Source organism: Candidatus Poribacteria bacterium (genome assembly GCA_026706025.1).
GTDB lineage: Bacteria > Poribacteria > WGA-4E > WGA-4E > WGA-3G > WGA-3G.
In genome coordinates, this window is record JAPOZO010000072.1 from 115,344 (window position 1) to 200,388 (window position 85,045).

At 47.2% G+C, this 85,045-nt stretch carries 60 protein-coding genes (1 of these 60 running past the window's edge); 39 read left to right on the plus strand and 21 right to left on the minus strand.

Annotated elements, in window-relative coordinates; genetic code table 11:
- The 17 genes from OXH00_18465 to OXH00_18545 all read right to left on the minus strand — a co-directional run.
- A protein-coding gene (locus tag OXH00_18465) for a hypothetical protein (protein ID MCY3743004.1) crosses the window boundary here: on the minus strand, positions 1 to 1,130 show its 5' portion. It extends 184 nt beyond the left edge of the window; 1,130 of the gene's 1,314 nt are visible here — the first part of the coding sequence; the start codon lies at positions 1,128 to 1,130; the stop codon falls past the left edge of the window.
- Positions 1,131 to 1,184: 54 nt separating this feature from the next.
- On the minus strand, positions 1,185 to 2,435 hold the full coding sequence (locus OXH00_18470; protein ID MCY3743005.1) for a hypothetical protein: 1,251 nt from the start codon (positions 2,433 to 2,435) through the stop codon (positions 1,185 to 1,187).
- Between the two features lie 18 nt (positions 2,436 to 2,453).
- Entirely contained in the window at positions 2,454 to 5,153 is a 2,700-nt protein-coding gene (locus OXH00_18475) for an Hsp70 family protein (protein ID MCY3743006.1), read from the minus strand.
- Between the two features lie 5 nt (positions 5,154 to 5,158).
- Complete coding sequence (locus tag OXH00_18480) at positions 5,159 to 8,566, minus strand: hypothetical protein (protein ID MCY3743007.1); 3,408 nt, start codon at positions 8,564 to 8,566, stop codon at positions 5,159 to 5,161.
- A gap of 49 nt (positions 8,567 to 8,615) precedes the next feature.
- Positions 8,616 to 9,011 (minus strand): hypothetical protein, encoded by a 396-nt coding sequence (locus OXH00_18485; protein MCY3743008.1) that lies wholly within the window; start codon positions 9,009 to 9,011, stop codon positions 8,616 to 8,618.
- Positions 9,012 to 9,277: 266 nt separating this feature from the next.
- Positions 9,278 to 11,194, minus strand: coding sequence for a hypothetical protein (locus OXH00_18490; GenBank protein MCY3743009.1), 1,917 nt, complete (start codon positions 11,192 to 11,194; stop codon positions 9,278 to 9,280).
- 14 nt (positions 11,195 to 11,208) lie between these two features.
- Positions 11,209 to 12,576 carry a hypothetical protein gene (locus OXH00_18495; protein ID MCY3743010.1) on the minus strand — a complete coding sequence of 456 codons (1,368 nt, stop codon included), beginning with the start codon at positions 12,574 to 12,576 and terminating at the stop codon, positions 11,209 to 11,211.
- Positions 12,573 to 13,199, minus strand: a complete 627-nt coding sequence (locus tag OXH00_18500; GenBank protein ID MCY3743011.1) for an OmpA family protein — start codon at positions 13,197 to 13,199, stop codon at positions 12,573 to 12,575. The genes OXH00_18495 and OXH00_18500 overlap by 4 nt, the downstream gene beginning before the upstream one ends.
- A gap of 36 nt (positions 13,200 to 13,235) precedes the next feature.
- Positions 13,236 to 15,434: a hypothetical protein gene (locus OXH00_18505; protein ID MCY3743012.1), complete on the minus strand. Its 2,199-nt coding sequence runs from the start codon at positions 15,432 to 15,434 to the stop codon at positions 13,236 to 13,238.
- Between the two features lie 581 nt (positions 15,435 to 16,015).
- Positions 16,016 to 16,372, minus strand: coding sequence for a hypothetical protein (locus tag OXH00_18510; protein MCY3743013.1), 357 nt, complete (start codon positions 16,370 to 16,372; stop codon positions 16,016 to 16,018).
- Complete coding sequence (locus OXH00_18515; protein ID MCY3743014.1) at positions 16,356 to 17,162, minus strand: RraA family protein; 807 nt, start codon at positions 17,160 to 17,162, stop codon at positions 16,356 to 16,358. The genes OXH00_18510 and OXH00_18515 overlap by 17 nt, the downstream gene beginning before the upstream one ends.
- 6 nt (positions 17,163 to 17,168) lie before the next feature.
- Positions 17,169 to 17,516, minus strand: a complete 348-nt coding sequence (locus OXH00_18520; GenBank protein MCY3743015.1) for a hypothetical protein — start codon at positions 17,514 to 17,516, stop codon at positions 17,169 to 17,171.
- Positions 17,517 to 17,576: 60 nt separating this feature from the next.
- Positions 17,577 to 18,431, minus strand: a complete 855-nt coding sequence (locus OXH00_18525; GenBank protein MCY3743016.1) for a sugar phosphate isomerase/epimerase — start codon at positions 18,429 to 18,431, stop codon at positions 17,577 to 17,579.
- Positions 18,432 to 18,534: 103 nt separating this feature from the next.
- Positions 18,535 to 19,266, minus strand: a complete 732-nt coding sequence (locus OXH00_18530) for a phytanoyl-CoA dioxygenase family protein (GenBank protein MCY3743017.1) — start codon at positions 19,264 to 19,266, stop codon at positions 18,535 to 18,537.
- A 12-nt stretch (positions 19,267 to 19,278) separates the two neighbouring features.
- Positions 19,279 to 20,343: a Gfo/Idh/MocA family oxidoreductase gene (locus OXH00_18535; GenBank protein MCY3743018.1), complete on the minus strand. Its 1,065-nt coding sequence runs from the start codon at positions 20,341 to 20,343 to the stop codon at positions 19,279 to 19,281.
- A gap of 106 nt (positions 20,344 to 20,449) precedes the next feature.
- Complete coding sequence (locus tag OXH00_18540) at positions 20,450 to 21,013, minus strand: c-type cytochrome (protein ID MCY3743019.1); 564 nt, start codon at positions 21,011 to 21,013, stop codon at positions 20,450 to 20,452.
- 140 nt (positions 21,014 to 21,153) lie between these two features.
- Positions 21,154 to 23,946, minus strand: coding sequence for a TonB-dependent receptor (locus tag OXH00_18545; GenBank protein ID MCY3743020.1), 2,793 nt, complete (start codon positions 23,944 to 23,946; stop codon positions 21,154 to 21,156).
- Between the two features lie 381 nt (positions 23,947 to 24,327).
- On the opposite strand from OXH00_18545, the gene OXH00_18550 reads away from it, so the two are divergent.
- From OXH00_18550 to OXH00_18575, 6 genes are all read left to right on the plus strand, one after another.
- Positions 24,328 to 25,926 carry a long-chain fatty acid--CoA ligase gene (locus OXH00_18550; GenBank protein MCY3743021.1) on the plus strand — a complete coding sequence of 533 codons (1,599 nt, stop codon included), beginning with the start codon at positions 24,328 to 24,330 and terminating at the stop codon, positions 25,924 to 25,926.
- A gap of 40 nt (positions 25,927 to 25,966) precedes the next feature.
- Positions 25,967 to 27,004: an alcohol dehydrogenase catalytic domain-containing protein gene (locus tag OXH00_18555; GenBank protein ID MCY3743022.1), complete on the plus strand. Its 1,038-nt coding sequence runs from the start codon at positions 25,967 to 25,969 to the stop codon at positions 27,002 to 27,004.
- A gap of 67 nt (positions 27,005 to 27,071) precedes the next feature.
- Positions 27,072 to 27,797 (plus strand): phytanoyl-CoA dioxygenase family protein, encoded by a 726-nt coding sequence (locus OXH00_18560; protein ID MCY3743023.1) that lies wholly within the window; start codon positions 27,072 to 27,074, stop codon positions 27,795 to 27,797.
- A 22-nt stretch (positions 27,798 to 27,819) separates the two neighbouring features.
- Positions 27,820 to 28,830 (plus strand): NADP-dependent oxidoreductase, encoded by a 1,011-nt coding sequence (locus OXH00_18565; protein ID MCY3743024.1) that lies wholly within the window; start codon positions 27,820 to 27,822, stop codon positions 28,828 to 28,830.
- A 20-nt stretch (positions 28,831 to 28,850) separates the two neighbouring features.
- Complete coding sequence (locus OXH00_18570) at positions 28,851 to 29,885, plus strand: hypothetical protein (GenBank protein ID MCY3743025.1); 1,035 nt, start codon at positions 28,851 to 28,853, stop codon at positions 29,883 to 29,885.
- Between the two features lie 129 nt (positions 29,886 to 30,014).
- Positions 30,015 to 31,058 carry a hypothetical protein gene (locus OXH00_18575; protein ID MCY3743026.1) on the plus strand — a complete coding sequence of 348 codons (1,044 nt, stop codon included), beginning with the start codon at positions 30,015 to 30,017 and terminating at the stop codon, positions 31,056 to 31,058.
- A 40-nt stretch (positions 31,059 to 31,098) separates the two neighbouring features.
- Here the strand turns inward: OXH00_18575 and OXH00_18580 are convergent, their stop codons facing one another.
- The gene (locus tag OXH00_18580; GenBank protein MCY3743027.1) at positions 31,099 to 32,043 is read right to left on the minus strand and encodes a D-2-hydroxyacid dehydrogenase; all 945 of its coding nucleotides are present in this window, start codon (positions 32,041 to 32,043) and stop codon (positions 31,099 to 31,101) included.
- Between the two features lie 88 nt (positions 32,044 to 32,131).
- Here OXH00_18580 and OXH00_18585 point away from each other — a divergent pair, with 88 nt between their 5' ends.
- The 3 genes from OXH00_18585 to OXH00_18595 all read left to right on the plus strand — a co-directional run bounded on the left by OXH00_18585 (position 32,132) and on the right by OXH00_18595 (position 37,270).
- Positions 32,132 to 32,647 carry a hypothetical protein gene (locus tag OXH00_18585; protein ID MCY3743028.1) on the plus strand — a complete coding sequence of 172 codons (516 nt, stop codon included), beginning with the start codon at positions 32,132 to 32,134 and terminating at the stop codon, positions 32,645 to 32,647.
- A 683-nt stretch (positions 32,648 to 33,330) separates the two neighbouring features.
- Positions 33,331 to 36,255, plus strand: a complete 2,925-nt coding sequence (locus tag OXH00_18590) for a sigma-70 family RNA polymerase sigma factor (GenBank protein MCY3743029.1) — start codon at positions 33,331 to 33,333, stop codon at positions 36,253 to 36,255.
- Between the two features lie 730 nt (positions 36,256 to 36,985).
- The gene (locus OXH00_18595; GenBank protein ID MCY3743030.1) at positions 36,986 to 37,270 is read left to right on the plus strand and encodes a thermonuclease family protein; all 285 of its coding nucleotides are present in this window, start codon (positions 36,986 to 36,988) and stop codon (positions 37,268 to 37,270) included.
- A gap of 13 nt (positions 37,271 to 37,283) precedes the next feature.
- On the opposite strand, the gene OXH00_18600 is transcribed toward OXH00_18595, so the two are convergent.
- Positions 37,284 to 37,451 (minus strand): hypothetical protein, encoded by a 168-nt coding sequence (locus OXH00_18600; protein MCY3743031.1) that lies wholly within the window; start codon positions 37,449 to 37,451, stop codon positions 37,284 to 37,286.
- A gap of 409 nt (positions 37,452 to 37,860) precedes the next feature.
- On the opposite strand from OXH00_18600, the gene OXH00_18605 reads away from it, so the two are divergent.
- The 13 genes from OXH00_18605 to OXH00_18665 all read left to right on the plus strand — a co-directional run bounded on the left by OXH00_18605 (position 37,861) and on the right by OXH00_18665 (position 58,805).
- Entirely contained in the window at positions 37,861 to 38,118 is a 258-nt protein-coding gene (locus tag OXH00_18605; GenBank protein MCY3743032.1) for a hypothetical protein, read from the plus strand.
- Between the two features lie 72 nt (positions 38,119 to 38,190).
- Positions 38,191 to 39,258, plus strand: a complete 1,068-nt coding sequence (locus tag OXH00_18610; protein MCY3743033.1) for a hypothetical protein — start codon at positions 38,191 to 38,193, stop codon at positions 39,256 to 39,258.
- A 2-nt stretch (positions 39,259 to 39,260) separates the two neighbouring features.
- Entirely contained in the window at positions 39,261 to 39,566 is a 306-nt protein-coding gene (locus OXH00_18615) for a hypothetical protein (protein ID MCY3743034.1), read from the plus strand.
- Between the two features lie 32 nt (positions 39,567 to 39,598).
- Complete coding sequence (locus OXH00_18620; GenBank protein ID MCY3743035.1) at positions 39,599 to 41,596, plus strand: hypothetical protein; 1,998 nt, start codon at positions 39,599 to 39,601, stop codon at positions 41,594 to 41,596.
- Between the two features lie 304 nt (positions 41,597 to 41,900).
- A complete protein-coding gene (locus tag OXH00_18625) occupies positions 41,901 to 43,205 on the plus strand; it encodes a sigma 54-interacting transcriptional regulator (protein MCY3743036.1) in 1,305 nt (434 codons plus the stop codon).
- Between the two features lie 171 nt (positions 43,206 to 43,376).
- Positions 43,377 to 46,274, plus strand: coding sequence for a sigma-70 family RNA polymerase sigma factor (locus tag OXH00_18630; GenBank protein ID MCY3743037.1), 2,898 nt, complete (start codon positions 43,377 to 43,379; stop codon positions 46,272 to 46,274).
- 178 nt (positions 46,275 to 46,452) lie between these two features.
- Positions 46,453 to 49,404, plus strand: a complete 2,952-nt coding sequence (locus OXH00_18635) for a sigma-70 family RNA polymerase sigma factor (protein MCY3743038.1) — start codon at positions 46,453 to 46,455, stop codon at positions 49,402 to 49,404.
- A 304-nt stretch (positions 49,405 to 49,708) separates the two neighbouring features.
- On the plus strand, positions 49,709 to 52,579 hold the full coding sequence (locus OXH00_18640) for a sigma-70 family RNA polymerase sigma factor (GenBank protein ID MCY3743039.1): 2,871 nt from the start codon (positions 49,709 to 49,711) through the stop codon (positions 52,577 to 52,579).
- Between the two features lie 433 nt (positions 52,580 to 53,012).
- A complete protein-coding gene (locus tag OXH00_18645) occupies positions 53,013 to 53,840 on the plus strand; it encodes a hypothetical protein (GenBank protein ID MCY3743040.1) in 828 nt (275 codons plus the stop codon).
- Between the two features lie 286 nt (positions 53,841 to 54,126).
- Entirely contained in the window at positions 54,127 to 54,954 is an 828-nt protein-coding gene (locus OXH00_18650; protein MCY3743041.1) for a hypothetical protein, read from the plus strand.
- 156 nt (positions 54,955 to 55,110) lie between these two features.
- On the plus strand, positions 55,111 to 56,382 hold the full coding sequence (locus OXH00_18655; GenBank protein MCY3743042.1) for a mandelate racemase/muconate lactonizing enzyme family protein: 1,272 nt from the start codon (positions 55,111 to 55,113) through the stop codon (positions 56,380 to 56,382).
- Positions 56,383 to 56,514: 132 nt separating this feature from the next.
- Positions 56,515 to 56,778, plus strand: a complete 264-nt coding sequence (locus OXH00_18660; protein MCY3743043.1) for a hypothetical protein — start codon at positions 56,515 to 56,517, stop codon at positions 56,776 to 56,778.
- Positions 56,779 to 56,822: 44 nt separating this feature from the next.
- On the plus strand, positions 56,823 to 58,805 hold the full coding sequence (locus tag OXH00_18665) for a hypothetical protein (protein ID MCY3743044.1): 1,983 nt from the start codon (positions 56,823 to 56,825) through the stop codon (positions 58,803 to 58,805).
- A gap of 135 nt (positions 58,806 to 58,940) precedes the next feature.
- Here the strand turns inward: OXH00_18665 and OXH00_18670 are convergent, their stop codons facing one another.
- Positions 58,941 to 59,393: an archease gene (locus tag OXH00_18670; GenBank protein ID MCY3743045.1), complete on the minus strand. Its 453-nt coding sequence runs from the start codon at positions 59,391 to 59,393 to the stop codon at positions 58,941 to 58,943.
- Positions 59,394 to 59,909: 516 nt separating this feature from the next.
- On the opposite strand from OXH00_18670, the gene OXH00_18675 reads away from it, so the two are divergent.
- The 14 genes from OXH00_18675 to OXH00_18740 all read left to right on the plus strand — a co-directional run bounded on the left by OXH00_18675 (position 59,910) and on the right by OXH00_18740 (position 77,326).
- Positions 59,910 to 60,692 (plus strand): DNA methyltransferase, encoded by a 783-nt coding sequence (locus OXH00_18675; GenBank protein ID MCY3743046.1) that lies wholly within the window; start codon positions 59,910 to 59,912, stop codon positions 60,690 to 60,692.
- Positions 60,693 to 61,464: 772 nt separating this feature from the next.
- Positions 61,465 to 61,617, plus strand: a complete 153-nt coding sequence (locus OXH00_18680) for a hypothetical protein (protein MCY3743047.1) — start codon at positions 61,465 to 61,467, stop codon at positions 61,615 to 61,617.
- The gene (locus OXH00_18685; protein ID MCY3743048.1) at positions 61,577 to 62,668 is read left to right on the plus strand and encodes a transposase; all 1,092 of its coding nucleotides are present in this window, start codon (positions 61,577 to 61,579) and stop codon (positions 62,666 to 62,668) included. The genes OXH00_18680 and OXH00_18685 overlap by 41 nt, the downstream gene beginning before the upstream one ends.
- 315 nt (positions 62,669 to 62,983) lie before the next feature.
- Positions 62,984 to 63,691 carry an aldolase/citrate lyase family protein gene (locus OXH00_18690; GenBank protein MCY3743049.1) on the plus strand — a complete coding sequence of 236 codons (708 nt, stop codon included), beginning with the start codon at positions 62,984 to 62,986 and terminating at the stop codon, positions 63,689 to 63,691.
- A gap of 255 nt (positions 63,692 to 63,946) precedes the next feature.
- Positions 63,947 to 65,239: a hypothetical protein gene (locus OXH00_18695; protein MCY3743050.1), complete on the plus strand. Its 1,293-nt coding sequence runs from the start codon at positions 63,947 to 63,949 to the stop codon at positions 65,237 to 65,239.
- Positions 65,240 to 65,473: 234 nt separating this feature from the next.
- The gene (thrC, locus tag OXH00_18700) at positions 65,474 to 66,706 is read left to right on the plus strand and encodes a threonine synthase (protein MCY3743051.1); all 1,233 of its coding nucleotides are present in this window, start codon (positions 65,474 to 65,476) and stop codon (positions 66,704 to 66,706) included.
- A 70-nt stretch (positions 66,707 to 66,776) separates the two neighbouring features.
- The gene (locus tag OXH00_18705) at positions 66,777 to 69,158 is read left to right on the plus strand and encodes an ATP-dependent RecD-like DNA helicase (protein ID MCY3743052.1); all 2,382 of its coding nucleotides are present in this window, start codon (positions 66,777 to 66,779) and stop codon (positions 69,156 to 69,158) included.
- Between the two features lie 82 nt (positions 69,159 to 69,240).
- Complete coding sequence (locus OXH00_18710) at positions 69,241 to 70,803, plus strand: sialate O-acetylesterase (protein MCY3743053.1); 1,563 nt, start codon at positions 69,241 to 69,243, stop codon at positions 70,801 to 70,803.
- A 59-nt stretch (positions 70,804 to 70,862) separates the two neighbouring features.
- Positions 70,863 to 72,404: a sialate O-acetylesterase gene (locus OXH00_18715; protein MCY3743054.1), complete on the plus strand. Its 1,542-nt coding sequence runs from the start codon at positions 70,863 to 70,865 to the stop codon at positions 72,402 to 72,404.
- Positions 72,405 to 72,529: 125 nt separating this feature from the next.
- On the plus strand, positions 72,530 to 73,672 hold the full coding sequence (locus tag OXH00_18720; GenBank protein MCY3743055.1) for a mandelate racemase/muconate lactonizing enzyme family protein: 1,143 nt from the start codon (positions 72,530 to 72,532) through the stop codon (positions 73,670 to 73,672).
- A gap of 99 nt (positions 73,673 to 73,771) precedes the next feature.
- Entirely contained in the window at positions 73,772 to 74,587 is an 816-nt protein-coding gene (locus tag OXH00_18725) for a phytanoyl-CoA dioxygenase family protein (protein MCY3743056.1), read from the plus strand.
- 12 nt (positions 74,588 to 74,599) lie between these two features.
- A complete protein-coding gene (locus OXH00_18730) occupies positions 74,600 to 75,439 on the plus strand; it encodes a phytanoyl-CoA dioxygenase family protein (GenBank protein ID MCY3743057.1) in 840 nt (279 codons plus the stop codon).
- Between the two features lie 63 nt (positions 75,440 to 75,502).
- Positions 75,503 to 76,543, plus strand: a complete 1,041-nt coding sequence (locus OXH00_18735) for a Gfo/Idh/MocA family oxidoreductase (GenBank protein ID MCY3743058.1) — start codon at positions 75,503 to 75,505, stop codon at positions 76,541 to 76,543.
- Between the two features lie 3 nt (positions 76,544 to 76,546).
- Positions 76,547 to 77,326, plus strand: a complete 780-nt coding sequence (locus OXH00_18740; GenBank protein MCY3743059.1) for a class I SAM-dependent methyltransferase — start codon at positions 76,547 to 76,549, stop codon at positions 77,324 to 77,326.
- A 10-nt stretch (positions 77,327 to 77,336) separates the two neighbouring features.
- Here the strand turns inward: OXH00_18740 and OXH00_18745 are convergent, their stop codons facing one another.
- The gene (locus tag OXH00_18745) at positions 77,337 to 77,960 is read right to left on the minus strand and encodes a hypothetical protein (GenBank protein ID MCY3743060.1); all 624 of its coding nucleotides are present in this window, start codon (positions 77,958 to 77,960) and stop codon (positions 77,337 to 77,339) included.
- 247 nt (positions 77,961 to 78,207) lie between these two features.
- Between OXH00_18745 and OXH00_18750 the strand changes: the two genes are divergently transcribed.
- From OXH00_18750 to OXH00_18760, 3 genes are all read left to right on the plus strand, one after another.
- A complete protein-coding gene (locus OXH00_18750; protein ID MCY3743061.1) occupies positions 78,208 to 82,083 on the plus strand; it encodes a DUF1553 domain-containing protein in 3,876 nt (1,291 codons plus the stop codon).
- A 52-nt stretch (positions 82,084 to 82,135) separates the two neighbouring features.
- Positions 82,136 to 83,743, plus strand: coding sequence for a leucine-rich repeat domain-containing protein (locus OXH00_18755; GenBank protein MCY3743062.1), 1,608 nt, complete (start codon positions 82,136 to 82,138; stop codon positions 83,741 to 83,743).
- Positions 83,744 to 83,793: 50 nt separating this feature from the next.
- Positions 83,794 to 85,045: DUF1501 domain-containing protein (locus OXH00_18760; GenBank protein ID MCY3743063.1), on the plus strand; the 1,252-nt coding region annotated here is incomplete at its 3' end.

Below are 85,045 nucleotides of genomic sequence, written 5' to 3' on the forward strand. Positions count from 1 at the left end.
ACAAGCCGTAAATATTCATCCAATTGTTCAGGCAGTTGGGCAGATTTGACAAATCTTGCTACACTATTGAATAGCCTATCTTTAACGAAATGCGGAATGAACTGGTCATATTCTTTCGCTTCTATTTCACATCCCAGTTGAAGTCCAATCAGAAGCCCTTCATAACGCGACACATAAGCGATACACTTATTTTGGAATTCGTTATACGCCGCATCTGTATTGACATCAGTTTCCAATTCAGGAGGTTCTGGCACAGGTGGTGCCGGTCCACGAATCTCTTTCAGTTTGTCTTTAATAACCTGATTCCCATATCCAAGCGTTTGAATGAGCTCTGGGTTCGCGGTGCCAGATTGTTCTAAATCATCTTCCCAATCCTCTATTGAGCGCGCCATCCAATTCAATATCTGCAATGTAGTTTGACTGGGGGTTGGATCTTCAATATCAATCCAATCAATTGGTTCTCCATTTTCGTATGTCTGGACTAATGACTCAACTTGCGTTCGCGTTTCTTGGCTAATCCCCTCCAATTGCAGTTGTTCATCAACAGTTTCATCTGGCACTTTGTCCAAATCCAAATTCATTAATGTAAGCTCAAAACCATCTAAACGGTTTCCGAGTTTAGATAAAGCGTTCTGGAAATTTTTCTGTTCATCGTGAAGTTGGGAATAGTTTGATACTGTTTCCTCTATTTTTTCAGTATTGTCTTTGCCTTGTCGACGAATATGTTTTAATTGCCCCTCCCAACGTTGATTGATTTCGTTCAATCTATTCTGCCACCCTCGTTCGCTATTTTCAAATTCGTTTTGCAGCTGACGAATTTTCCGCATACTTAGAAAAAACATTACCACAATTGTTAGGACGATGATTGCACCAAAAATCATAGCATAAGTTTGGAACGGATTGTCTAACGAATCTTGTAAGGCAGAGAGCTCATGTTTCAATTCCGTGATTTGTTTTTCTAAGGAGTTGACATGAGACTCTAAAGGGTTTAGTGTTTCAGAGGGCTGCTCAACAAGACTCGGTTCGTCGTTTGACTGTTCCGAAGCGTCCTGTGAATACACAAGGGGGGTTACTCCAACAAGTATCAGTGCCAATAAAAATAGAACATATCTGAATTGATGTATTTTCATTTTTTCCCTCATAAAGAAGCGCAATGAATTGTGCTACTACAAGCAAGTTTTGTCTTAATCCATCAAAACTGGCACGGTAAATTCAACCGATCTCGTCTCTTGTGAATTTGGGAGATGTAAAGCAAATGTGCCATGCGTAGCATCATTCAAGGTAACAGAAAGTATAAATTCCATTGGACTGTTTAATGTATACTTTTTATTCTCCTGCGGGACAATTTTAAGCGTAGCAAGATGAAACACATCACTGTTTTCTGTCATAGATAAACCACAGTAAAGATGAACATCGAATTCTGTAACATCACCCGTGACGCGAAAGGCTTTTTTCCGGTGATAGGGCGGTGTCCATGTATTCGGGACAAGTTCAACCTTTTTTCCATCAGGTAAACGCACCCCGAAGCAGAAATGATAGACAAAATGGAGCGGTTTTTCAAGATTTTTCTCTTCAAATTGCCGCACCAATTCTGCCCCGCCCAAGAGCGTTGCGGTTTCCTGTGGGTCAAGAAATGTTGCGCTGCAGCGCGCTTGCAACAATTCAATGAATTTTAGAGCAGTATCGTCAATTCTGCCAGAAAAACCGACTACAACGTGTTGCTCGTCCACAACCTGTTGCAACATCTTTTGCACATCTGAAACCTTTTCATCTGTATCTACGAAGAAGTCAATAAACCGCAGTATATCGGTCAACTCTATTATAACACTACTCTCCAATTGACTACAATTCGTCCGATAAACTACAAAATCATTCTGCGCAAAATCTACCAGAAACAGATGGCATTTGTTTGCGTCAGCGAGTATATTCGCCCACGCCTTCTGATAATATACCGAAATACATAGTGTTTGACTGAGCACACTCCGCAGTGTCACGTTTGATGTCTTGAGAAATGGTACCGATACATCACTTTTTAAACGCTTGAATGTTTTTCTGAGCTGCCGGCGATGTATAGGTTTCCACTGATACGGCGTAATCGCGTATACCGACATCGCTTCAATTGGATATCCATGCTGTGGTAGCTGCCGATGAAAAATTTCTTCAAGAAATGCAGTAAATAAACATTCCAAGGTTTTTTCATCTGTGATTTCCTTGAAATGCGTGTCTAAATTGGGAAACCGAACTTCCACCGGATGGTTTGAGCTGAGACGTTCAAATGCTTCTCCAAAACAGGGAACTAATGTGTCTTTGTTTTCCTGACGAAAACCGATCTCCCATGGTAGACTGAGATTGATGTCTTTTAGTTGATTGTCAACTAAAACAACTACCTGAATTTCAGGTGCTGATAGATTGATGATGCATACGCGTTTTGACATTGGCATCCTATTGTATATTCAAATTTCATTTACAAATTCTGGCTCTCTCCTCTCAACTGTAGATTCATATTCATGATTATCCACAAGTGCCACCACTTTAATTTCCCCATTCTCTTTAACCGCCATTTTCAAACACGCATTCTGTAATGCCTCTCTCGGTATATTCTCAGGTAACGTTAGAGTGTAATCGTCAATGCGTGACAGTTCATCATTTGTTCTAAAACGTTCACGAATATCAATATTAGTTTCTCCTTCACTCAGCAGGATATTCACTCTACCGAAACTTTCGTCAGGAATAAGCCTTCCTTTGGGAATAATTTCTTCAAAAACCAGTTGTCTACCATCGGACTGCATTATACCGATGCTGGCGTGTGTCTTGCGGAAGTTTTTAATTTCAAACCGAACTCTACTCGGTGATGAGTGAGTCATACCGTATTGCGCTGCACCTATTGCGACGCATTCTTTCGGTGAATCGCTGAGTTCGATATCAATATCATCGGTTTGGTATTCCTGTTGGAAGTGGGTTGTCATCATCTCCTTAACCATGGGCATTTTTGATGATTGACCTGCAAGTATCACGATTTCAGGCAGGTGTCCACCATTTTCTCTAATCATAGCGTCAATATCAGCAAAGGTCTGGCGTAATTCATTGGCAACAAGTGAATGTAATTGTTCTTTTGAAATACTTACGTTAATGTCCCCTCGGGTAAGATTTTCAAGCGGGCGGGTATCATTTCCAACAATCACGTTCAAAGGAAAGTCACGGTTTGCTTCATCTTCATCGCTTAGTTCTTTTTTCAATTCCTCTGCTCCATTATACAAACGGGACGTGTTAAATAGTTTTGCTCTATCCTCTCTTTGATCTCCTAAACTTTGCCATATTTCTCTCGGACTTAGGTATGGGATCTTATAACGAAGATTTAAACTTTCTCTTTCAATTCGTTGTCCAAATTCAGCCAACACAAAGTCAACAATTGCCTGAGTTACATCATCACCACCATATTTGGGATTTCCGCCGTGTGCAAGCGGTTCAATTGTGATTTCGCGACCATTATTGGTTACTTGTGAAAGAACGATATCGATAGTCCCACCGCCGAAATCATAAACCAACAGTCTATAATCGCCTTGTTGCCTTCGTTGAGAAATAGCCCCGAGTGAAGCCGCCGATGCTTCATCAATGAATATAAGATCGGTGATCCCGACTTTTTCAAACGCCTGTTTTATGTCTTCTTGTTGTTTTCTATTAAACATTGTCGGATAGGTAATCACACATTTTTTAATTCTTGATCTTGTTGAGAGAGTGTCCAAGTGTTCTTCGGCACGTTGAATAATATGTCTGAGTATATCAGCAACTACATCCCTTGGTTGCAATTCCAGATTGTTAGGAAATTGGCGTCTCCAGTTATATCCTAACCACCTTTTTACGGAACTGATGTAGTAAGGACCATCAATTTCGCTCGTGCGAGCGGTCTCTGCTCCATAACCAACTTCGTATACATCCCCATTTGTAGGCTGACTGTGATAGATAATTGAGGAAGGTATGATATTCAAAGGATCTTCGCTGTTCAATTGGATAAGTTGGAAAACATCTTCAGCCCCAAAATAAGCACAACACGAACTCGTTGTGCCAAAATCAATAGCGAGGTAATGCGGGTACGCTTCCAGTTCTTCAACATTTACATTCAGGCCCCCTTCATATGTTGGATCATCCCCACAATTGGAGTTTATAGTAAAGTTAACAGGATAAGTTTTGGGATCAATACCAATGGCAGAAACCTGTATTTCAATATTATGGTGTTCTCCACCTTCAATATTTATAGGGAACTCAAGGTTTGGCAGCTGGACTAATTTGGAAGGACCGTTGAATACAATATTCCGAATTGTCAACGGACGTTCGCCTCTGTTCTCAAGCGTTAAGGGATGTGTTTTCTCGCGATCCTGTGTGATGTCCAGGTTCATTGGTGGCACGAACAGTTTTGGCGGTTCTGGTTCTATCTCTCTTCGGATGTGAACTTGTTTGTCAATAGGTTGGGAAAAGCCACGGAGTTCAAAACTTAGTTTTACTACATTTACTTCGTCGCTGAGTTGGTTGCAGTCAATCTCCAAACGGACTTTTTTCAACGCGTTGTTTTTTTCATGGAGGCTTTCAAAATAACCAACGCGAAGAATTGATCCGCCTGTGATTTTAATATTGGTGATATAAAATTTACCCTGTAGCACTTCAAGGTGGAGGTCTTTCGTCACCTTTTTCGTTCCTCTCCGATAACGAACCTCTATAGGATTTGGGGGCAGTTTAAATTCAGGACGTAATGAAGCCTCAAGACGTAGTGATTTTTCGCTTTCAAAATTCGATGGAGCATCTTGAGCGCGCACAGTAATGGTTTTGGGATTTTGTGCTAATTTTGCGGGCTTTACCTGAATCGGCACTGCATGGAATTGACCCGCCTCAACCTCAAAAGGACTGTCATTCGCTTGTGGAAATAGAATTGTGTCATCCCTTGTCGTTTGAATCGGATGGAATGTAATCGGATAGGCACCGGTGTTTTCTACGAGAATAGCAAAGGCATGGATATTCGCACCGCTATCTGCGTAAATCAACGGCTCTTTTTCCCATCTCACCGAGAAATCAAAGACTTTACAACCACAATAACCACAATGTTTATCATGCGAATGAATTACCCAACCGACATTGCATTTTGAACAGATAGGGTCAGCCATACTCGCTACTCCTTCTTCCGAGTGCCTTTACGCTGCAATGTCTGTTTCACATCCACATCTTTAACCGAGAATCCTGTAGAAGGCTGTTTCTCCTGTTCATCAGTTTTAGGCTGTGGTTGCTGCTCTGCAGGAGACTCTTCGCCCGTCGTGTCCTCTGCGGAACTGTGTTCCGTTTCAGGTGTTGCCTCAGACCACTGATATTCATCTGTAGTCGCATCTGGTGTGCTGTGTTCTGATAGTGAGTCTTGTGGTGGTCCCGCATTATCTTGGTTAAATGATCCAGTATCAATCTCGCTTTCCTCGGAAGCAGCTTCTTCATAAGAATCTGAGCCTACTGGTGCGTTTGTAGCATTTCCGTTGCCGACATCTTGGGATGATGTTGAAGGTGCGTCGTCCGATGCTTGGGATGGAGTTTTCTGATGTATTTGGGGCGGTGGCTGGAAAAAGGTTGACCCCGATATTGAGTCAGAACCGGTATTATCTATAGAAGCATCCTCAGAGTAGACATCATCTAAAAACCGACGGAAAAATTGACTTATATTTGCGTGTTCATTGTTGTCTTGAATTTCCCTCAACAATGAATCAATAAGTTTCTCAACCTTTTGACGGTTTAGCTGCGTGAAACATGAACGGACTGCATTGATAAATTTGTTATACTCAACTTCATTTTTCTTCTGCGAAAACCTTTTAATTCCATCCGGATCATTATGCAAGTCGAGTCGCTCGGATAATCCATCAACGTTATATTCATAAACATATCCGTTCTTAGTCTGAAAAAAAACACTGGCAAATGCATCTTCTTTTATCTTCTGACATATTTCAGGAACGATCCTTCCTAAAGCACGACACCATTGTTGTAGTTTTTGGATTTTGTCGTATAGCTCAAGGTTATAAAAGTCGGCATCCTTATGAGTTGAATGTCCATATTCCCCTGGAGTCTGCCGGCATTTATCAGCAAGTGTTGAGTGAGAAACCAAGTCATCTAAGGCAAAACCTGCTTCCTCTTGATAGAAAAAAAGGAGATGATCCACAGAAGAGGGACTTATTTCAAACAAGAATCCTTTACCACTTAAACTGTTGTTTAAGTCAGTTAAAGCCTTCCCTATGTGTCCGAAGATAATATTTGGTGAATCCTCAACGACAAACGGTATGTACATAGGGGTGAACATTTGATATGGGTTTGAGCGGCCGGCAAGATTCTGGATGTCGGAACTTCCTGAATCTAAAAGTTCCTGAGCCTTTGTAACCACATCATTAACTTGAATTCGATCTAATGATAGTTGTCGGTAAGTTTCAGTCATCTGAGTGATTATGTCTGCCTGTTCTTTTCCTAAAAATGTAGCCATAGATTCTCCGCGGAGCAATTCAATACCTTCATCTGATTGGGCGATCTGGTGGCTCAGTGTCGATGCATCTATATCAATTCGATTTTCTGAGTTATTCGCAACAATTTTCACACATTCAGATCTTGGTGGATTGATAGCTTCATTACGTTCGCTCTTGAATTCCTGAAGGCAGTTATTTAGATTCGCTTCTATCTGATCCAATCGCTGTTTAATGGTTCGACGACGGTTCGGTTCACCTCCATCCATCGGGGTTACTCCAAAACCGAGGTCGGTGCGAATTTCTTGTAAAATCGGTTTTATGAAATGATTCCGAACTGACTCATAGAAACTTGTTGGACTTCCGATAATCAAACTACAATACCCCTTAACCATGTTATCGCGATGTGCTTTAACCGAATCATCCCGAAGAAAAATAAGTTTCAACCAAAGATTATTATCCGCCCTCTCCATTCGGGAAAAATCCAATTTATCTAAATTTAAAGTCGGCATCCGATCAGGGCAATTTTGTATAGAGTTTTCTATCTTTTTATCAAGCGTTTCAAAGAACATCCTCACATCGCCCAAGCCCCACGTTCCCTCAAAATCAATACTTCCTAATTGATTGTTCAAAGTTTGTTCAATCGCCTCGCTAAGTGCCTTTTTGCACTCAGGCACTTGCATATTCATCAACTCAACATACTCTCCACCTTGCTCAAATTTCTTTCTGAATGAATCCCCGATTGGAAACTCCTCCATATTCCGATTTAATTGATTGGATGAGATTTCTGTATTGAGCCATTGCTTCCTGGCATTTGCAAGATGTGTATCAATGCGACTCTTAATTGATGATTGTCCATCTGGGCTGGTTAATGTATCTATATTCGCGTTTAGAATCCGATTCCATTCCGTTTCTGCGTCTTTTACAGTCGTGGCTTGAGGGATGTGTGATTCTAGCCAGTTATTACATAATTTTTCGCCGATTGAACAAGCAGCAGCACTTGCGATGCGATATTTGGGATACCATACAGCAGTTAATCCAAAACTCGCCATATATCGTATCATTGTGCGGATTTCGCCTTCTCTCACAGGTTTTAAGGTCCCAAAATCAGCATGAGCTGTATAATTGGTGCGGATTGCATTTTTCACTCCACCTGTGTCTGCAGCAGATTCAGCAAAAAGATTCAGTGCTACCATCAAGTTCAGACCGTGTTCATCAAAGTCACCAGCCCCTGTTGAGAATTGGTTGCCCGCAATTTTTCCGCTGGGCGATACAAACAGCGTATAATCAAACGGCTTTTCTCGCATATTCTTAATCTGCCGCCCATCTGGAAAAGTTATATCATAAGTTGTTTCCTGATGATGATAGTAATTTAACTCCGAAAGGCTTGCATAACAATTGGCTGAACGTATGTTAAACATAGCATCTGGTCTCGCAGCATGGTTCTCGTCGAACATTGTAAAAATGCCATTAATTCTTGATTTATCGCCATAGGCACTGAGAAGGTATCGGAAAAAATATCCAACATCAATAAGCATCCCACTACAGGAACCACCGCAGAGAGACCCTAGCACATAAACTCTGATGGAGCCTGTATCGTCAAGGGGATGTTCTGCAATTTTTTTACGTTCTGTTAGAATATTGATCGCTTTCCGTTTCGTAGCGGGTGCCATAATAGCACCGATCGCGTTGGCAAATGTAGCTTGGACATCAGACCAGTTTTCCCATAAACACAATCTACCTGCCATACGTATATTTGAAGCTCCATCCATAAAACCGCCTGCTTCAATTTTCAAGAGTTCAGGATCTAGCCAGTCCACTAAATCTGGGTTGTGCAGCGGTTCTCCTGGAGTCAACTTAAGTCGAATCGGACTAACGTTTGGAATCGTTGCCCTTATAAGATTGATTCGTTCATAATCATCCATTTGATTTGTATTTTGCACATTCACTTCACCATGTGTCTCAATGGCAATATAGCGGAAAAGTGGTAGCCCCGCGTGTCCGTATTCTTCAGACATAAGTTCACGTAATTTTACTAAAATTTCCTTCCCGGTTGTTCCGAGGCCAACAAATATTGTAGGTGTAATCATCGCATGCTCCTCCATATTTAGTTAAAGATTCCGTTAACATCAGTTTTCATCACTTCTTTTTTGGATTAAGAGATTTACCAACTGGTTTTGGAGTCGGCGCGTCAGTGTTCTTTTTTTCTTTATTTTTCTTTAACAGTGTATACAATAAACAGACATTAACAAGCATAATCACTATATAGAATAACAGATAAAGTACTGTATACAACCCTTCAGAAAATCGGTTATGTGCTCTGTCCCAAAGCCAGATTAGAAGCACCGTTCCACCGAGTATATGTATAAAAAGTGCAATTCCCCACGCTATTGCTGCCGCACGCTCAATACTTACTTGGTTCTTAAATAGATGACCAAGTCCACATGCAATTATCCATACAAAAGAATAACCAATGAAGTAGACAACTGCTGGCCAAACCAACGGATCTCCAAAAAAATCAGCGATGCTTTCCATTTAAACCCCTTTTCCTTTATTAGCAGTAGTTTCCTAATCTCTGTATTATGAAAGTTTTTGAATCGTGTGTTCATAAAGTACCATGAACAGAAAAAAATTACTATAAATATCCCATAGCGTTACAGAGCCATTCAGTTTTCGATTTTCCATCGATTTTAGATAAGGCATCGTGACTGAGAGACCGCCCCTACAATGAAAGATTTTGAGCGAAAGATCAAAATTACCAGAGAACTGAATACCTCAGTATAGTGTTATGTTTTAATTCCTCATACATCAAGGGGATTGGTATCAGAAGCGTTATTCGACCAAATAATAGGTTCATCATCGTCCTCTGGTTTGTTAGAAGTGTTATCCACTATCTCACAGTTAATACGGATCTCATCATCGTCATCACCTTGATTTAACATTAGTATTTCGGGTAAATCTAATATCCGTCCTTCATCGTCGTCAGCATCTGCAAATAGCAGTAAATTTTTCTTATCGCAATATAAAAAAGCCTCACTACCAATATCAAACTGCAATTCATCAGGACCCCGAGGACCAAATTCAAGTGTCATTTTATTTTTAAGCATAAAATATGCTTTCTCACCCAACGGTGTACCTGCCTGGCTGACTTGAGTCAACCCAATGTGATGGGCAATTTGATACGGAATTAAACGGCGAATTAAAAGAAAAAGAATTACACTTAAAATCGGAATAAGGAACACCCACAGCAGCCACATCGGGAAGCCGCTGCCACCACCTATCAGTTTATAAGGAATCTCAATTGTCGCAGATTTAGTTTCATTTTCATATTTATAGTCTATTTCAAGGACAATTTTGTTGCCGCGCCAATCCAATCGGTCTCGTTTAGGCACTACCATGCTAAAAGGTTCGCCTAAACGTTCACCTACTTTCGGTACAGTAACGTCACAAAGTTTTCGCCCATCTTTGTATTGGACCTGACAACGAAGTTGATCTATCCTAAAAGCCTTTTTGTTATAACTTTCGCTCTGAACAGCAAGACCAACATGGTATGTGTCTTCCGAAAAGTTCAGATTCAATTCCTTTGTCTGCTGTTCAGAATTATCCAAATTAGACACATATATACTATCAATCCTCGGTGTATATTTGATAGGTTGGGGTGAATGGATTTTGTTTTTACCGTTGAAACTGTAGGTAATTTCAAGTTTCAATGCGTTGCCAGGAGCAGCTATTTCCCTATGTGCAGGAAATAGGATGCGGAACTCGAATGGTGGAGGGTTTCCATGAAGTGAAACAGATGGGACTTCAACAACACCAAATGTGTTCTCTTCAGTCACAATCTGAAGCGGTTTGTTAAACTTATCCACAATTTCCACATTGACACTGTCGAGTTTAAATTTAGGTTTCTTGGAATTGTGCGTCTTAACAGTTAAGGTTTCACTGATAAATTTCCCTTCATCATCTCTGTCAAGTTGAATCTCTCGCACTCGTTTTCCTAGTTCTGTTGATGTAGCGAGGAAAATCGAGTCAATTACGTCGCTCTTCTGAAGTTTTCTGACTTGAATTCTAACGTGTTTATTTACAAGCATACTAAAAATCATTGGTGAATGGAACTCATCTTCAATTTCCGCATGTCGCTTTAACACTTCAGATATGCCAGGGTCGCTTTTGCCGCTGTTATCAATATCGCCATCTGTCACAAAGACCCAATAGGTCTCATCGTCCGTGTCACTGTATAAGGCATCGTATACCTCAACTTCTGCGCGCAGTAAGTAAGAAACCATTCCATAGAAGGATTCCCTTAGTGTCATTGAATTCGGTAGCTGCCGTTGAAATTCACTTTTGCTAACTGGTGCTCTATTAATTTTTGTGACTCGCTGTTTTGCATACTCGGCGTAGGTAAGGATGTCGCCACCTTGGTAGAGTGGTTTACCAACGTACGCCGCGTCACATTCCTTGATATACGAATCGTCCATATCACGTAAAGACTGTGAGGTATTTGTGAATAAGAGATTTGTCAAATATTCATTAACACGCCGAATATCCTCGGATTCCATATAGACCTTTGTGTTCCTACCCATTTTAAGGCTCACCATACTGCCAGACACATCATAAATCACAATGATGTGCTTAGCAACCGCTATAGGTGAGAAGAAGATAAAAACAAGCAAACCGCTAACAATAAGTGTGTATCGCGGTACATTTATCAAACGAAGCATAAGCAGTATATCTCCTAATAGTCCCGACAAATGAATCTATCTTTACACAAAACGAATAATTTATCCCCATACTGAATAGGACGCGCAACGGGGGTCGGCGTAGTTGGGTTCCCCATAGATAACGAATGTGTCTGCACGTGATGGATCCGATCAAACTCCCAAACAGTTAATCCCGATGAATGTGCAGAATAAATCCTATTGTCCACGACAATAGATTGGTGTGGAATAAATCTGTGTTTTCCAGTATCGTCTTGAAACTGCTTTGCCGGATAAGATCTCTTGTCGCTATCATAAGTATAAACACCATGACCATATCTGTCGGATAGATACAAACGCTTTCCATCAGTCAGTGGTGGGTGTGTAAAAAGGGCACGGCGACCTTCTAAATGCTGTATTAGTTCGCTATCCATATCCGCTGCTTTGGACAATTGCCCTGAAGTTGGGTCAAAACAGGCGAGACTACGCATGCCGTTGTCGTTTAGTGCTTCAAAATAGACCAAACCGTTGAGCGAAACAGGGGCCGAGAATGACCTGTTTTGGGGAGGGGGACTTCGTCTTTTAAACGGATTTACGCCTATATTGAGGGAAAAAATGCCTCCGTGCTTAGATGTGAAAAATACATATTGACCGCAGAGCGTTGGTGACATCGGTTCGTTTCTCTTGTCAAAGAAATCATGATTGATGTATAGTCCGTTGTGTTTAGCAAGATCAAACAGCAACATACCCCGATTCACACCGGTGATCATTGTCGGTTTGCCATTCACCTTACATTTTAGGGACGCGCATCCGGACAAAGGTTCAATCTGAGCAGCATCAACACCATTTATATCATAAATTAATTTTGTTTTTCCGTCAATAACAGACGTTTTTTGAATTCCACCCGACACAACCGAATACAAATGAAGTCCATGATAGATTGGGGTTGATCCGTAGGTCAACGGTGTGTCAAAGTCAATTCCCCATTGATGATGTAGGCGGACACTGTTCTCTGTATTTACAATCGTGCAAGCTTCAAATCTATTTTCCTTTGAATTTGGCAGGACGAAAAGCCCATCAATTACGAGCATCCCCGGCAAGTTTTCGCTTGTTTCTATCGGGGGTGTATTCACGACCCCTGAATTTAACCCAAGATTGATATCCACCGAGTCCACGGAAAACGTCGCTGTGCGTTGCGAATTGCCCGATGCCATATCCCATTGCGCAGGTTTTTTTAACTCTTGGCTACATTGCGTGCAATAACGTGCAAACGCGCGGTTCCAATGCCCCTCAGTACATTGAAAAGCGAACTGAGAGCATTTACTGCAGTATGTAGTTGTCCCTGCTACTTCTGGTGATAGTAAATTGCATGTCGCGCTTTCGTTTGTATAAGGGCAGGCGTTCACTGGATTTCCTCCGTTTCGGAATAGACTAAAACAATCTCAATTCTACGGTTTTTTGGATGTCCATACTTAGGATGATTTTGTGCAACAGGATGGTATTCACCATAACCTGTTGCCGTTAGTGTCCGTGGATTAATGCCGATATGATCAACGAAAAGTCGTAAGACAGCAATTGCCCGATCCGACGACAATTCCCAGTTCGATCGGTTTGGAATTATAATCGGAACATTATCTGTATGACCTTCAATTTGAATACTTTTATACAATTGCCCCAATTTCTCGTCCGTTTTATAATCCTGCAATAACTCACCCACAGCTGTCAATATATTCCTTCCCTCCTGTTGCAGGATCGCCTTATTCGTTTCAAATAAAATTTTATCGCTGAACGTAAATCTTTGTAAGTTGCCATCCCGCACAATTGCAATAGTACCTTGTTCTATCTCATTTGGAAATTCTTCTGCAAACGCTTTCTCTATCGTATCTTGCTTTTTCTCCATTATGATTTTTTGGATCAATTTGCTATTAGAGACAAATTGAATGAAGAGAAAGAACAGAAAGATGAGCAGCATCGCAATGGATACATCGGTAAAAGCGGGCCAGACGTTCAACACAGAATTTTGCTGCATGCGCAGATTCATCCAATATCTCTCCAGACTTTATTTTTACTTTCGATTCCCTAAAAACCAGCGGCGAGTGCCTGATCCTGACTGGGTTATTGTGTCGTTCAATGCATCTATTTTCTTACCGAGCTCATCAAAATTCTGGGTGAGCTGTTGCAACATTTTTTCCGTGTGCTGCTGTTCATCGGATTCTGATTTTGAAAAAACCTGCTGTAGTTGATTCACACTGCTATTTAACGTTTTCATAAGTTCTTGTTGTTCATCTACCAAATCACGCTGTTCTTGTAGGTGCGTTTCAATCTGTCCAAAAACTTTATTCTGTGCTTCAAGGGTAGGTATAATTTGAAATTCACTTAACTCTGATAACCTACTACTCATTTCCTGCTGACTTTGTATCAACTCGGATTTGATTTCCTGAAAGACTCCGTTCTGTTTCTCAAGAGCAGAACGTATCTGCAACTCACCGGACATTTCGCTTATATGACTGGATGTTTCCTGAAGTTCACTCACCACATCTTGTTGATTTTTTACGATGGGTTGCAGCATGGACTCAAGTTGTTCTCCAAAAGTTTTGGTAAGATTCTTAGCATCATCCATGAAACTTTCATGTGATGTCTGCGCCTCACTGATTGTAGTTCTCAATCCTTTACTCTCTTCTTTCAACTCTGATACCATATTTCCCAAACCGTCAAGCAGTGTCTTTTGATACTCTGCAACTTGAGATATGCTCTGATTCGTAGTTCCCTTAAAATCTTTCACCATCGTATCTACAGTGGATTGATGGTTCTCGACTTTGGTCATAAATTTATTTGTTGACGTTTCAAAAGACTCTACTGCAGATTTCGTCTGGTTCTGCAACTTACCGGACATTTCGCTTATATCACTGGATGTTTCACGGAGTCCAGTCACCACATCCTGTTGATTTTTTACGATGGGTTGCAGCATGGACTCAAGTTGTTTTCCAAAAGTTTCGGTAAGATTCTTAGTATCATCCATGAAACTTTCATGTGATGTCTGCGCCTCACCGATTGTAGTTCTCAATCCTTTACTCTCTTCTTTCAACTCTGATACCACATTTTCTAAACCGCCAAGCAGTGTCTTTTGATACTCTGCAACTTGAGATATGCTCTGATTCGTAGTTCCCTTAAAATCCTTCACCATCGTATCTACAGTGGTTTGGTAGTTCTTGATTTCGGCAATAAAACTCTCTGTTGACGTTTCAAAAGACTCTACTTTAGAGTTAAAACCGGTTACAGTAGATTGATGGTTCTTGATTTCGGCAATAAAACTCTCTGTTGACGTTTCAAAAGACTCTACCGTGGATTTAATCAGGACTTGATATTCATTTATCCCTGCTAAACTCTCACGAAGTTCTCCTGGAATTTTATCCAATTCATTTGCAATGACATATTGTTGCTCCAGATATGCATCCCACGACTTCTCTGTTAATTGTTGGATCGACGCTTGCATCCTCCGAACATTATCTTCCGTTGCTAATTTAAATTCGCCAACACTTACTTGAAGTTGATCTATAGAGGATTCAATTGTTGATTCTGGGGCGTGCTTGAAATGGGGAATTATTTCTGTAGTTACAACTGTTTCAAACTGGGTGAGAAAAGCCGAATTTGAAAGACTAAAAAGCCATCCCAAAGCCCCCAAGCCAAGTGATGTTACCAAACCCGCTAACGTCGTTTTAAATGCGGTGCCCATGCCCTTTAGCGTTTCTTGTAGGGCATTTGAAATTTGGGACAGTTGGTCAAGGTCATCAATGTCTTCCAAAAGTGGTTGGACTTCAATAACTGCAGTCGTTAATCCCCACAATGTCCCAACCAAACCGAGGATGATGAGAATGCCGAGAATATAGTTCGATAAACCTGCCTTTCTGCTGGCTACGGCCGCATGAATGTCTCCGAGGACATCGTGATCAATTTCACCGCCGTTCTGCTTAATTTTGACTAAATCACGAATTCGCCGATAAACAATGCTTCCTCTGATGCTTGTACGGATAACCACTGATTTAGCTAACCGGTTGAGAAAATCAGAAGATATAACATCAACACCCTTTCTGATTTTGATTTGAACAAATTTGAGACAGATATATTCGTATCCTAACCGCGCTAAATGCACTCCGTAGTTTATAACGCCAACCCAAAAGAATATCCGAATCCAGTAGACAATCGTTTTACCAGTTGGGTCTTGAAGATTAAAGATTTGATTAAAGACTTTTTGTAATTCGTCCAATTATATTAAACTCCAACTATCAATACCTTCGTCAAAATAGGCTCAATTTATTCACCAAAGCAAAAAAACCTGCCTTTTCATCTCCCCAGCCGCTCAAAATCACACTTTCTAAATTAGAGCAAATTCGGGTGTAATGCGCCGAACCCGGAACAACAAAACCTTGCATTGAGAGTGTAGCGTCAAAATAGATACGCGCCACAAGTCTATCTGATAGGGGAGGTAAGTCCGGTAGCGGTTCTGGTGGGTCTGGGATACCCGGTTTATCGGTGTCACAACCTGTTAGGAAAATAAAAAGGCATAGATAGATGGAGAGCAGCAAAAGACTCGTTTTCCACCTTATTTCTTTTCTTACATCCTCTGTACCGACACATAATGTGCATTGATCTATTTCAATGTTTTAATTATTTAAAAAAATATACCACAGTCCTAATCTGAAAAATAACGATAGCGAATTATATCGTGAAAAGGAAAAATTTGTCAAACAAAAAATCTTGATCCAGATATATTTCGCTTTCTGACTCTCGCTCCATTTTCCGAAAAAACGATGCGCAACCTAACAGGTTATACTACGCTGCTTACAACTATCGGTTTTCGAGTTGTCGGCGGAGTTGCTCTAATTCACGTTCTAATGCCTGCCGCCGCTTCGTCTCTTCTACAGCCCGGGCTTCCGCTTCTGCACGAAGATCCTGTTCTGTTTCCAGACGGAGTTCCGCTGATTCTATACGCTTTTTTGCTGCAGCGTGAAAGTTTCGCTCCTCTATAGCCGTCGTGATCGGAGTGCCGTCGGGCAAACATGGACGTAATAACCGGACATGGCTATGGTGTTGATCTGTCCACCGGAACGACAGGTTTAATGACTCGCTGCATAAGGCACCGCGTGTATCGGAGAGTATCTCAACAATGGTGCCTGAATCGCTGCTTTCACTTCTGATTCTCACGCCATTTTGCGAAATCTGCCTCAATCTCGTCCGACCATTTTCGGTCAATTTCGCCGGGTGTGTACACTCCTTCCCGCAGCCGTTGATGCCCGAACCGGTCTCGCAGGGCGACCTCTTCGCCTTGTTCGACTACTTGTTGTGCGAAATGCGGTGGGATAAAGATAACACCGCCGCGCCTACCTAAAACCACATCGCCCGGTAAGACAGTCGCCTCCGCAATACGGATCGGGATGTTAATACCTGTCAATGTGACATTCGCAATCCCTGTCGGATCCACACCACGCACGAATGTAGCGAAATCAGGTAACTCGTAGATGCCGTCCAAATCTCGGATGCCACCGTCAATGACCATGCCAGTCCCAGTTTTCGCATAGATGGAGTTACCGAGGTTGTCACCCGCGAAAGTCCCGTCCTTCACTTTACCGAAGAGATCCACAACGATGACATCGTCGCGGACGAGCGTATCAATCACCCACGAGTTTTGACCGCCGACGCGTTCCTCTTTTTCGCCTTGTGCCGAGATAGCGTCGTTGAAATCAGGACGGATCGGCACAAACGCACACGTCACCGCTCTACCGACGAGAATCCGGTCTGGATGAAGGTTCATCCAATCACCAGCGAATTGGAACTTATAGTTGTTGCCGTTGAGGACACCCCACGCCTGTTCAATACTGATCGCCTTCATTCGCCGAATAATATCATCGGGAACGCGGGGCCGTCCGTCAGGAAACCGCTCGCCTTCCCACAGATGCGTCATCGCGAGGATGCTCTCTTTATCAATAAGTTGCACGTTGTGTCACGCTCCTATACTTACTTCCGACAATAGTGTGGTGGGCAAATGGGATATGCTTCGGTATTTGCCTTCTCGATAATTCTTAATGGCTTTCTCGGCAAGGGGATCCAGTCGTCCGGCTTTCACGTCCTCCTCAAACTGCTTCTCCCAAGCTTCTTCTTCGGCGACGAGTGCCTCATGAAGTTTTTTTTCCAAGGTTTTCAGGAGTACAGCTTCTGTAGGTGCTTCGCACTTGACTTTTGGAACGTCTGGTATCTGTCCAAGCCAGTTCGCACCGTTTCTTTGGATATGGGCGGTATAGGTCTCCTCAAAAACCTTGTCATGAATGTCAACAGTCTTTATTTTTTTCATGAGTTTCTCCGTAGGCGTTATGGAAAGCAAGTGGTCCTGCCGCCATGAGGTGGTCAACAGTTACAGCCCCGCGTTTTCCCACACCTGATCAAGCGATTCCGCTGTGGCTTTTGCTGCATCGGCGGGTTCCATGCCGTTCACCTTTTGGCTGAAAGGTTCCGGTGTCACAGGTCCATCGTAACCGATCTCTGTCAGGATTTGCATCAATTCGGTGAGTGGGATTACGCCGGTTTCAGCGGGAAGGCATCTGATGTTATCAATCTGATCGTCTGGATCAATTCCGGCAGGTGCATCGTTGATGTGGACGTAAACGACATCCGATGCAGAAAGTTTCCGCACATCGTCAACTGTGGAACGGCAAGTGTACCAGTGCCATGTATCAAAGAGGAGTCCAACGTTCCCTGTACCGACAGCGGCGGCGAGTCCTAACATCGCATCCATTGAGTAGGCGAAGAGGTGTTTAGCACTCTTGCGGCTCGTTGCCGGTCCAATGAACTCAAGCCCGATTGAATGTCCGTGGTCTTTAAGAATCTCGGCGACAGAACGCAACCGTTTGACGGAAAAATCCCAATTCTCCTGATATGTCATATCGTTTGAGGCGGGTCCTACAACAGTAGTTGTTCGATAGCAGCCGAGTTCCGCAGCGAGCGCCGCACGTTCCGGCAATTGCGCTAAACCGGCGTAGTAGTCGGCATCGTGACCGCGCCAGTTGACACCGAAACCCCATCCACCCATGGCAACCCCCGCTTCTGACCAGAGGTCTTTGACGTGTTGGACAGAGTGTTCTTGTGATAGTTGGTTGGCTTCGTCGATGCTTAGGTCGAGACCTTCAAATCCGGCGTTTTTCGCGAGGTCTAAGCCTTCTTTCATATTTGCCCGGATGCCGATTGCACCGGTACTCAGATTTTTAAACATTGTTTCTCCTTCTTTACTTATAGCGGAAGATTGGAAGAAAAGATTAGAAGGTTGGAAGATTGGGGCATCCTTCCATCCTTCCAACCTTCCATTCTAACGCCTTCTATCCTTCCATTCTCTGCTTCTCTTCCGTTAATTTTTCGCCACGTAAAACTTTCGCAGCGACAGCCCACGGATAGTCCTCGTCCTCTGCTTTTGCATCTCGATACGTTGGAATCCAGACCCAACGCTCTTCGCCAGAACGGTTCGGATGGCTGGAATGGAGCGTCAGATCATGAAAAAAGACGGCACCGCCTGCTTCAATCTCTGCTGTGACGGCGAGGTTTTCGTCAACCGCACCCGGACGCAACCGATTCCCGAAGCCGTGTCCGTCACTGGCATCGCCGTCGTGGACAATCGCGGATTTGTGGGAACCCGGAAATAATTTGAGGCACCCGTTTTCAACGGTCGCATCGTCAAGTGCCACCCAGATCGAGACTTTGTGGGCACCGTACCAATAGGACCAATCTTGGTGCCAAGGACTTGCGAACGTCGTTGACTCACTTTTGAAGACCATCTTGTCGCTGAGAAACTCGATATCCGGCGCAAGAATGCCTTCCAAAATATCAAGTAAGCGGGCATCACCGACTGCGGTTTGAAAAACGGGACTCCGCGCAGCCAAACCCACATAAACGCCGTGCCCAGCGACTACCCCAGTCTCCGCTTTAACGGCCTCCAGAATGTCGATGCATTCCGATTTGAGCCGTTGGACTTCGTCTCGCGTGAACAAGTTCGGTGCGATAGCAAAACCGGTTTCTGCGAAATCGTTGCGTAGCGTTGTTATATCAAGGGTCATTTTTTTTAGCCTCTATGGATGGTCAATATGAACTTCACGCCCTGTCTCAGCACTTGCGAGCAGCCCTTCCATCATCTGCTGAACAACAAGCCCATGACGGAGCGGTGCCTTACACGTTACGTCATCTAAGATACATTCGATAAAGTGACCAGCGATAGCATCCCACGTTGACCCATACTTACTCTTTGGAGGCTTCCCATCTATGTCCTCAAATTCACCTTTTTTATCGGTGCGATAAAGTCGCAAGGGGCTCATAGTTGCACCCGCCTCTGTACCGAAGAGCTCAATCTGAAATTCATCAGGTTGGTGTGATGCCCAGAAACTTTCCACCTGCAAGCCAACGCCACCTTCAAAGGTAATAAATCCACCCGCGTAATCATCGGAATCATATTTCTCATAGATCTCTTTAGGTGCTTTCGTCCCCTTCCAATAGCCGAGTCCCCGAGGTCCGAACTTCGCGCCAGCAGCACCTAACACTGCAATTGGCTTTGGTAATCCAAGAATCCACCACGCCGAGTCAAGCACATGGACACCCATATCGCGAAATGCGCCGCCGCCTTTCTGGATGAAACCGAGGTTCCATGCCGGGATACCGCTCCTACGCACGCTCCGTGCCCGCGCGTAATAGAGTTCTCCGAAATAATTATCGCGTGCAAGATTGCCGAGGTATTGACACTCTTTCCCAAAACGCGTGGAGAGCGACATCATATTGACGACACCCGCTGCTTCCGCTGCTGCGACCAATTTTTGTGCCGCCTCCTCAGAATCCGCGAGCGGTTTCGTTACCATGACGTGCTTACCGTTTCGTACTGCTTCCAACGCGATCGGGACATGCCACTGATTCGGCGTGCCGACGAAGACTGCGTCGATATCATCGGCTTTGCACATCTCTTTGTAATCTGTGTAGAATTTGACTTTGCCGGGTAAGTCCTTAGCGAAGGCTTTCATCCGATCTTCAAGTAGATCGCAGAGCGCGACAACATTGCCACGTGGGTTTCTGGCGAGTGCCGCGCCGTTGGGTTTACCGATACCCATACCGACGACGCAGATGCGAACCTGTTTTTTTGCTGATGCCATAATAGTTGTCAGTTATCAGTTGTCAGTTATCAGTTACGTCGTTGACCAAAAAAGATTAAAACGCGAACATTCCGTGACAAGCATCAACCAACTTTCTCCTTTTCAATTATTTTGGTTTACCTTGATGATCTAAGGCAGGATTAACCTCGTTTTTGATCGGCTTAACCGTCCGAAGGTATGCCCAAATTGCTTTCAAATCTTCATCGTTCATCTGCGCGTAGTGCTTCGTCGGCATCGGCGGGAAGATCTTCCGGTTGCTTTCCACACCTTGATGGTGCCCAGTCCGCATCGCTCCGATGAACATCTCCTCTGTCCATTCACCCAATCCAGTCTCTTTGTCAGGCGTCAGGTTTGAGGCGAAACTGGTTCCAAACGCCCCTGAGAAGGCTGATAACTGGGGCGCAGTTACAATAAAAATGCCTTCTCGGATCATACGGAAATTATAACGTGGAGAAGGTTGCCCAGCCGGGTGCCCAGCGAGGTACATATCCATGTCATAGTCGGCACCCACACGCGGCGTATGACAATATCCGCACGCAGCAACCGCTTCTACGAGATATTTGCCACGCTGGACCATATCACCCTGGCTTTCAACAGAACGGATGCTCAACGCAATAATGGCACCGACAAACAGCACCACGACACAAAAGATTAAGAGATTTCGATGCATTCAATAGTTCTCCTTTATTTTTAAATCTCAACCTAATTTAGCATCTTGTGCAAATAGATGCAATAGAAATTACGCAAAAAAAGGCGCGGTTTTAAACCGCGCCTACAGTTACAATTTTTTCAGCGATTATGGCATCCATCCTAAAAACGATAGGATAACTTCGCGTAGTAAAGTCCACCGTTGAAACCGAAAGGTGCCGACCTTCTCGAATACGTGAACACACCGGGGGAATCAACAATGACGTTGCCAACACTATCCTTTAAAGCACCAGTGCGTGACTGACCGATCTCGTTCAAGTCAGGCACCTGATCGAACAGATTGTTCGCACCGATAGTCAACGAAAGCCCTTCGTTCAGTTGATAATTGCTCTGGATGTCGGTGAGCCATTTTCCACCGTAGGTTTGGCGTGCCGGATCGTCACCACTTCCTTCTTGAACAGTGTAGCTGCCGAAATAGCGCAAAGCACCACCGATAGTGAGGTCGCTAACAATGTAATCAGCACTCAGGTTAATCCGCGTGTTCGGCTGCCACTCCTCAATCATGGAACGTTCCTGAGAAGGGAAAAGGGTGTCTTCACGTCCGACGAGGATTTCTGGGGCATCCACATCACCAATAACCTCAGTGTCCGCCCACGTCAATGCAACCTTCAAATTAAGCAAGGATTCGTTATCAAAAGCATGCAAGTAGCCTGCCGCAACATCAACGCCTTGTGTGCGTGTTTGTGCAACATTTGTGAACACCTGTGCGCTGCTTGCCCCTGCTGCGGCTAACTCTGTTAGATCATCAGCACTGAAACTACCGCTCAGGACAATGCGATCATCAATTTGAATCAGAAATCCATCAATGCTAAGCCACATTTTATCGAGCGGTTTCAACACGAAACCACCGGAAACGTTGAATGCGGTCTCCTCTTTGAGTTCAGGAATACCGAGCGCCCGTGCGGCATCGCTGTCATTGCGAAAGGTACCGACTTCAAGTGCTATCAGTTCATCAGTGTTGCCATCCTTATCAATATCGTCGGCATCCACCTTGAATTGTGTACTAATATTGTTGAAGTAGAGTTGTTGCAGTGAAGGTGCACGGAAGCCTGTGCTACCCGCAGCACGCACCGCAACCTGTTTCGTCAAATCGTAGCGAGCCGTCGCTTTTCCCGTGACAGTCGCACCGAAGTCGCTATACTGTTCACCGCGCACCGCTGCGCCGACGAGAAGTCCTGTTCCCGGTTGTCCACTCAGGTAAGATTCAAAGTCCGCGTATCCGGCAATATTGGTTCGGCTTTCGTCCACTTCGTTGTCAGGTCGGAAACCGGGAAAAACTTGGATACCACTCGCGGCACCGTCTACGCCGAGTCCTGCATTAATCCATGAAAGCGGTTCGCCTGCATGGATACCGTAACCTTCTCTGCGGAATTCAATACCACCTGCCAGGTTGATGAGTGAAGACTGATAGTCCAGCGGATAAGTGACATCTAAGTTGAACGCCGTTTGCGAGAGTTCAAAGCCGCCAGCATCTGCGGAGGTTGGGCTGCTGGGACCATAAGAGGCGTTCAGGGAATTGGAAATAAGGAAGTCAAATGTGTTCAACCCGTGATTGATGCTGACATCAACATTCAGGTCAGTCGCCTCGTGCGTCCATGCCATACCTAAGGCGAGAGAGGTATCCCCAATGTCGGTGTTAATTTCTGGCAGGAACCCGTCTGGGTAAATTTCGGTGACGGTTCGCGAGCCCTGATTTGCTCTGCGATAGAAACCCGAACTATTGTTTTGGCGCGAGGAGTGTCCACCAAAAGAGTAGAGTTCCAACCCGTCAGCGAGGGGAAGTCCGAAATTATAGAACCCAACTTTTTGTGTCGAGTCAGCATCTCCGATGCGGAAGTTCTGACGTTCAAAGGTATATTCGCGCGGGTCGAACCAGACCGGTTTCTCACTTACCGTTCCATCATCATTTTCGATTTCGAGCGTGGCATCGGGCAGTCTGCCTTGATCTACATCCACCCAGTCATATTGGCGTTCGCCTGTAAGTCCAGCACGGTTCGTGCGATACCTGTCGCGCCACTCGGCGGTGAGATTCAGGAAACCGGATCCGCCGACTTTCATACCGTAGTTCGCGTTACCGTTCCATGTATCGCCATCGCCTTCGTAGGTTTGTCCCCAATAGATGTCAGCATTGCCTGTATCGACATCGTCTTTGAGCACGATATTGATAACACCGGCAATAGCATCGGAGCCGTATTGCGCTGCCGCACCATCGCGTAGGACTTCAATCCGCTCAATCGCCGCTGACGGAATCGCATTGAAGTCTGTCCCGGCAGTGCCGCGACCCACCGATGTGTTAACGTGCAGCAATGCGCTCTTGTGGCGACGTTTGCCGTTAACAAGCACAAGCGTTTGGTCGGGGCCTAAGCCACGCAGCGTTGCCGGACGTAGCGCATCTGTACCGTCACTAATCGTTGAACTTGAGAAATTGAAGGAAGGAACTAACATCTGAAGCACCCGACCGGTTTCGGATTGACCGGTAAGGCTCAGCTGCTCTCTGTTGACAACCTCTATCGGCACGGGTGCTTGCAGTGCGCTTCTGCCTATACTACGGGTACCCACCACTACAACCGCATCCACGGTTTGGATCGGAGCAAGTACCACCGTCACTTCGGTCTGCCCAGCAGTCGTATTCAGTCGCTTACTTGAAAATCCGATGGCTAATACGGTCAGCGACTGCGCACCTGTCACGTCGCTAAACATAGCGTTGCCAGATGCATCCGTTGTCTGTTCTTGGCTCCCAATCTGTACTCTTGCTTCTGGAATAGCGTTCCCATTTTGATCTTGAACGATTACCGTGAGTGCTTCAGCACTCACAGCCATTGGCATCACTAAGACAATTCCGAATAAAATGGCTACAACGCACCAGAAATACCGCTTATTGTCTGATATTGACATTATAATTTGTTCTCCCCTGTAAAAAAAATAGAATAAGAAAATCATAACCATTTGTAGCACCAATAGTTGTTTTTATACAGTTGTTTCTACTTACCAATATGCTTTAATTATGCATCACTTCTCTTCTAAAATGCAAATTAAAGTCGGAGAATAACATAGGGAATCACTTTTTTTAACAACAAACTCCGTTTTTATGCTAAAATAGATGAAAGTTGCCATAATTTATGACGCTGACAGGCAGAATTTTTGTATAGGTTCCAATTTTCGTATCCTTGTGTGCATTAAAAAACCATCTTTGGCAGGATTTTCACCCGTTACTGGGGCGAGGAACGGGTAAAAAAACGAAACGAAATCCAATCGTTAGAAAGAACGCTTGGCTTGATGATGAACTACCCATTGACGCTCGCGCAGATTTTAGAACACGCACACCGTATACATAGGGATAAGCAGGTTACCACACTGCTGCCTGATGGGACGCTGCATCGTTACAACTATACTACGTTATACGAGCGCGTGAAGCGATTGGCAAACGCTATCACCCAATTCGGGATTCAGTGCGGAGACAGAGTCGCAACGTATGCTTCCAATACCTATCAACACTTAGAACTCTACTACGCGATTCCATGTATCGGTGCCGTGCTCCACCCGCTCAATATCCGTCTCTCGACTGAACAATTAGCACAAATTGTACACGAGGCAGAAGATAAACTCATCTTTGTTGATAGCGAGTTTAGGGAGCAATTTAGGGCGTTCCAGAATAAGACTGCATGTAAACAAGCTATCTACTTTGACCCAACATCTATGGATGATGATGTACCTTATGAGCGGGTACTCTCCGAAGCCATACCTATATCCTCATGGGATATCCAAGACGAGAACTGGGCGATGGGACTCTGCTACACCAGCGGCACCCAAGGAGAACCGAGAGGCGTTCTCTATACACACCGCTCTATGTTTCTCCACACACTGGCAGCGAACCAAGCCGATGTCTTCGGATTGACAGAGGCAGATGTCGTCTTGCCGATCGTTCCAATGTTCCATGCGATGGCGTGGGGACTGCCTTACGCAAGTATGTTCGCTGGCGCAGATATGGTGCTACCGGGTGCCAAACCACCATGTATAGCCAAACTTATTGCCGAGACAGGTGTCACTGTCGCTGCAGGCGTACCGACGGTCTGGGCAAAGGTGTATCCCGAACTATATAAAAGGAGAAAGGACATCCCCAGATTGCGACGATTGATCGTCGGCGGAGAGGCGATGCCACTGTCCTTGATTGAAGCCTACGAAAAGGAACTTGGCGTTGAGATCTGCCACGCTTGGGGCATGACAGAGATGTCCCCAACTGGAACATTCTCGAAGCTGCGCGGTGCCCATCGGAGTTTGTCAGACGCTGAGAAATGGCGAATTAAAGCAAAGCAGGGACGACCTATACCGGGCGTTGAACTCCGTCTCGCAGCCGAAACATCTAACGGTTTCACGGAACTTCCTTGGGATGGTGAAACAGTCGGAGAACTCCAGGTGCGAAGCCCTTGGACAGCGAATCGCTACTACAAAGTTGAACCAACTGCGGAGCACTTCACAACCGACAAATGGTTACGCACGGGTGATATGGCTACGATTGACGCGGACGGTTACATGCAAATTGTTGACCGAGCGAAGGCACTCATCCGAAGCGGTGGCGAGTCTATTTCAAGTGTTGCCTTGGAAGCTGTCCTGCTGAAACATCCATGCGTGCATGAAGTTGCCGTTGTCGGCATACCTGACGAGAAGTGGGGAGAACGTCCCTTCGCGGCCGTTGTACTCGCAGAACAGACAAACGAGAATATCTCAGATATTCTTAGGCAGCAACTTGCTTCTGAATTCCCTAAGTTCTGGATTCCGGACCAGTTTGTCTTTGTTGACGAAATCCCGAAAACGAGCGTTGGAAAATCCGATAAGCGCGCGATTCTTCGGATGTTCGGACCAACAACAAGCGGGTAACCTGAGATTTCCATATCTCGTACCCCAAAGGAAAATTCGCATGAAAATGAAAGCCGCCATCTATACAGACATTGAACAAATTGCTATTCGTGAGGTTGAACGTAACGAACCGCCTCCGGGCTTTGTACTCGTTGACACCAAACAGACCGGCATCTGTGGTAGCGATCTGCACAGCTATTTCGGACACTGGGGACAATCGCATGAACACGCCGCGGGACACGAAACATGTGGGGTCGTCACGGCTCTCGGCGATGGCGTAACCGAATTTGATATTGGAGACAAAGTCGCTGTGGAATGTTTTTCGCATTGCGGCACCTGCAAGTATTGTGAAACCGGACAGTATAATCTCTGCTTCAATAGAGCCTGGATCTCTCCGAACATGCACGGTGGGTTCGCAGAATACACTGCAACGCATCATTCAGGACTCTTTAAATTACCGCAACGGATGACGTTTGAACAAGGCGCACTCGTTGAACCGCTCGCTGTCTCACACCGTGCCGTCGCGCGTTCGGGTGCCAACTCCAGAGATACAATCGCTATTATCGGTGGTGGCACTATCGGGCAGTTCTGCTTGGCAGATGCAGTTGCCGCAGGTATTAAGGAGACCTTGATTACCGTCAAATACCAACAGCAGGCAGCGTTAGCAAAAGCACTCGGCGCAGATCACATCGTCAACGTCGGCGATACCGATGTTGGGGAATACGTCAAGGATGTCACAAACGGCATCGGTTTTGACGCAGTCATCGAAACGGTGGGCGGCGCGGAGAACTTCAACACCGCAACAACTATCGTTCGGAAACAGGGGGCTGTCGTTCTCGTCGCCGGGTACTATAAACCGCTTGAGGTGAATCTCTCCACCATCGTCTGGTCGGAAGCCTTCATTACAGGTTCTAACTGCTACGGTTATAGTGGAATGGAGACAGACTTTGAGGCGGCGATTGAATTAATAGACGCCGGTAAGGTTGATGCCACGAAATTGGTGACGCACTACTATCCACTTGACGAGATCAGCGAAGCCTTCCGCGTGTCTGCCGATAAAACTTCCGGTGCGATTAAGGTACATGTCTGTCAGGAGTAGCGTTTCGGAATTGGCTGACGAGACTTCAGCATACCCCCTCAAAACAACAAGATGAGGATTTTATACAATGCAAAACGGAAACCATATATTATGTCCTGAAGAGCGGGAGCAGTTTTGGCGGCAGGGTTACCTCGGTCCCTATACACTCTGTAACTCTGAAGAGATGTTCAACATGCAACCAGAAATTGAGAGGGTGCTTGAAACTGATGCGCCTGATCACAAAAACAGGGTGCATAACCGCCACCTCGATTCTCCCTTGATTCACGATCTTGCCACGCACCCCGCTATTGTTAAACGGATGGCATCGTTGTACGGACCAGACCTCCTACTCTGGCGGACAAACTTCTTCGTCAAAGAACCCGGCGCAAAAGAGATTCCGTGGCACCAAGATTTCAACTATTGGCCCCTTGAGCCGCCCATCATAATTTCAGCATGGATTGCTGTCGATTCGGCAACCTTGGAAAACAGCTGCCTCCAGATCGTCCCCGGTTCACACCGCAAAGTGATCCCGCACGTGAAAGCGACATCCGACATGGCATTTAACCAAATGGGTGACCTTGGGTTCGTTGACACAAGCAATGTCGCCAACTTAGAGATGCAGCCCGGCGAATTTGTTCTCTTTAACGAACGCACCTTGCATCACTCGGAGGCGAATCGCTCTGACAAACGGCGTATCGGTTTGGCTGTTCGCGTCATTCTGCCTATTGTTAAAGTTTTCGATTGGGACGCACCTCAACACGAACTCATTGTCATTCATGGTGAAGATCCTGTTCAATTCAATAAGAGAGGTTAATTATTAATAAGGAGTACTATTAATGAATCGTCAAATTACCCTCGCCTCTCGGCCCGCAGGGTACCCGAAGGAGTCAGATTTTAATCTGGTGGAAGTCCCAATTCCGAAACCGGAAGACGATCAAGTATTGGTGAAAACTATCTACCTCTCCGTTGATCCGTACATGCGAGGGCGAATTAATGCCGCAAAATCTTATGCCGCCAACGTCGAAATCGATGAAGTGATGGTGGGTGGTGTTATTGCTCAGGTTATGGAATCAAAGCATCCTAATTTCGGAGTCGGTGATATTGTCAATGCGAATATCGGGTGGCAGGAATACGGGGCCGCTGCGGGTGATGAATTGCGGAAAATTGATCCGACAATCGCGCCCATCTCAACAGGGGCAGGGATTCTCGGTATGCCAGGGTTAACAGCCTACTTCGGTCTGCTTGAGGTTGGACAACTTCAAGCGCGAGAGACCGTGTTTGTCTCTGGTGCCGCAGGGGCAGTTGGTTCCGTCGTCGGACAGATTGCGAAAATTAAAGGATGCCGGGTTGTCGGTTCCGCTGGCACCGATGAGAAAGTCGATTATATCGTCAATGAACTCGGCTTCGATGCGGCTTTTAATTATAAAGAGGTCTCCGATTATCACACAGAACTCCAGACACTCCTGCCTGATGGTATTGATGTCTATTTTGACAACGTCGGCGGCGAGATCACAGATGTCGTCTTCCCCAATTTAAGGATCAAGGGACGTGTCGTTATATGCGGACAAATTTCTCAGTATAATTTAGAAAAACCGGAGACGGGACCCCGTTTCCTCTGGCATATGATTACCAAACGCTCAAGAATCGAAGGTTTCCTCGTCTCTGAATACGCTGACCGGCACGCAGAGGCACTCGTCGAGATGGCAGAATGGTTGCGCCAGGGCAAACTGAAATATCGGGAAACGATCGAAGAAGGAGGCATCGAAAACGCGCCAGCAGCGTTCATTAGCATGCTAAAAGGTGGCAATATTGGGAAACAACTCGTCAGGATTGCTGAGTTAAGTTGAATGCTGCCAAGGATCACCCAATGAACACACGTCACTTAAGGCTACTGTTTTCGCTCATAATTCTACTGGATTTTTGTACGGGTCTGTTCTGTTGGGCAGAAGGTATGATCGTCTACGCCTATCGGGGGACTACCTACATGATGGGCCCGAATGATACCATACCCACGCGCATTACAGAAGAAGGTATCTCTACCCCTTCGCCGGATGGTCGCTTTTTAGCGGCGGTAGACAGCGATCCGGATCGCCGTAATCTTCTCCATATCCGAGACCTCCACACCGGTAAAAAAATTCGTTCCATCATATTGCAAGTCCATTCTTACGTCGATATTTCTTGGTCTCCAGATGGACGCTGGATCGTCTATGCTGGTAATATAGAAAGATTAAGAGCTGGGCGTGAGCTGGGCACCGAAATTTTCCTGATTTCACCCGATGGACGACATAAGCGAAAGTTACGCCATCCCATTGGCGAAAGACCCATAGGTTTTGTCTGGACACCAGATGCGCAATCTGTGTTCTACAATCTCGCTTCAATAGACCGGCGTCAGGAAATCTGGGAGTCGAGAATCAATGGTCAGGAAAATCCGAAGAAACATTTGCTATTCCACGAAGGTGCGGGTTTCTTAAGCCGTTACCCGTTCTATAGTTTCTCGCCAAACGGGAAAAAGATAGCCTATACATCGCTGCATGAAGGCGTATTTGTTGCAGATGCTGAGGGAAAGAACCACCGAAAAGTAACGGATCGCGTTCATGAAAACGTATTTCCGGATGCTGTGGGGGTAGGTATCCAAGTATTCATCAATCACCGCTTGCAGCAGTTCTTTCAGGTAGATTGGTCGCCGAATGGCAAACATCTTGTGTTTTCTGCTGAGACGCTTGCGGGTGATTACGGTCTCTACATCTACTCATTTGCGTCCGAGGAAGCTCGGCGTTTAGTCCTTTTGCGGGATAGCCTCCCTATTTTGCCGCGCTGGGTTGGTGATTCATTGCCAGTGCAGCCGTCAAATAAAATGGCTGTGACGTGGGGGAGCCTCAAACGTAAAACAGAGACTGATTAATTTATTTTTCGTTTCCTATTGGCACAAGAATTGCCGATACAAATAATGTATAGAAAGATGTTTGGTAATTAATCAACGCACCTTAACCTTGGCTGTTAGTGCAGCTATTTTTCAAATGAGGGCTCCCTAATGAACACACATCGCTTGATTTTTCTGTTTTCGGTAATAATTCTTCTATTGGGTATTTGCCCGAGTCTCCTCTGTTGGGCAGAAGGTATGATCGTCTACGCCTATCGGGGGACTACCTACATGATACATCCGAATGATACCGTACCTACACCTACGCGCATTACGGAAGAAGGTATTTCGACACCTTCGCCGGATGGACGCTTTTTGGCAGCGGTAGACCACGACCCTGATCGCCGTAATCTTCTCCATATCCGAGACCTCCACACCGGTAAGAAAATCCGTTCCATCATATTGCAAGTCCACTCTTACGTCGATATTTCTTGGTCTCCGGATGGACGTTGGATCGTCTATGCTGGCAGTCCACAAAGGATAAGAGGCGGACGCGATCTGGACACAGAAATTTTTCTAATCTCGCCGGACGGACGACAGAAACGGAAGTTACCCCACCCCATTGGCGAAAGCCCCATAGGTTTCGTCTGGGCACCAGATGCGCAATCTGTGTTCTACAATCTCGCTTCAACGGACAGGCTTCAGGAGATCTGGGAGTCGAATGTCAATGGGCAGGAGAAACCCAAGAAACATTTGCCGTTCCTTGAACGTGCGGGTTTCTTAAGCCGTTACCCGTTCTATGCATTCTCCCCGGACGGCAAAAAGATTGCCTACACACCGCTTCATGAAGGCGTATTTGTTGCAGATGTTGAAGGGCGGAACCACCGAAAAGTAGTCGAGCACGTGCATGAAGGCATATTTGTTGTGAATGCGAATGGAATAAACCTCCTCGAAGAAATTGCCAATCGCGGCTTGCGGCAGTTCTTTCAAGTGGATTGGTCCCCGAATGGCAAATATCTTGTATTTTCTGTTGATATAGGTTTTGGTAATTATGGGCTCTACATCTATTCGTTTGCGTCCCAGAAAGTTCGGCGTTTAGTACTTTTGGAGGATAGTCTCCCTATTTTGCCGCGCTGGGTTGGTAATTCATTACCAGTACAACCGGTAAATAAAATGGCTGTGACGTGGGGCAGAATCAAAAGTCCAGAGAACTAATCCGATAATGTTATGCCAGCGTGCACAGCCAAATTCGCTGCTAATATCCCTTCTCTTTATCAATCACGCTGAGGAGCGGTTTACCAACGAGCAGCCGTTCTAAGTTGTCACAGAACAGTCCAACCGACCGATCCAAGCGAATTGGCGAGCCACCCGCGACGTGCGGTGTAATAATTACATTCGGCAGATCCCACAACGGACTGTCGGCAAGCAGCGGCTCTTCTGGCGTGACATCCAATCCCGCACCGCCAATGCTTCCTGAAGTGAGTGCCCGGAGCAATGCCGGGCCATCTACAATCTTGCCACGTGTGACGTTGATGAGCAACGCGTGCGATTTCATCTGTTCAAATGCTGTATCGTCGAACATACCGTGCGTCTCCGGTGTCAGCGGCGCGCAGATAGCGACAACATCTGATTCTGAAAGCAGGTCATGGAACCGATCCATTTTCCAGACTTCATGAACAAATGACGGGGCTTCAACCGTTTCCGGATCGACAGCGATGACCCGCATATCAAACCCTTGTGCCCGGCGGGCGACATCAATACCTGTGCCGCCGAGTCCGATGATACCGAGCGTCCGTTCGCTTAATTCCCACGTCGCGAGGCGGATTGACATCCGGTTATCCCAGGTCCGCTCGCGCACCGAGCGTCCGATGCCCCGTAATAATCCGAGGAGTAAAGCCCACGTTTGGTCTGCCAGATGTGGACCAACGAAGCCTTTTGCACTTGTTAGAATAACATCGCTCTTGACAAATTCCGGGAACAGCAAGCCGTCAACACCTGCTGAAAGCACTTGTACCCATTTCAGCCGCTTCGCATTTTCAAAAAGCGAGCGGTTAAACCCACCGAACACGATATCGGCATCCACAATTTCACGCAGTGCCTCTTCTGAATTCTGTGGTTTCACCAGTGAAAGGTCGTCAGAAACGGATTCGATCTGCTGCTGTTGTTCTGGCATAATGTCGGTGTTAATCAAAATTTTCATATTGACATCTCCCGTATATCGTGGTATTCTATATAAACATAACGAGATTCATCCTAAGAACACATTCTCAGAAAAGGAGAATTCTATTGTGATCAGTTTATCTTCTATGCATTCGCGTAATTGGCACGCGCGTGCTGTTTCTATTCCTGTTTTGGCAATTAGTATACTTCTTGCTGCAATCTTCATCGCGAGTTGTGGCGACGAAGGCGACATCACTGAAGATACCACCGGTATGACAGATGTCCTACAACCGACGACAACGCCTGAAACCCAGCCAGAAGAGCCAGCGGTCATTGAGGAACCCGTTGTCGTTGAAGAACCAAAAGTCTCTTTTAAAGACGATATTCAGCCTATCCTTGCCGAAAGATGTGCCATTCCAGGATGCCACGTCGCCGGACATTTTACAGGGTTGGACCTCAGCAAATACGATCCCTTCAAAAAAGGCGGAAATGGCGGTGCTGCCTTTGTCGCCGGTAATGGCGAAGGGAGCCTTGTTGTCAAACGTATTGATGGCGGCGGCATGCCCCCTGGCGGCCCCCCGTTGGACGCAGACCAAATCCAACTCTTCATTGATTGGATTGATGAAGGTGCCGAGAATAACTGAAATTTAGCATAGCATAGCATTTCTATCTTCCTGTGTCAAGACGAAAACAGAGGTATTTAGTTGTCAATTTCCGTCAGTGAAAGTCGCGAGCACAACTCGTTCCTACAAGAAGAACCAGCCAGTGAAAAATCGTAATTATGGCAAACTAAACGCCTCTGATTGTCAGCACCTACACTATCTTTTTAAAAGGCGCATCTGTTATGCGCCTTACACTTTCATCGTCCTAAAATCTTCTCAAAACTGCCTATTTTCTTTAATATCATCAAAATTGCCCAAACCTTGGATTAAATAGGGCATGCCCCAAAAACGCCAATATTCAATAACGCAATTTTTGCATAACACATACAAATTTTGAGTTTCATCCTACAAATTTTGCGTTCCGAGAATAAAAAAAGAAGTATAGACTAATTTTCAGCCGCCCAATGAGACTTTTTTTACGAAAGATAAATTCTGAGATATTTCTTCCTGACACTCAGTGTGCACCTACGTTTTGAGCGGTTAAAATTGGAAAATATAATTAAAATTTCTATACTTTCATCCAAATATCGCACTTTTTTATGGAAATTGGCACGAAATTTGCCATAGTATAATGTAGATTAAGCGTCTTTTTAACATTTTATGCAACCTTTCCGTCTCTTACACGCGTTTTTAAGTTAAAAGGATGCTATTTTGGGGGGATATATATGAAAAATAGTGATTTCGCGTTGATCCGGCGCACCTTAGATGGTGACCAGAACGCATTTACAATACTCGTGAACAAATACCAGAAATGGGTACACACGCTTGTCTGGCGGAAAACAGGTGATTTTCACATTGCTGAGGAGATCACGCAGGATGTCTTTCTGAAAGCCTACAAAAAATTATCGACGTTGAAACCGTCGGATCATTTTACAGGATGGCTCTATGTGATTGCATCGCGTCGGTGTATAGCATGGTTCCCAAAGAAACAGCTCCCGACGACTTCGCTGGACGCAATGCAAGTATCAGAATTAGAGGAATTCTGCTATACCCAATATGAGACAAAACTTGGTGAAAAAACCTCTCTCGAACGCCAGCGCGACATCATCAAACGCCTCCTCCAAAAGTTGCCAGAGAGTGAGCGCACTGTCGTAACGCTCCATTATCTGGCAGAGATGTCTTGTGAAAAAATCAGTGAATTTTTAGGTGTATCACCCAATACCATTAAGAGCCGGCTCCACCGGGCCCGAGCGCGTTTGAAGAAACAAGAACACCTGCTTCATGATGTCTCCGGTATTTTCCAAGTCCCCCCAACACTAACCGAGAACATCATGCGCGAAATCGCACAGATCAAACCGTCCACTCCTTCAGTGGCAAAACCTTGGGTGCCGTGGGGATTCTCGTTCGCAGCGACTTTTCTGATCATTCTGATGATCGGACAAGGCACACATCCGTTATCGCGTTTTCAGCAACCTTATGACTTGGAAGCAACATCGGAGATGACAGTGGAATTGATTGACACATCTATCGTCCGAGAGTTGAAACGCAAATCCGCCGCGCTGACCCGATTCGGAAGAACCGACACACTCGGTAAAAACAGTGAATCCGGATTCCAAACGGAACCACCCTTCACCACAACCGCGCAAGCAGATGGCAATGATCTACCAACAGCAAAACCGCAGTGGATTCAGACACAAGGCCCGGGAGACGTTTCAGAACCAGGGCTTTTTCTCACATCCGATCACACCCTTTACGCCATTGCCCAAACGGGCCTCTACCGACTCACTGAAAAAGCAGACGCGTGGACATTTGTCAACTCCAGCGGTCCGAATCAAGCGTTCGACCCAGTGATGGCGGAACACGGCGATACTCTCTATCTCCTCACACCAGATGAACTTTTAATCTCAACCGATGGCGGTGAGACGTTGGATACGCTCGGGGCGCGCCCCAAAGGCCGTGCCGTTGCATTGATTATCACAGACAACATTCAAGGGAACGACTCAGAAAAGACGGATATGACGATGCATCTCGTCCTTAGGACATCCGTATTTCGTTCTGTGGATGCCGGTAAGGAGTGGATACCCATAGGGGAGGCAATGCGAATTGATAGCACACCGGATGTTGGCAGCCCCAGTTTCCGTATCTGGGACGCAATTGCTGCTGGCAACAGTCTATTTGTCGGCACAAGCCGAGGACTTTTCCGATTCACCGACGCTTGGAAAAAAGTACCGGTGCCGACATCACAAGGTATTAATTCGTTGGCAATTGTCGAGAACAGACTCTACGTCGGAACGAATACCGTTCAGCAGGAGGCATCAAGTCAAAACCCTATACCAGCAGTTTTCTATTCAACCGATTCTGGCGATTCATGGATAGATATTACGCCCAATATCCACAAATTTCTAACTAAGATAATGACCACACTCCAAGTCGTTACACGTGAAAAAATGTTGATGGTAATAAGTCCAAGTGGAATGCTACGCTCTTATGACGGTGGTGAAACGTGGAAAGATCCCGGAAATGATCCGCACGCATTTGCGTTCGGGACCTCTCCTATCGTGGCGTTGGATAAAAATAATTTTTACAAATCTGATACCTCTGGAGTCGTTCGCTCAACGGATGGCGGCATCACGTGGCACTCCTTTACGACTGGATTGGTGAATTCCCATGTTCCAAATCTCGTTACGGTCAAAAATGTTCTCTACGCGCTAACACCTACAGAAATGCTCAAATCCGTAGATGGCGGTGAGTCGTGGGAACCCATCGGTTTGGGTACTGACAGAGGTATTCCACTGAAAGGCGCGAAAATCGTAACAGCCGATGGTGCGCTCTATGCAAGCAGCAGTGCCAGTGATGGTGTTACACTTTCCAGTCTCTCCGATGCTGGTGATGCCTTCCTACCGGTTGAAGATGTCCCAGATTTTGAAGCAGGCACCTTACACACAGAATGGCCGAAAAAACGTAGAGAACCGTGGACAAACAGTGGCAATGTTATGATAGCGGGGAAACAATGGAGACCAGACCAACGCCACACAACTGAAAAATACAGACCGCATGGAGCGTTCACACTCACTAACGATACCGTCTTCATGGAATACAAGCGTAAACTCTTCAGATGGCGGCGTGGTGAAACAGCGTGGCACGACACAGGATTGGAAAATTCTGATCGCTCCTCCTTTCCCGGTAACCCCGCGAGCGGATTCGTACTCGCCGTTTCTGGCAACACAGTCTATGCCGGTAAACAGGACGGAGATCTTTTCCGGTCCACAGACAATGGCGACACCTGGCAGGACATCACTGCGTCTCTCGCCTTTCCGTTTGGATACTTCAAGGACATACGATTCGCGGGCGCAACCATCTACATCTCAACAGATATGGGGGTCATGCGCTCGCGCGGTGGTAAGACATGGCACGTACTTACCGATGTTGATAGGAAGAGGTTCGTCATGGACAGAATTGCAGTCGATGGTATAACGGCTTACGGTGTGTCCAATAGCGGTGTCTATCAGGTGGATCATTATACAAATACATGGAAACCGATTACGCCTGAATTGCCTTACATGGCAACCGCCTTTGCCGCTGTCGGTGATACTTTCTACATAGGGACAAAACAGAACGGTGTACTCCGGTTTCAGCGTGCCAATCAATAGGCACCCTATTTTTAGTGTGCTTTGACCCATTTTCGCCACAGATACGCTGTTTGTAGTCGTTCCTAAATAAACCAAGGCTTCTTGTTTTTTATCGCCCTACTTGGGAGAAACACCCAAACAAAAACACCTACATTTATACCGAGTTTTTATTTTCCAACTCACGTTACGCTAAATCTCCGCGCAGTAAGAGCCCTCTCCTCCCAAAATGAACAGTAGATCTTAAACTGAATACTTCTGTTTGTCTCTTCCTAATACTGCACACCACTCCGTTTATCTCATAAAATTATGCAAAATTTACAGATTTAGATAGGCATAATTTGCCGAGTGCTCAGGATTTGCATAGTCATATTTTGCTGAAATCCGCTAATGGCATAGATTCCGCCTATTGGCATGATAATTGCAAATTTAGCAAATTAATTCCATAGGAGATTGCCTCGCTTAAGCTGATTTAGGAGGCTTGAACACAGAAAACCAACAGTTTACGGCACAAAACTCCGTGAACAATGAACCACCTCATGCAACTCACATCAAAACCGTTTTTGAATAAAAATGATTTATGGAGTCCTCGCTTGGAATCCTAATAAATCTTGAGGTAGAGAAAGAAAAAAATAATTGGTAAATATAGACAACCTACGCCTTCTATTTTTTCCGCAATGGCGGCCCTGGTTGATGATGTGAACTGTTGGCAACATCACACTATAACTCATTTTTAAGAAGAGGTAAAAAAAAAATGAACGAATACTCGGCGTATGTAACAACCGTAATTGACGGTGACACCTTTAAAACCTCCAACCAAACAATCCGTATGGCGAACATAAATGCCCCCGAAAGCGGCACCTTGGCGGCACAAAGATCTACAGCGTATTTGAGATGGCTCATAGACGGAAAACAGGTTAGGATCAAATCAGTGGCTACCGATTTTTATCGGCGCGTAGTCGCACATGTCTGGCGAGAATCCGACGATCTGTACATCAATAAAGAGATGTTTGACAGGGGTTATGTTAATCTGATGTAACTCATAGTCTTGCCTATGTTGAATTGTTATTGAGGTATTTGGAATGTTGTGTGCTAAGTCTATGTGTTTTGAGATTATGCAGAATATGCAGAGCGATATGTGCAGGATTTGCCAAGTATGCAGGATTTACATAGATGTGTTTTCCGGCATCCCTATCGGTATGGGTTTTTCCAATTGGCACGATAATTGCTCCGATACCTGTGTGCGTGTTTTGAATATATGGGGTAAGAAAACTCAAAACGCGATGACGAGGTTCTGTTATCTGTTCATCTCCATCCACCGAGCACTATGCTGCGTCCAGTCAACCGACACCAATATGTACTATACGTCGGCACACCTATAAAACATAACGGACATAATGTAGGAATACTGGTAGTTCGCGGGAAGGTTAGCACGGATAACGGAAGTCCGCCCCCCTTAGCCTCCACGGTTTCACTGCGAAGGAAACTCACTAAGGGCAGCCCTATCTAATGTGTCTACAACTGATTATCTCGAGAAAACATCAAAACTAAACTTAATTTTCCGCTTAGGTGAGGTGGTAAACTTCCAGTTTCACCAGAGTGGATACAACAAAAAGGAATAGAACAACCATGAAAAAATTTTGGATGAACAGCCTCCCACTTCTGGCAGTACTCTTTGTTCTCACTATCGGTTTCACCATGTTCAACAACTTGGATGCGTCTCCATCTGATACGAACGATCCTTGTGCGGATTTGCGGGAAATCTGTCGTCAAGAAGCGGATTATGCTACTGCCACATGCGAAAAATATGGCAGCGACTCCAATTGGTGTAAAGATGCAAGAAAAGACGCAACCAAAGCTTGTAACGCCGCTATGACTGGCTGTTAGTCTTTTTGTATTTAACCTACATTCAGTGTTGCTCTGGACAGGAGCAACACTGGATATATAGGAGTTTAGACAATGAAAATAAGACCTTTTTATAGTATTAGCATTCTCGCCATCGTTCTCGGACTCTGTGCGATCGGATGGCTGGTGTTTCAACCGAAACAGATGGAGCCAGTTGTCACATACAGATCCGTCACACCTGAATCACGCACTGCGGATACCCCACAGTCTGCGGAGGAGAGATATGAAGCAAACCTAAAAGAGAGGGCAGGGCGTGATATAGAATACATGCTTGAGAGCAGGACTGATGATCCCGATATGCAGCAAGCACTGAAAAAAGCCATGCAATCGCCTGAATATCTGGCATATAAGCGAAAACAGGATGCAATCTTTCCTGGGTTTAACCTTGTGCTTTGGTGGGACTTCCTTGAATCGCAAGGTATTAAATCTTCCGCTCGGGAACTACAGGAAAAAAACTTCCGCGAATATTTTCCTACCGGCGATTATGCCGATTATGAACCGATCATGCGAAAAAAACTCGCCGAACTCTTCTTGGAGTTGGACCTCCTCGTAGATGGCACAGATAAGCAAACCGTACGCGAGTATACGCTTGCTGTTCTAAATGAGTTTAGAAGTGATTGGAGTCATAAGATTTGGATGCGTGGATACTTCAATGGATATGACGGTGATGTCGCTTGGGCGGACAATATCCGGCAGAACGCTGCCAACATCCTCACGGAATTAACGCCAGCAGATATTAAGACATCACCATTACTGACCGAATCTGTCTCCACGCAAAACACAACACACATCGTGGAAGCAGTTAGTGATACCGTAACATTCCCTAACATAGATGCTGAAGCGTTACCGGTACTTAAGGACTCAGCGCAGGGGCCACAAACTATCCAGCGAACTGAGTCGGTACTCATAAAACAACACCTCCCGGATACCGCCGGATTCCCAATCGAGACTCAGTTTCAAGATACACTACGTGATCACTTTTCACTCGAACGTTTAAACCGTGCGCTGGAGACATTAAACCGATATGGCTCCAAAGATGGACTTCATCGGCTTAAAGAATCTGATCCCGAAGTCGCTGCACGCCTTGAACGCTTCATTCAACCCGACAAGGAGCGTGATTAATCATGAAAGATACGCATATCTTCTACGGGGTCTGCCTTATCGCTGCCCTTGCAATCGCTGCGGTCGGCATCGGATACGCTACCGATATACTCCCACTGCATAAGCAGAACACCATCACCACAGTAACATCCGACACAACAAATACCCTGCAACCGGACATAGCACCGACGCGGGCATCCGAAAGTATAGCGGCATCGAAAGAGAAGAACTGTGGATGCTGCGCGGAACGCAGGGCGAAGTATCAAGAGATGATCAAAAAACGTCGTGAACGCCGTAAGGCTGCAGCACAGCAAATGGCACCTGAATAACGAAAACGCTAAACTTTTCACAAGAGAACCCTATGGAGATACGAACACTCGGCACTGTTGCCCTCCTTATCATCGTTCTGTTTGGTTCTTTTTTAATCCGTATTCAAAGTTCAACGAATATCCCCGCTGGACAGCTAACGGACCCTGACGGCTATTTTTATCATTGGCAGGCACAACTCATCTCAGAAAACGGGCAGCTTCCGGCACGTGATATGCGGCGCTGGTTACCCCTCGGTAGAGACTTAGGACAGACCCTAAATCTCTATCCATACATCCTCGCCTATACCCACAAAGCACTCTCGCGAGTGTTTCCTAATATCTCGCTTTATCAGGTCGTCTTCTATATGCCCGTTCTCTGTTTTTGTATTGGACTCGGCGCGCTCTATCTTTTTCTCGCGCACACTTTTGACCTACGCGCTGCCGGTATCGTCGGGATATTTTTAGTAACCCTCCCTGCCTGTATTGAACGCAGCTGCGCCGGTGTTGGAGATAGAGACAGTTGGTGCCTTATGCTCGGTCTACTTGCTGTTATAACCTATCTCACATCCTTGAGGGTAGAACGTCCCGCTTCACGCATGCGATGGACACTCGCAAATGGCTTCATCCTATTTCTCGGGGGTATCAGCTGGGAAGGCTTCGGCGTTTTCCTGAGTATTATCCTCTGTGTTGAGATATGGCGATTTATCACATCAGAAACAGAGACAGATCTACGGTATTATCTAATATGGGTCTGTACCTTCGTCCCGACGCTTTATCTCGCGTCTCCTGCTTATCGCAGCGGAGACGGTTTCGCAAAACATCTCTTCGCATTTATGCTGATGCCGCCACTCGCACTTTTAGGCATTCGTGTGCTCCGATACATCCTGATAACAAAGACACCTTGGGCAGAGAAACTCAAACCGCACAGTCGAAGCGTCGCACTCGGTCTAACGCTCGCCAGCATTGTACTCGCGCTCGGATATGTGTTGATACAACGCGGCACTTTTGGCAGCACCACCGTCCCGATGAGCCAAAATGAATTGATGCAAACGGTAGCAGAACTTAAGAACCCTTTTCTTGAATATTGGATGTTCCGCTACGGCAGCATTTTTGTTTTGGGGTACTGCGGTATCGTCATGGCAGTCATCCGTTTTTGGAAAACACGCGGTGTGCTATTGGCTGTACCACTAACATTGTTCACAATCACCACCTTTTATCGCAGCCGACTTGACAGTTTATGGGGCGCAGCTACAGGTAATCTGCTTTTTAGTGCCGCAGTTGTTGCCTGCATCATCGGATTTGTTGTGCTGGCATGGCGACGGCAGCGTACACCTGAAAACGAATTTGCTTATATTGCTTTCGTGCTGTGGTTTCTTTTCTGGTCCGCACTCACCCGTGACGCGAAACGTTACGACTTTTTTATTGGGATGTCTGTCGCTTTTTTCGCCTCAGACCTCATCGGTTTCCTCGCTGATTTCTACGGCAATCAGCTCAAAAAACGCGTCCCACAACGCCTCCTAAAGACCACCATTACCACTGTTATGCTTGGCATCATACTTTTCTGGACGCCTGCTGGTGGACACGCAACTCGCACGCTGCTCGCTGCGACCTATTTCCGACAGGCGATCCCCGGAAATAGCCCAGAAGCACAAACCTTTGATTGGATAAAAAGTAATCTTCCAGACACCGCTGTCGTCGCTGCAAATTGGAGTTTCGGTAGTCTACTCAATGTCTTGTCCAATGTCAAAACCATCGTTGACCAAGATCATTACATACAATACTGGATACACCTCTATAACCAGCATGTCTACTTTGCTGAATCCGAACGCGAGGTTTTAGAGTTCTTGAAAACACATAACGTCACGCATATTATGCTAACGACAGAAAGAGAACCATCTAATACATTTCTGCACGGGCAGTTAAGCAACGCGTTTGTTCCGGTCTATCCGATAGAAAATTTCGCATCGGCAGAGGTTAAGGTATGGAAGATTCACTACACCTCTGACATCCAGTCGCATCCGAAATATGTTGCCACAACGCCGGAAAAATGAACGAACATGATAAACGAGAGTCGATACAATTTCTGGGAGGTCCGCCTGAAAAATTCACAAAAACACCTGCCAAAACCCGAAATTTTCAGATTTTTTGTTGAATTTTGTATTTTATGCAACCTTCCGTCCTGACATACGCGTTATAGTAATATGAAGCCTCTATTTTTATTTTATGAAAAATAGCCCATTAGTGATTAAATGCGATTGATTTTTCGTGGCGATTTCTAATGAGCCAGCGCGGCCACCACAAACACGATAGCAAGCTAACAGTACCTCCAAACAACTGAAGGAGAGAGTGAAAGTGATGATTCACAGAACAAGAAATGGCAAACCCCGTAATAAAGCGAACGTTTTTATTCTGGGTGATGTGTCTAATGACACCGTGAGAAATTTGGAACACCTCCTTGAAAAAGACGGTTACGATCCTGCTATTGTGGCAAAGGACAGAGCTGCACAACTCGCTAATGTTGAGTCCGAGGCAGTCCTATTGGTTTCTGAGAACGGAAATGGTCACCCGATACCACAGCGGATAGAAGATACACGCGAGATTAAAAAAGCAGGAACTGTGCAATTTAAAACGTCTCGGAAGCTTTCAAGGAGTGAATTACAAGGAAATTACGCCGGTATTATTGGGAGAAGTCCACGAGTTATTGAAATTCTCAGACAAATTGATAAGGTTGCAAACACAGCAGCAAAAGTGCTTATTTGTGGTGAGACAGGGACAGGCAAAGAGTTGATAGCACAAGCCTTACACCAAAATAGTGACCGTTCAACGAACGAAATGATTTCTCTCAATTGTGCAGCCATTCCAGGGCCACTTCTGGAAAGTGAACTTTTTGGACATGAAAGAGGGTCGTTTACTGGTGCGAGAACACAACACATCGGCAAATTTGAAAGAGCACACAACAACACGCTATTCCTTGATGAAATCGGCGATATGCCGCTATCTCTGCAAGTCAAACTATTACGGGCAGTTGAGACGGGCAAGATTGAACGTCTCGGTGGCACAAAGCCAATTCCAGTGGACATCCGAATTGTAGCGGCTACACATTGTAACCTCGCACACGCAGTTGAAAATGGCACCTTTCGCAAGGACCTCTATTACCGATTAAATGCTGTTTCTATTTCTATACCCCCATTACGTGAACGGCAGGAAGATATCCAGGTCTTGGCAGAACACTTTATCGAGAAACATGGTAGAAGCTACGCGCGCGCCGTGCGTAAAATACTCCCCGAAACACTTACATGTCTCCAAAACTATCCATGGCCCGGCAATGTGCGAGAGTTGGAAAACGTCCTAATCCACGCGCTCCTTTTTGCTGAAGGCAATGGCATCTTACCGACGGACCTTCCCGAAGAAATTCTTGCATTCCAAAAGCCGCGTGTCAGCGTGCCAGAAGAAATTCACGTGCCCGAAAACCAATACGCAGTGACTGTTCCGCTTGGGGCGAGCCTTAAAGCCGTGGAAGAAGCCTTTATTCGCGATACTTTAGCATGGCAGGGCGGCAATCGAACGAAAACCGCGGAGATATTGGGTATAAGCATTCGGACCTTGCAAAATAGATTGAAAGACTATGAAATATCAGAAAATGGCACCTCTCCGGCATAGGACAAATTTTCTGTCTTGCCCTTTTCTGTCCTGTTCGTCTTTCGCTAACTCAATTTCTCGTCTCTCCTACCCTATTAAATCCTAAACCCTCCGCAAATTGCATTTTATGCAACATTTCGACCCCTCTACGCGTCTATAATATCATGAAACCCCTATTTTTTTACAGGAGACATGATGAATACCAGCGACGCTGACCTCATTCAACGTATATTAGACGGCGATCAAGATGCCTTCACCACGATCGTCAATAAATATCAAAAGTCGGTGCATGCCCTTGTTTGGCGGAAGATCGGTGATTTCCACATCGCCGAAGAAATCACGCAAGATGTCTTTCTGAAGGTTTACAAGCGACTCTCGACGCTGAAACGTCGGGATCATTTTCCGGGATGGCTCTATGTAATTGCCACGCGTCGTTGTATCGCATGGCTACGAAAAAAGCAACTCCCGACGAAATCTTTGGATGCCATGTCCACAGGGCAGTTAGAGGAGTTATGTTATACACAATATGAGGTGAACCGCTGCGAAGAAACAGCGATTGAACACCGGAGCGAACTCGTCAAACGCCTTCTGCAAAAACTTCCAGAGAGTGAACGTACCGTTGTAACGTTATATTATCTCGCAGAAATGACAGGTGAAGAGATTAGCATGTTCTTAGGCGTGTCGCCGAACACTGTGAGGAGTCGGCTTCTGCGCGCCCGGCAACGACTAAAAAAGGAGGAATCTATGATTCAGGAGGTCCTGAGCAATTTCCAACTCGCCCCAAATCTAACAGAGAACATCATACGTGAAATCGTCCGTCTCAAACCGACATCCCCTTCCGCGAGCAAACCTTGGATACCGTGGGGACTCTCTTTCTCTGCGACCTTTTTGGTTATCCTGATGATGGGATTCGGCACGCGCGTATTATCCCGTTTTCAGCAACCTTACAGTTTAAATGCGACATCCGAGATGACTGTGGAACTGATTGACGCGCCTGTTGTCCTTGAATTAGAACGTAAACCTGACGCACTCATCCGATTCGGAAGAGCCGATATACCCGGTAAAGACGGTAGGTCTGAATTCCAAGCGGAACCCTTGCTCATCGCAGCGGCGCAAGCAGACGAGACCGACCTGCCAACAGCAAAACCACAATGGGTTCAGACAAAGGGACCGGGATGTGTTTCACGGGCTGGACTCTTTCTCGCATCTGACCAGACTCTCTACGCTGTTGCGAAAACGGGGCTTTATCGACTCACAGAAGAATCGGACGCGTGGACGCTTGTCAGTGCCAGTGGTCCAAATCGAGAGTTCAATGCGGCTTTCAATACAGTTATGGCAGAATACGGGGACACCCTTTATCTCCTCACCTCCAATGAACTTTTAGCCTCAACTAATGCGGGTAAGACATGGAACAGCCTCGGCGCGCGCCCCGAAGGACGTGTGGTTACGTTGATTATCACAGATACGGCGATGTACCTCGTCCTCAGCAGAGAAGTATTTCGTTCTGAAGATGTCGGGCGCCAATGGGAGTCGATTGGACAAACCTTGAAAATTGATAACATGCCGGATCCCAATTCCCTTATATGGGATGCCCTCGCCATTGATAACACCCTATTTGTCGGAACAAGTCAAGGGCTTTTTCAGTTTACCGACGCATGGAAAAAATTGTCGGTGCCAACTTCGCACGGCATCAAATCGTTGGCAGTCGCAGGAGATAGAATCTATGTCGGAACAACTAATGTCGGTCAACAGCCCAGAGCAGGTAGGAGCCTATATGCCGCCGTTTTCTATTCGACGGACCTCGGTGATTCTTGGACAGATATTACACCGGATACCGACAAGCATTTACATAAAATAATAGCCGCTGTTGAGGTTGTTCCAGTCGGAGGGACCCTGATGTTAGTTGGTGTCGGCGGTGTACTCGTCTCTTATGACCGTGGCGAGACATGGATGGATCCGAGGCGCGACCGCGGGGTATTAGGCGCGTTTCCTGTTGTTGCAGTGGACGAAAGTAATTTTTATATAACCAATCCATCCGGAATAACACGCTCAACAAATGGCGGTGCCACATGGCACCCCTTTATGGCTGGAATGGTGAATTCCAATGTGCCAAATCTGATTACGGTCAAAAACGTTCTCTACGCGCTAACACCTACAGAAATGTTCAAATCCGCAGATGGTGGTGAGTCGTGGAAATCTGTCGGCTTGAATGCTAACGGGAATGTTCCACTGAAAAGACCAGGAGCGAAAGTTGCAACAGCCGGCGGCGTGCTCTATGCAAGCAACAGTGAACTTCGTGAGGGTGTCACACTTTTTCGCCTCTCTGATGCAGGTGATGTGTTCCAACCCGTTGAAGGTGTACCGGATTTTGAAGAAGACACCTTACACACAGAACAAATGAAAAAATTCATGGAAGCCGAAAAGAACAATGTTGACCTTGATAAAGTGCAGGAGCAGTGGAAAGTTGACCGGCACCGCGTCATGGAAGAGTGGCGGACAAATGGAATGTTTACCGTCACCGATGATACTGTCTTCATGGAGTACAGACGTAAACTTTTCAGATGGCGACGCGGTGAAACGGCATGGCACGACACAGGTTTGGAAGATATTGAAGGGGTGTCTCCTATTTACGGAAAAGGGTTTACCCTTGCTGTTTCAGGGAAAACAGTCTATGCAGGAAAACGGGAAGGAGATCTTTTTCTCTCCCAAGATGGTGGAGACACTTGGAGTGATGTCACCGAAAATCTTGTATTTCCGTTTGGACACTTCAAGGAGATACTGTTCGCTGGATCAACCGCCTATGTCTCAACCGATATGGGAGTTATGAATTCACGCGACGGCGAGACATGGTACGTACTCACCGATACTGATGGGAATAGACGCATCATGGACCGGATCGCAGTTGATCACACAACGGCTTACGGTGTGTGTGATAGCGGTGTCTATCAGATAGATAACCAGACGAACACATGGAAACAGATTGCTACAGAACTACCACACACAGCGATCTCCCTTGCAGTTGATGGCAATACGTTTTACATCGGCACAAAGCAAAACGGTGTCCTCCGCTTTCAGCGTGACAGTCGGTAAATATTTCCTTTTTTTCTCCATTTATATGCCCTTAATTTTCCTTTTGCTGGCGAGGTTTGCAACCTCGCCTTTGCATTATTAAAGGCACAACTTTCCGAAGAATTGCATTTTATGCACCATTTTGATTCCTATATGCGTCACTATATCATGAAACCCCTATTCTTTGTGAGGAGATATAATGAAGGCAAATGATGTTGATCTCATTCAACGGACTTTAGACGGTGATCAAGGTGCATTTACCACGCTCGTTAACAAATACCAGAAATCGGTGCATGCCCTCGTCTGGCGAAAGATAAGTGATTTCCATATCGCTGAGGAAATCACACAAGATGTCTTTCTGAAAGTTTACAAGAGACTCTCCACGCTGAAACGTCCAGAACTTTTTCCGGGATGGCTCTATGTGATTGCCACACGGGACTGCGTTTCATGGCTGCGGAAAAAGCAGCTACCGACGAAATCTTTGGATGCCATGTCCACAGCCGAACTCGAAGAAGTCTGCTACGCGCAATATGAAGCGAACTGTGGTGAAGAAACAGCAATTGAACACCAGCGCGAACTCGTCAAACGTCTCCTCCAAAAGCTGCCGGAGAGCGAACGCACCGTTGTAACCCTGTATTATCTCGCAGAAATGAAGAGTGAAGACATTAGCGCATTTTTGGGAGTATCGTCAAACACAATTAGAAGTCGGCTCCGCCGTGCCCGCGAACGGTTGGAAAAGGAAGAACTCATGATTCAAGAGGTTCTCGGCAGTTTCCAAATACCCACCAATCTAACCGAGAACATCATGCGCGAAATTGTTAAGATCAAACCGATATCGCCTTCCGTAAGCAAGCCATGGCTACCGTGGGGACTCTCTTTCGCGTCAACGTTCTTGGTTCTCTTGATGGTCGGAATGGGCCCTCGTGCATTATCCCGTTTTCAGCAACCCTATAACTTGGACGCGACATCGGAGATGACGGTTGAGTTGGTTGACGCACCCGTTGTATTTGAACTAAAACGAGAACTGGATGTAAGAAATCGGTTTGGAAAGAGTGATGCGCCGGGGAGAGGCAGCGGTGCAGGTCCGAAAGCCAATGCCGGACTGTTGGCAGCAGCACAAGTAGATACCGTAGAGAGACAGGAGACAGAACCGCAATGGATGCCAACAAGAGGGCCAGAGGGTGGCGGTATCAAGAACCTATTTGTCACATCGCAAAAAGAGGTCTATGCTGTTGGAGACACCCGACTCTACCGATTAGCAGATGACAACACTGGATGGACACTCATTAACGCCGCACTGCCCTTTATATCTCATAGTACGCCGATGGCAGAGGGGAAGGATACCCTCTATATTGCCACGGAAACTAATTTACTCGCGTCAACAGATCGGGGTGTGACGTTGCATTTCCTCGGTCCACGGCCACGCGGACGCGCCATCGCCCTGCTTATCCCCAGCAGACTACGCTGGTCGAAGGATGCACAGATTGAAATGTACCTCGTCCTCGCAGACGGCGTGTTTCGTTCAACAGATGCTGGCGGCACATGGCACGCGTTTAACAATGGTTTGGTAGCACCGAAGATACACGCTGCAGTTGCCATTGAAAATGCCCTCTTTTTGGGAACAAAACACGGACTCTACCGACTCAACTCAGGCGTATGGGAGAAATTATCCGTTGCACAAGCACAATCTATTGACGCATTGGCAGTCGCTGGCGACAAAATTTACATCAGTGTCCCAAAGCAGAGAGATCAGAAATCCGGTTCCCTCTTTGCCTCAAGTGATTTCGGAGCGTCCTGGGTTGACATAACCCCCATAAATCTAAAATTAGGAATGGTACCACTGACAAGAAGGTCACCACTGACAATTGGATCAGGATCTGTAAAACTTGTGGCGGCAGGTGAAACCCTCTTAGGACTTGGACTGGGTGCTGGCGTTTTACGTTCAAGAGATGCTGGCGACACATGGGAATACCTCGGTATTCATAAACACGCGCTCACACTCGGCATTTTCCCCGCGGTCGCTTTAGATGCGAATACTTTTTTTATTGGAGGGAATAGACCTGGACGTTCAACAGATGGTGGCAATAGTTGGCATCTGTTCGCAGCATGTATAGCAGAACCTCACATTCTTGATCTCGCACTGGTTAACAACGTGCTCTACGCTGTAACCAATAAAGGTATCGCTAAATCCATTGACGGCGGGAATCAATGGACACAACTCGACACAAATCTACGACTCCCGAGAAATAAACCGCTTGGCGCGCTAAAGTTGTCAAATATGACAGTCGTGGCGGATTCACTTTATGTCAGAACGAATCAGGGTGGAAGTACAAACTGTTTGCTCCATTTACCTCCGGATGCCGATACACTGATGCATATTGAAGGAATGCCGGTTTACGTAGATCCAAGCCACGGCAAATGGTTGGAACAGACAATCAGGACAACTGGCACTATTGACCTGAATGATACAGATCTCGCTCGCTATCAACTCGGCATTGAGGAAGCCGTTGTGAGAACGACGGGTGAGTTCGCTATCAGCGAAAACACGTTCTACATTGAATACGAACGGAAACTCTACCGATGGACCCGTGGAAATCCAGAATGGCACGACACCGGTATGCACGACGTACCCGTATTCAGGGACTTCTATGCGACTGACGGTTTCCAATTCGCTGTCTCAGGAAAGGTCATCTATCTCGGAAAAAGTGACGGCGGTCTTTTCCAATCCTTGGATGGTGGGGACACTTGGAAAGATATTACCCCAGATTTCCCCTTCCGCCTTAATAAAGCGGAATCGCAGTACCAACTCGTAAAGAAAATACCGCACTTCAGAGAGATATTCTTTGTGGGTAACACGGTATACGTTTCAACAAAAGACGGCACTGCTATGTCGAACGATGGCGAAAACTGGCACACACTCACCGATCCAAAATATACACCGATTGCCATACGCCAATTAGCAGTCGATGACACAACCCTGTACGGTGTTTCCCAAACAGGTGTTTATCAATTGAATAATAGGACAGGCATCTGGGAGTCAATTACTTCAGAAGTCCTTGGACAGGTAACTTCCATTGTTGTTGCGAGGAATGTTCTCTATATGGGCACAGAACACCGCGGGCTTTTAAGCTTGCCGCTGTATGGACTCTAACAGATCAATATGCTTCGGTGACGAGATTTCCAATCCTCGTTTCCACCCCATATTATAGTAAAGCCCATAATTATTGAAACACACCAAATCGAAGCACTTCCGATCCTATTCCCTCTGATAAGGGAGATGTTTTTGCTGGGGTGTTTCTTCTAAGGGGTTATCTTCTTAAAAGTGTTCAACATATTTGCAGAATCCACTATAAATCCTAAATCTTCCGAAAATTGCATTTTATGCACCATTTCGACCTCCAAAGTACGTTACTATATAATGAAGCCTTATTCTTTATTTTTTCGGAGGAAGACAGATGAGAGAGAGTGATGCTGCATTAATTCAACGGACTTTGGATGGAGACGAGGGAGCGTTTACAACGCTCGTCAACAAATACCAGAAATGGGTTCATACCCTTGTCTGGCGGAAGATAGGTGATTTCCATACCGCCGAAGAACTCACACAAGATATCTTCCTTAAGGTGTACAAAAAGTTATCGACACTGAAACCGCTCGATCGTTTTCCGGGGTGGCTCTATGTCATCACCACGCGGCACTGTATCACATGGCTCCGAAAGAAGCAGGTATCAACGACATCCCTGAATGCGATATCCACAACCGAATTAGAGGCATTATGTTATGCCCGATATGAGGCAGCACGTGGCGAGGAAGCATCTATTGAACACCAGCGCGAACTCGTCAAACGCCTCCTCCAAAAGCTTCCAGAGAGCGAACGCACCGTTGTAACCCTGTATTATCTCGCAGAAATGAAGAGTGAAGACATTAGCGCATTTTTGGGAGTATCACCGAACACGGTTCGGAGTCGGCTCCGCCGCGCTCGCAAGCGATTGAAAGCGCAAGAACACTTGCTCCACAATGTTTCAGGTGTATTCCAATTGCCGCCGACTTTAACCCAGGATGTCATGCGTGAAATCGCGCGCATCAAACCCACTTCGCCTTCCGTGAGTAAGCCATGGCTACCGTGGGGACTCTCATTCGCGTCAACGTTCTTGGTTATCCTGATGATGGGATTCGGTACACGGGCACTATCCCGTTTTCAACAACCCTACAACTTAGATGCAACATCGGAGATGACAATAGAACTCGTTGACGCACCTATTGTCTTTGAACTGGAACGTAAACCCGACGCGCTGACCCAATTCGGGAAGACTGATACACCGGGTAAAAACGGGGCATCTGGATTCCAAGCGGAATCCCTTCTCGTCGCAGCTGCACATGCCGAAGAGCCCGACCTTCCAGCAGCAAAACCTAAATGGATTCAGACAAAGGGACCGGGCGGCGTTTCAAGGGCTGGACTCTTTCTAACATCCGATCAGACCCTCTATGCTGTTGCCAAAACAGGACTTTATCGACTCACAGAAGGAGGAGATGCGTGGACGCTTATCAGCCCCAGTGGCCCAAATCGCGAGTTTGATCCGATTATGGCAGAACGCGATGGCAACCTCTACCTCCCTACTGTCAATGAACTCTTAGTCTCAATTGATAGTGGTAAAACATGGAATAGCCTCGGCGCGCGTCCCGAGGGTCGTGTAAGGGCATTAATTATCACAGATACAGCGATGTACCTCGTCCTCCGCACAGAGGTGTTTCGTTCTGAGGATGTCGGTAACCACTGGGAACCGATAGGAGCAGCCTTGCAAACTGATAAGGGTCCAGAGGACATCGATCCTAATTTCCGTATATGGGACGCGCTCGCTATTGATAACACCCTATTTGTCGGAACAAGTCAAGGACTGTTCCGGTTTACCAATGATTGGAAAAAATTGCCAGTGCCAACTTCGCACGGCATCAAATCGTTGGCAGTCGCTGAAGATAGACTCTACGTCGGAACAATCGCAAGTCCACCGCATGGTCCGCATGCCGCCGTTTTCTATTCAACCGACCTCGGCGATTTCTGGATTGATATTACGCCGAATACCCACGAACATCCAGTGAAAATAATAACCACTGTCGAAGTGGTTCCAGTCGGTGATTTGCTTGTGTTAAAAGGTTCCAGTGGTGTCTTAATCTCTGATGACGGTGGCGAGACATGGGTGGATCCTAAACCCGGACCCCATACGTTTGGCGCGTTTCCTATTGTCGCATTGGACGAAAACACGTTTTATGGCGCTGATTTTGATGGAATAAAACGCTCCACCGATGGCGGTGTCACCTGGCACCCGTTCATGACCGGAATGGTGAATTCACATGTGCCAAATCTGGTTGCACTCGAAAACGTTCTCTACGCACTAACATCTACAGAAATGCTCAAATCCGCAGATGGCGGTGAGACATGGGAATCCGTCGGCTTAAATACGAACGAAAAAACTTCCCTCGAAGGCACGCAAGCGAAAGTCGCAACAGCCAACGGCGTTCTCTATACAAGCAACAGTGAATTCAAGGGTGTTACGCTCTATCACCTCTCTGATGCCGGTGATGTCTTCCTACCCGTTGAAGCTGTCCCGGATTTTGAAGAAGACACCTTACACACGGAACGCTTCAAAAAAGTCATGGAAGCGGGTAAGAACAATGCCGATGTTGGTAAAGTGCAGGAACTGTTGACAGCCAACCAAGAGCGCGTCATTGAAGAGTGGAGAACAAATGGAACGTTTACAGTCGCTGACGATACCGTCTTCATGGAATACAGACATAAACTCTACAGATGGCGACGCGGCGAAACCACGTGGCACGACACAGGTTTAGAAGACATCAAAGGCATCTCACCGATTGAGGGAAAAGGGTTCACCCTTGCTGTTTCGGGAAACACCATCTATGCCGGGAAACGAGAAGGAAATCTCTTCCTGTCCCAAGACAGCGGAGACACTTGGCGCGATGTTACCGAAAACCTTGTGTTTCCGTTTGGATATTTCAAAGAAATACGCTTCGCAGGGTCAACTGTCTATGTCTCAACAGATATGGGAGTCATGCGTTCAAACGATGGCGAGGCATGGCACGTACTTACCGATGCTGATGGTAACAGACTTATCATGGACAGGATTGCAGTCGTTGGCGCGTCGGCTTACGGTGTGTGTGATAGTGGTGTCTATCAGGTAGATAACCCAAAAAACGCATGGAAACAGATTACTCCAGAACTACCCCACACAGCGACTGCTCTTGCTATTGATGGTGATATGATCTACATCGGCACAAAGCAAAACGGCGTACTCCGCTTGCAACGCGACGATTAAAATGAGGATATCCGCTGGATTAAAGACCCTCTTTGAGAAACATGGAATATCCGACGGATGCCTACATATCGCTCTTCAAGATCCTATACTTTTTTGTAGAATCCTTTATGCGTTTAGCACCAACACCACCTTCCTCAAATGCCTCTACGACCCAGTTGGTAGAAAAACTAAACACCAGAAGTAACTTCAGCAAACTGAACAACTGAAAACTTTTTTATTGACAAAAATTTGCGTTTTTGTTATGTTTTTCAGTAACGGTTTCATTAGGAACCACCCCATCTGTAAAAGTCTGCCCTTCGCGACGCAAACGACTTTGTGCAGATCACCTAAATTTTTACTATAGAAGCAGTTTCGCGCGAGTTCGCAAGCGCGTATAATATGAGAGTCTTGTTGCGCGGCTTGCACACAAACAACCAATACAAGGAGCGACCTTATGAAACGAACCCACCTTATAGTGCTTATCGCGGTGTTTTCGGTTATGTTAATTAGCCACGCGAGTGCACAGATAATTTTCTTTGCTGACTTTGAAACCGCTTCCTCGGAAGCCGTCCCAGATGCCAGCGTCAACGATCCTGCAAATTGGATATCGGAAAACGAGGGCACCATTTGGGCAGAAGCGACAGAATTCCCCGGCGGTGAGGGTGCTTTGCATCAAACCCAAGAGGGATGCGGCATCTCCGGCAACACGCCACTGCCCGGCGTTGATGACTTCTCTGATGGTATCATCCAAGCCGTTTTTTCATGGCAAGACGATGACGGTGTTGGCTTCCAATTTCGCCGCGTTGGCGATGATAGAGGCTACCTCGTCGCATTCGGCTATAACGAAACACCCCAGGTTATCGTCGGCAGCCTTGCAGATGGATGCTGCCCCTCCGGTCAATGTCTCAGCGATTGTGCTTGCGAAAATGACGGTGAAAATGTACTCGCCAGTGCGGATCACGGCTTAGGTGCAGACCTCACACAAGACAACTCTGTCGCCTATTTCGGACGTGTTCAAGTCACTGATACCCTTATCGAAGTCTGGTATATGCCGCTCGCGGATGTGCCGAGTCTCTTTGTAGATTCCGCAGAACTCGGTGATCCAGTCGTAGAATACGACGGCGCAGATGACCTTGGACCCGGCTCCGTCGGTCTTTGGCACGAAAGTTGGGGCAACGGAAGACTCGGTAGCGTCCTCGTCACCGGCCCAGGCGGCACCGTAGCAGTTGACCCGCACGCCAAACTCTCCACAACATGGGGCGAAGTTAAAAGCAGTTATTAGTCTTCATTCCTATGTAGACTAATACCATCAAATCAATTCGCATTGCGGGGTGAGGTTCCCAAACCTCACTCCCCCCGCACTGCACTACCTGTCTTCATAGGGTGAAGCGTTTTTTGCCTCACCCCATCCCGATAAGTTCTACGGTGAGGTTATTTTCGGCGCGTAAGTAGCCGTTTAAAGCCCTGCCACCCTGTTGCCTCGTCCGAATAGACGGCAACAAAACCCGTTCCTTTCGTATAGCAAGTTTCGGCTTGCAAACTACGGAAAAAAACAGAGGAGGTATCTTATGAAAATACGTCTTTTGCTCTCAACGGTCATCTTGAGTCTACTTTTTTCCTTCCACGCCACCGGAAACATCGTGTTTTACGCCGATTTTGAGCCCGGTTCTAAGGAGGCAAAACCGAATGCCGGTGTGAACGATGTCAAGAAATACAAACCGGAAAACGCCGGAACTATCTGGGCTGAGGGAGATTTCAACGGCGGTAAACTCGGCGGTAAAAAATCGATGACACAAACCGCCGAGGGATGTGGCATCTCCGGCAATACACCGCTCCCCGATGTCGACGATTTCACCGACGGTATTATTCAAGTCGTCTTCTCTTTCGGTGATGATGACAGTTTCGGTGTTCAATTCCGCAGAAAAGGCGACGATAAAGGCTATCTCGTTGTCTTTGGCTATAATGAGACATCCAAAGTTATCCTCGGTGATCTCGCAGATGGGTGCTGCCCCTCCGGACAGTGCCTCAGTGATTGCGGTTGTGAAAACGGTGGGAAAGAAATACTCGGTGTGGACCACGGCTTAGGGGGAGGACTCACGCAGGACAACTCCGTTCCCTATTTTGGACGAGTTGAAGTCAAAGGCGGCAACGTTAAGGTTTGGTATATGGAACTTGCGGAAGTCAAAGACCTGTTCGCAGATTCCAGTACGCTCGGTGATCCTGTCCTTGAATCTGACAAAGCCACGTACAAAAGTGCCGGTGCCGTCGGAGTCTGGCACGAAAGTTGGGGTAATGGCAGAATCGACAGTATCCTCGTCACAAGTGGTGCCGGATTTGATGTTGATGTCAAAGACAAACTCACAACGACGTGGAGTGAGATCAAAATCGCTTACTAATCAGACGTGGGTTTGATAGAAGAAACAGAGGATTCTGTAGTAGAAAAAGGACTTCTTGTGGTATAATGAGGCAATTAAAACCTTTCGCAACCCTTATAACCGTAATGTGAGGTCCGCGTGCCTCACACGCCTCATTATCACGCAAGGAGTTTATCTATGAAAGTCACAAACGTTGAACGTGTCCTTGTAGATGTCCCCTTTACCCCGCGTCAACAGCAGATTACCACGCAGAGTGTCTCAACCGTTTACAACTGGTCGCTTCTGGAATTGTGCAAGGTCACAACCGATACCGGACACGTTGGTTGGGGCGAGACCGTCGTCCACTACACCTATTCCCGTGTCAGCGATGCGAGTGTTGAACGCGTCATTGGGCAAAGTCCGGCCCAATTGATGAACGACGATTCACTCGGTGCTGGTTTACAGATGGCGCTCTTCGATGTCGTCGGCAAGATTTTGGAGGTACCCGTCTACCGACTCCTCAGCAACCAGTGCCGAGACGCTGTCCCGATTTCGTGGTGGAGTATCGATGCCTCTCCAGAAAACTGGGCGGCGGAAGCCGCGGATGCTGTGAAAAACGGCTATACCAGCTTCAAGAACAAACCGCGTCCGTGGTGGGATATCGGGGCGCAGGTAGCAGCGGTCGCAGAAGTCGTGCCAGCGGATTTCAAACTCGACCTTGATCCAAACGGTTCTTGGCGCGATGCAGAAACCGCTATCCCTATCCTACAAAAACTTGCCACACACCCAAACGTAGCAATGTTTGAGACCCCCATTCCACAAGGCGATGTTGAGGGAAACAAGCAAATCCGCCAAGACGTTGGTTGTCAGATTGCGATGCATTTTGGATCACCACCCTATACGACTTGTGTATCTGAGGATGTATGTAATGGATTTGTCATCGGTGGTGGTAAGTCGCAAGTGATGCGTGAAGGACAACTCAGTGCGGCAGCGGATATGCCGTTTTGGCTCCAAATTGTTGGAAACGGATTGACGACCACTTGGGCAGGCCATCTCGGCAGCGTGCTTACGCATGCGACATGGCCCGCAATCACCTGTATTAACCTTTACAGCGACCATCTACTCACACAACCGATACAGGTCTCGGACGGATGCCACAAGGTCCCTGATGCCCCCGGATTAGGCGTTGAAGTCAACGAAGATGCGGTCGAACGGTTCCGTGTGCCTGTTGAAAAATTAGACGCTGACGGCTACACGATCCACCCTGTGCCGCGTATCATCAAAACGGCTGTCTATCCTGATGGCAGCTGCATCCACATGGCAGGCGACGGCTTGAGTTATTTCAATGCCGGTAATGGCGAGGCACAAGTCGAAGGTGCGCGTTTGGAGTTAATCTTCGACGACCGCTCTGACGAATGGGCAGACCTCTTTGAAAAAGCAAGAGAAGCCCCGGTCCACGGGAAGTGGTAGAACCTTCACGGATATTTTCTCTGTTCTGGCTCTCAGGTCCGGTAGGTGCGGTTCCCCAACCGCATCTACCGAAAATCTGAACTGTGATTGATGGGATTCCCGTGATTAGAGTTGCGATCAAAGGAATTGCACATGGCATCAAAAAAATTAAAGCAAAAAATTTATGATTCGCTTAAATCTGGGTACTTCAGTGAAGCAACAGATCTTGTTGATGTCTCTGACGGTTTTGACGACCTTGTCCATGTTGTTATTGTCAGTCGAAAATTTGATGGAAAACTCGCGCGCGAGAGGCATAATCTGATCTGGTCGGAGTTGACTAAGCAGCTTTCAAACGAAGAATGGGGACACGTATCTCTATCTGTCGGTGCAAGCCCAGAAGACGTTAAGACCTTATAGCAAACCCACATCTGTCTAAACCGGGGCAATGAATAATAGTCGCTGTGAACCTTGAAAAATTAAGGTCTATACCTAACGCTTTTGACAGAGGCAAGACAACATTGACTTCTCCCCAGCAACAGCGCGCCCTCACATGGCGTGTCTTGGTCATCTTTGCTATTACCGCACCGATTAACTGCTACTTCCTTATCCAGATGGAAGTCGTACGCTATACCTTTCCGACATGGGTCGTCCCGCTCTCCAATGTCATCTTCATCCTCACCGCAGTTATGGTGATTAACGCGATCATCCGCCTTTTAAAAAGCGATTTTGCCCTCGGACAAGGCGAACTCTTACTCCTCTATGTGACACTCAGTTTCGCCACAACGCTCGCTGGCTGCGATGTCCTGCAAGCGATTCTCTCTGTACTCGGACACAGTTTCTGGTTCGCAACGGAAGAAAACGAATGGCGCACCCTATTTTGGCACCACCTCCCACAATGGCTCACGGTTTCAGATAGAGACGCACTCCGCGGCTATTACCAAGGAGAATCAAGCCTATATCGTCCGCTACATCTACAGGTTTGGCTGCCAGTAGTGGGTGCTTGGTTATTACTGTTTGCAGTGATAGCGTTCATCTTCCTCTGCCTCAACACCATCCTCCGTCGGCAGTGGGCACAGCGCGAACGCCTCACCTTCCCGATTATTCAGCTCTCTTTAGCAATGACAAACCCGACTTCCGCGTTCTTCAGAAATAAACGGATGTGGATCGGCTTCGCTATTGCTGCCGGTATCAGTCTATTCAACGGGTTAAGCCATCTCTATCCGGTCCTTCCGCATATCCCTGTGACGCGCCGTTTCTTCAGATTCCACGAACCACCTTTCAGTTACTACGGCACCATCATCACCGCTTTTTACCCGTTTGCGATCGGCATCATGTTCCTAATGCCGTTGGATGTCCTTTTTTCCACAACTTTCTTCTATTTCCTCTACCGAAACGAAGTTGCTTTAGCGCAAGCGGTCGGGTGGAATGCTATTCCACGCTTCCCTTACCTTAACGAACAGACGATCGGTGCTTTTGTGGGACTCTGTTTTTTCTTTGGTTGGACCGGCAAACGGCATTTCACAACCGTCCTGAAAAGCGTGCTGCCGTCTCGCGGACGAGAACCACCAGCACAACAACAGCACGATGAACCGATGCCGTACCGGATGGCTGTATGGGGCTTTGTACTCGGTATCCTACTCTTCGCGTTTCTCCTCTACAAAGCAGGCATGGCACCTTGGCTCGCGCTCACTTTTGCTGTGTTATTTCTCATAACGCCGCTGGTGACTACACGCATCCGAGCGGAGTCCGGTATCTTTGTCCACGCCTATCACTGGCAAGCACCCCGATACATCTTAAACACAATTCTGGGGACGCATCGTCTCGGCGCACAGAACCTCACTGCGCTCTCAGTCTGCTTTTTCAACCGAGACTACCGTCCACAACAGATGCCACATCAATTGGAAGCGTTTAAAATCGCCGAGATGGCCAATATTAACCAACGCCGGATGCTCCTGACCATCGTCATCGCCACCATTTTCGGTGGGCTTGTCGCCTTCTGGGTACAACTCCATCTCTATTACCAGTTCGGTGCCGATTCCGGCTACTATGGACCATGGGCACTCGGCTACGGTAGAGAATACTTCGGACGGTTGACTAACTGGATCACGTATCCCCTTGACACAGACTGGCTCGGTGTAATATTCATCGGGATCGGTTTCTCGGTGATGATGGTGCTGACTTACCTGCGGGTGAAATTCTTCTGGCTCCCGTTGCATCCGCTCGGCTATGTCATGGCGAGCAACCAAGAGATGTCCGACCTCTGGATTCCGTTGCTCATCGCATTGACATTAAAATGGCTCATTCTCCGGCACGGCGGGATTCAAAGCTATCGGCGCGTTATCCCATTCTTCTTAGGATTAGTCCTCGGCGATTACCTGATGGGCAGTACGTGGAGCCTCCTAAACGTCCTCCTGAACACCACGATGTATCAGTTCTACCCATAGTCGTCATCCCTGTAGCATAGCCTGTTAGGCTGTGCATCGTAGCATAACGTATTAGTTAGTAGTCGTTGGTTTCCAGCAGCCAGCCGTCAGTTAACTTCTTTAACTGACAACTGACAACCGATAACTGATAACCGATCAAAGATCAAAGATAACCTGTGCAAACCAACTGCCATCACCCTTTTCAACAACCTCTAACTGATGATACGTGACGCTCTTGATTTCTGTATAAACCGCGTGTTTATCAAAATTTACCGATTCACCGTGGACCGTTGCCGACATCTCCGTCTCGCTACACTGCTGGATTTCTGCGCGCTTAAAGAAGATTTCCTCCGTCTCATGCCGAAAGATGAGCTCATCGAGCCACGCCACAAACAGGTCTTCCACAGACTCAGCCGTGAGGTGAATCTCAATCGATTCTGTCTCATCAATTGTATCCACAACCGCTATCGTCTCAAACAGCCCTTGCGCCGCATGTGTCAAAAGTTCGGATAGACTCTTACCGCGAACCACCATCCCCATATCCGCCGTATGCTCAAGGTATTCATAAGGTTTCATACCATCTCCATCATCACCAATATTTCTTTTCACCCGCAACATCATACCTCGAAAACCTGATTCTGTCAATTTTTGAAATAGGTATATCTTCCTCAGCCCAGGCCGGTAGGTTCGGTTTCCTAACCGAACCGAATCATATCTGTAGGAGGGGTTTATAATCCCGATTTCTGCTGTTAAAACATCGGCAATTTTCACTTGACTTTACATCCGTTATATGCTATTTTATTCTATTAGATAACGTGAGTTTGAAAATAAAGATTGAAACTCCCGTAGGTTGGGTTGAGCGGTAAAAGACCAAAAACCCACCCGTTGATACAGAAGTAGTCGATTTTCAACGACCCGTTTTTGTAGATACAAATAGCGAAACCCAACACTCGAAACGCTGTGGATGCGAGAGTGCATTGGGTTTCACTCGATTTTTGGTGATTTCAGGTTTCTTGATGAACTCAAAAGTCATCTGCTCTATGCAATTTTTAGTAGATCTCCGTTCAACCCAACCTACAAAATTCAAAATCTTTTATCAAACTCACGTTATCCGAGTCCTATGAGATACATTGTGATAAGGAACGTCTCGGTTACCCGACACAAAAGCCTCGCGAACTCTACGAACGCTTGATAACAGCGTCCAGTAACGAAGGGGACATCGTTCTCGATCCGTTCTGTGGGTGCGGCACGACGATTGATGCCGCGCATACCCTCAAACGCCAATGGATGGGCATTGACATCACAATCCTCGCACTCGATCCGATGCGGCAACGCTTAGCAGACCGACACGGCTTGGAACCCTCAATAGATTACCAAATCGAAGGCTATCCGACGAACATGCAGGAAGTCCGCAGACTTTTGAAAGAAGGAGACAAACGTAAATACCACGACTTCTCCAATTGGGCTGTGACACGGCTCGGACTGAGACCGACGAAAGATGTCGGCGATGGCGGACTCGACGGTGTCGGACATGTGACATTATGGAATCCGCAGCAGATGAAAGAGACAAACGCACGTATCCTCGCTGAAGTCAAAACCGGCAAACCCACCATTACGCAAGTGCGCGCCTTCTGCCACGTGATGGATCAGCACAATGCAGAAGTCGGTATCTTTATCACCATCGAACCCGTTAGTGCGAAAATGCAGCAGGAGGCGCAGAATATGGGGAGTTTCGAGCACAATCAGAAGAACTACCCACGCCTCCAATTCTGGCAACTCGACGACGTATATTTCGAGAATCCAGACATTATCAACACCCTCGTTCGCTTACCGGATGCGTGGCGAATCCGTCCCACCCAAAAATCGGAACGACATTTCGATAACCGACAGATGCAACTCCTCCGCTGAAAAATTCACACTATCCAATCTCCTAAGATTCCGAAAAAATGTAAAGAAATTTGCAATGCCCATCTAAATATGTTATACTTAATAAATATATATTATATCTTTTATGTGTATGTGTGTTTGGAAAACGTCTATCCCGCATCTTTCTAACAACCCAAACAGTCTTCTAAACCAAATGTTACACTTTCCAACAAATTATTTTTTTTTACAAAAGAGATCCAAAGAAAAAATACCCGTAAACCCTTACTACCACTGGGTTTAGCACGATAAACTATTTATACCAAATGTTACACTGGTGTAACATTTTAAGGACTTTTTGGGACTATAAACATTTTACACCAATCCTATCTCCGATTTCTGAATCTTGTCCCTGCATTTAAAACCCATTTTCCATGCGCAATTAACCACTAATAGTTGATTGCCCGCTACAATCCCAGAGCCACTCAATTACAGGTTTTTGGTGTTTAGTGTTGTCCTTTCCGCAAGTGTTAACACTTCATGTATGTTATGTTTTAAAACAATTCGCAGAAATTTTCGCAGCCTATCGCAGCATTTCGCACCAGATCCCGCAAAAAAGATGTCCGATCCAATAATTTCTTAAAATTGAATGGCTCTGGCTACAAACTACATATCCGTTGACAGAAAACAATTTTTAGGGTAAGTTGCAGTTCGGTATTTCCTACCAAAATCTATAAGAACCTGATAAAATCTAAAGTTATGCTGATTTTAACTTAACAAACATACTTATTTTGTGGTATAATTATAGATGGAAATTATGACAGTTTTTTGTGCGAAACTCTACGGACGACGTTCTCATAAGTCTAAGAAAATGGCAGAAGAAATAGAGAATATCGTCAACGAAGAAAAACAGCAAATGGAGCTACAAGGTGGCACTCCGAACTCAGAAGATAGAACTGAATCCGAATAATAAGCAATCCACGTTGATGTCAAAGCATGCCGGCTATGCCCGTGTTGCTTTCAATTTTGGCTTATCGTCGTTCAAAGCCGGACTGGATAACGACGAATGGCGAAGTCATATTGAGATAAAACGTGAGTTCAACGCCGTCAAATACGATAAACTTGATTGGTGTAAAGAGCTGTCGCAGAATGCGTCCAAGAATGCGATACACAACCTTGGAGACGCTGTAACACGTTGGAAGAAAGGACAAAACAGATTCCCCGTCTATAAGAACCGATCTGGTAAATACTCCTACCAAGCAGACAATGGCGAAGGCACTGTTGACGTCTATAAAAAGCGTACCCATCTCCCTAAAATCGGTTGGGTTCGCATGCGCGAAGAACTCCGGTATTCTGGTGAAATCACAAAAGTTGTCATTTCAAAACACAACCATAAGTGGTTTGCCTCGATTACTGTGAGACGGATTGATTCTGACAACTACAAACACCAACCTGCTCTGTTTGACGACAGAGAGCCTATCGGTATTGACGTAGGTATCAACACATTAGCAACCTGTTCTAATGGCGATACCTATGACAATCCACGTCCACTGAAGCGATATGAACGGAAGTTGGCACGCGAACAACGCAAGTTTTCACGCAAGCAGAAAGGCAGTCAGAATAGGTCTAAACAGAAAAAACGTGTCACTGCTGTTCATGCCCGTGTTGCTAATATCCGTTCAGACGCTCACCACCAAGCGACAATCAGAATCGTTCGTAAAGCGAGTGCTATCCGGATTGAGACGCTGAATATCAGCGGACTGCTCAAGAACAGGAATATAGCCAAGGCGTTGTCGGATTCAGCACTCGGTGGTTTCCTAACGAAACTCAAATATAAAGCAAATAGGCGTGGTATACCGATAGACGAAGCAGACCCGTTCTTTGCCAGTTCAAAGACCTGCAGCAACTGCGGACACAAAAAAACAGACTTAACACTCTCTGACCGGACTTATCACTGCACCGAGTGTGGTTTTGAGGCTGACAGAGACCTAAACGCTGCTTATAACCTATGTCCCGCTTGACCTTTTAACCGTCTCCACGAGTTCGAGGAGACGTAAAACGCCTGTGGAGTCCGTGTTAGACCTCGTTGAGAGGCAGTGGACGTTGAAGCAGGAAGTATGGCACAAGTCAACAGAAAGTGTAGAGTTTTATAGGTTTTTATAGATTCTACCACATTCTTGAGATTTTGTTAAGTCCTACACAACGGTATAATTATAGAGGTTCAGTCGTGATCGCAACGCCTACCTCGGTTTCAGAATAGCATCTCGCGATGCTATTTATATTTTTAGAACTGAACTTACGCGCGCATTGCACATACATGAGAAGCGAGGACAATAATGTCAACAGCCAATTTAAAACAGCGGATTCACAATGGAGAACACGTCTACGGTGCTAACGTCTCGATGGCGACATCCCGCGACGCGCTTGTTGCGAGAGTCGAAGAAGGCGGCTACGATTTTGTCGCCGTCGATAGCCAACACTCTCCGTACAACGAAGACCGGCTCGTTGCCTTTTGCAATATGGCGAATGAACTGGAGATTCCAGTCAATTTTCGGATTAAACACACCCGAAACGCCTATCTCATTGGAAACTACCTCGACTTGGGTCCCTCTGGTATTGAGGTGCCGCAAGTTGAATTAGACGAAACAGTAGACGAAGCAGTCGCCGCCTTCTACTACCCGCAGCAGGGCATCCGGAGTTGGGGCGGTGCGCCTCGCGTGAATTCCGCAGGCAAAGAACGGCTCGAATATGCCGAATGGTGGAACAACAACGGAATCCTCTGGATGCAAATCGAATCCATAGAAGCCGTCACACACGCGCGACACCTCGCTAAACCGGGTGTTGACTGTCTCTCTTTCGGGCCCGCTGATTTAACATTTAGCATTGAGGGACACCCGAATCACGCGCTTCAGACCGTAGATGCCTGTGTTGAATACGTTGCCAGAGCCTTGGAAGGAACAACAGCCGCTGTCTGCTTTAGGAACGGTAACCCCAGCACACGCCAAAAATACGCAGATATGGGCGTTACAGTCTTTTTGGAATAGTTGTCAGTTGTCAGTTCGGTTTTTCTGCGAAAAACCTTTCAGTCTTCAGTTAAAAGAGGCGTTGTGGCAGTGGTCCAGATTATAATCGTGACAATTCAGAGCAGGGGCAAGGTTAACAGGATCTTCTTAAAACCGCCCAGATCCCCAATTACGCCGGAATTAACCGAAAACCCGCTCGTAATGAAATGGAGAGCGGCCCCGAGGCCCATAGTTAAAAAATTGAACTACGGATTGGTAAGCACAGCAATAGTGGGGGTGGATAGGACACAACTACTTGAGGGTATGCGCCTGTTAGCGAAAATCGCGCACAAACACAGTATCCCGATTACGTGGGCAATAGACACGAAGTCCGCGCCAGTCGTCGCTAAATTGCTCACAGAATGGCATACTGAGGCTGGGGATGTTCCGCTACTAACACTTGACATCAAGCCGATGTGGGATTCAAATTGGGAGACACAACGAGACGCGAACCCGGGCAATAGTACAGAAGCCATGGCATCACACGTCGTCACGATGCGTGAGAAACTGCCAGAATACATCTCTAAGGAATGGGAAAGAATCCAGCGCGTACTACCTTGGGCAGAGCCGAGTGTGGCAGGCGCGGTGTTCAAGAACGATGTGCTCCTCCGCGCACTCGAACAGTCTGGGTTCCAAGGACTCTGGGGGTATCACTGGAGCCAACAGGATACAGATGACACTGAACCCGACACACCCGAACCAGAAATTGATCGGGGCGGTTTTGGATGCTTTTATCCGCTTGAGGCTGCAACGTTCAGCGATGCAATTTTAACACGAGAGCCCCCCGATGAAAATCTTGCGCACCAATTTAAAAACATCGTCGGTATCCCATACCGGACCGCTGGTCATCTCGCAGAAGGGACCGATAATCTCCGCGCCGCGCTTTTGAACGGAACAGCGCAGCAGCATTACGATATCTACGTAGAAAATACAGCATGGAATCCGTGGCTCGGTTATATTGAACATATTGATCCGCTTACCGTTGCGCAGCTCGGAGAGGAGGGGCTGGAACGTCTGGATACCTACTTCGCGCACGTTGTCAGCGTTGAAGACACAAAACCGATACCGCTTTCTCAAATGGTTGACGATTATATGTTCAATTGTGAGAAGACCGAACCGACAACTGTTGTAGCGAAAAACATAGAAACACAGGACACAGCTGCCAATCCGAAATCTACGTTAAGGATGCTCTATTGTGATGCAGCATGTGAATTCGCCTTCGTTGAAGGTAGCATGGAACCCGTTGAGATTAAAAATTATATCAGTGAACGGGTATTGCAATCCGATGCAAGCAAACCTGTTTTAACAGGTTTTTCGCCGATTCGGCACCGTACAGAATTACGCATCACTATCACGGTAGAATCGATCAAAGCAATGCCTTATGGCATAACCGTATGGGGCGATCACGAGGGCTTACAATTAACTGAATCTAACGCGGATGATGTTAGGTGGATAGGGAAACACTCGCTCTTTATACGCCTGACATTGCAAGCTGGCAAGAACGAATTTAACCTTAAACTGACAATCTAATTAGGCTTACGCAAATGGAAAAAAATCGTTATTGGGTTGTATTTAACCCCTAAATCCCCTTATCAGGCGGACTTTAAGAGGAAATGCGTAGGTACTACTAATTTTCTATAGGACTCACATCTTTTGACCAGCAACTCGACACCGAACATAATGGAGGCAGGCATGAATTGAGGGTCAAAATAGAAAAATCGGCGCGAAAACCCAATCGTTGAAAAATCAAAGAGGTATAGAACAATGGAAAAAGTATTGGGACTCAGATGCCGTGAATGTGATAACAAATATCCGAAAGAACCCCTTCACGTTTGCGAATTCTGTTTTGGTCCCCTCGAAGTAGACTATAACTATGAAGCGATACAAAAATCTATCTCAAGACGCTCAATAGAAAACGGACCCGAAAACTTATGGCGTTACGCCGATCTCCTCCCAATAGACGGCGAACCGACTGATGGGCACAGCACCGGGTTCACACCGCTTATCCGAGCAAAAAACCTCGGAGACGCACTCGGAGTCAAGGAACTCTATATTAAAGACGACTCTGTCTGTCACCCGACGCTCTCTTTCAAGGACCGTGTTGTCGCCATCGCTCTGAGTAAAGCAAAGGAGTTTGACTTTGACACGGTCTCTTGCGCCTCTACCGGCAATCTCGCGAACGCCGTCGCAGCGCACGCTGCCATCGCCAAACTGAACTGCTTCATCTTCATCCCTGCCGACCTTGAAGTTGGCAAAATCGTCGCATCTCTCGTTTATGCCCCCACAGTCGTGGGCATTACGGGTACTTATGACGAGGTGAACCGGCTCTGTAGCGAAATCGGCGGTGTCTATCCGTGGGCATTTGTTAACATAAACATCCGTCCCTTCTATGCCGAAGGCTCAAAAACACTCTGCTTTGAACTGATTGAACAACTCGGTTGGGAGGCACCCGCACATATCGTCGCTCCCGCCGCCGGGGGTTCCCTTATCACAAAGATTGGTAAAGCACTCAAAGAATTCCACCTTTTGGGGCTAATAGACAAACCGAACACCAAAATACACGTCGCCCAAGCGGAAGGCTGCGGTCCGATCGTTAACACCTATAAAGAGGGTGGCGATTTCGTGAAGCCTGTTCTGCCGAACACGATCGCTAAATCGCTTGCGATTGGTAATCCTGCAGACGGCATCTATGCCGTGGATACAGTCCGCAACTCCGGTGGTGTCGGCGAACACGCCACCGATATTGAAATCGTAGAAGCCATCAAACTCCTTGCCGCTACAGAGGGGGTCTTCACCGAAACGGCTGGGGGTGTTACGCTTGCCGCTGCGAAAAAATTGATAGAAAATGGGCACATCCAACCCGATGAACCGACAGTGCTCGCCATCACCGGCAACGGTTTCAAGACCATTGAGGCACTTGAAAACAAAACCGATACAACGCATATCATTCCACCACAACTCAACGCTTTTCGGAAACTGATGACGGAAATTGGATAGGTCTCACCTGAAAATTGTCGGGTAAAAGAGGTGGTGAGCGACCTGCGTGCGTACGCATCTGGACAAAAGCATGGACACACTACAGGGCATACTCGAACGTATCGTTTATGAGAACCCTGACACCGGTTATACTGTCGGGCGGCTCGCCGCGCGTGACCATGCCGAACTCCTCACCGTCGTCGGCAATTTGGCATCTGTTAACCCCGGCGAGAGCCTCCTCCTCCAAGGCGAATGGGTAGACAATGCTAAATACGGCAGACAGTTCCAAATTGAGAAGTATGAAACCATCCTACCTGCAAATGTCGTCGGACTAAGAAAATACCTCGGCTCAGGACTCATTAAGGGCATCGGCCCGAAGATGGCGGCACTCATTGTCCGTAAGTTCGGTATGGATACGATGGACATCATCGAGCACGAACCCGACAAACTCGCACGCGTACCGGGTATCGGGCGGAAACGCGTGGAAATCATTAAAGAAGCGTGGGAGGCACAACGCGAAATTAAAAACGTCATGCTCTTTCTGCAATCACACGATGTGAGCACGGCGCACGCTGCAAAGATTTACAAAACCTACGGAAATGACGCAATCCCGATTGTCACAGAAAATCCCTATCAACTCGCAGATGATATTTACGGCATCGGATTTGTAACCGCTGACACGATCGCACAGAAACTCGGTATGGATAAGGACGCACCGCAACGCGTAGAAGCCGGAATCAAATATGTCCTCAGCCAAAAAGCAGATGATGGACACGTCTTTCAACACCGTCCCGAACTCATTGAGGCGTGCCAGACGATGCTCGAGCAGGAACCTGAATCGATTGAAAAAGGTATCCATGCACTCGTTGAAAAAGAAGAAATTATAAATCCCAGTTTCACAGACTTGACAGGCTCCGACGAACAGGTCGACATAGGCGAAACGCAAGACAACTACGATATTAGCAATCAGCAATCAGGAACCAATAACCAAGAAGAGGCGTCTGATGCAGATCAGAAACCTCTTCCAACTGACAACCCTTCCGCCATCTACCTCGCCCCTTTTTACTACGCCGAACTGGGGGTCGCCAACCAGTTTTCGAGACTCCTCGCTTACGGTGAGGGGCATAATATCAGTCACACTGAAACCGATACCTCGTCATCTAAGATCGCCGGATTCCTTACCCAATTAGAGAACGAAATGCGTATCCAATTCGCACCGCAGCAACGCGAGGCGATCCATACGGCGATGACAGCACGCGCAATGATTCTCACGGGTGGACCCGGCACCGGTAAAACGACAACGACAGTCGGCATGATTCGTCTGTTTGCAGCACAAGGCAAACACATCACCTTAACAGCACCTACCGGACGCGCCGCGAAACGCCTCAGCGAAACAACCGGTGGCGAAGCCAAAACCATCCATCGACTCCTCGAATTCTCCCCGCAAATTAACAGTTTTAAACGCAATCGCCAGAACCCCTTAGAGACTGATGTCGTCATTGTTGACGAAACATCCATGGTGGACCTCGTCCTTATGAATCGATTGATGCAGGCGATCCGCCCAAGTACGACTGTCATCCTTATCGGCGACGTTGATCAGTTACCCTCTGTCGGCGCGGGTAATGTCCTCAAGGCACTCATCGATTCGCAAAAGATACCGGTCATTGCGTTGACTGAAATATTCCGTCAAGCGCAAGAGAGTATGATCGTCACAAACGCACATTATATTAACAAAGGCGATTTCCCCGAACTCACTGGTGATGCAGATCGGAACTTTTTCTTTATGGAGGAAGAAGATCCCGAAACAATTACTGAATTAATCTGCTCTCTCATTGCCGATCGCTTACCGCAGCACTATGATTACCATCCGATAGACGACATCCAACTCCTATGTCCAATGCGACGCGGAATACTCGGCACTGAAAACCTCAACAAACGCCTTCAAGAGGTATTGAACCAAGAATATACTGCCCCAGCAAGCCACCCGTTGGAGAAAGCGCGCTTCGGAAGTCGCGCATACACACAAACATCGCGCTTCGGAGACACGTCCGTCACCGTCGGAGGTTTCCGCATCGGCGATAAAGTGATGCAGATCCGCAACAACTACGATTACGACGTGTTTAACGGCGATATCGGAAGAGTTGTGGCAATCGAACGCCTTGACAAAAAAGTCCACATCCAGTACCCTGATAAACAGGTGGTTTACGATACTGCGGATCTCGGGGAACTCGTCTTGGCGTACGCCACGACGATCCACAAAGCACAAGGGAGCGAGTATCCTGCCGTTGTTATCCCTTTACACACGCAACACTATCTCATGTTACAGCGGAATCTTCTTTATACCGGCATCACCCGTGCGAAGGAGCGCGTCGTGATCGTCGGCACCAAAAAAGCACTCGGCATCTGTATCCGCAACAACCAGGTAATGGAGCGCAACAGTTACCTCGCTGAACGGCTGAATAGCAGTCAGTAATTGGCTTTCAACAATCAGAAAGAGCGGGCGTTGAAATAGAACTCTCCCGCCGACTGTTGATAGCCATACAAAGGAGCAAAACATGAAACGAATCACGCTATTTCTTATTGGTTTCCTATCATTTTTTACACAACCACTCGTGTATGCCGAGGTTACATTGCCACGTGTCATCGGCAGCAATATGGTACTGCAACGTGATATGCAAGTTCCTATTTGGGGGTGGGCATCCGCAGGTGAAGAGGTCTCCATAACGCTCAGTACTGAAGCCGAAGGTGTCAAACCGATCTCAACAACCACCGCAGTTGCCGACGCGGAAGGCAATTGGCAGACCAAACTCCCCGCGATGGCAGCTGGCGGTCCCTACACACTCCGAGTCAAGGGCAGTAACACCCTCGAACTGACAAACGTGCTTTTCGGTGAAGTCTGGATCTGCTCAGGGCAGTCGAACATGCAATGGGCGGTCCGTGCCTCAAAAGACAGTGAAGCAGAGATCGCCGCAGCGAATTATCCAACTATACGGCTGTTCTATGTACCGAGGGTAGCAGCAGGACTGCTTCAGAAAGATGTAGCAGCAGATTGGGCCGAAACCACGCCTGAGACAATCGAAAATTTCTCCGCTGTCGCCTACTATTTCGGACGGAAACTCTATAAAAATCTTAATGTACCGATCGGGCTAATCAACACCTCGTGGGGTGGCACCCGTATTGAACCGTGGACCCCGCCTGCCGGTTTTGCCAGTGTTCCCGCACTTGCGTCCATATCCAAAGAGATTCAAGAAGCAGATGCCAACTATCGCGCCCAACTCCCAGAGAAAATGAAGGAAGTTGAGGCGTGGGTAGCGGAAACCCGTAAAGCATTGGAAACCGGGGCACAACTGACGCAGATGCCTGAAAATAGGCATCCTTTAAGGCATCACACAAGACCTACAGGGATTTACAACAGTATGGTGCATCCGCTGGTGCCCTATGCCATACGTGGCGCGATCTGGTATCAAGGTGAATCTAACCTCCGAGACGGTAAACGCTACCACAAGAAGATGAAGGCACTGATTAATGGATGGCGTGAGGTCTGGGGCCAAGGTGATTTCCCGTTCTATTTCGTCCAACTCGCACCCTTCAATTACAGTAAGCGGTTCAATTATAGGGGTCTGGATGCAGGTCACCTTTTCCTACCGCGGATCTGGGAAGCACAAACAGCGACATTGACACTCCCAAATACCGGCATGGCTGTAACGACCGACATCAGTAATCTCACGGACATCCATCCCCGAAACAAACAAGACGTCGGTAGACGACTCGCGCTGTGGGCACTTGCAAAGGACTACGGCAGAGATGATGTGACACACTCCGGGCCGCTCTACAAATCAATGGCAGTCGAAGGAAACGCAATTCGACTCACCTTTGATCACATCGGTAGCGGTCTAACCTCGCGAGATGAAAAACCACTTACATGGTTTGAAATCGCCGGTGAAGATAAGCAATTCGTTGAAGCACAGGCAACAATTGATGGCGACACAATCGTCGTCTCCAGCGATACCGTTGCGAACCCGATCATTGTCCGATTCGGGTGGCATGAGAGCGCCGAACCCAATTTCGTGAACAAGGAAGGCTTGCCTGCATCACCGTTCCGTACGGATTCATGGTAAAATAGCCATTATAGTAAAACTAATGCATTCCGCAACTATCTAATTGAAGGAACAAAGATATGGAACTAACGTCGCTATTTCTCATTGGCTTTCTATCACTTCTCATCGGAAGTTTCGCGTATTCCGGCGTTATACTGCCGCGTGTCTTCGGCAGCAACATGGTACTGCAGCGCGACATGCAGACCCCGATCTGGGGGTGGGCATCCCCAGGCGAAGAGATTACCCTAACACTTAGTGCTGAAGCCGAAGATGTCAAGCCAGTTGCAACAACCGCAATTGCCGACGCTGATGGCAATTGGCAAGTTAAACTCCCAGCGATGGCAGCTGGCGGTCCCTATACACTCCGAGTCAAAGGCAGTAACACCCTCGAACTGACGAACGTGCTTTTCGGCGAAGTCTGGGTCTGTTCCGGGCAGTCAAATATGGAATGGCCCGTAAGTATCTCAAATGATAGCGAGGAAGAAATCGCCGCAGCGATGTATCCGAAAATCCGACTGTTCCATATCCCGCGAGTCCCGTCAGGTTTACCTCAGCACGATGTTGAGGCAGATTGGTACGAAACCACACCTGAGACAATCCCGAATTTCTCCGCTGTCGCCTACTATTTCGGGCGGAAACTTTATAAAAACCTTGATGTCCCAATCGGACTAATCAACACCTCCTGGGGCGGTACCCTCATTGAACAGTGGACACCTTCTGTAGGTTTCGCTGGTGTCCCTGCACTTGCGTCTATAAACAAGGAAATCGAAAACATACAGGCAAACTATCGCGCCCAGCTCCCAGAGAAAATAAACGCGATAGAAGCGTGGATCGCCGAAACACGGAAAGCATTGGAAACCGATGCGCAGCTTAAACCGATGCCTGATAATACGCATCCGCTAATGGATGCTGGGAGACCGACGGCACTCTACAACGGTATGGTGCATCCAATCGTTCCTTACGGCATACGCGGCGCACTCTGGTATCAAGGCGAATCCAACCATCAGGACGGTATGATCTACCACGAGAAGATGAAGGCACTCATCAACGGCTGGCGAGAAGTCTGGGGACAAGGCGATTTCCCATTCTATTTCGTGCAACTCGCCCCGTTCAATTACAGTAATCAAGAGGAAGGTCAGTTTTTCCTGCCGCAAATCTGGGAAGCACAAACGGCGACGTTGGCACTCCCAAATACTGGTATGGCGGTGACAACTGACATCGGGAACCCGAGAGATGTTCATCCACGCAATAAACAGGGAGTCGGTAGACGACTCGCACTGTGGGCACTTGCGAAGGACTACAGCAGAGATGATGTGACACACTCCGGGCCGCTCTACAAATCAATGGCAGTCGAAGGAAACGCAATTCGACTCACCTTTGATCACGTCGGTAGCGGTCTAACCTCGCGAGATGAAAAACCGCTCACATGGTTCCAAATCGCCGGTGAAGATAAGCAATTCGTTGAAGCGCAAGCAACAATTGATGGCGATACCGTCATTATCTCCAGCGAAACTATCAAGAATCCGGTCGCTGTCCGATTTGGTTGGCATCAGAGTGCCGAACCCAATTTCGTGAATAAGGAAGGGCTACCCGCATCACCGTTTCGCACGGATTCATGGTAAATAACGGCAGTCAGTTTTCAGCCATCAGCAATTAGAAAGAAAATTACGATGAGCAGAGAGCCTTCTTCTGAAAGCCGACGGCTGACGGCTGATAGCCATTAAAGCGGAGGCACATAGTTAAAAACATGAAAATCACTGCTATTAAGACCTTTATGGCACGCTTCGGCAACCGACCCCGCGGCCTCATCAAAGTCGAAACAGACGAAGGACTCTACGGATGGGGTGAGGCTTACTCCACGGGACCTGACCTCTCTGTTGAACCGATTGCTGATTATATCTTTGAGATGATTCAAGGCGACGACCCGAGGCGGATTGAGTACATCATGATGAAACTGCATCAGCAGTTCCGTTTTCCAGCAGGTGGTGCCGGACTCGCTGTCATCTCTGCCGTAGATCACGCCCTCTGGGACATCAGTGGAAAGGCGGCAGGTTTACCGGTCTATATGCTCCTCGGCGGACATGCACGAGATCGCGTCCGAGTCTACCGTGGCATCGGCGGCAGAGACGGTATCGAAGCCGCCGATCAGGCAAATAAACTCCATGAAGATTGGGGGTTTACCGCTTTCAAGACCGGTCCCTATCAACTCGATCCGGATGCGAATCGATGGGGACGCGTCTGCGATGCAGCGGCTACCTATTTTGAGCAGATCCGTGAGAATACGCCGTCGGACTGGGAGATAGCCTTCGATCCACACGCTAAAATATTTGAGCCGATTCGTGCACTCCAGCTCGCCAATGCGCTCGCGCCCTACGATCCGTATTTCTACGAAGAACCGCTCCGTCCCGAACACATCCCTGCATGGACGCGCCTACGCTCCCAGATGCAAGTACCACTCGCGACAGGGGAATCCCTCTACACACGTTTCGAGTTTCTGGACATCATCGCAGGACAGGGTGCCGATATTATCCAACCGGACATCTGTGTCTGTGGTGGATTGTTAGAGATGCGCAAAATCGCTGCGATTGCCGAAGCGCACTACGTCAGTGTCGCACCCCATAATCCGATGGGACCGCTTGCAACGGCTGTCAATGTCCATTTTGCCGCTGCAACCCCGAATTTCAAAATACTTGAATATCTCCTACCGACCGAGACGGAATGGAACGCTTGGGTAGACGAGCCTTACCTACCGAAAGACGGCTATCTGGAATTACGGGATCGTCCGGGTTTGGGTGTAGAGGTGAACGAAGCAGCTATCACCGACAACGAATACATCCATTGGCAGCGCACGTGTCCCATCCGTCCGGATGGTTCGACAGGTTATATTTAGGGCGGGGTTGGCTGAGAAAAAACATTTGACGGAAACTGGCATCGTGTGTACAATTTACCTTACGAATGATCGGGGGCTTTTTCAATAAAGGAGACGTATATGACTCCCAAACAACGATACCTTTTTGATTTAACAGGGTACATCCACCTCAAAAACGTCCTCAGCGATGAAGAGTTGAAAAATGCCCAAGATGCGGTTGAACGATGCGTCCAAACACCGGAGGACGAACTCCCGCCCGGTATTAGTTATGGCGGTGGTGGCTATTCCAACGGTTTTTCGTTTGACAAATCACTTGAGGCACTCACACTTCATCCGAAAACATGGCCAATTGTAAAAGAACTTACGGATAACAAACCCCGTTTTAATCGAGGCAGCCTCGTTGCCAAGCGACCCGAGCACGATCAGGTTATCGGTAAGTTGCACTGTGCGCGTGAAGATTGCGGTTGGCAGACGCGCCGCTATGCTGTCAAGAACGGACAGGTTCACTGCAACGATTTCGTCGTCTTTTTCTATTTCGCCGATGTCTATCCGGGCGATGGCGGCTTAGTTGTGCTACCGGGTTCCCACAAAGCAAACTTTGAACGTCCGGACGGACTCTTCTTCCCGGATCCAGAAGACCCACCCGACGAACTCCATCCCGCGTTAGTTAATGTGACAGCGCGTGCTGGCGATGCGATTGTCCTGTCCGAACTGCTGACACACGGGGTCCTCATCTGGAAACCGAAAGACCGATATCGGCGGTTTATCATCTTGCGTTACAAAACACAGTTTTTTCAAGACACCAAGGGCCCTCGAGATCCGTTTCCGCCGGAGGTGATGGAACGACTCTCCCCTGAAACCATTGAACTCGCACAATCGGCATCCTATACGCATATCAAGGACATCGTCAAAAGTGAACATGTCCAACTAACCTAAAAGGAACGGAAAATGACCCCAGAACAACGTTACCTGTTTGACGTTACAGGCTATTTGCACATCGAAGGTGCAGTCACAGGAGATACACTCAAGGAAGCACAAGCGGCAGTAGATCGGTATATCCACATGCCGCTTGATGAACGTCCAGAAGGGTTCACGACACGTCCTCGCGACTTAGAACCCGGTAAAGGGGGTAGATATGAACACGGATTCGCTTTTGACCGTTCTCTTGAGGCGATGACGGTGCATCCGGCTATCTGGCCCCTTGTCAAAGAGTTTACCTTCGATAAGCCGCGGTTTGTCACTGGCACGCTCACGCTTGAACAGCACAACCCGGACAGGCAACCGATGGGAACAAACCCAGCAGGCTTGCACTGTGCACGTGAAGGGCGGCAGTGGTTAACTCGCTATGAGATACAGAATAGCCAGATCTATTGTAACGATTTCGTGGCGTTCTTCTACTTGACCGATGTGCAGCCCGGTGACGGTGGGCTTATTGTTATCCCCGGCTCGCATAAAAGCAAATTCGAGAGACCTGAAGACCTTCTAACACCGGGTCCCGACGGTATCGATCCCGAACCAGATGATGTCTTCACCAATCTCACGCCTAAGGCAGGGGATTTTCTCGTCATCTCTGAACTCTTGACGCACGGTGTCTTGCGGTGGAAACCGAAGGATCGCGACAGACGTTTCCTTATTCTCCGCTATCGTCCGCAATACGATGGTAAGCAAAGCTTACCCGAGGAAATCGTCAACCGTTTAACACCCGAAGTTCAGGAACTCGTGCAAACTGCATCCTATGGACATACAAAAGAGATCACCAAACAAGACGTTGTGAAGTTGACAATTTAGGGGAAATCTTTACCGCAGGAGCAATCTCCTGATCTCAACAGCGAAACGCAATGGAGGAATCCAATGGGAACACAATACCGTGTCTGTATTGTCGGCTGTGGCAGAATGGGTGGTACAATTGATGAAGAAGTCCGTGCGACACCGCACGGCGCGTTACCCTATTCGCACGCCGCGGGCTACACTGCTTTTGAGCGGACAGACCTTATCGCCGCTGCAGATGTGGTCGAAGATAAGGCACAATACGTCTGCAACAAATGGGATATTCCGAAGTATTATTTAGACTATCGTGAGATGATTGTCGAAGAGAAACCCGATATCGTCAGCATCGCCACACGCCCTGGCAATCATGCCGACATTACAGCATTCGCTGCGGAAAACGGCGTGAAGGGTATCTATTGCGATAAACCGCTTTGCGCTTCTATGGAAGAGGCAGATGCGATGGTCGAAGTGTGCGAAAAACACAATATTAAATTCAACCTCGGCACGCAGCGGCGTTACACGCCGGGATACATCAAAATGCGTGAAATCCTCGAAAGCGGCGAACTCGGCGAGAGACGCTCTGTTATCGCCTATAGCGGCGGTGCCGCGCTCTGGGGATACACGCATGCAGCGGATATGCTTCTCTTCTTAGCAAGCGACTCCCCAATAGAATACGTGCAAGGCAACGTTGCCGTTGACGATGCCGATTTTGAGGACAATCGCACGGAATCTGATCCGGGTATTGTAATGGGATTTATCCGTTTTCAGAACGGCATTAACGGTATCAGTATCCCCGGCACGGCTTATGAATTTGAGGTGAATTGTAGCGAAGGCACAATTCGTGCCCTCAATAACGGACTCGGTTTTCATCTCCGCAAACGGCAAGGGCAGTTTAACGAGATTTTGGAAGCGCAATTCCCCCCTTATGAACGGAAAAGCGGTACCGTCGGTTGTATTGAAGACATCGTTGATGCGATTGAGACCGATACCGAAACATGCGGTAATATTCATCTCGCGCACCGAAGCACTGAGATGGTCTTCGCAATCGTTGATTCACAACGGCAGCAAGGCAAGCGGGTACCGATGCCGATGGAAAACCGAGGCCTCTATCTTGGAAGGTGGTAACCGATGTTGAGAAACCATCAAAAAGCAGGGGGCACATGCCGTGGGTTTGTTATCCTCGGTGGTATTGTAGGTGCAATGTTGCTATTGAGCTACACAGCAACTGTACCGAGTGACGATCAGACGCGTCCAGCGAGTACACGCTACAAACAACGGACACCGAGCCGAGACGGAATCGGCAAAATTTACATGGGACGTGAAATCTCGCACGTGATGGGACATCTCGCGGCAGGATGGTTAGAACGTCCAGAGCGTGAACGCGAAGAGATGCCGAATCGTCTCATTGAAATGTTGAAACTCAAAGAAGGGGATGTTGTCGCGGATATTGGGGTCGGTACGGGGTACATCGCTCGGCGGATCTCACCAAAAATCGGCAAAACAGGGATCGTCTACGGTGTTGAAATTCAGCAGGAGATGCTTGACATCCTTGCCGAGAAAATGGCGGAAGAAGGGATTACCAATATCAAAGGAATATTAGGCACGATTACCGATCCGAAATTGCCACCGAACGCAGTCGATTTGGTGATTATGGTAGATGTCTACCACGAATTTTCGCATCCGTATGAGATGATGCAGAATATCTGCCGTGGTCTGAAAACAGGCGGTCGGGTTGCCTTTGTGGAATACCGCTTGGAAGATGACAATGTGCCAATCAAACGTTTACACAAAATGAGCGAATTGCAGGTGATTAAAGAGGCAACACCCCATCCGCTTGTTTGGGTAGAGACACTTGACGGTCTACCGTGGCAGCATGTGATCATTTTTGAGAAGATTGCAACAGAATAGACAAAAGTGCTTACGTAGTAGAGTTGTTTTGAGAAACCTCGCTTGACGCTTTGAAGACAGCATCAATAGCACCAAATAGAACAGGCAAATTATCCACGCTAAAACTCGTTCGATTTTGGGTGAAGGTTTCGTTGATAAGATGCCCAATCTGCCACAATGTGCCGTCGCTGACTATACCATACACGGGCATATCCGCGTTCGCGTTTATTTTTTGTGCCGCTACCAATTCTGCTAGGCATTGACCCCAACCTTGCTCAAAGTCGTTCTTCTTTGCCTCAACGAGTATTATCAACAGGGTGCCTACAATGAGCATGCCCAATTCGGATCTTGTTGAGACAAAGTAATCGGGCGTGCCGCTCAGTGTCTCATCGTAGGTAAGAGGTTCCTTTATCCAGAGGGCGTAGTTGGTAGCGTACGCTTTATACACTTCCCGCAAAACAGGGTAGATAACGGCTTCACAACGCGCGCCCTCAGAAGCAAAAATAGGAATATACTGTCTGCTAAATTCCAACTCTTGCAGAAATTGTTCCGAAGGTAACACGTCTTCCTCAATCTTTATGAAGTCATTTTCGATGTGTCGGATGCCAAATCTTTTCTGAACGTCAGGGATCTTCTTAAAATCACTAAAAGCCATCTTGTTGCTCCTTGATGATTGGTAACTGTTAGAATTATATCACACCGCGTATGGCGTATCAACAAAAACTGAATGTCCAATCAAGTAAAAATATTTGACAAGTACCCAACTGTAACGTAAAATATAGCGATGCTGCTAAACTTTTCGCCTAACGAAACGTCACAATTGCCAATTCTGCTATAGCACGTTGCAGCTTGCGTTTTTAAGCAAGCTGCAGACGATAACGCTGAAAAGGGAGAGAATTTCTGTGAAAATCGCTAAAAGTTCAATTCCACTAATAGCCATGTTGGCGTGTTTCTGCCTCGCCGTGTTCGGGGGTCCCTCGGTACCTGCGGAACATCACGAAACACCACAAGCCACCGTGAATTATAATCTTGACATCCGCCCGATTCTTGCGGATAACTGCTTCGCCTGTCACGGACCGGATGCCAAGACCCGACAGGCTAACCTCCGGCTTGACACGAAAGCGGGCGCGTTCTCTGAACCGAGCGGATACCCCGTCATCGTCCCCGGCAACCCCGAAGAGAGCGAACTGCATCTCCGTATCGTATCCGATGACGACACCTATCGCATGCCGCCAGCCGACTTCAACAAGACGTTGACCCCGGAGCAGATTGAAGCCGTTACGCAGTGGATTCGTGAAGGTGCAAATTGGGAAGAACATTGGGCGTTCACCACACCTGCCCGTCCAACACCACCTGCTGTCAAGAACAAAGACTGGGTACGAAACCCGATTGACGCGTTCATCCTCTCACGGCTTGAAAAAGAGGGACTCGCCCCTGCCAGTGAAGCGGATAAACGGACCCTCATTCGACGTTTAAGTTTCGATCTTACCGGTCTACCACCGACGCGTGAAGAGATTCATCAATTCCTCACAGACGATTCATCAGACGCTTACGAAAAACTGATTGATACCTTTATGGCGAAACCGGAATACGGCGAGCATCTCGGTCGCTTCTGGTTAGATGTCGCACGGTACGGCGATACCCACGGACTCCACTTGGATAACTACCGCGAAATGTGGCCCTACCGCGATTGGGTGATCAATGCGTTCAACAAAAACATGCCGTTTGATCAGTTTACGACTGAGCAGTTAGCAGGTGACCTCTTACCGGAACCGACGGTTGATCAACGCGTCGCCACCGGTTTTAACCGATGCCACGTCACGACAAGTGAGGGCGGTTCAATTGATGCAGAATACTACGTCCGATACGCCATCGACAGAGCCAATACCACTTCGACCGTCTGGATGGGATTAACCGTAGGGTGCGCGCAGTGCCACGACCACAAATACGATCCGATTACACAGAAGGAATTCTATCAACTCTACGCTTATTTCAACAATATCACTGAAAACGCAATGGACGGCAACCGTAAGGATTCTCCCCCAGTTGTGAAGTTGCCGACACCAGAGCAGGAAGCGGAACTCGCTGCATTTGATGCACAGATCGCCGAATTAGATGCCCAAACCAAAGCACCTATCCCCGAACTCGATGCGACCCAAATCGCCTGGGAAAATAGGATGCCGCGCTGGACAACGCTTAAACCGACATCGCTTTACTCAAAAGGTGGGGCGACACTCGAAGTTTTAGAGGATAACTCCATATTAGCCAGCGGCACCAATCCCGAACAGGAAACCTACGAGGTCATTGTAGATCTGCCACCCGGCAAATGGAGTGCCGTGCGATTAGAAGGTATCAAGCACGAATCCTTGCCGAAAGGTGGGATCGGTAGAAGCAGTAACGGCAACGTTGTCTTGACCGACTTCGCGCTTTTCATTGCACCACCTGCAGCAGAGAGTGATGATTCTCCGGTAGCGGAAAGTAGCGACACCAACGCTGATCCTGAAACGCAGACGGAAGCTGAAAATACTGACGCAGAAGCCGGAAGCACACCTGATGCTGATACCGATACCGATGCACAAGTAGAGAGCACACCCGATGCTGATGCCGATGCACAAGCGGAAAACGCACCTGCTGATGCCGACACCGATGCACAAGCAGAAAGCACGCCTACAGATGATACGACTGCGGAAAATGAAACCGAAAATACCGATGCACCCGATCCGTGGACACCTATTCAAATCGTGCAAGCGTGGGCAGACCACGAACAGGTCATGGGTGAAGACAATCTTGATGGTGTTATTGCAAACGCAATTGACGATAAATCGGAAACCGGATGGGCACTCGACAGAAAAAACGAAAACAGGCAAGCCATCTTTCTTGTTGCTGCACCGTTTGGCACGGAAGGCGGCAGGTTGAAAATCCGGCTTAAACATGAGTTCGACCTGCGTCAGAAGCAGCTCGGACGTTTCCGACTTGCCCTCACAGACGCAACAACAGTTTACCCCATCGGTTCCAAGATAGGATTAGGAAACTGGCACGCTGCGGGTCCATTTACAGCCGAACACGGTAACCTCGCCTTCTATCAGGTTTATGAACCCGAAACAAAGACAGTCAACACAGGCGACACGTTTAAGGTCAACGACAAAACCATCAAATGGGAACAGCAGACCCACTGGGTTGACGAACAGGTACATAACGACATCGTCGGCGAAAACAGTGCCACCTATCTCTTCCGAAATATCTCCTCCGTTACCCAACAGAAAGCACTCCTGTATATTGGGAGCAACGATGCGTTGAAGGTCTGGATGAACGGCACCGAACTTCTTGCCAAAAACGTCCAGCGAGATGCCGCTGCTGACCAAGAGCAGATGCAAGTGGAACTCAAACCCGGTAACAACACGCTGCTCCTGAAAATTGTCAACTACTCAGGTCCCTCTGGTTTCTACTTCCGTATGGAAAGTGCGCCGCCGATGCTACCCGCGAACATTGTAGATATTGCTGGCACGCCTCGCGGTGAACGTGAGACCGCACAGAAGGATCAAATTCGGGATTACTATCGAGCAAACATCACCCTTGATAAGAGCGTCAACGAAAATGCACTCCGCGCATTCGCGGATTTGAAAGCGGTTGTCGCTGACTTAGCAGAGACCCGACAGAAGCGGAACACGCTGGATGGTTCGCTAACGACGACGCTTGTGATGCAGGAGCGGACTGAACCGAGAGGTGCTTACGTTTTGGCACGTGGTGAATACCAACATCCAGGCGAACAAGTTTACCCGCAAACGCCAGCAGTGCTCCCTGCGATGCTTGAAGATACAACACCGGATCGTCTCGGGTTTGCAAAGTGGTTGCTATCACCCGAACATCCACTTACTGCCCGTGTTGCGATCAATAGGTTCTGGCAAGACATCTTCGGTACTGGAATTGTAGTAACAGCGGAGGACTTCGGCACACAAGGCACACCGCCGGTGCATCCCGAACTCCTCGATTGGCTGGCAACCGAATTTATTGCCTCCGACTGGAACGTGCAAACGATGTTGAAGTTGATGCTTACGTCAGCAACATATCGGCAGAGTGCAGAGGTCACACCTGAAAAACTGGAACGTGATGCGGACAACGCGCTGCTCTCTCGCGGTACAAGGTACCGACTTGATGCCGAAACCGTACGTGATAATGCCCTCGCGCTCAGCGGTTTGTTGTATGCCAAAATTGGGGGTCCGAGTGTTAAACCGCCACAACCGGATGGTCTCTGGAAAGCCGTCGGGTTTACGGGATCTAATACCGACACGTTTGTTAAAGATACCGGTGCCGATAAAGTGTATCGTCGGAGCCTCTATACATTCTGGAAGCGTACTGCACCACCTCCACAGATGAACATTTTGGACGCGCCGTCACGTGAAGCCTGCACAATCCGTCGTGAACGTACCAACACACCGATGCAGGCGTTAATGCTGATGAACGATCCGCAGTTCTTTGAAGCGGCACGCGCTTTCGCAGAGCGCACGGTTAAAGAGGGTGGTGAGACAACGGAAGACCGTATCGCTTACCTCTTTGAAGCCGCGACTGCCCGACTCCCGAAACCCAAAGAGGAGGCACTGCTACTGGAAACATTCCAAGCGCACCATCAGGAATTGGCGGCAAATCCGGAAGCAGCCAAAGAACTGATCACTGTCGGTGAATCGAAACCTGATGAAACTTTAGATGCAGTCGAAGTCGCGGCATGGACGATGATTGCAAATCTTATCCTTAATCTCGACGAAGTCTTGAATAAAGGATAATTACATCTAATGGGCGCAACCTCCGGGTTGTGCCCACTATAGGTTTATTCTGATGAAGATCCTGAAATATCTGTACACGCTGCTTGTACTTCCCATTACTGATTCGTTTAATCGTTCAGCGAATGCGCACGTGAAGATACCCGACCCCAACTTAGCGACTGTAGTCCGCAAGGCACTCCGCTTGGATTCAAACGCTCGTATCCCGCTAAAGAAGTTTCAAGCATTAAATCATCTGGATGGTAATAACAGTGAAATACGCGATTTAACCGGTCTCGAAAAAGCCACTGGTCTAATTGAATTAGATATCTACGCGAATCAAATTGAGGACCTCACACCGCTTACTGGATTAACACAATTAAGAGATTTAGATCTGTCAGCTAATAATATTACCGACATCACTCCACTTGCCGGACTTATGCAGCTGAAACACTTATCTCTCGGCTATAATAAAATCAGCGATATTACACCGCTCACTGGGTTAAAACAACTGAAAGACTTAGGGCTTGGAAAAAATCAGATCAGTGATATTACACCGCTCGCTGAATTGGCACAAATCACAGAGTTGGGACTCTGGGGAAATCCACTCAGCGACATTACGCCCCTTGCTGGATTAACACAGATGAAATTGTTGAACATCCGGCAAAATAAAATCAGCGATATCACACCTCTATCGGAATTAACACAAATCACAAACTTATGGCTTTGGGATAATCAGATTAACGACATTACACCGCTCACCCAATTAACACAGTTGCGGTATTTATGGCTTAGCGAGAATCAGATTCGTGACATTACGCCGCTCGCTGGACTGACACAACTTATCACTTTAGACTGTGCCAACAACCAAATCAGCGACATTACGCCGCTCATCGGACTCACCTCGGTGACAGTATTAGGACTTGGTGAAAATCAGATTCCTGACATTGAACCGCTCGCTGGATTGACGCAGTTGAAACAACTTGGCATTACGGAAAATCAGATTGACGATATCACACCCCTTGCTGAACTAACACAGTTGACGGAATTGCGGATGGGTGAAAATCAAATTAGCGATATTACACCTCTCATTGGATTGACACAATTAATAGAATTAGGACTCGAAAAAAACCAAATCAGCGACATCACACCACTCGCTAATTTAACGCAACTGACGAATGTAGAGTTCTGGAGCAATCGAATTAACAACATTGAACCTCTTGCTAAGTTGACGCGAATCACGAAATTAGGACTTGGCGAAAATCATATTACAGATATAAAACCGCTGACTGAATTGACACAAACTACAGAATTAGGGCTTTGGGACAATCAAATCAGTGATATAGAACCTCTTGCGAACTTGACGCAGATGCAGTTATTGAACATTCGACGAAATCAACTTCGCGACATATCATCGCTCGCGAATTTGAAACAGGTAACACACTTATGGCTTAGCGGAAATCAGATCAACAACATCACGCCGCTCACTGGATCAACGCAGTTGACACACTTAGCGTTGGATCAGAATCAAGTCAGTAACATCAGTCCCATAGAGAACGTTACGAGCTTAAAGCATTTAGCCGTCAAGGAAAATCCGATTCAAGATAAGGAACCCCTTCAAAGACTTCTGAAACAGTTTCCGAATTTGGAACTGGATATTGAATTACCACCTGCAGATAATTAAAGCATCGCGACACCTAAACTATGGAACAGCGTCGCGAAAGGAGATAAGTAATGGATCCAATTAAGGAATATCTGAAACTTGAGACGCGTCGCCAATTTTTCGGTAAATGCGCGTCAGGTCTCGGTGGTGCAGCACTCGCCACACTACTGCCAAACGCCGTTGTGAACGCGCTTGACCTCTCTTTATCCCCCGACAAGCAGGATGGGCAAGCAAAGCCGAGATTTGGCGGTCTACCAGAACTCCCGCACTTCGCCCCGAAGGCGAAGCAGGCTGTCTATCTCTTTATGTCGGGCGCGCCCTCACAACTCGACCTGTACGACTATAAACCGAATATGGGAGAATGGTTTGATACAGACCTCCCAGAATCCGTCCGCATGGGGCAACGCCTCACAACGATGACCTCCGGACAGGATAAATTCCCCATCGCGCCCTCTATATTTGAATTCAAGAAGTACGACAACGGTGGGGACGGCGCGTGGATTAGCGAATTGCTGCCACATACGGCATCCATGGTGAAAGACCTCGCAATTATCAAGTCGGTACACACCGAAGCGATCAATCACGATCCAGCGATCACCTTCTTCTGCACCGGCGATGAAAGTCCGGGCAAACCGAGTCTCGGTGCGTGGCTGAGTTATGGCCTCGGTAGCGAAAACAGAAACCTGCCCGCTTTCATTGTGATGAACGCGACATGGAGCGGCCCAAAAGGGGCACAGGCACTCTACAATCGCCTCTGGGGTTCCGGTTTCCTCCCATCGGAACATCAAGGTGTGCTACTCCGTAGCCAAGGCGACCCAGTGTTATTCCTTTCAAACCCGGAAGGGGTCAACGAAAAAACACGGAAGCAGATGTTAGATACTCTTGTAGAGCTTAACAAGGAACTCTACGAGGAGTTAGGCGACCCAGAAACGCATGCCCGTATCTCTCAATATGAGATGGCATTCCGTATGCAGACGAGTGTACCCGAACTTGCGGACCTGTCAAAAGAACCAGAGCACGTCTTAGAAATGTATGGACCCGAGGTCAAGACCCCCGGTACATTTGCCAACTGCTGTATCCTCGCACGGCGCATGATGGAGCGCGATGTCCGTCTTGTCCAAGTCTTCCACCGCGGGTGGGATCAGCACGGCGACCTCCCCAAGAACATTCGGAATCAGGCGCGCGACATCGACCAACCCTCAACCGCACTCGTCCAAGACCTGAAACAGCGCGGTATGCTGGACGAAACTTTAGTCGTCTGGGGTGGTGAGTTCGGACGAACCGTTTATTGCCAAGGTAAGCTCAGTCGGGATAACTACGGAC

Excerpts from the sequence above, each read along its gene's own strand:
- OXH00_18625 (MCY3743036.1), top strand. The coding sequence starts at position 41,901 with ATGATTCACAGAACAAGAAATGGCAAACCCCGTAATAAAGCGAACGTT.
- OXH00_18545 (MCY3743020.1), bottom strand. The coding sequence starts at position 23,946 with ATGTCAATATCAGACAATAAGCGGTATTTCTGGTGCGTTGTAGCCATT.
- OXH00_18610 (MCY3743033.1), top strand. The coding sequence starts at position 38,191 with ATGAAAATAAGACCTTTTTATAGTATTAGCATTCTCGCCATCGTTCTC.
- OXH00_18640 (MCY3743039.1), top strand. The coding sequence starts at position 49,709 with ATGAGAGAGAGTGATGCTGCATTAATTCAACGGACTTTGGATGGAGAC.
- OXH00_18615 (MCY3743034.1), top strand. The coding sequence starts at position 39,261 with ATGAAAGATACGCATATCTTCTACGGGGTCTGCCTTATCGCTGCCCTT.
- OXH00_18560 (MCY3743023.1), top strand. The coding sequence starts at position 27,072 with ATGCAAAACGGAAACCATATATTATGTCCTGAAGAGCGGGAGCAGTTT.
- OXH00_18540 (MCY3743019.1), bottom strand. The coding sequence starts at position 21,013 with ATGCATCGAAATCTCTTAATCTTTTGTGTCGTGGTGCTGTTTGTCGGT.
- OXH00_18730 (MCY3743057.1), top strand. The coding sequence starts at position 74,600 with ATGACCCCAGAACAACGTTACCTGTTTGACGTTACAGGCTATTTGCAC.
- OXH00_18620 (MCY3743035.1), top strand. The coding sequence starts at position 39,599 with ATGGAGATACGAACACTCGGCACTGTTGCCCTCCTTATCATCGTTCTG.
- OXH00_18565 (MCY3743024.1), top strand. The coding sequence starts at position 27,820 with ATGAATCGTCAAATTACCCTCGCCTCTCGGCCCGCAGGGTACCCGAAG.
- OXH00_18535 (MCY3743018.1), bottom strand. The coding sequence starts at position 20,343 with ATGGCATCAGCAAAAAAACAGGTTCGCATCTGCGTCGTCGGTATGGGT.
- OXH00_18725 (MCY3743056.1), top strand. The coding sequence starts at position 73,772 with ATGACTCCCAAACAACGATACCTTTTTGATTTAACAGGGTACATCCAC.
- OXH00_18720 (MCY3743055.1), top strand. The coding sequence starts at position 72,530 with ATGAAAATCACTGCTATTAAGACCTTTATGGCACGCTTCGGCAACCGA.
- OXH00_18500 (MCY3743011.1), bottom strand. The coding sequence starts at position 13,199 with ATGCAGCAAAATTCTGTGTTGAACGTCTGGCCCGCTTTTACCGATGTA.
- OXH00_18470 (MCY3743005.1), bottom strand. The coding sequence starts at position 2,435 with ATGTCAAAACGCGTATGCATCATCAATCTATCAGCACCTGAAATTCAG.
- OXH00_18525 (MCY3743016.1), bottom strand. The coding sequence starts at position 18,431 with ATGTTTAAAAATCTGAGTACCGGTGCAATCGGCATCCGGGCAAATATG.
- OXH00_18655 (MCY3743042.1), top strand. The coding sequence starts at position 55,111 with ATGAAAGTCACAAACGTTGAACGTGTCCTTGTAGATGTCCCCTTTACC.
- OXH00_18735 (MCY3743058.1), top strand. The coding sequence starts at position 75,503 with ATGGGAACACAATACCGTGTCTGTATTGTCGGCTGTGGCAGAATGGGT.
- OXH00_18475 (MCY3743006.1), bottom strand. The coding sequence starts at position 5,153 with ATGGCTGACCCTATCTGTTCAAAATGCAATGTCGGTTGGGTAATTCAT.
- OXH00_18555 (MCY3743022.1), top strand. The coding sequence starts at position 25,967 with ATGAAAATGAAAGCCGCCATCTATACAGACATTGAACAAATTGCTATT.
- OXH00_18570 (MCY3743025.1), top strand. The coding sequence starts at position 28,851 with ATGAACACACGTCACTTAAGGCTACTGTTTTCGCTCATAATTCTACTG.
- OXH00_18715 (MCY3743054.1), top strand. The coding sequence starts at position 70,863 with ATGGAACTAACGTCGCTATTTCTCATTGGCTTTCTATCACTTCTCATC.
- OXH00_18740 (MCY3743059.1), top strand. The coding sequence starts at position 76,547 with ATGTTGAGAAACCATCAAAAAGCAGGGGGCACATGCCGTGGGTTTGTT.
- OXH00_18490 (MCY3743009.1), bottom strand. The coding sequence starts at position 11,194 with ATGCTTCGTTTGATAAATGTACCGCGATACACACTTATTGTTAGCGGT.
- OXH00_18520 (MCY3743015.1), bottom strand. The coding sequence starts at position 17,516 with ATGAAAAAAATAAAGACTGTTGACATTCATGACAAGGTTTTTGAGGAG.
- OXH00_18645 (MCY3743040.1), top strand. The coding sequence starts at position 53,013 with ATGAAACGAACCCACCTTATAGTGCTTATCGCGGTGTTTTCGGTTATG.
- OXH00_18650 (MCY3743041.1), top strand. The coding sequence starts at position 54,127 with ATGAAAATACGTCTTTTGCTCTCAACGGTCATCTTGAGTCTACTTTTT.
- OXH00_18680 (MCY3743047.1), top strand. The coding sequence starts at position 61,465 with ATGACAGTTTTTTGTGCGAAACTCTACGGACGACGTTCTCATAAGTCT.
- OXH00_18605 (MCY3743032.1), top strand. The coding sequence starts at position 37,861 with ATGAAAAAATTTTGGATGAACAGCCTCCCACTTCTGGCAGTACTCTTT.
- OXH00_18660 (MCY3743043.1), top strand. The coding sequence starts at position 56,515 with ATGGCATCAAAAAAATTAAAGCAAAAAATTTATGATTCGCTTAAATCT.
- OXH00_18705 (MCY3743052.1), top strand. The coding sequence starts at position 66,777 with ATGGACACACTACAGGGCATACTCGAACGTATCGTTTATGAGAACCCT.
- OXH00_18485 (MCY3743008.1), bottom strand. The coding sequence starts at position 9,011 with ATGGAAAGCATCGCTGATTTTTTTGGAGATCCGTTGGTTTGGCCAGCA.
- OXH00_18755 (MCY3743062.1), top strand. The coding sequence starts at position 82,136 with ATGAAGATCCTGAAATATCTGTACACGCTGCTTGTACTTCCCATTACT.
- thrC (MCY3743051.1), top strand. The coding sequence starts at position 65,474 with ATGGAAAAAGTATTGGGACTCAGATGCCGTGAATGTGATAACAAATAT.
- OXH00_18690 (MCY3743049.1), top strand. The coding sequence starts at position 62,984 with ATGTCAACAGCCAATTTAAAACAGCGGATTCACAATGGAGAACACGTC.
- OXH00_18575 (MCY3743026.1), top strand. The coding sequence starts at position 30,015 with ATGAACACACATCGCTTGATTTTTCTGTTTTCGGTAATAATTCTTCTA.
- OXH00_18745 (MCY3743060.1), bottom strand. The coding sequence starts at position 77,960 with ATGGCTTTTAGTGATTTTAAGAAGATCCCTGACGTTCAGAAAAGATTT.
- OXH00_18530 (MCY3743017.1), bottom strand. The coding sequence starts at position 19,266 with ATGACCCTTGATATAACAACGCTACGCAACGATTTCGCAGAAACCGGT.
- OXH00_18710 (MCY3743053.1), top strand. The coding sequence starts at position 69,241 with ATGAAACGAATCACGCTATTTCTTATTGGTTTCCTATCATTTTTTACA.
- OXH00_18590 (MCY3743029.1), top strand. The coding sequence starts at position 33,331 with ATGAAAAATAGTGATTTCGCGTTGATCCGGCGCACCTTAGATGGTGAC.
- OXH00_18635 (MCY3743038.1), top strand. The coding sequence starts at position 46,453 with ATGAAGGCAAATGATGTTGATCTCATTCAACGGACTTTAGACGGTGAT.
- OXH00_18595 (MCY3743030.1), top strand. The coding sequence starts at position 36,986 with ATGAACGAATACTCGGCGTATGTAACAACCGTAATTGACGGTGACACC.
- OXH00_18580 (MCY3743027.1), bottom strand. The coding sequence starts at position 32,043 with ATGAAAATTTTGATTAACACCGACATTATGCCAGAACAACAGCAGCAG.
- OXH00_18550 (MCY3743021.1), top strand. The coding sequence starts at position 24,328 with ATGATGAACTACCCATTGACGCTCGCGCAGATTTTAGAACACGCACAC.
- OXH00_18630 (MCY3743037.1), top strand. The coding sequence starts at position 43,377 with ATGATGAATACCAGCGACGCTGACCTCATTCAACGTATATTAGACGGC.
- OXH00_18480 (MCY3743007.1), bottom strand. The coding sequence starts at position 8,566 with ATGATTACACCTACAATATTTGTTGGCCTCGGAACAACCGGGAAGGAA.